The sequence below is a fragment of the Bacillus sp. NPDC060175 genome, assembly GCF_042728695.1.
Classification (GTDB): domain Bacteria; phylum Bacillota; class Bacilli; order Bacillales; family Bacillaceae_G; genus Bacillus_A.
Genome location: NZ_JBHWYR010000002.1, coordinates 1 through 115,343, shown reverse-complemented (window position 1 = coordinate 115,343; position 115,343 = coordinate 1). Strand labels below are relative to the sequence as shown.

The following is a 115,343-nucleotide window of genomic DNA, read 5'->3' as shown; positions in this document are numbered from 1 at the left end:
TTCTCAAGATTTAATGTTTGGTTTATGGCAGGAGCAAAATCCGTTATCAGATCGTGAAAAAGAAGTATTGTTACTTGCTAAAGAAGGAAAGACGGCAAATGAAATTGCGAAAACACTTTATCTTTCACCTGGTACAGTGCGTAATTATATTTCTGAAGTATTAACGAAGCTCGATGCGAAAAATAGGATTGAGGCAATTACAATTGCGGAAGAAAAGGGATGGATATAAAAAAGAAGTTTACCTATAATCGGTAAACTTCTTTTTTATTATTGTACTTCTATTACTCTATTTACTTTTTGTAATGGTTTATAACCATGTGCTTCAAATGCTTTTGCAAATTCATTTGATACGGCATTTCCGTATAAATCTTTTGCAGCCTGTACGATGTGGGACTGAAGTGATTCAAAATCTTCAGCTGAAGTTGCGTAGTTTTGCAATGCCCGCATAACAACTTTACTTACCTTTTCATTGCCTTGTTTTTGAACAGCAACATTGTTATATGTCTTACCCTCAGCTAATTGATATAATACGTGACTAATGATACCAGAATTTACGTGCGACTCTTGATCATTTCCGTCATTATAGAAATCTTGTAAGTTTGTATATAGTTTGTTGCCACCGTCACCAATTTCTCCCGGGATGTCACGGATTGTTAGGCCACCTAGTGTATCGCCCATAATCCAGTTTCCCTTATCTTTCTTTACATAATATTCGATTTGCGTGCCCCAGAAATCTGCTAGTCCTTCGTTTAACGCAGATGTTTCAGCGCTTGGATATCTCACAATTTTATTCTTTGTCGTACCACTAAATACAGCATGTCCAAATTCATGGGCTGTTACGTCAAGAGCAGAGGTTAATTTTCCATTTAGCCCGTCACCAAAGACCATTTGATTCCAACCTGGATGCCAAAATGCATTTACATAGTTTTCTTTTACACCATCACTAACTTCAGTAGAATCGAATCCGTGGACGCTAGCAATAACTTTTGAATCCTTATTATCATAACTTTTTAGATTATGTTCTTTCTTAAAATAGTCGTAAATATTACTCATATTTTTCATAACACCAGCTGCTTCTTTATCTGCAAAGCTCGAAGTGTCACTTGAAATAAGTGTCCCTGGATAACCGGCTTGGCTATCGCCACCAAGGGAGTCAGCATAGTCTGCGTTATAAATATAAATACCATTTCCACGGGATAAATCAGCTAAATAAAATTTTCCGTCAGTACCTTTTGCGATATTAAATAATACATTTTCTTGTAGCGCATTTTTCCCAGTTCCTTGTTCTTTCGCTGGTGATAGTTTAGGTGCTGTTACTTGATTAATAGTTTTATTCTCTTTATTTTTAATGAACTTTTCTTGGAAAAGTACTTCACCAGTTTGTAAGTCCATGATTGCATTTCCGTTTATAACTTGTTCATTGTTTTCATAAGTAAATGTAAGGACCGTTGCGTATGTATAGTGCCCATCTTTTTTCTTATAAACTACCGTTTCGCTAGAAAATTCTGTTTCTGTCGCATCACTTGGAATTTGAAGTATATTGCGTAATTTAGATTTTACTTCATTTTTCGACAAAAAATTTGTTATAGTAAGATTAAGTTGTTGGTCTAAATTTTGGGCAACTTTACCACTAACAGTTGTAATTACTCCATTTTTATCTACTTTTACAATGAGATCTTGACCATATACTTTATAGTTTTTGTATGTTTGTGCAAGGCGTAATTCGGTTTGATTTTCTTTTGTTTCTTTATTTGTAGGTTGAAAATCGACATTCTTTTCAGTAGTAACTTGCTCTTGTTGAGCTTTAGCCCCATTTACCTCACCCTTTAAATACTTTTTAGCAATATTCTCTTTTGTATCGTTTTGAGGTTGTGTTAATTTTCCGATTGTTAAACCAGGCTGAGCAATTTCAACTTTCACTTCATTTTTATCTAATTCTTGAGCGTGAATAACTTCTGTTGATAAAGGACAAAGAAGACCGAATGTAACGAAAGCACTAGCAAGTTTTCTATAATTCATCTATAACACTCCTAATCTTGTATTGTGTATGTGAGATGAATTGTATGAGAAATTTGCCGAATTTTATATATATTATGCATTATTTCATATCAAAAATTGTCGAATTCACATTATTGTAGTGGTATGACAACTTAAAAAAATTAGATTGTTATAATGGGATGGTGAGTAAGTATGCACGCAGAAAAATTAGGAAGTGAAATAAAGAAAATTAGGGTGATGAGAGGATTAACACAAAAACGGTTGTCCGATAATATATGTCACCAATCGGAAGTGAGCCGAATTGAATCGGGCGCGGTATACCCAAGTATGGATATATTGCAAGGTATTGCGGCGAAATTACAAGTTCCCATTATTCATTTTTATGAGGTACTCATTTATTCTGATATTGAGAGGAATAAGCAGTTAAAAGATCAAATTATTATGCTTTGTAAGCAAAAGAAATATAAAGAAATTTATAATAGGGTATGGAATGAGCTGAAAAAGGAAGAATATCATCCCGAGCTTGAGCAATTTCTTCAATGGCAATATCATGTAGCTGCTTACATATTGAAAAAAATCGATTACGATTATTGTATTTTAGAATTAAAGAAATTGCTCAATCAACAATTGGTAGGAATAGATGTATATCAGAATCTTTATATTGAAAACGCAATTGCAAACATTTATGCTGAAAATGGCTATTTTAAGAAGAGTATTGAGTTATTTGAAAATATATTAAAACAATTAGAGGCATTGCATGATAATAAAGAGTTTGATGTGAAGGTGAGACATAATCATGCAAAAGCATTATACCTAGATAATCAATACGAAGAAGCGCTTTGTCACGTAAATAAAGCCATTGAACTATCGTGTCAAATTAATAGTATGACATTGATTGGGCAGTTATACTATCAAAAAGGTGAATGCCTAGAAAAGCTAGAGTGTGATAGAGCAGAAATTGAAGATGCTTACGAAAAAGCGTGCTTCTTTTTCGATATATTAGGAATCCATGCGTTAAAAGAATCACTTATAAAAAAAATGAAGAAATAAAAAGACCTAAAAAACAAATATGCATAATTGCATACGGTATGGATAAATTTTCATGATATATTTAAAGAAAAAATGTGGGTGATGGAATATGAAAAAACTACTTATTGGTAGTCTATTAACGTTAGCAATGGCATGGGGTATTTCACTAGGAGATACAGCTTTAGAGAAAAATCAAGTGATTTCTCATAATGATCAAGAGATACAATTAGCTTCAGATGTACCTTTTGAGTACTAAAAAACAACCGTCTTACTTAGACGGTTGTTTTTTTGTGGAGTAACATCCAAACATCTTTACTAGAAACAGGTTTGCTAAAGAGGAATCCTTGAATGTGGTCACAGTTTTGTTCGTGTAAAAACTTCCATTGTTCTTCTGTTTCTACACCTTCCGCAATAACTTCTAAATTTAATTCTTTTGATAGCGTAATAATGGAAGCGATAATTGCTTCTTCTAAAGGGCTATTTGTAATTCCACAAATAAATTCTCGAGCAATTTTTAATGTATTGATTGGATATTTCGTTAAATAAGCTAAAGAACTATAACCAGTTCCAAAGTCATCAATTGAAATTTGAATACCGAGATTTTGAAGTTCTTCTAGTTTAGCAATTACAGAATGATTTTGATTAATCGCGATACTTTCCGTAATCTCAATATCTAGCGCTTCCGGCTTTAGTTCTGTTTCTTCCAAGACTTTTGAAATAGTTGATATTAAATCTGCGTGATTAAATTGAACAACAGATAAATTCACACCAACCTTTAAGTGAGAAAATCCTTGGTTATGCCATTTTTTTGCTTCTAAGCAGGCTGTACGTAAAATCCAATTACCAAGTTCAATAATAAATCCTGTCTCCTCTGCTAGAGGGATGAATTGGGCAGGTGATACAATCCCGAGTTTTGGGTGTTTCCAACGAATTAACGCCTCAAAACCGATAATTTGTTTTGTTTTTGTGTTTACTTGTGGCTGGTATTCAAGGAAAAATTCATTTTGTTGTAGTGCTTTTGAAAGCTCACCTTCTAGGAAGTGTATTTCATTTTGAGCAATACTCATTTCTTTTGAGAAGAAAACGAATCTGTTTTTTCCATTTGCCTTTGCTCGATACATAGCCATATCTGCATTTTTCATTAATTCGGTTACATCGGTTCCGTAGTCAGGGTACATTGCAATTCCGATACTCGGTGTAACAGAAAGTTCTTCATCCTTAATAAAGTAAGGCTTATTTAAGATAGTTAAAATTTGTTCAGCTATAAAAGAAGCACTTTTTTCAGAGTACATATCTGGTAATAGAATCGTAAATTCATCTCCGCCTTGGCGGGCAACGATATCTTTTGAACGCAAACATCCACGTAATCTTTTGGCTACTTCAATTAATAATAGATCCCCAACATCATGGCCGAGTCGATCGTTAATTTTTTTAAATCGATCTAAGTCGAGGAACATGACCGCAACGTCATTAGTGTTGTTTTGAGCTGTATTTAAAATCGTTTTTAAATCTTTTTCGAATTTCCGGCGATTCGGTAGTCCTGTAAGTGCATCATGGAAAGCCAAATGTTCTACTTGTTTTTGTTTTTCATATAAAGTTGTAATATCACGTGCTATACCAAACATCCCAACAACTTCTTTATTTATAAAAGTCGGGATGAGTGTAATGTGAAGGTAATAATAATAGCCCTCTTTTTCTTTTGTACGAACTTCTAGAGTTTGTGGTCCACCTTCTTTTGTAATTTGCAAGGATTTCTTCAATAATTTATGATCTTTTGGATCAATGAAGTGTAGAAGAGAATAGCTCGTTACTTCACAATAGTAGGCTGTAAATAAACTTTCGCAAGCCTTATTAGATTGTTGAAAAATCCCGTTCATATTTAAAGAAAAAACAGCATCAGGATGATCTTCGAATAAAGATTTATAACGTTGTTCACTTTTTGATAGTGCAGATGCGCCTTCTTCAACTTTGCCTTCTAGTTGTGTAGTCAACTGTTCGTACGTATCGATTAATACTTGATTGTCTTTCCACATGTAAAGTTGTCGTAGGAATAATAAGATAAGTGATAATACGAGACCGATTAACATGAACTTATCATCCCAAGGCTGAATGACAATAAAGGAAAAAGTAATGATTATACTAAAATAAGGTAATATAAAGCGTACATAATCGAATCGATAATATTTAGTCTTAGTTTCATGTTGCATTGGTTTATCTAAAATGTATAGTATGGACGATAAACCGATTAATAAAATTGAAGCAGTATGTATTAAATAAGAGACTTCAGAAGAAGTTTCCATTCCTGATCTTAACTGGAACAGGTGTATATATCCGTAAACAAGTATGATAGTGAAGCCGACAATTAATGAGATTCTACTAGAAGAATACTGTTCTCTTCTATATAAGCTAATAACGGCGTAAATTACTAATGATTGTGCAATGAAATATCCAATTAAAACCCACGTATCTGTTGTTAACATACGAAAGCTTGAAATGTCTAAAATAAAGGTTAAGGTAAAGTAAATATTCATAACAACAATAAAGATGCTATCGAATGAAAATTGAGCAAGACCTCTAATGGAGTAATGTTTTATGAACTTTATAGCAAAGCCAGAAAAGAGCAAAATATATTGTACGATGAAAAAAGGTAGTGCTCTATATGAAAATATGACTTGATCATAAATTGAAAGAGAATGAAGAAATAAAGTTATTTCCATAGTTAGTCCACATAGGCAAGTACATAGTAGTAAAACCCAAAATAGTTTATCACCGCGCTTCATTTTTTTTATTGCTTTATATAAACAATAACAAGAAAAGAGTGCAGCAAAACAAAATAAGAAGAGAATTCCAATTTCTTTTATATTCAAGTCCTTAGGGATAAAGAATATCCAAAGAGAAAATATAATAATATACATCATGACAAATTGTACATATTTTTTTTGATTGATCATATAATGGCTCCGTTTCAATAAAGTTGAATCACAGGGGGAAAATGCTAATTTAAATAATAGCATACAAATGGAGATATTTTTTACTGTAAAAATTACTTTTTTTTGAAAAAATAGCGCAATGTTACAAATTACCATTGTAACGTTGCGCCATTTTTTCTTTTTATTCCTCTTATTGAAGAGATTTCACTTATTAATTGGAGAAGTGCTAAATCCTTTTGTTTGCTTTCAATCATAATATCGAAATTACGGTCAACTTTTTTTGCAATGTGCAAAAAGGGTTTGATAAATTCTAAATCAATATAATTTGAGTGGGCCCTAAATTCTTTTTCTGATTTAGGAGAAGAAATATGAACTTTAGGTGGGATATTTGTATGTGACCAAGTTTCAAATATCATAGGAATTAACTCTTCTAGCGGTTCACCACAAAGGTTCGCTATGTGATGATGATAATCGAACACGAAAGGGATTTTTTCTTTTTGACAAATAGCCAAAGTTTCAGAAGTGGTATATGTTTTATCGTCATTTTCAAGAGTCATTTGTTTTTTTATGTGTGAAGGAAGTTTTTTTATGTTTTCATGAAAACGTCCAATTGCACTTTCCTTATTTCCATATGCGCCGCCTACATGAATATTAATGTAGGAAGAATCTGCAATTCCTATAGCGTCTAATACGTTATAATGATAGGTCATATCTGTAATCGCATTAGTTGTAATATGTGGCTTTTCGCTTGTAAATAGCGTAAATTGATTGGGATGGAAACTTATGCGCAAATTGTGTTCCTGAATTAATGCCCCTATTTTACGCCAAAGCGGTGCAAATGTTTGAAGGTAATCAAATTTGACTTCAGGATGTGTTGCAAGCGGGACGATAGAAGATGATAAACGATATAATGGAATTTCATGTGCAATATTGTAATGAAGGATGCGTATTGTATGTTCTAGATTTTGTAGTGTAACATTATATAATTTATCTTCACGCTCTTGCTTTTTAAGTTTTTTCCAACTTGTAAATGTCATTGTTTTGGCAGGAGAACAGTCCCACAATGCCATAGCATGTGAGACATATCCAAATCGAATTATCATATGTGATGCACCTCTTTGGCTCTTGAAATTTCCCTATAAAAAGAACGCGAGTATCGTTCCTATCCATTCCTTTCCTCTATCGATAATGGAGAGGGGGCTGACATCTTCAAAGGAAAGTAATGAGGAGCGTTCCAAATCTTCCTCGAATTTACTTTTTACTTCTTGTATGAAATATTTATCGTATAAAAGGCAATTGATTTCATGGTTAACATATAAACTTCTCATATCGAAATTAGCAGTTCCGATATCACAAATATGATCGTCTACTATAATAATTTTTGCGTGGAAAAATCCTTGCTGAAAAGCGTAAATATTACAACCAGCTTGTATTAACTTTCGGCAATATGGGAATTTTGCTTCTCGAACGAGGGCGTGATCAGCCTTTTGTGGAACGAGAATGGTTATTTGAACCCCATGTTTTCGTGCTTTTAATAATGCATTCATAATTTTTTTTCCAGGAATAAAATATGGTGTACCGATAAAGAGTTCTTTTTTCGCGCTTTCGATTAAATGTAAAAATGTACTTTGCAAATAGGCACCATCAGTAGGGATGAAACGATGTAGGACGGTCCCTGGTTGTTGCGTAGGAAAATAAAGAGATGAATCTAATAAATTTTGGTCTGTATCGTCGAGCCAATCATGTAAAAATTGTTTTTGTAAATCTTGTATCCCTTCTCCTGTAAGACGTAAATGATAATCTCGCCATAACCCTAACCTTTGATTATGCCCTAAATATTCCTCGCCAATGTTAAATCCGCCAATATAACCAATTTTCCCGTCAATAACTGTAATTTTTCTATGGTTTCTTTGATTTGCAGAAAAGAAAGGAAAAGGAAATTTCACTTTGTGACAAAATGAAAAAGAGACACCATGCTTTTGTAGGGAGTAAATCGCTTCTTTTGATAAATAATGACTTCCAAACCGGTCGAGTAAAAGTCTTACTTCAATTCCTTCTTGTGCTTTATCGATAAGTAACTTTAAAAACGTACGACTTATGTCATCGTTTTTTACAATGAAAAATAAAACGTGCACATGGTGTTTAGCTTGTTTTATATCAGCAAAGAGAGCATCGTACAGATCATTTCCGTATGTATAAAGGCGAAAATCACTTTGACGTAAAGGGAAAGAACGAGAACGTACACGCTTTAAATGAACAATTCTCCCGTATGAAAGGTCGATTGTAATCCAGAGAGCGCTGCCTAATAACAAGAGAGATAAGAAAAACATAAGTAAATTCCCTCCTTCACGGTATTTTCACCATCAGTTTTTTATAAATTAAAACTTCACTTTATTCCGCTATTTGCGGGCAGTAAGACTCCCACCTCAAAATTAGGTTAAAGCAAAGAAGTTGGTTGGGATTCGGGCTGCCCGTAAAAGCCCGATTGTTGTGGGCTAATAATCAGTGGGGATGAATAGCTCCCCGCCGATTAAAGTTTCACTTTATAGTTTCACCGAAATGAACAGCTTTATTAAAAAATGTGTTGTTGTATAACAAAAAACTGTTGACTGAATGCTCACTCATTATATAATGGGAATAGGGGATACAATTCAGAAAATTATATATTTTCGAAGATTCTAAAAAAGGAAGAGGGCTTACAAAGAGAGGGGTAGCATAAAATGAATAGCTTACTAATCATTAATTGGCTGGCTGCCATTGCTGTTATTGCTTATGCGGGATATTTGTTTGTATATCTTATACGAACGAGGATGGCCTACATACAATTAGGAAAAAAGATTGAATTTGACCGTCGTTTTAAAGAGCGTTGGGATCTCCTTAAGGTCAATGTTTTCGGTCAAAAAAAGCTGCTGAAAGATAAAAAGAGCGGCATCATTCACGTTATGTTCTTTTACGGATTTATTCTTGTCCAATTTGGAGCAATTGACTTCGTTTGGAAAGGGCTCGCACCAGGATCACATCTTCCACTTGGACCACTATATCCTGCATTTACATTCTTCCAGGAAATTGTCACACTTGTTATTTTAATTGCAGTCTTTTGGGCTTTTCATAGACGCTATGTTGAAAAGCTTGTTCGTTTAAAACGTAATTTTAAATCAGGTCTTGTCCTTATCTTTATCGGTGGCTTAATGATTTCTGTGCTACTTGGTAATGGGATGGGAATTATATGGCATGGCGAAGAGCTTTCGTGGAGTGAACCAATCGCTTCTGCAATCGCTTACGTTTTCTCAGGGATAAATGAAACCGTAGCCATTTCAGTGTTCTATTTCTCTTGGTGGGTGCATCTATTAATCTTGTTAACGTTTTTAGTTTATGTACCACAATCAAAACATGCGCATTTAATTGCTGGACCAGTTAACGTATTTTTTGGTCGTCTTTCAAATCCAGGAAAACTTGAAAAAATCGATTTTGAAGATGAAACTCAAGAAACATTCGGTGTTGGTAAAATTGAAGACTTTAGACAAAATCAACTTATCGACTTATATTCTTGCGTCGAATGTGGTCGTTGTACAAATATGTGTCCGGCAACAGGAACAGGGAAAATGTTATCACCGATGGATTTAATTTTAAAACTTCGTGATCATTTAACTGATAAAGGAGCAGCGGTAACATCAAAAGCACCGTGGGTTCCAGTTGTTGCTTTTAATAATACACAAGGAAATCAGTTAGCGATGATGGCAGCTGGAAAAGGACAACAGGAATCAGCGGCTACAGCGCTAGCGTACGATCCAAGTTTAATCGGAGATGTTATTACAGAAGAAGAGATTTGGGCATGTACAACGTGCCGTAACTGTGAAGACCAGTGCCCAGTTATGAATGAGCATGTTGACAAAATTATTGATTTACGCCGCTATCTTGTTTTAACAGAAGGAAAAATGGATGCGGAAGCGCAGCGTGCAATGACAAACATTGAGCGTCAAGGTAATCCGTGGGGACTGAACCGTAAAGAGCGTGAAACATGGCGCCAAGGTGACGATGAAGTAACAGTTCCAACTGTAAAGGAGAAATCAAAAGCTGGCGAAGAGTTTGAATACTTATTCTGGGTTGGATCAATGGGGTCGTACGATAACAGGAGTCAGAAGATTGCGATATCATTTGCGAAGCTAATGAACGAAGCAGGCATTTCATTCGCAATTCTTGGTAATAAGGAAAAGAACTCTGGTGATACACCGCGCCGCCTTGGAAATGAATTTGTATTCCAGGAAATGGCGACTAAAAATATTGAAGAATTTGAAAAAGCAGGAGTGAAGAAAATCGTTACGATTGACCCTCATGCTTATAACACTTTTAAAAATGAGTACCCGGACTTTGGCTTACAAGCAGAAGTCTATCATCATACAGAATTACTAGCCCAGTGGGTGAAGGAAGGACGTTTAAAACCTGTCCATTCTATTGAAGAGACAGTTACGTACCATGATTCCTGTTACTTAGGAAGATACAACGAAGTATATGAAGCGCCGCGCGATATTCTAAAAGCAATTCCAGGTGTAAACCTTGTAGAAATGGCGCGTAACCGTGAAACAGGAATGTGCTGTGGTGCGGGTGGCGGCCTAATGTGGATGGAAGAAACGACAGGTTCTCGTATTAACGTTGCTCGTACAGAACAAGCGCTAGCTGTACAGCCATCAATTATCGGTACAGGATGCCCGTATTGCTTAACGATGATTAGTGACGGTACGAAAGCGAAAGAAGTTGAAGAAACAGTTCAAACTTTGGACGTAACGGAGATTTTAGAACGCTCAGTTATCGGACAGAAGAAAGAAGCAATGTAGTTTGTAGGCATGCATCCAATTTTAGAAAGAGGTGCAATAATTGCACCTCTTCTAAGTGTAAGGATACCGAGCGAGCGCTCGGTGCTAAAAAAAGAAATGGGGGAAAGAAATATGAATAAAACAGTTATTTTAAGTGCTGCAAGAACACCGGTTGGAAAATTTGGAGGAACTTTAAAAGACGTGAAAGCAACAGAACTTGGAGGAATTGCAATTAAGGCAGCGCTTGAAAGAGCGAATGTTTCCGCTAGTGATGTTGAAGAAGTTATATTCGGAACGGTTATCCAAGGAGGACAAGGACAAATTCCATCACGCCAAGCAGCAAGAGCGGCCGGCATTCCTTGGGAAGTGCAGACAGAAACAGTAAATAAAGTTTGTGCATCAGGACTTCGCGCAGTTACATTAGCGGATCAAATTATTCGTACTGGTGATCAATCACTGATTGTAGCTGGTGGAATGGAATCGATGAGTAACAGCCCTTACATTTTACGAGGGGCAAGATGGGGATACAGAATGGGTAACAACGAAGTTATCGATTTAAACGTTGCAGACGGTTTAACATGCGCATTTTCAGGTATACACATGGGTGTTTATGGCGGAGAAGTTGCAAAAGAGGATGGGATCTCCCGCGAAGCACAAGATGAATGGGCATATCGTAGCCATCAACGTGCGGTTTCGGCACATAAGGAAGGTCGTTTTGAAGAGGAGATTGTACCAGTAACAATTCAGCAAAGAAAAGGCGATCCTATCGTCGTGGCTAAGGATGAGGCGCCGCGCGCGGATACAACGGTTGAAAAATTAGCGAAATTAAAGCCTGTTTTTGATAAGACGTCGGCAGTAACAGCTGGTAATGCCCCTGGACTAAATGATGGCGGTGCTGCGCTTGTATTAATGAGCGAGGACAGAGCGAAGCAAGAAGGAAGAAAGCCATTAGCGACAATTTTGGCACATACGGCGATTGCGGTAGAATCGAAGGATTTCCCAAGAACGCCAGGTTATGCAATTAATGAATTGCTGAAAAAGACAGGTAAGACAATTGAAGACATAGATCTATTTGAAATCAATGAGGCATTTGCGGCAGTAGCAATTGCAAGTACAGAAATCGCAGGGATCGATCCGGAAAAATTGAATGTAAATGGCGGTGCTGTAGCAATGGGGCATCCAATTGGAGCGAGCGGAGCACGTATTATCGTTACACTTATCCATGCACTGAAGCAGCGCGGCGGCGGAATTGGAATTGCTTCTATTTGTAGCGGTGGCGGTCAAGGTGATGCAGTGATGATTGAGGTTCATTAATTTACGTTCAGGAAATTTTTGGTTTATTAACAACTTATATTAAGGGGGAAGAAAGAATGGGTGTACAAAAAATAGTTGTAATTGGTGCAGGGCAAATGGGTTCAGGTATCGCACAAGTGTGTGCAATGGCAGGCTATGATGTGAAAGTGCAAGATTTAAAGCAAGAGCAATTAGATAGAGGGTTAGCTGTTATTTCGAAAAATTTAGCCCGCCAAGTAGAAAAAGGCCGTATGAAGGAAGAAGAGAAAGAAGCGACTTTAAATCGTCTTACATGGACGCTCGATTTAAATAGTGTCAAAGAAGCTGATCTTATTATTGAAGCAGCTGTTGAAAAAATGGATATTAAAAAGAAAATTTTTGCGAATCTAGATGAAATCGCTCCAGAACACGCAATTTTAGCGACGAATACGTCATCGTTACCAATTACGGAAATTGCGGCGGTAACGAAACGTCCTGAGAAAGTAATCGGCATGCACTTTATGAATCCAGTTCCAGTTATGAAACTCGTTGAAATTATTCGTGGTTTAGCTACAGATGATGCAGTGTACGAAACGATTGAGGATATTACGAAAAAAATCGGGAAAGTGCCAGTTGAAGTAAATGATTTCCCAGGGTTTGTATCGAACCGTATTTTATTACCGATGATTAACGAAGCAATCTATACGTTATATGAAGGTGTAGCGACGAAAGAAGCGATTGATGAAGTAATGAAACTCGGTATGAATCATCCGATGGGACCACTTACATTAGCTGATTTTATCGGTTTAGATACGTGTTTATACATTATGGAAGTGTTGCATGAAGGATTAGGAGATAGTAAATATCGCCCATGTCCATTATTACGTAAGTATGTGAATGCAGGATGGTTAGGACGTAAAACGGGTCGTGGTTTCTACGTTTACGAATAAATTCCTCCCTTTATTAAAGTAGTGGTCTTACCAAATTATTAAAAAGATATATAGCAAACGGAGGCGAAGTACATGAATTTTCATTTTACTGAAGAGCAACAAATGATGAGGAAAATGGTTCGAGATTTTGCGCAGAAGGAAATAGCTCCCTTTGTTCCTAGTATGGAACAAGGGGTGTTCCCAAAAGAGATTTTGCAAAAGATGGGTGAGCTTGGACTAATGGGTATTCCAGCGCCTGCAAAATATGGCGGGGCAGAAATGGATTTTATTTCTTATATTCTAGCGATTGAAGAAATTTCAAAGGTAAGCGCAACGGTTGGTGTAATTTTAGCTGTACATACGTCAGTTGGAATGAATCCGATTTTGTATTTTGGAACAGAAGAACAGAAGCAGAAGTATGTTTCTAAACTGGCGACTGGTGAATATTTAGGTGCATTTGCTCTAACAGAACCGAATGCAGGATCAGATGCAGGTAGTTTGAAATCAAGAGCTGTAAAGAAAGGCGATCACTACATCATTAATGGATCGAAAGTCTTCATTACAAATGGTGGTGAAGCAAGTACATATATCGTCTTTGCGTCTACAAATCCAGAGGCGGGGAAAAGCGGGATTTCAGCATTTATAGTAGAGAAAGATACACCAGGCTTAATCATCGGAAAAGATGAGCATAAGATGGGGCTTCTTGGTTCGCGTACAGTGCAACTTACGTTTGAAGATATGAAAGTGCCGGCTGAGAATTTACTTGGAGAAGAAGGACAAGGATTTAAGGTGGCAATGGCGAATTTAGATGTTGGGCGAATTGGAATCGGAGCGCAGGCATTAGGAATCGCGGAAGCGGCGCTTGCATGTGCGATTGATTATGCGAAAGAGCGTGAACAATTCGGAAAGCCAATTGCGGCGCAGCAAGGAATCGGATTCAAACTTGCAGATATGGCGACTAGCGTAGAAGCAGCGCGATTACTTGTATACAGAGCGGCATCGCTAAGAGCACAAGGATTACCATGCGGTAAAGAAGCTTCTATTGCGAAATTATTTGCTTCTAAGACGGCTGTTGAAGTTGCGATTGAAGCAGTGCAAGTATTTGGTGGTTATGGTTATACGAAAGATTATCCAGTAGAAAGATTTTTCCGTGATGCGAAGATCACACAAATATATGAAGGAACGAGCGAAATACAAAAGCTTGTAATTAGTCGAGCTTTATAAAAAGGCAGAGGGGGAGACGGGAATGCATTTTAAATTATCAGAAGAACATGAAATGATAAGGAAAATGGTTCGGGATTTTGCAAGGAATGAAGTAGCACCGACAGCAGCAGAGCGTGATGAGGAAGAGCGATTTGATCGCGCTTTATTCGATCAAATGGCAGAGCTTGGTTTGACCGGTATTCCGTGGCCTGAAGAATACGGCGGAATTGGAAGCGATTACTTGGCGTATGTAATTGCCGTTGAAGAATTATCCCGCGTCTGTGCTTCTACAGGTGTAACGTTGTCTGCGCATACTTCACTTGCTGGATGGCCGATTTTTAAATTTGGAACGGAAGAGCAAAAACAAAAGTTTTTGCGCCCAATGGCTGAAGGGAAGAAAATTGGTGCATATGGCTTAACAGAACCAAGCTCTGGATCAGATGCTGGCGGAATGAGGACGACTGCAAAGCGAGATGGAGACCATTACATTTTAAATGGTTCGAAAATCTTTATTACAAATGGCGGCATTGCTGATATTTATGTTGTTTTTGCATTAACAGATTCTGATTCGAAGCAGCGCGGCACGAGTGCATTTATTGTGGAGAGTGATACGCTAGGGTTTTCAGTTGGGAAGAAGGAAAGTAAGCTAGGAATTCGCTCTTCGCCAACGACTGAAATTATGTTTGAAGACTGCCGTATTCCTGCAAGGAATCTGCTAGGGGAAGAGGGCCAAGGATTTAAAGTTGCGATGCAAACGTTAGATGGCGGCCGTAATGGCATTGCGGCGCAAGCGGTCGGGATTGCACAATCCGCTTTAGATGCTTCTGTAGAATATGCAAGAGAACGTCATCAGTTTGGGAAGCCAATTGCGGCGCAACAAGGAATTGGCTTTAAACTTGCAGATATGGCAACGGATGTAGAGGCAGCGCGTCTTTTAACATATCAAGCGGCTTGGCTTGAATCTGAAGGGCTTCCGTACGGGAAAGAGTCAGCGATGTCAAAAGTATTTGCAGGTGATACAGCGATGAAGGTAACGACTGAAGCAGTACAAGTATTTGGTGGTTATGGTTATACGAAAGATTATCCAGTAGAGCGTTATATGCGCGATGCAAAGATTACACAAATATATGAGGGAACACAAGAGATTCAAAGGCTTGTAATTTCTCGTATGTTAACGAAGTAGGAACGAAAGCGTAGGTATTTTCCTACGCTTTTTACTTCCAAAAATAATAGAGAGAGGTGAAGGGATGGTTAAACATAATGTACATGCGTCAGTGAAAGATGAAAAATTAGTTGCGTTAAGGCGTGAACAAATGATTAAAGGTGCGGTGCAGCTGTTTAAGCAAAAAGGATTCCCGCGTACAACAACGAGAGAAATTGCGAAAGCGGCTGGATTTAGTATCGGAACACTTTATGAATACATTCGCACAAAAGATGATGTATTATATTTAGTTTGTGATAGTATTTATGAACATGTAAAAGAGCGGTTAGAGGAAGTAGTGTGTACAGAGAAGGGGAGTATAGAAAGCTTAAAGATAGCGATAACGAATTATTTTAAAGTGATGGATGAATTGCAAGAAGAAGTATTAATTATGTATCAAGAGGTACGTTTTTTACCGAAAGAATCACTCCCATATGTATTAGAAAAAGAGTTTCAAATGGTTGGGATGTTTGAGAATATTTTAGAGCAGTGTACGGAAAATGGGACATTTACACTAAATAAAAAGGAAATACAGCTTCTTGCACATAATATTTTCATACAAGGACAAATGTGGGGATTTAGACGTTGGGCCCTGCAAAAACTGTATACGCTCGAAGAATATACTGAAATGCAAATTAGGTATGTACTGCAAGGCGCGCATATGTTTCCGAAATAAGGAATAGACAAATTATAATTTTATTACCATATAAAGTGAAACTTTAATCAGTGGGGGTTTTGTTCATCCCCCACTGATTATTAGCCTTCACCAATCGGGCGTTTACGGGCAGCAGGGCTCCCACCTAACTTCTTTGCTCCAGCCGAATTTTGATGTGGGAGTTTTACTGCCCGCAAATAGAGGGATAAAAGTTTCCCGTTTTTTTTGTAGCATATTTGTGCGACTTTTGTTTATAATGAATAGTATGGATTTTTTTAGGCAGACCGTTGTATATAAGGTTATATTTGAAGAAAGGAAGTGCCGCATAAGTGAATTTTAAGCAATATTCACCAGAAGAGCTAAAAGAATGTTCAATGATTGAAGTTGTACATAGCGTTTTAGGGGATAAAAGACAAGCAACGACATTCAACGAGTTGGTTCAAGAAATCGCTCAAGTGCTGGGACTATCTCAAGAACAAGTTAATGCGAAACTCGCACAATTTTATACAGATTTAAACATCGATGGACGTTTCATTAATTTAGGCGAAAATCGTTGGGGGCTACGTAGCTGGTACCCATATGAGCAAATTGATGAAGAAATTCTGCCTCAGCCAAAACCGAAGAAGAAACGTAAAGTTGAAGAGGACGGTTTTGACGACTACATTGAAGAAGATGATGTAGAAGACGATGTAGAAGACGATGTAGAAGATTTGGACAAGGTTCTTGAAGACGAAGACGCAGATGATGAAGATGATGATCTTGATGATGTAGAAGAAGATAATGAAGACTTCGAAGAAGAAGAACTTGAGTACGATGAAACTGAAGAAGAAGAAGAGGAAGAGCGGTAGTTCTTGACTTTTCATTATCGTCCATGTAGAATCATTTTTGGGCTCTTTAAAAAAAGACGATAATACTTTTAAAGTGTAAATATAAAAGAAAATTGCTCCCTACTTATTACTTTATGTGATGAGGGGAGCAATTTTCTTTTTTGTTTTTTGTTTAGAAAATAAAAAGAGCCTAACAATAAGATAGATACAGTGTTATCTACATACGTTGCGCTTTGCAACGGTGATTATATAACAACGAAGTAGAAGGGAGTATTTTCATGACTAAGTATATTTTTGTAACAGGCGGTGTAGTATCGTCTTTAGGTAAAGGTATTACAGCAGCATCTCTTGGAAGACTTTTAAAAAATCGTGGTTTAAACGTAACTATTCAAAAGTTTGATCCATACATTAACGTAGACCCAGGGACTATGAGCCCATACCAACACGGTGAGGTATTCGTAACAGATGATGGTGCAGAAACGGACTTAGACCTAGGTCACTATGAGCGTTTTATCGACATCAACTTAAATAAATACAGCAACGTAACAACAGGTAAAATTTACTCTTCAGTTCTTCAAAAAGAGCGTCGTGGTGAATATTTAGGAGGAACAGTTCAAGTTATTCCTCACATTACTAACGAAATTAAAGAACGTGTATATCGTTCTGGTCGCGAAACAAACGCCGACGTTGTTATTACAGAAATCGGTGGAACTGTTGGTGATATTGAGTCTCTACCATTCTTAGAAGCAATTCGTCAAATTAAGAGCGACATCGGTCGTGACAATGTAATGTACATTCACTGTACGTTAATCCCGTACTTAAAAGCAGCGGGTGAAATGAAAACAAAACCAACGCAACATAGCGTTAAAGAGCTTCGCAGCTTAGGTATTCAGCCGAATATTATCGTTGTTCGTACAGAACTACCTGTTTCTCAGGACATGAAAGACAAGCTTGCATTATTCTGTGACATCGATACAAAAGCAGTTATCGAAGCACGAGATGCAGATACTTTATATGCGGTTCCATTAGCTCTTCAAGAACAAAACATGGACCAAATCGTTTGCGATCACTTAAAATTAGACAATCCTGCTGCAGATATGACAGATTGGACTGCGCTAGTTAATAAAGTACGTAACCTTTCTAAGAAAACAAAAATCGCTCTTGTTGGTAAATACGTAGAGCTTCAAGATGCATATATTTCTGTTGTAGAAGCACTTCGTCATGCAGGTTATTCATTCGACACAGATGTAGAAGTGAAATGGGTAAACGCTGAGCACGTAACAGCAGAGAACGTAAAAGAATTAGTTGGCGACACAGATGGTATCCTTGTACCAGGTGGCTTCGGCGATCGTGGTGTAGAAGGTAAAATCGTTGCAATTCAATATGCTCGTGAAAACAAAGTACCATTCTTAGGAATTTGCTTAGGTATGCAACTTGCATCAATCGAATTTGCACGTAACGTATTAGGATTAGAAGGAGCTAACTCTTCTGAAATTAATCCTGACACACCTTATGCAATTATCGATTTATTACCAGAACAAAAAGATGTAGAAGATTTAGGTGGTACACTTCGCCTTGGTCTATACCCATGTAAGCTTGCTGAAGAAACAAATGCTTACAATGCTTACAACGAGCCGGTTATATATGAGCGTCATCGTCATCGTTATGAGTTCAACAATCAATTCCGTCCAGATATGGAAAAAGAAGGATTTGTATTCTCTGGTACAAGCCCAGACGGTCGTCTAGTGGAAATTATTGAATTACAAGATCACCCTTGGTTCGTGGCAGCACAGTTCCATCCGGAACTTGTATCTCGTCCAAACCGTCCGCAACCATTGTTCCATGATTTCGTAAGTGCTTCTATTACGAATAAAGAGAGCAAGTAATAAAAAAAGCGCCTGAAATAGGGCGCTTTTTTTAATATTCGTTTAACATTTCATCAATTGTAAATTTCAATCCGTGATAAGCAAATAAAGCTATAATTAAACTTGGGAACCCGTAGCGGTTACCTTCATCATCTGGAATAAGACCTTTTAACAGCTTTGTATCAATATGTACATCTGTATATTGTTCCAGTGATTCAGCACCTTCTTGAATAGCCGAGATTCCAACGATAGATTGGCCTTCTTCATGAAGTTTTTTCGCGGTTTTTATAATTTCTTCATCTGTCGAAAAACGACTAATAAGAAGTACGCGGTCCGCAGAAGTCACTGCCGCCAGTTCACCGTTGTCTATTAAACATTTTGCTTGTTTCATTGGTTCGGCGCCAAATAATGCTTCTGAAACAATACCCTCCATTTCGTTTGTACCATGCAAGTAAATGAAGCCATCGCCAACTAACGCCTGGGCAAGTAGACGAGCGCTATCTTCTATATTCATTTCCTCTTTTTGAGAAATTCTGGAGAAATATCCACTTAATTGAGTTGAGAAAATTTTTAACATGTTGTTGCTCCTTTCTTTCGTGTTAGCTGGTTCTCATTATAGCTTATTTTTTTTGGAAAGGGGAAATAGTAGGGTGGCATAACAAAATAGGAAACGGTAAAATAAGAAAGAATAGGAAGGGATTTGGCAAAGAGTAGCGAAAATAAACCGAGTAAGATATAAGAAGCTTTAAATCTTGTACTTACACAGAAAGGTTGGGAGTTATGGAAGGAAAAATTTTAATCGTTGATGATCAATATGGCATTCGTGTTTTATTGCATGAAGTGTTCCAAAAAGAAGGTTATCAGACGTTCCAAGCAGCGAATGGATTTCAAGCTTTAGATATCGTGAAAAAAGATAATCCAGATTTAGTAGTGTTAGATATGAAAATCCCAGGTATGGATGGTATAGAGATTTTAAAACATGTAAAAGAAATTGATGAGAGTATTAAAGTGATTTTAATGACTGCTTATGGAGAATTGGATATGATTCAAGAAGCGAAAGATTTAGGAGCTTTAATGCACTTTGCTAAACCGTTTGATATTGATGAGATTCGTCAAGCAGTGAGAGATCAGCTTGCTGTAGAGGCGTAAAAAATGAATTTTTTATAAAAAATATGGAAAAAAGCGTTTACATGGACTATTGAGCAGGTGAATACAGTTGAGTTTTTGAGTACAAGTTGTTATCCTATTGAGTGTAGAAAGAAGTCCGGTATGTAAATATACATATTTTACCTTATTCTGGTCATACTACCAGCGATAAGAATTTATCGGATACAAAAAACGTTTTTTAGGAGGATTCACCATGCCTTTAGTTTCTATGAAAGAAATGCTAAACACAGCACTAGAAGGAAAATACGCAGTTGGTCAATTCAACATGAACAACTTAGAGTGGACTCAAGCTATCTTAGCTGCTGCGGAAGAAGAAAAATCTCCTGTAATCTTAGGTGTATCTGAGGGTGCAGCTCGTCATATGACTGGTTTCAAAACAGTTGTAGCTATGGTTAAAGCTTTAATCGAAGAAATGAACATTTCTGTTCCTGTAGCGATTCACCTTGACCATGGTTCAAGCTTTGAAAAGTGTAAAGAAGCAATCGATGCAGGTTTCACATCTGTAATGATCGACGCTTCTCACCACCCATTCGAAGAAAACGTTGAAACTACTAAAAAAGTGGTAGAATACGCACACGCTCGTAACGTATCTGTTGAAGCTGAGCTTGGAACAGTTGGCGGACAAGAAGACGACATCATCGCTGAAGGCGTGATTTACGCTGATCCAGCAGAGTGTAAGCACCTTGTTGAAGCAACAGGTATCGATTGCCTAGCTCCAGCTTTAGGTTCTGTACACGGTCCTTACAAAGGTGAGCCTAACTTAGGATTCGCTGAAATGGAACAAGTTCGTGACTTCACTGGCGTACCTTTAGTATTACACGGTGGTACTGGTATCCCAACTGCTGATATCGTAAAAGCTATTTCTCTAGGTACTTCAAAAATTAACGTAAACACTGAGAACCAAATTGAGTTTACAAAAGCTGTTCGTGAAGCATTAAACAAAGACCAAGAAGTTTACGATCCTCGTAAATATATTGGACCTGGCCGCGACGCTATCAAAGCAACTGTTGCTGGTAAAATGCGTGAGTTCGGTTCTAACGGTAAAGCGTAAGAATAAAATTCCGTTTTGGAAACCGTCTAGTCTTTTAGACGGTTTCCTTTCGTTGTATAATGAAAGCGCGAACAAGTCTAAAGATTTTATAAAGTAAATTTTTTGTTTGCGAATATAGAAAATAATGTGCATAGTCCTATTAATAAATGTGGTAAGTATCTGAATTGAGGAATTTGATTCGATGAATAGTTAATCTTCATCTATTTGTACAGCAGGGGAGCTACAGGTGATGGTTTTCTACTTATTGAGTTTGGATGGAAAGAGTGATTGAGATTCTTAAGGGGGAATCTTCTACTTCTTATAAAGAAGTAGAAGATAAATACATTCACAAGAAGGGAGCTCAATATGGAAAAGTTGCTAATTGAAGGCGGAAGAGCTTTAAATGGAACGATTCGCGTGAGTGGTGCAAAGAACAGTGCTGTTGCACTAATTCCAGCGACAATTTTAGCAGATACTCCAGTAACTATCGGTGGCGTTCCTAATATTTCGGATGTGAAAATGTTAGGAGACTTACTAGAGGAAATTGGAGGGAAAGTAACTTATGGGCAGGAAGAAGAGATGGTAGTCGATCCTTCTAACATGGTTGCGATGCCTTTACCGAATGGAAAAGTGAAAAAATTGCGCGCCTCTTATTATTTAATGGGTGCAATGCTTGGCCGTTTTAAAAAAGCTGTTATTGGGCTTCCAGGTGGATGTCATTTAGGGCCACGACCGATTGATCAGCATATTAAAGGGTTTGAAGCGTTAGGGGCACATGTTACAAATGAACAAGGTGCCATTTATTTAAGAGCAGATGAACTACGCGGGGCACGTATTTATTTAGATGTTGTTAGTGTAGGAGCTACGATTAATATTATGCTAGCGGCTGTACGAGCGAAAGGTAGAACTGTTATTGAAAATGCAGCGAAAGAACCAGAGATTATTGATGTAGCTACATTGTTAACAAGTATGGGAGCACGTATTAAAGGTGCTGGTACAGACGTAATCCGAATTGATGGTGTGGATTCTTTACATGGTTGTCACCACACTATCATTCCAGATCGCATTGAAGCTGGTACGTATATGATTTTAGGAGCAGCGTCAGGAGGAGAAGTAACAGTTGATAATGTTATTCCTCAGCATTTAGAATCCGTTACTGCGAAGCTAAGAGAAGCTGGTGTTCAAGTTGAAACGAACGATGACCAAATTACAGTGAACGGCAATAGAAAGTTAAAAGTAGTTGATGTAAAAACGCTTGTATATCCAGGGTTTCCAACAGATTTACAACAGCCGTTTACAACGCTTTTAACAAAAGCGCATGGAACAGGAGTTGTAACTGATACAATTTACAGCGCACGTTTCAAGCATATTGATGAATTGCGCCGTATGAACGCGCAAATTAAAGTAGAAGGCCGTTCAGCAATTGTGACTGGACCTGTTTTATTGCAAGGTGCGAAGGTGAAAGCGAGTGACTTACGAGCTGGTGCGTCCCTTATTATTGCGGGTTTAATGGCAGATGGTATTACGGAAGTAACGGGACTTGAGCATATTGATCGCGGTTACGAAAATATAGTAGACAAGCTTAAAGGGCTTGGTGCAAACATTTGGCGAGAACAAATGACAAAGCAAGAAATTGAAGAAATGAAGAATGCATAAAGTGAAACTTTAATCAGTATGGGATATCCCATGCCGATTATTAGCCCTCACCAATCGGGATAAGGTGGTGATACTTCCGTTAATGGGGAGCGAAGAATCACTACTAACGGAAGTACACTTTATAGAAAAACACGGTTCACAAAATACGGCAGAAATATAAAGACTTAAAGGAGAGGGATTATCGTGGAAAGAAGTTTATCTATGGAGTTAGTACGTGTAACAGAGGCTGCAGCATTATCATCAGCGCGTTGGATGGGGCTCGGAAAAAAAGATGAGGCAGATGGTGCAGCAACATCTGCTATGCGTGATGTATTTGATACAATTCCGATGAAAGGTACAGTTGTAATTGGCGAAGGTGAAATGGATGAAGCGCCAATGCTATATATCGGAGAGAAATTGGGTACAGGATATGGACCACGCGTAGACGTTGCAGTTGATCCTTTAGAAGGGACCAATATCGTAGCGGCTGGCGGCTGGAACGCGCTTGCTGTTATTGCAATTGCAGATCACGGCAATTTGTTACATGCTCCTGACATGTACATGGATAAAATAGCGGTTGGTCCAGAAGCGGTTGGTGCAGTTGATATTGACGCACCTATTATCGACAACTTACGTGCAGTTGCGAAAGCGAAAAATAAAGATATCGAAGATGTTGTAGCGACAGTTTTAAACCGTCCACGTCATCAAGCAATTATCGAAGAAATTCGTAAAGCTGGTGCTCGTATTAAATTAATTAACGATGGAGATGTAGCTGGAGCAATCAATACAGCATTTGACCGTACCGGGGTAGATATTCTATTCGGTTCTGGTGGAGCACCTGAAGGTGTATTAGCTGCGGTCGCATTAAAATGCTTAGGTGGAGAAATTCACGGGAAGCTCTTACCTCAAAACGAAGCTGAATTAGCGCGTTGCAAAAAAATGGGTATTGAAGATATCAATCGTATCCTTCGTATGGAAGACTTAGTAAAAGGTGACGATGCAATCTTTGCAGCAACAGGTGTAACAGACGGAGAACTATTACGAGGCGTTCAATTTAAAGGTAGCGTCGGAACAACACAATCCCTTGTTATGCGTGCAAAATCAGGCACAGTACGCTTCGTAGACGGCCGTCATAGCTTAAATAAAAAACCGAATTTGGTTATTAAATAAAAAGTGGAAGCAGCTCGTTCAGAATCGCAGGAGGATGGAGCTTCTGACGTAGAGGCGCTTTTTGCCTCGTAGGAAGACGCGAAGCCACCGGAGATTCTAGCTGCTGAAGCTGGATTAAATAAAAAGTGCAAGCGGCTCGTTCAGAATCGCAGGACACTTCAAACTCCTGACGTAGAGGCGCTCTTTGCCTCGCGGGAAGGGGTGAAATGACCGGAGATTCTAGCCGCTGGAACTGGATTAAATAAAAGCAGAAATGCCTTATCTATTCTGCCTTAAAATCAGGCGAGTAGAAAAAAGAAAGAAATACAAGAAGCGAAGATAAATTTTCTTGTCTTCGCTTCTTGTATTTGTGTTTCAACGTATTGATTAAAACTAGATAAAAGGGTTACAATAGTGAATATTACCCTACTTGAACTTATTGCCTTTCATTATTATTTATTTGCCTTCCGTATTTTTCCCCTTTACCCATGTGAAAAGAGAAAAACGTTAAAGTGTGGTGTCTGAATGAATTTGTCAATTGCAGCATTAGAAAACATGAAATTAAAAGAGTTATACGAGCTTGCGAAGGAATTTAAGATTTCGTATTACAGCAAGTTAACGAAAAAAGAGCTAATCTTCTCTATCTTAAAAGCTCGAGCAGAAAAAGAAGGTTTCTTTTTCATGGAAGGCGTATTAGAAATTATTCAATCAGAAGGATTTGGATTCTTACGTCCTATCAATTATTCTCCAAGCTCAGAAGATATTTATATCTCGGCTTCGCAAATTCGTCGTTTTGATTTACGTAATGGAGATAAGGTTTCTGGTAAAGTACGACCTCCGAAAGAAAATGAGCGCTATTTTGGATTGCTACAAGTTGAAGCTGTAAATGGAGATGATCCAGACTCAGCAAAAGAGCGTGTACATTTCCCTGCATTAACACCGTTATACCCAGATCGCCAAATGAAATTGGAGACGGAAACGAAAAAGTTACCGACACGCATCATGGATTTAATCGCACCAGTTGGATTTGGACAACGTGGTTTAATTGTTGCGCCTCCAAAGGCTGGTAAAACAAGTCTGTTAAAAGAAATTGCACACAGTGTCACAACAAATCATCCGGAAGCAGAATTAATTGTACTTTTAATTGATGAGCGTCCAGAGGAAGTAACAGATATTGAACGTTCTGTTAAAGGTGATGTTGTAAGTTCTACTTTTGATGAAGTGCCAGAGAATCATATTAAAGTAGCTGAGCTTGTATTAGAGCGTGCAATGCGTCTTGTAGAACATAAAAGGGACGTTGTCATTTTAATGGATAGTATTACCCGTTTAGCGCGTGCTTACAACCTTGTTATTCCACCAAGTGGTAGAACCTTATCGGGTGGTATTGATCCAGCTGCTTTTCATAGACCGAAGCGTTTCTTCGGGGCTGCGCGTAATATTGAAGAGGGCGGTAGCTTAACGATTTTAGCAACAGCGCTTGTTGATACAGGGTCTCGTATGGATGATGTAATTTACGAGGAGTTTAAAGGAACTGGAAATATGGAACTTCACTTAGATCGCTCATTAGCTGAGCGCCGTATCTTCCCAGCGATTGATATTCGTCGCTCTGGTACGCGTAAAGAAGACCTATTAATTCCGAAAGAACATTTAGACAAGCTATGGGGTATTCGTAAAACAATGCGTGATACACCAGACTTTGTTGAAGGCTTCTTACGTAAACTTCGTCAAACAAAGACAAATGAAGAATTTTTACAAAATATTGTTGCAGACTCAAAAAGGTATGTAACCACTAAGTAAAGGGAAAAGATTAGGACTCGCTTATTTCGTAGTAAGCGAGTTTTTTTATGTTTTTAAGGTAATATTAGAGAGAGTAATATATGGAAATAATTTTGTTTTTTGAGATGAAAATCATATTTGGGTCGAGAGCTTGAAGTGTCCTGGATTCTGAACGAGCCGCTTGCGCTTTTAATTGCTATCTAGTTCCACCTCCTAGGCCCTTGCGTCTAAGAACCTTAGTCACCGGGCCTGAGCAGTCGGTTCCACTTTTAGGTATATTCCAGCTCCAGCGGCTAGAATGGTCGGTGGTTTCGCGTCTTCCTACGAGGCAAAGAGCGCCTCTCTGTCAGAAGCTCCAACCTCCTCCCATTCTGAGCGAGCCGCTTGCGCTTTTAATTTTTAAAAAGACAAAAACAGGTAGTTGCAAAATGGAGTTAGCCTTGTTATAATTTCATCATATGTGTTTCATCAATATAGTTGTGTAAGCAGCTGAAGATGAAAAACTCTGTTTCGAAAATGATTCAGGGCGGAAGGAGATGAAAAGAATGAAAGCAGGAATCCATCCAAATTACAATAAAGTTGTATTTATGGACACGAACACTGGCTTCAAATTCTTAAGCGGGTCTACAAAAGGCTCTAGCGAAACTGTTGAGTGGGAAGATGGTAACACTTATCCATTACTAAAAATTGAGATCAGTTCTGATTCTCACCCATTCTACACTGGACGTCAGAAGTTTGCTACTGCAGACGGACGTGTTGACCGCTTCAATAAGAAATACGGTATTAAGTAATAAAGAACATAAAACAGGCAAGTGTATGTATTCGCTTGTCTGTTTTTTTTGCGAAAATATTAAACCTTTACCCTACTTTGGATTAGGAAAGTAGATGAAAGGAGAGCTCAATGTACTTAATGAATCAAAATGGTTGGATTGAAGTGATTTGCGGGAGTATGTTTTCTGGAAAATCAGAAGAGCTCATACGCCGTATACGCCGTACGCAATTTGCGAAACAACATGCGATTGTATTTAAACCATGTATTGATAATCGTTATAGTGAAGAAGATGTTGTATCACATAATGGATTAAAGGTTAAAGCAGTTCCTGTTTCAGCTTCAAAAGATATATTTAACCATGTAACAGAAGAAATGGATGTTATTGCAATCGATGAGGTACAATTTTTTGATGGGGACATTGTGGAAGTGGTGCAAGTATTGGCAAATCGTGGCTATCGTGTCATTGTAGCTGGATTAGACCAAGATTTCCGTGGTCTACCATTTGGACAAGTTCCTCAGCTGATGGCGATTGCTGAACATGTAACTAAATTGCAGGCAGTTTGTTCTGAATGTGGATCTCCTGCAAGTCGTACGCAACGTTTAATCGATGGAGAACCAGCGGCATTTGATGATCCAATTATTTTAGTTGGGGCTTCAGAATCGTACGAGCCACGTTGTCGTCATTGTCATGCAGTACCTACAAAACAAAGATAAATTAAACTCGCTATGTAGAGCGGGTTTTTTTCGAAAATAGATGAAGATTGGTGGCAAGCTCTTCGTGTCTAAGAACCTCTCGTCCGAAAGGGAAAAAAGCACCTTTAGGGCGAAAGAACCTTAGCTGGTCAAAGCTGGACAAGCCGCCTGCGCTTTTAAATATTATCTAGCTCCAGCGGCTAGAATAGTCGGTCATTTCGCGCCTTCCTGTGAGGCAAAGAGCGCCTCTACGTCAGGAGCTCCAATGCCTTCTGTTCTGAGCGAGCCGCTTGCGCTTTTAAATATTATCTAGCTCCAGCGGCTAGAATGGTCGGTGGTTTCGCTTCTTCCTGCGAGGCAAAGAGCGCCTCTACGTCAGGAGCTCCAATGCCTTCTGTTCTGAGCGAGCCGCTTGTGCTTTTAAATATTATCTAGCTCCAGCGGCTAGAATGGTCGGTGGTTTCGCTTCTTCCTGCGAGGAAAAGAGCGCCTCTCTGTCAGAAGCTCCAACCTCCTCCCATTCTGAGCGAGCCGCCTGCGCTTTTAAATATAATTTGCGTTTTTTTGATTAAGTACCATATACTATTTGTATTAGATACTAGGATGTAGAGGTGAATGGTGTGTTAGATCGTTTGCAAGCTGTAGAAGATCGTTATGAGAAGTTGAATGAGTTGTTAAGTGACCCAGAGGTTATTAGCGATACAAATAAGCTTCGTGAGTATTCAAAAGAGCAATCTGATATTCAGGATACGGTAGAGGTGTACCGTGAGTATAAAGATGTTCGTGAGCAATTACGAGATGCAAAAGCAATGTTAGAAGATAAGTTAGACGCTGATATGCGTGACATGGTAAAAGAAGAGGTTTCTGAGTTAGAAGGTCAAGAAAAAGTATTATCAGAGCGTCTGAAAGTTTTACTTGTTCCAAAAGACCCTAATGATGATAAAAACGTTATCGTTGAGGTTCGTGGCGCTGCTGGTGGTGACGAGGCAGCTTTATTTGCTGGTGATTTATATCGTATGTATAGCCGTTATGCTGAGGTGCAAGGTTGGAAAACTGAAATTATCGAAGCGAGCTATACAGAGTTAGGTGGATATAAAGAGATTATCTTTATGATTAACGGTAAAGGTGCTTTCGCTAAGCTGAAATTCGAGAATGGTGCTCACCGTGTACAACGTGTTCCTGAAACGGAATCTGGTGGACGTATTCATACATCTACAGCAACTGTAGCTGTATTACCAGAGGCAGAAGAAGTAGAAATTAATATTCATGAAAAAGATGTTCGCGTTGATACGTTTGCTTCTAGTGGCCCTGGTGGACAAAGCGTTAATACAACGATGTCAGCGGTACGTTTAACACATTTACCGACTGGTGTAGTTGTATCTTGTCAGGATGAGAAATCACAAATTAAGAATAAAGAAAAAGCGATGAAAGTATTACGCGCACGTGTTTATGATAAGTTTAGACAAGAAGCGCAAGCTGAGTATGATCAAAACCGTAAACAAGCTGTTGGTACGGGAGATCGTTCAGAGCGTATTCGTACGTATAATTTCCCGCAAAACCGTGTTACAGACCATCGAATCGGTTTAACGATTCAAAAGCTAGATCAAATCCTACAAGGTAAGTTAGATGATTTCATCAATGCCTTAGTGATGGAAGATCAGGCTCAAAAGATGGAGGCAGCTGAGTAATGCGTGTCTATGAAGCCCTGAAATGGGCTTCTTCTTTTTTACAGGAAAATGGACGAGATGAAAATGCGGGAGAAATTGTCCTTTGTCATGTATTAAAGACGAACAGAACCGGAATGCTCATGAATATGCGTGAAGAAATAACTGCGGAACAAGAGAAAAGTTTTGCACAATTTATCCACAAGCACGTAGAAGGTATTCCGATCCAATATATGCTCGGTTATGAAATGTTTTATGGCCGATCATTCTTTGTAAATGAAGAGGTATTGATACCAAGACCGGAAACAGAGGAACTTATAGTTGGGGTGCTAGAGAGAATTGAGCGCCATTTCGGTAATGAGGAGCTTCACATAGCGGATATTGGAACAGGTAGTGGAGCGATTTCTATTACGCTCGCTTTAGAAAATAAAAATCTTCATGTGTATACAGTAGATATCGCGCAGGAGTCGATTGAAGTTGCAAAAGAAAATGCAAAAACTTTAGGGGCGGATGTAACTTTCTATCACGGCGATTTACTGTCTCCGTTTTATGAAACAGGTCAGAAGTTAGATGTTGTTGTTTCCAATCCTCCGTACATACCAGAGGAAGATTGGCGTGGTCTTTCTACTGTTGTGAAGGAGCATGAGCCGAAGCGTGCGCTTGTTGGTGGTGAAGATGGACTAGATTTCTATCGTCGTTTTATGGAGGAATTGCCGAATGTATTACAGAAAAAGGCGATTGTGGCGTTTGAAATTGGTGTAGGGCAAGGTGAAGATGTGAAAGCATTATTACAGCAAACTTTCCCGCGCGCTCAAGTTGAAGTTGTATTTGATATTAATGGAAAAGATCGCATGGTATTTGCAGAGATAGAGTAAGGTATAAGCCTTACTCTATTTTTTGTATGAAAAATTCGTAACTACTCAGCCATACATTTTATTTAGAATTTTGGTAAGGGGTATTATTCCAGCGAAAATACGTACCTTATTACCTATAGATTGCTGTCATAAAGATAAAAATGGACACACACTTTGTTACCTGTCTTTGTTTTAAAACTTTGTGCGTGGCGGGAAAAGGCCCTGACCGCTCCTATACATAGCCAGTCCCTCTCGCCAATTAAAAAAATGCTTTTCTATCGGTTTTTTATATAGATTTTGAATTTAATAGTTTAGAAAGAAGTAACTCTGTCCACACTGTTTCTAGAGGGGACGGTGGAGGAAATGAAAAAACAAGTTATTGCTTATTTTCTTTTATTATTAATTGGTGCACAGTTACTTGTGCAGTTTGGATATATGAAAGCTGATGCAAAAGGGCCTACTGTTATTCCGAAAGAGGCCGTTCGATTACGTATTTTAGCTAATAGTGATTCCGATAAAGATCAGGCATTAAAACGTAAAGTACGTGATGAAGTGAAAGCGCAAATTGATGGATGGGTAGCGGATTTAACGTCATTTGAAGAAGCTCGAAAAGTAATTCAAAATCATATTCCTGAAATTGAAAAGACAGTGGAGAATACGCTGAAAAGAGAAGGAAGTAAAGAGGCGTTTCAAGTGAAATTCGGTAAGAATGTGAAGTTTCCTACAAAGGTATATGGGAATTTTATTTATCCGGCAGGAGAATATGAAGCGGTACTTATTACAATTGGAAAAGGTGAAGGTGCAAACTGGTGGTGTGTATTATTTCCACCGATGTGTTTCTTAGATTTTTCAAGTGGTACAGCTGTAAGGAAAGAAGAACATGTTGTGAAAGCTGAATCTCCTGAAGAGGAGCAGGTGAGACAACCAGATGAGGAAGTAGTGGATGTACCGGAGAAGAAAGTGGATAAGGTGAAAGAAACGAAAGTAGTAAAGCCGGAAAAAGCTGAAAAAGTAAGAGCCCAGGAAAAGAAAGTAGTAAAACATGAAACGCAAGTAGAAGAACAGCCTGTAAAAACAGTAGAAACAAAAACTGTGGAAAAAGTGGAAAAACCTGTGGAGCAAAAGCAAGAAAAGGAAAATGAGTATGTAACAGTAGAAGAGGAAGAAGAAAAACCAGAGGTTAAATTATTTATCGTCGAAGCTTTTACATCTTTATTCTCTAAATAGTACTATTAATAAATCCTTCCTCATATATATCAATGAGGAGGGATTTACTATGAAGAACGTGTATTTTGCTACGAAAGCAGATGTAGAAAGATTGCATTCTTTTTTCGGACAAGCTAATAAAAAAGATGATAAAATAAATGAGTTGTACGCACAATTTATGATCTTGGAAGAGGCGGGAGAAATACGAGCGGTAGTTGGATATGAACAAGGTGGGAAAAATGCACTTATCCGTTCTTGTTTATTCACACCTAATGTGGATAAACAGACTTTCTTATATTTTTTTGAGATGTTTTTGCAGTATATGAAAGAAAAAGATATTCGACAATTGTACTTACTCACAAATCATCCACAATCGGTGACAATCTTTCAGTTTTTTAACTTTGTCATTATAGAGAAAGAGGAAGTGCCAGAGGAAATTCGACAGTTAGAACACTTTTGTAAAAATATAAAAGAGCTAAATGCAATAATACTAAATTGTCAGCTATTCACAAAGTTATCCACGGATTAACAAGGTTTATCCACATTTTGTGGATAAACCTTGTTTGTCTTTTGGATAAATCTCATAGTAAACTAAAAATAGACAAGTATTTCATGGTAGAAAAGGACGTGGGAAAAAATGCATACAAATATGTGGGTTGTGGATAATGTTGTGGAAAGAAAAAAATATTATCCACAATTAAAAGAAGCAGCGAGATTATTAAGAGAAAATGAAGCGGTGGCCTTCCCAACGGAAACGGTATATGGGTTAGGAGCAAACGCAATGGATGATGAAGCGATAGCGAAAATTTTTGAAGCGAAAGGGAGACCGAGCGATAATCCACTGATTGTCCACATAGGAACGAAATCTCAGTTAGATGGTATCGTAAGAGAAATTCCGCCGGTTGCAGAAAAGTTAATGGAGCATTTTTGGCCAGGACCATTAACAATCATTTTACCGAGAAAAAAAGGGATTTCAGAGAGGGTTACGGCCGGACTTAATACAGTCGGAGTGAGGATGCCGGATCATCCAGTAGCGCTCGCTCTTATTGAAGAGGCAAACGTGCCTGTTGCGGCACCGAGTGCGAATCGTTCAGGACGCCCAAGTCCAACGTTAGCTTCTCATGTGTATGAAGATTTAAACGGGAAAATTGCTGGTATTGTTGATGGCGGGGCAACAGGAGTAGGCGTTGAGTCAACTGTAATTGATTGTACGAGCGAGGTTCCGACGATTTTACGTCCAGGCGGGATTACGAAGGAGCAATTAGAAGCAGTGATAGGAAATGTTTCTTTAGATCCAGCTTTAAAGGATGAGAAAGAAAAACCAAAATCACCTGGAATGAAATATACACATTATGCACCGAAAGCGCCACTTAGTATTGTTGAAGGGTCCCGTGAGTTTATTCAACGTATTGTGGATGAGAAGAAGAAAGAAGGGTTTAAAGTAGGTGTATTAACGACAGAAGAGTATCAGCATGTGTATAGTGCAGATGTTGTATTGTCTTGTGGTGTGCGAAGCGATTTAGCCAGCGTTGCGACTAAGTTATATGATGTGCTTAGAACGTTTGATGCAAGTGAAGTAGATGTTATTTTTAGTGAATCATTCCCGAATGAAGGCATAGGAAATGCAATTATGAATCGTTTAACAAAAGCTGCGGGACATCAGATTATTATTGAATGATAATGTACCTTTAGCAAACAGAATATTTCTCCTCGGATAAGCATATTGTGAAGTAGCACGTCCGAGGGGGGATATGAATGACACTTGAACAATTAATACCTTTAATAATTATGGCATTCGCCCTGGGGATGGATGCATTTTCAGTGAGCCTCGGTATGGGGATGGTAACATTAAAGTTAAGACAAATCCTTTATATCGGTATGACGATAGGGATATTTCATATTATTATGCCATTTATCGGAATGGTACTAGGACGTTTTCTATCAGAGAGGTATGGGGATGTCGCGAATTTTGCAGGAGCTATTTTATTAATTGGGCTAGGGTTTTATATCGTATATTCGTCTATTTTAGAAGGGGAAGAGACTAGAACTGCTCCAATTGGAATTAGTTTATTTGTATTTGCATTTGGTGTTAGTATAGATAGTTTTTCAGTAGGTCTTAGTCTTGGAATTTACGGAGCAGAGACAATTATTACGATATTACTGTTCGGACTAATAAGTATGTTACTAGCTTGGATGGGTTTATTGCTTGGTAGCCATGCCAAAAATATGCTTGGTACATACGGTGAAATAGTAGGTGGTATTATTCTTGTTGGGTTTGGATTGTATCTCCTTTTTCCTATATAATTTTATATGAGGGTGGAGAACATGAATAGGTTGCTGAAATGGTATGTCGTATTTATAACTTTTTTTCCAAGGTGGTTACGTAGGCTTATCTTTTGGGGCGTTATTTTGCAAATTGCGGTTTTAGGTTGGGTTAAATTGATTCGTGAATGGTGAGTTAATTCCTTTCTGTGCATTTGAATACAATACTCCACAAATATAGAAAGGATGGTACAAATGACGAGATTAAAGCAAGTTTTTGGTATTATTATTAGTTTTTTTGTTTTTTGGTTTAGTATGCTCGGTGTACAAATGTTTGCTGAGTTTTTAGATATCGAATCATTAAAATTTGTTGCAGGAAAATCGGAGGCGGCGCGTGCGTTTTATTCACCGTATCCATTTTTAATTGTTTTCCTTATTACGTTACTTTCCTTATATTTCTTTGTAATAAAGCTGGGTAGATCTAAAAAAGAGAAATTACCTGCATTAGAGGAGAAGAAGGAAGAATTACAGTGAAAAAATCCCCCGCTTTAAGCGGGGGATTTTATGTTTGAGTGATGAAAGACTCCAATGCCCTATGGTTCTGAACGAGCCGGTCGCGCTTTTAGGGTGATATCTAGCTCCAGTTCCAGCGGCTAGAATGGTCGGTGGCTTCGCGTCTTCCTGCGAGGCAAAAAGCGCCTCTACGTCAGAAGCTCCATCCTCCTCCCATTCTGAACGAGCCGCTTCCGCTTTTAAAGTGGCCTTACTAATTCAAATTGTTCTCCTAGTTTGGCGTAGTTGTGTCCTGCTAGGCGGCTTATTGGTTTTAGTTCTTCGGCGTGAATTCGGCCGTTTTCGTATAAGTGTTCTGCGACGTGGAAGCGAACGACGCGGCCAATTAGTAGATCACAAGCTGGTGAGTCTTCGGTTCCGCCGAGCGGGATGGCGCGTTCTAATACGCATTCCATTCGAATGTTTGCTTCTTTCACCCCTGGTACTGAAATGACATCACTGTCGATTGGTGTTAGTTTTGCTAATTCGATTTCACTTTCATTAGGAGGTAGGTTGGCTGCTGTTTCATTGATCGCTTCTACGTAAGATTCATCAGAAATATGTACGACAAATTCCCCTTTTTCGATTGCATTTCGGGAAGTGTCTTTCGGTTTTCCTTCTTTGCGTTGTACGGAAACCGAGATAAGTGGTGGATTGGCAGCGACGATATTGAAATAACTATATGGCGCACCGTTTAATACACCATCTTTAGTTACAGAAGTAACGAATGCAACAGGACGTGGAATGATACTTCCTGTTAGTAATTTATAATTATCTTTTTCGGTTTGTTCGTTTGGATTAATGGATAACATGTTGTAATCCCCTTTCTAAATATGAATACTTATTGTTTGTTTACAAGATATCAATGGGAATCTCCTGCTGAAAATAATATTTTTTTGATGATGTGAAAAAGAGATTACCTCAATTTGAAGTAATCTCTTTTTTGGTAAATATCTCGAAATAGAGATAAATATTAAAGTAAAACGTATGCGCCAGGACCGATTAAAGCTACACCAACTGCAACAGCGATTAACATTAAATTATACTCAAATCCGTTTTGTGTTACCCAGTAACCATTTTTTCCGTGAACTGTGAAGATTGCTACTAACATTGTTCCTACGATAAATAATGAACCAACTACAGTGAAAATACCTGCTGCGAATAAGAAACCACCTAATAGTTCAGTTGAACCAGCCATAAATGCCATAAATACACCAGGGCGTAAACCGATTGATTCCATCCAGCCACCTGTTCCTTTCAGCCCGTAGCCACCAAACCAACCGAATAATTTTTGAGCACCGTGACCCATGAATGTAATTCCTATAATAAGACGAATAATAAGAAGACCGATATCCATCATTTCAAAAACCTCCTAAAAGTTATTAACTTATCTTATGTAAGTAATAATAAAATAGTTACTTACTTTAGTCAAGTGGATTTTGAAAAAATTTGAAAGAAATTTTACAAATTAACAACAAAAAATAAAATGTAGTAAAGACCTCTAGACAAGTAAGTGAAAAAAAGAGAAAATATAAGTAGAAGTTAACTTCTTATTGTTATTCAGACAATCAGAATTGACTGGAATTTTGTGAGGCGCTACAATAAGAGTCTAGTAGTAATGACATGATTTATTTCGAAAGCGTTTTTACAGTATAACATTCGAAGTATGAAGTCTTACGTGTATTTCGATCTTGAATAGAGATTGCCCTATAAACTTTTAGGTAAATTATAAGGAGGACTATCCTATGTTTAAAAAATTATTCGGTTTTGGTTCAAAAACAAATGAAGAAACAATCGTAGCTCCATTAACTGGAGCAGTGAAAAATATTGAAGAAGTACCAGATCCAGTGTTCGCTGGTCGTATGATGGGTGACGGTGTTGCAATCGATCCTACTGAAGGTGTAGTTGTATCTCCAGTTGATGGTGAAATCGTACAATTATTCCACACGAAACATGCTATTGGAATTAAAGCGAAAAACGGTACAGAAATTTTAATCCACGTTGGATTAGAAACTGTAAAAATGGAAGGTGAAGGTTTCGAAGCTCACGTTTCTGAGGGACAAGCTGTAAAAGCTGGAGATAAATTAATCTCATTCGACTTAGAATTAATTCGTGAAAAAGCGAAAAGCACAATTACTCCAATCGTTATTACAAACACAGATGCAGCTGAGTCTATTAAGACAACTGTAGGTGTAACAGCTACAAAAGGTTCAACAGAAGTAATGAAAGTTACAATGAAATAATTATTGTATGAAAGGAATCTGTTTCGTATGAAATGGATTCCTTATTTTGTTTCATAGTGTGTTCATTATGTATGGTAAATACTTTGGGCGCTTGGAAATAGGGTTTCACATATATGTGGATAAGGCGCATTTTTCTTAGAAAAAATATAAGAGAAATGCGCCTTTCGTATATTCACATTTCTTTTGTTCTATTCTAATGTACGCTATGATAAAGTGAAACTTTAATCAGTGGAGGTTGTTCATCTCCCGCTGATTATTAGCCTTCACCAATCGGGGATAAATGGTAGGAAACAGAAAAAAAGGGGTGGGTTTGGATGAAACGAGTGTTATTTGTTTGCACTGGCAATACATGTCGTAGTCCGATGGCTGAGGCGCTGCTTCGTCATCATGGAGGAGATAAGTTTGAAGTGCAATCTGCTGGTGTTTTCGCCTATCCTGGAAGCGATGCATCGGTATATGCGAAGGAAGCTTTAGCTGAAAAAGGAATTTCAATCGATCATGCCGCGCAGCAGGTAAACGATACTTTGGTTAATTGGGCGGATATTGTAGTAACAATGACGGAAAACCATAGGGAAATTGTATTTGGGCATTATCCGAGTGTTGAAAAGAAATTGGATACATTATATGGATTAACTGAGGGTGTAAGTAAGGATATTTCAGATCCATTTGGCGGATCGCTTTCTATTTATAAAGAAACGTTAGAAGAGATGGAAAAACTTGTACAAACTTTACTGGAAAAACATTCAGAAGGTTGATGTTTCGTGTATAATACGATATTGGAGATCACTTCGTTCTATTAAGGTAGCGAGTGTAAATGAAGATAATTGATTGAAACTTTGGAGGGGTAAAAATGAAAGTAGTAGTAGCATCTGATCACGGCGGTATGAATATCCGTAAAGAACTTGTAAGTTTATTAGAAGAGTTAAATATTGAATATATTGATTTAGGTTGTGAATGTGAAGCTGGTTCTGTTGATTACCCTGATTTTGCGTTTCCAGCAGCAGAAATGGTAGCAAATGGTGAAGTGGATCGCGGCATTTTAGTTTGCGGGACAGGCATTGGGATGTCAATCGCAGCAAATAAAGTAAATGGTATTCGTTGTGCATTAGTTCATGATACTTTCAGTGCGAAAGCGACGAGAGAGCATAATGACACTAACATGTTAGCAATGGGCGAGCGTGTAATTGGAGCTGGTCTAGCGCGTGATATCGCGAAAATTTGGCTAACAACTGACTATGAAGGTGGCCGCCACGAAAACCGCGTAGGAAAAATTAAAACGTACGAAACAAAGTAATAGATTCTAACTATAAGTAGTTTGAAATATAATTTGGTGAACCAACCTGTGAAAGGAAGAGGCGTAATGACAGAAATCGTAAAGGTAAGAGAACAGCTACAAATGTCGCTTTCTGATTTCCAAGACCAAGCGACGCTGCAAAGTGGCCAAATTTTTGTAGTGGGGTGTAGCACGAGCGAAGTGCTAGGTGAAAGAATTGGAACATCAGGAACGATGGAAGTGGCAGAGGCGATTTTTTCTGAATTCAAACAATTTCAAGAACGAACAGGTATTGAATTGGCGTTTCAATGTTGTGAGCATTTAAATCGTGCTTTAGTAGTTGAGAGAGATGTAGCGATGAAATATCAATTTGAAATTGTAACAGTTACGCCTGTTAGATCAGCAGGTGGTGCATTAGCGACGTATGCGTATCACAATTTTAAAGATCCGGTAGTAATTGAGTTTATTAAAGCAGATGCAGGAATGGATATCGGCGATACATTTATCGGTATGCATTTAAAGCATGTAGCTGTACCGGTTCGTACAAGTGTGAAGGAAATAGGAAGTGCGCATGTAACGATGGCGAAAACACGTGGGAAGCTAATAGGTGGAGCACGTGCTGTTTATGCGGCAAATGAAGAAACTATTCCTTGCCGTTAAACATGAAAAATTATAAAGTCTTATAACAGCTTTATATCGAAAGGTAAAAGGTATGTAGTCTGACCTTATAATAGAAGAAAGAAAAGACCAATTTTGGTCTTTTTTTTTCTTTTATGATATAGAAAGTCATGTTAGAATGTAGTTGAAAACATGAAGGTTCGAAAGAATTACAACCTGAATTTTCGTTTTTTCTGAATAAATGAGAAAAAACTATTGGGAATTGATGTAATTCGTTCAGAAAAGGGGGATTTTGGTGAATCATTTAAAACGTCAAGATGAAAAGGTATTTGCTGCAATTGAGGCAGAACTAGGAAGACAGCGTTCAAAGATTGAGCTAATTGCTTCGGAAAACTTCGTAAGTGAAGCAGTAATGGAGGCGCAAGGTTCTGTTTTAACGAATAAGTATGCTGAAGGATATCCTGGAAAACGTTACTATGGTGGTTGTGAACACGTAGACGTAGTAGAAGATATCGCACGTGATCGCGCGAAAGAAATTTTTGGCGCAGAGCATGTAAATGTTCAACCACATTCTGGTGCACAAGCGAACATGGCAGTATACTTTACGATTTTAGAGCAAGGCGATACAGTACTTGGTATGAATTTATCTCATGGTGGTCACTTAACACACGGAAGCCCTGTTAACTTCAGTGGAGTACAATATAATTTCGTAGAATATGGCGTGGATGCTGAATCTCACCGTATTAATTACGATGATGTATTAGCAAAAGCGAAAGAACATAAACCAAAATTAATCGTTGCAGGTGCAAGTGCATATCCTCGTGTTATCGATTTCAAACGATTCCGTGAGATTGCAGATGAAGTGGGTGCATACTTTATGGTTGATATGGCACATATCGCTGGTTTAGTAGCTGCTGGTTTACATCCAAACCCAGTACCACATGCACATTTCGTTACAACGACAACACATAAAACATTACGTGGTCCACGTGGTGGTATGATTTTATGTGAAGAGCAATTTGCAAAACAAATTGATAAATCAATCTTCCCTGGTATCCAAGGTGGTCCACTTATGCACGTAATTGCTGCAAAAGCTGTTGCATTTGGTGAGACACTACAAGATGAGTTTAAAACATATGCACAACATATCATTAATAATGCGAACCGCTTAGCTGAAGGTCTTCAAAAAGAAGGACTTACACTTGTTTCTGGTGGAACAGACAATCATTTAATCTTGATTGATGTTCGTAACTTAGAAATTACAGGTAAAGTAGCAGAGCACGTATTAGATGAAGTTGGTATTACAGTGAACAAAAATACAATTCCATTTGAAACAGCAAGCCCATTTGTAACAAGCGGCGTACGTATCGGTACAGCAGCTGTAACATCTCGTGGTTTCGGTTTAGAAGAAATGGATGAAATTGCGGCACTTATTGCTTATACATTAAAAAATCATGAGAATGAAGTTGCATTAGAAGAAGCAAGTAAGCGTGTAGAAGCGTTAACGAGCAAATTCCCAATGTATACAGATCTATAATAGATTGAAAAAGACTGCTGAAACGTAATTGTTTTGGCAGTCTTTTTTTTGGACATATATTGCTTTTAAAGTATGTATACAAATGATGAATAAATTTTGGCGATATAATGAAGGATACAGCTCCCATAATTGGTAAAGATACTAGATAGATTCATCGCAAAATCATGATTTTACCAAATTTGCCCTTGAATATTAGTAGCGTTTTCTTTACAATCGTAAATAGTGTAAAAAAGCGTGTAAACGCATGAATATCATCTAAAGGAGAGATTCACATGGGAAAACTGTATGTATTTGATCACCCGTTAATTCAACATAAGATTACATATATTCGCGATAAGAATACAGGTACGAAAGATTTTCGTGAATTAGTGGACGAAGTAGCAAGCTTAATGGCTTTCGAGATTACTCGTGACCTTCCACTTAAAGACATTGAAATTGAAACGCCTGTAAGCAAAGCGACAACAAAAGTGATCGCTGGTAAAAAACTTGGTTTAATTCCGATTTTACGTGCAGGTTTAGGAATGGTTGATGGAATTCTGAAATTAATTCCAGCAGCAAAAGTAGGACACGTTGGTTTATACCGTGATCCTGAAACATTGCAACCGGTAGAATACTATGTGAAACTTCCAACGGATGTAGAAGAGCGTGACTTTATCGTACTAGATCCAATGCTAGCAACAGGTGGTTCTGCGGCTGAAGCAATTAATTCTCTGAAAAAGCGCGGTGCAAAGCACATTAAATTAATGTGTATCGTAGCTGCTCCAGAAGGAGTAAAAGTAGTACAGGAAGAGCATCCTGATGTTGATATTTATATAGCAGCATTAGATGAGAAGTTAAATGACCATGGTTATGTAGTTCCAGGTCTTGGTGATGCTGGTGACCGTTTATTCGGAACGAAGTAAGACAACAGACGAGAGGGGGATTCCCCCTCTCGTTTTTTTTCGCCCTCAGCGCACGGGGGAGGGGGAGATAAATATACAGGGTATATACAACATAAGTTATATACACATCACATATAATATAGAAGTCTTACGTCTAGAGAACACTATATTATGGAAGGAAAGCGCTATATCTTAAAAATATAATAGTGACAAACTTGTGAACATTTTCTTCTATTATAAAGAGAGAGCTGTTAGAAATTGCATATCTCTAACCAGTATTTAGAAGGGGAACGTTTTCATTTTTGGGAGGAAATGCCTAATACTCAAATTTTTTGATTTTTTACGATTTCTCGTTGACACTGTTAATACCCTATTGTATGCTAACAACGGGGATAGATGGTAGGGCTTTCAGTGACAAAAATACATCTATTCCGTGACGAAAATGTAAACTTTTTATTTTGTATAGAATTTATGCAGAAAAATGAGTTATTATTAACACATCGTGAATGAGGGTTACATATTGGAGGGATGAATCCTTGCAAAAAAACGATCGCAGCCATATAAAAGCGTATGCTTTAATGTCAGGAATTCTTGCTCAGTTAGTTGGTTCTATTCTTATTGGAATCTTTGGTGGGCAATGGATTGATAATAAGGTTGGAACGTTTCCGTTGTTTCTTATTATAGGGTTATTACTCGGGTTAGGAACAGGGGTATACGCAATGATTCGACTCATTCAACATTACTATTCGGGAGAGCAATGATGATAGACGTACATGGACTTGTCCAAAGACAAAAGAAATATATGTACTACTTGCTTGCGCTTCTAGTGCTAGGATGGGGAATTACCTCTTACAAGGATGTATTTCTTGGGCTGATTATCGGAACGATTTTCAGTTTTCTTAGTTTGCGCATCATTGCACGTAGAACAGACAAGCTATTAGATCGCGTAACAAATGGAGAAAACGTGAAGTTTAAGGCGACAGCGGTAAGTACATATTCAAGATTCGCCACGATTGGGTTATTAATTTTATTTGCAGCCAAATATCAAGAGTTAATTGCGATGTGGGGCCTAGGTGTAGGATTGCTGACAGGATACCTTGTCATGATCATAGATTTTCTTTATTTAGAGTATACGAGCAGGGAAGAGAGGTGAATTACTAGTGGAACACGGTAAATTAGTTGAATTTCTAGGTTTAACGTTCGATTTGTCATCAGTTATGATGGTTACTGTAGCAGCAGTTATTGTTTTCTTAATCGCTGTTATCGGAACTCGCAGCTTAGCGCTTCGCCCAACCGGGATGCAAAACTTCATGGAATGGGTGTTTGACTTCGTGAAAGGGATTATCAATAGTACGATGGACTGGAAAACAGGTGGACGTTTCTTAACGCTTGGCGTTACGCTTATCATGTTTATCATCGTATCGAACTTCCTTGGTTTACCATTCATGTATTCAACAGTTGAGGCTGGCGAACATATTGCATGGTGGAGATCACCAACGTCTGATCCAGCAGTTGCATTAACATTAGCCGTGATGGTAGTTACCCTCACCCATTATTATGGAATTAAGATGAAGGGTACGAAAGAATATGCTAAAGGTTATTTCCAACCTATGAAATTCTTATTCCCATTAAAGGTTATTGAGGAGTTTGCTAACACATTAACGTTAGGTCTTCGTTTATTTGGTAACATTTATGCAGGTGAAATCTTATTAGGATTACTTGCTAAGTTAGGCGGAGCATCATTCTTTGGAGCATTAGGTGCACTTGTACCGATGTTAGCATGGATGGGATTCAGTGTATTCGTTGGATCAATCCAGTCATTTATTTTCGTAATGTTAACGATGGTTTATATGGCTCATAAAGTAAGCCATGACCATTAATATAATTTAAGTAAGAAAAAATTTATTTTTTTATAATACAAAGGAGGACAAATTAAATGAGTTTAGGTGTAATCGCAGCTGCAATTGCAATTGGTTTATCAGCATTAGGTGCAGGTATTGGTAACGGTCTTATCGTATCACGTACAATCGAAGGTGTTGCTCGTCAACCAGAATTAAAAGGCGCACTTCAAACAATTATGTTCATCGGGGTTGCATTAGTTGAGGCACTTCCAATCATCGGTGTAGTTATTGCTTTCATCGTAATGAACAAATAAGGGAGACTCCCCTTACATAGATGGCGAAGAGTGTTTTTTGAACTTTCTTCGCCATTGCTTTATGAACGAAACGTATGTCTTTTTTTTTCATATGATCAATTTAGATATTTTGAAGGGAGTGAATCCTTGTGCCAACTTTATTATTAGGGGCTTCCATTCCATTTGGAACGATTGCTTATACATTGTTCATTTTCTTACTTCTATTAGTAATGCTACGCAAATTTGCGTGGGGTCCTTTAATGGGAATTATGAAAGAACGTGAAGAGCATGTTACTAATGAAATCGACGCTGCAGAAAGAAATCATACTGAAGCGAAGAAATTAGTAGAAGAACAACGTGAAATGTTAAAACAATCGCGTGTTGAAGCACAAGAGTTAATCGAAAGAGCGAAGAAACAAGCTGTAGATCAAAAGGATGTTATTGTTGCTGCTGCGAAAGAAGAAGCAGAATCAATTAAAACATCTGCTGTACAAGAAATTCAACGCGAAAAAGAGCAAGCAATTGCTGCTTTACAAGAACAAGTCGCTTCTTTATCTGTTCATATTGCTTCTAAAGTAATTGAAAAAGAACTAAAAGAAGAAGATCAAGTGAAGTTAATTCGCGATTATATTAAAGAAGTAGGAGAAGCGCGATGAGCAATGGGATTGTAGCAAAACGTTATGCTGTCGCTCTTTTCAAAATTGCAAAAGAAAAACACGTATTAGAAATGTTTGAAGAGGAATTACGCCTTGTACAAAACGTTTATGTAAAGAACGGAGAACTACATAGCTTCTTAACGCAACCGAACATTTCAAAAGAGCAGAAGAAAACGTTTCTTGCAAACGTATTCGCATCTGTTTCTGAATCTATTTTAAATACGTTATATATTTTAATTGATAACAAGCGTATTGATATCCTACCTGAAATTGCAGATGAATATGTTGTTCTTGCTAATGAAGAACGTAACGTAGCGGATGCAACTGTATATTCTATTCGTCTTCTATCAGAAGACGAAAAACTTAACATTGCAGAAGCATTTGCAAAAAAAACAGGAAAAGATGCAATTCGCGTGAAAAATGTTGTAGATGAAGATTTACTAGGCGGCATTAAAGTACGTATTGGAAATCGCATTTACGACGGAAGCTTACAAGGAAAATTAGCACGTATTCAGCGTGAATTAATGAAGAATAGATAGGGGTGAAGCACATGAGCATCAGAGCTGAAGAAATTAGCGCACTGATAAAGCAACAAATCGAGAACTATCAGTCTGAAATCGAAGTTAGTGATGTTGGTACAGTTATCCAAGTTGGTGACGGTATTGCGCGTGCTCATGGTCTTGATAACGTTATGGCTGGTGAACTTGTAGAGTTCTCTAACGGCGTTATGGGACTAGCACAAAACTTAGAGGAAAACAACGTAGGTATCATTATTTTAGGACCTTACACAGAAATCCGTGAAGGTGACGAAGTTCGTCGTACTGGTCGCATCATGCAAGTACCAGTAGGAAAAGAACTAATCGGTCGTGTTGTAAACCCATTAGGTCAACCAGTTGATGGTTTAGGCCCAATCAATACAACAAACACTCGTCCAATCGAAAGTCCAGCACCAGGTGTAATGGATCGTAAATCTGTTCATGAGCCACTTCAAACAGGTATTAAAGCGATCGATGCTCTTGTACCAATTGGCCGTGGTCAACGTGAGTTAATCATCGGTGACCGTCAAACAGGTAAAACAGCAGTTGCACTTGATACAATCATTAACCAAAAAGATGAAGATATGGTTTGTATCTATGTAGCTATCGGACAAAAAGAATCAACTGTACGTAACGTAGTAGAAACACTACGTAAGCACGGTGCATTAGATTACACAATCGTTGTAACTGCATCAGCTTCTCAGCCAGCTCCATTATTATACCTAGCTGCTTATGCTGGTGTAACAATGGGTGAAGAGTTCATGTACAATGGCAAACACGTATTAGTAGTATATGATGACTTATCTAAACAAGCAGCGGCTTACCGTGAGCTTTCATTACTATTACGTCGTCCTCCAGGTCGTGAAGCATATCCAGGGGATGTATTCTACTTACATTCTCGTTTATTAGAGCGTGCAGCAAAATTAAGTGATGCAAGAGGCGGCGGTTCTTTAACTGCACTACCTTTCATCGAAACACAAGCAGGGGACGTATCAGCTTACATCCCAACCAACGTAATCTCTATTACGGATGGACAAATCTTCTTACAATCTGACCTATTCTTCTCTGGCGTACGTCCAGCGATCGATGCGGGTACTTCTGTATCTCGTGTAGGTGGATCTGCTCAGATTAAAGCAATGAGTAAAGTATCAGGTACACTTCGTCTTGACCTTGCATCTTACCGAGAGTTAGAAGCGTTCGCTCAGTTCGGTTCTGACCTTGATAAAGCAACACAAGCGAAATTAAACCGTGGTGCTCGTACAGTTGAGGTATTAAAACAAGGATTACACAAACCGTTACGTGTAGAGAAACAAGTTATCATTCTTTACGCTTTAACACGTGGATTCCTAGATGATATCCCAGTAGTAGATATCACTCGTTTCGAAGAAGAATTCCATGCTTGGTTAGATTCAAATGCAGCTGACTTATTAAGCGAAATTCGCACAACTAAGAAACTTGCGGATGACGACAAATTTGCAGCAGCAATTAACGGATTTAAAAAAGTATTCGTAGCTTCTGAATAATAAATAAAAGCGGAAGCGGCTCGTTCTGAATGTGAGGGGGATGGAGCTTCTGACGAAGAGGCGGTCTTTGCCTCGTAGGAAGAAGTGAAGCCACCGAGCATTCAAGCCGCTGGAGCTAGATAAATAAAAGTGAAGTCGACTGTGGCTTAGCTAGATCATATAAAGGCATCTCAGCTTTTGAGATTGCTGACGGTTATGTAAAGGAAAAGAGTAGGTGCACCTATTCTTTTCCTTCAATCATGAGCAAGAATATCTTGCAACGTAGATTAGGAAGAGGATTCTTACTAATCGTGCCAACTTCCGGAAAAAAGGTGGTGAAAACCTGTGGCATCTTTACGCGATATAAAAGCGAAGATTAACTCGACAAAGAAAACGAGTCAAATTACGAAAGCGATGGAGATGGTATCTGCATCTAAGTTAAACCGTGCAGAGCAAAATGCTAAATCTTTCGTTCCGTATATGGAAAAGATTCAAGAAGTAGTAGCGAGCATTGCGCAAGGAAGTAAAGGGATTAATCATCCAATGCTAAATGCGCGTCCTGTAAAGCGTACAGGATACATCGTTATTACATCTGATCGCGGACTAGCAGGTGGTTATAACAGTAACGTATTACGTACAGTAAGTAACGTAATTCGTGAACGTCATAATATGGATTCAAACCAATATTCAATTATTGTGCTTGGACGACTAGGACGTGATTATTTAAAACGTCGCGGCTTTAACATCATTGATGAAGTAGTTGGATTATCTGACCACCCATCATTTATTGATATTAAAGATATTGCTTCTCGAACAATTGCGATGTTCGCAGATGGTGCTTATGATGAGCTGTACATTTACTACAATCATTATGTAAGTAAAATTTCACAAGAAGTAACGGAGAATAAAATTTTACCGCTTACGGATGTGGCGTCTGACAAACCGACGACAGCTTATGAATTCGAACCTTCTGAAGAAGAAATTTTAAAAGTATTATTGCCACAATACGCAGAAAGCTTAGTGTACGGTGCATTACTAGACGGTAAAGCAAGTGAGCACGCGGCGCGTATGACAGCAATGAAGAGTGCTACAGACAACGCAATGGAAGTTATCGATTCACTTACGCTTTCATTCAACCGTGCGCGTCAAGCAGCGATTACGCAAGAAATTACGGAAATCGTTGGTGGAGTAGCAGCGTTAGAATAGTAATAAAAAGTGGAAGCGGCTCGTCCAGAACAAGAGGGCATTGGAGCTCCTGACGAAGAGGCGTAGTTTGCCTCACAGGAAGGAGCGAAATGACCGACTGTTCTAGCCACCGAACATTCTAACCGCTGGAGCTAGATTCAATAAAAAGTGGAAGCGGCTCTTTCAGGAGAGTCGCGTAAGCTATAAACTAATAAAAATTTAAAGCCGACTTCTCTTAGAAAGCTGGCTAATTAAAAGAAAGCTAGGAGGGAACCCGATGAATAAAGGGCGCGTTACGCAAATCATGGGTCCGGTTGTAGACGTTAAGTTTGATGGCGGAAAGCTACCAGAAATCTACAACGCCCTTACGGTAAAACAAAGCAACGAAAACGGAGCAAGCATTAACTTAACATTTGAAGTTGCACTTCATTTAGGTGATGACACAGTTCGTACAGTTGCGATGTCTTCCACAGATGGACTTGTTCGTGGCACAGAAGTAGAAGATACTGGTAAAGCAATCTCTGTACCAGTTGGTGATGCAACACTTGGTCGTGTATTTAACGTATTAGGTGATGCAATTGACTTAGATGGTGAAGTTCCTGCGGATGTACGTCGTGATCCAATTCACCGTCAAGCGCCTGCATTCGAAGAGTTATCTACTAAAGTAGAAATTCTTGAAACTGGTATTAAAGTAGTAGACTTACTTGCTCCTTACATTAAGGGTGGTAAGATTGGTCTATTCGGTGGTGCCGGTGTAGGTAAAACGGTATTAATTCAGGAATTAATTAACAACATCGCACAAGAGCACGGTGGTATCTCTGTATTCGCTGGTGTAGGTGAGCGTACTCGTGAGGGTAATGACTTATACCACGAAATGAGCGATTCTGGCGTAATTAAGAAAACTGCGATGGTATTCGGACAAATGAACGAGCCACCTGGAGCACGTCAACGTGTTGCATTAACAGGCTTAACAATGGCTGAACATTTCCGTGATGAGCAAGGACAAGACGTACTATTGTTCATCGATAACATCTTCCGTTTCACGCAAGCAGGTTCTGAAGTATCTGCCCTTCTTGGTCGTATGCCATCTGCGGTAGGTTACCAACCAACACTTGCAACAGAGATGGGTCAATTACAAGAGCGTATTACATCTACAAATAAAGGATCTATCACGTCTATCCAAGCGGTATATGTACCAGCCGATGACTATACGGATCCAGCACCAGCTACAACGTTCGCTCACTTAGATGCAACAACAAACTTAGAGCGTCGTTTAACACAAATGGGTATTTACCCGGCCGTAGATCCATTAGCATCTACATCTCGTGCACTTTCTCCAGAAATCGTAGGAGAAGAGCATTATGGAGTAGCTCGTCAAGTACAGCAAACTTTACAACGTTATAAAGAGCTTCAAGATATCATCGCTATCTTAGGTATGGATGAGTTATCTGAAGAAGATAAGTTAGTTGTACATCGTGCTCGTCGTATTCAATTCTTCTTATCTCAAAACTTCCACGTAGCTGAGCAGTTTACAGGTCAAAAAGGTTCGTACGTACCTGTAAAAAATACAGTTAGTGGTTTCAAAGAAATTCTAGAAGGAAAATATGATGACCTTCCAGAAGATGCATTCCGTCTTGTTGGTAGCATTGAAGATGTTATTGAAAACGCGAAGAAAATGATGGCGTAAGGCCTTAGGAGGGACGAATTATGAAGACATTTCCAGTCAGTATTGTAACTCCTGATGGACCGGTTTACGAAAAAGAAGTAGAAATGGTAAGTGTAAAAGCAGAGAGTGGGGAAATGGGGATCTTACCAGGTCACATTCCAACTGTTGCACCGTTAAAAATTAGTGCAGTTCGTCTGAAACATGGTGGGCACACTGATTATGTAGCAGTAAGCGGTGGCTTTATCGAAGTTCGTCCAGATAAAGTAACTGTATTATCATCATCTGCTGAAGAAGCAAACCATATCGACATCCATCGTGCAAATGAATCGAAACGTCGCGCTGAGCAACGTATGCAAGAGAAACAAGCACATGTTGACTTTAGACGTGCAGAAATGGCCTTGCAGCGTGCTGTGAACCGTTTAAACGTTTCTGATATGAAATAAAAAATCCGTAAGGGCTCTTGCCTTTACGGATTTTTTATTTCATGGATAATTTTACAAAAATGGTATAATTCTATTGATGCTTGTATAAGTAGAGAATGTACAACAATTTATAAAGGAGCTGAATAAATGATCGGTGAAATGAAACGAGAAGCATTGTACTCTTTAAAGGGAAAATGGGGACTAGGTGTTGGATCAACGATTTTACATATTATTTTAAGTTATGTTGTTTCAATGGCCGCAATGCTTATACTTTTAATTCCAGGAATTATTATATTTTTCTTAGTTGTTGGTTTAGCGGGCTCAATTGAAGAGGAAACAATATCAGTTGGGGCAGGTATTACATTTGGAATTTTTTATTGCATAATGATCATTTTGAGTAATGCATCTTATGGCATTACATCATACGGTTATACGAATGTATTGCTACAAATTAGTAAACGAGAAGATGCTAGAGTAGATTATTTATTTGAAGGATTTCGTGGCTTTAAAAGAATGATGAAAACAATGTGGGCTATGCTTGCGATTTTGTTATATACAGGTACGTGGATTCCGATGCTGTTACTAGGTATCTTCGCGTTTTTTGGTGAGGAAGGGAATGTATCGTTAACGATTGCTTTCTTTGTACTATTAGCTATTTCGATTATTGTAATGATTGTGATGTATTTTTCTTATGCGATGACGTATTATGTTATGATTGAAAATCCAGATTATAGCGTTTCGCAGGCGATGAAAGAAAGTAAGAACTTTATAAAGGGACATAAACTAGATTTATTTCTTTTATGGCTTAGCTTCATAGGGTGGGCTATTTTAGCGATTCTTACTCTTGGAATAGGGTTTCTTTGGCTTAGTCCATATGTAGGTACAACGACAGCACATTTTTATCGCTATATTGCAAAAGGTGAATTGCAGTAGGAACATGCTATACTAATAGAATTGTTACGTATTGGAGGCTAATTATGATTAGTGATTTAAAAGGAGAAGCGCTAGATTCACTAGAAGGAAAATGGGGCTTAGCTGTTGGGGCAACACTACTTATTTCGATTCTTACTTCAGTTTTTAGTTTTAGTATTCAGTTCATTCTCTCTCAGGTTTGGGAGTGGAAAGAAGTGAATAGCTCACTTTCAATAGACGTTATTACAATATTATTGGTGGGGCCTTTAACGCTAGGGGGTTATTGTTTAGCGCTACATATAATTCGTGAAAAAGAAGCGCGTGTTGGGCATATATTCAGATGGTTTACAGCAGGAAGTAAGTTTATAAAGTCATTTTTATTATATATAGTAGTAAACATTTATATTTTCTTATGGTGCTTACTATTTATTATTCCAGGCATTATTAAATCATTTTCTTATGCGATGACGTACTTTATTATAAATGATCATCCTGAGTATTCAATAAATCAAGCTATTACAGAAAGTCGTCGTATGATGGCTGGACATAAGATGGAGTATTTCATTTTATGTTTAAGTTTTATTGGTTGGTTTATATTAAGTTGTATTACATTAGGGATTGGATTTTTATGGTTGATTCCATATTTTTATACAACGACAGCAGCTTTTTACGAAGAGATTGCAGAGGAATATTACGAGAAAAAAATTCCGACACTTTAAAAAACACCCAGTGTGAACTATTGGTTCATACTGGGTGTTTTTTGTAGGAATTTTATAAACTGTTTACTTGTTAAAGGTTTACTGAAATAGTAACCTTGCATGTATTTACAGTTATTTTTTTGCAGAAACTTAAGCTGTTTTTCTGTTTCAATTCCTTCAGCAACGACAGAGAGATTTAAAGTATTTGCAAGAGAAAGGATAGTGGAAACGATGGCTCTCTCTTCAGGCCGGTGATCGGCTAGTTGTGTAAATTCTTTTGGTACCTTTAATGTATCGATAGGGAAAATTGATAAATAAGCAAGAGAAGAGTAGCCGGTACCGAAGTCATCAAGGGACGTTTGAATACCATATTCTTTTAATTGCTTTAGTCTCGATAATGTTTCCTTTTCATCAATCATCGCAATTCGTTCTGTTAGTTCAAGTGTTACATCTTTCGGGTCAATCTTTACGTCCTTTAGTATTCGTGAAATATTTTCGATGAATTGATTTTGTTGAAATTCTTTCGCTGATAAATTGACACTCATTTTTAAGTTTGTGTATCCAAAACTTTGCCATATTTTTAGTTGACGACAAGATTCTTGTAGCACCCAATGTCCAAGTGGGATGACCTGCGGAGTCTCTTCCACAATTGGAATGAACTCACATGGTGAAATGTCACCTAATAGTGGATGTCTCCAACGTATTAATGCTTCAGCACCGATAATTTTATTTGTTGTCGTATCAATTTGTGGTTGATAGACGAGATAAAATTCGTTGTTTACTAAAGCGAGTGGCAAATCTTTTTCGATTCGAGCTTTACGTTCCATTTTCTTGTATAGTTCTTTCGTGTAAAGAGAGCTACGATTTTTCCCTTTATTTTTTGCCTCGTACATGGCCATATCGGCATGTTGTAAAATAGACAGTGGATCTTCACCTGCTTCAGGGTATATAGCAACCCCGATACTCGGTGAGATTCGTAAATGTTGATTTTCGATTTCGAATGGTTCGTTCATGGCTACTACAAACATATCAGCTATCTTTTTTACATCTGTCCTTTTTTGATAATTTTCGATAAGGATTGTGAATTCATCCCCAGCTAGTCGAGCAAGTTTCATATTCTGTGTCGATATTCGTTCGAGCCTTTTTGCTACTGCGATTAATAGAAGATCTCCTACCCGGTGACCAAGTGTATCATTAATAACTTTAAAGCGATCTAGGTCTAGAAACATAACAGCAAAAGGTCTTTTTGATATTTTTGCTCGTGCAATTGCTTTTTCTAACTGCTGATGAAATGAACGGCGATTTGCAAGCTCTGTTAAAGTATCATGATATGCTAGGAAATTAATTTGTTCTTGTTGTTGTTTGCTTTCCGTAATATCTTTAATCATTAAATATGCTCCAGAAATATGCTCCTTTAAAAAGATGGGAACAGCCGTAACGTGCAAGTAGTAAATCTCTCTATTTTTATGATATGCCCGTATTTCTAAAGCGATAGATTTCCCTTTTTTTACTTGATGAAAGGAATTAATGATTTCTTCCAAATCTTCTTCATACATAAGTGAATAGTATGGTTGGTTTAATAATTCATTCGTTTGATAACCGAGTAAAGTAGTTCCAGCGTTGTTCACATTGAGGAAATTACCGTACAAATCTAATGTGAAAATTGGATCTGGATGATGCTCGTATAAAGATTTAAACATTTGTTGGTTATGATATAACTCATTTTTTTGTTCTACTAAATCTTCTGTACGTAGTTTGATTTGTTTCTCGAGTTCCAAGTTGAATTGCATTTGTACTAGCAATAATATTTTATTTTGTCTTCGAACTAACATATGGCGTACGAGAACGAAGGCGAAAGTTACTATAAGTCCAATTACTACGCTAGGTGCAAAAACATTTTCGACCAATAGAAAAATAATAAGCATCACTACAGAAACATACGGTAATGATAATCGGATTGATTCACCGATTTTAGGTGTTAGTAGTACTTGCTCTTGTTTTTCAGGCTCTTTTGTGTGAAGTATACAAGCGATTGCTACTAATACTAGGGTTACTTGATATAATGGGGCAACTGTGAACATAGAGTGCTCAGGCTGGAAGTATTTGATATAAGCATAAATAGCATCCGTAGTAGCATACAAAATTAAAGAGCTGCCAAGAAGAGCGCCAACTTGTTTTGGTAGTAAGAATAATGGCCTGAATAAGAGGTTGATTCCTATTAAAAGAAAGAGTAAATCAGCCATTGGATACGTGAGTTGAACAAACATGTCGATATATGATGTTGTAAAAATATGAATGGTTCTTTCAATAAGCAAATAGTAGCTTAAAGTAAATTGAGCTGTAACAATAATACAAATATCACATATCGTAAAAAGCTGCTCCAATAAGTCTCGGCCATAAATAATTTCATATAGAAAGGCAAATGCAAAGCTAATTAAAAATAATAAGTAAAAAAAGTCTGATGGATCAACGAATGTATAGTAGTCATGCAAAATTAAGCGTTGATAAGCAACTACTATATCGCCGATGAAATAAGAGAAAGATCCGATAGTTAATATCATCCAAAATAAACGAGCTAACCCTTGTTTCATATTGGAAAAGTAAAATATATAACTACAAATTGTAATATCAATTAATATGGTACTTATTCCAGTTAATATTTGAAATGGAAGTGCGTATTCATATAAAAAAGGCATTGATACGTAATGAATAGTTATATACAACAATGCAATGCTTATTAGAATACTTACATGTGTTTGTTTTTTCATTTATATCACCCACTGTATATACATAAGAACCACTTTTTTGTAGTTTATGTTTTTTAGGATTGCTTGAAAAACATATAGAACTTCTATATTTAGTTTACACATTTATTATGAGTTGTAAAAATAGATTTGCCCAGTAAGTATTAATTGTTGTTTCTGTTCCCAATATATCGACATAGGAATTTGAAGTTTGCTATAATGAACTAAATAGTTGCATTATTTAGAAAAATTTAAAAATAATAAATAATGCAAGTAAGACATATTGTTTACTATGTGAACTTGTTCTTAATTCAGGGGGGAGGGTTTCACAATGGCAAGTGTATATGAAAATAGTTATATGATCGTTTTGATTTTCTTGCTATTAGGTATATTGCTGCCGGTAGTGGCTCTTACATTAGGAAAAATGCTGCGTCCAAATAAACCGAGTGCAGCGAAAGCGACGACGTATGAGAGTGGAATTGAGCCTTTTCATGATGCAAATATTCGGTTTCATGCTCGTTATTATATTTTCGCTTTATTGTTCGTCATCTTTGATGTAGAAACTTTATTTTTATACCCATGGGCTGTTGCATATGACAAGCTGGGTTTATTTGCACTGATTGAAATGCTCATTTTTGTTGTGATGTTGCTAGTTGGATTAGCGTATGCTTGGAAAAAGAAGGTGTTACAATGGTTATAAATTTTGAGGAATTACACCCGCAGGATCGAGCGGAATTAGAAAGGAATATCTTTTTTTCTACATTGGAACAGCTCAAGGGATGGGCGCGGAGCAACTCTTTATGGCCGATGACATTTGGACTGGCATGCTGTGCGATTGAAATGATGGGAGTAGGCTCATCACATTACGATTTAGATCGATTTGGGTCATTTTTTCGGACTTCACCAAGACAATCAGATGTCATGATTGTGTCAGGAACGGTAACGAAGAAAATGGCGCCTATTGTTCGGCGCTTATATGATCAAATGCCTGAACCAAAGTGGGTAATTGCGATGGGGTCTTGTGCAACAGCCGGTGGCCCGTATGTGAATTCGTATGCTGTTGTGAAAGGTGTAGATCAAATTGTACCAGTTGATGTGTATATTCCTGGATGTCCTCCAAATCCTGCTGCTTTAATTTATGGAATTAATAAATTAAAAGAAAAAATTCGTTACGAGGCGAGGACCGGGAAGCAGGTGACGAATAAATGAGTGATCCAAATAAAGACTTAGAGGATATGAAAAGAGAAGCAGCTAGGCATGCGAAGGAGGAAGCACGAAAACGTCTTGCCGCGAAACATGGTACGGAAATGTCTAAACTTGAAGGAGAACATCGAGAAAAAGAGAAAGCGCTACCAAAAGATAAGGGGATTAATGTAGAAGAAGCGAAGGCGAAAGCCGCAGCAGCAGCCAAAGTAAAAGCAGCGGCATTAGCGAAGCAGAAAAGAGAAGGAAACGAAGAAGTAACGGACGAAGAAAAAGTCAAAGCGAAGGCGAAGGCCGCAGCAGCAGCCAAAGCGAAAGCAGCGGCACTAGCGAAGCAAAATCGAAAAGGAACAGAAGAAGTAACGGACGAAGAAAAAGTCAAAGCGAAGGCGAAGGCCGCAGCAGCAGCCAAAGCAAAGGCGGCGGCATTAGCGAAGCAGAAAAGAGAAGGAAACGAAGAAGTAACGGACGAAGAAAAAGTCAAAGCGAAGGCCGCAGCAGCCGCAAAAGCGAAAGTAGCGGCACTAGCGAAGCAAAAGCGAGAAGGAATAGAAGAAGTAACGGACGAAGAAAAAGTCAAAGCGAAGGCAAAGGCAAAGGCTGTAGCAGTTGCAAAAGCAAAAGCGGCAGCGTTAGCGAAGCAGAAAGCCTCGCAAGGTGATGGGGATTCTGGAGATGAGAAAGTAAAGGCGATTGCAGCCGCGAAAGCGAAAGCCGCAGCAGCGGCAAGGGCAAAGGGAGCTGTAAATAAGATAGAAGATGAACCGCAGCAGGAAGAACCATCAGTTAACCAACCATATTTAAATCGCTATGTGGAGATTGTTAAGGAGAAGATAGGGGAATATGCATTAGTAGATTCCTATATTAATAAGCTTTCAAAAGATGTTCCAACGCTTGTGGTGGAGCCCTCAAAATATTATGAAGTGATGGAATTGCTACGATTCCATGAGGGACTTGCTTTTGATTATATGTCAGAGCTACATGCGACAGATTTTGTGACACATATGGAAGTATACGTTCATTTATTTTCATATGGAAAGAAACAGTCAGTAGCAGTGAAGGTAAAGCTGGATAGGGAAGCGCCGCAAGTAGAATCGGTGACGCCGCTTTGGAAAGGGGCAGATTGGCCGGAGCGTGAAGCGTATGATTTGCTCGGTATTGTATTTGAAGGTCATCCTAATTTATCTCGCATCTTAATGCCAGATGATTGGGTAGGGTATCCGCTTAGGAAAGATTATGAACCGTATGATGTGGAGGTGTAGCTTGTGATCCGTACGGAAGAGATGCTCTTAAATGTAGGACCGCAGCACCCGAGTACACATGGTGTGTTTCGGCTTGTAATTAAGATTGACGGGGAAATTATTAAAGAGGCTACACCGGTTATCGGATATTTGCATCGCGGAACAGAAAAGATCGCTGAGAGCTTACAATATACGCAAATTATCCCGTATACAGATCGAATGGACTATCTATCAGCGATGACGAATAATTACGTCCTTTGCCATGCTGTAGAGACGATGATGGATCTTGAGATTCCAGAGCGTGCTGAATATTTACGGGTGCTTGCGATGGAGCTTGGGAGAGTTGCGAGCCATCTCGTCTGGTGGGGAACGAACTTGCTTGATATAGGAGCGGTTAGTCCATTTTTATATGCCTTTCGTGAACGAGAGATGATTATAAATTTATTAAGTGAATTGTGCGGTGCAAGGCTTACTTTCAACTATATGAGAGTCGGCGGCGTGAAGTGGGATGCGCCAGACGGTTGGATTGAAAAGGTGAAAGAGTTTGTTCCGTATATGAGAGAGCAATTGGCAGGTTACCACGACCTCGTTAGCGGGAATGAAATTTTCTTAAATCGTGTGAAGGGCGTTGGCGTATATAACGCCGAAGAGGCAATTTCATATTCTTTAAGCGGAGCGAATTTACGGTGCACGGGGGTAAACTGGGATCTTCGTAAAGATGAGCCGTATTCTATTTACGATCGTTTTGACTTTGATGTTCCTGTTGGGAGCACGGGAGATGCTTGGGATCGTTACGTTTGCCGGATGGAGGAAATTGAGGAGTCATTGAAAATTATTGAGCAAGCAGCCGAGCAGTTCCCGAAAGACGGCGCTGTGCTGGCGAAAGTCCCGAAAATTATTAAAGCACCTAAGGGAGAAGCGTTCGTCCGTATAGAGTCACCGCGGGGAGAGATTGGTTGTTATATTGCTAGTGATGGAAAGAAAGAGCCGTACCGCTTGAAATTTCGCAGACCGTCTTTTTATAATTTGCAAATCTTACCGAAATTATTGAAAGGTGAAAATATCGCCAATTTAATTACGATTTTAGGTGGGGTTGATATTGTACTTGGGGAGGTTGACGGCTAATGATTGAGACGCTCTTACAATCACCTTCAAGCTGGACGAATTTCTTCATTTTTTTCGGGTTAGCGGTGCTTCTATTATTTGCAGTCCTTGGCTTCGTTACATACGGTATTTTGGCAGAACGGAAAGTGATGGGATTTATGCAAGGACGGATTGGGCCAAACCAAGTTGGGGGCCGGTTCGGTTTACTCCAAACGGTAGCTGATGTTTTGAAACTATTATTAAAAGAAGATAGCATTCCGAAAGCTGCTGATAAACCGTTGTTTATATTAGCACCTGTTATTGCATTTGCACCAGCATTTATGGTGCTTGCGGTTATCCCGTTTACCGATAAATTTCAGTTCGCGGATATTGGCGTAGGGTTACTGTATTACATTGCTGTTTCTGGGATTACGACGATCGGCGTCGTAACTGGGGGATGGGCATCAAATAATAAATATTCCCTTTTAGGAGGGATGCGAGCGGCGGCACAAATGATTTCTTATGAGATTCCACTTGTGATGAGTGTAATTGGTGTCGTTTTGTTAGCTGGTAGTCTTAACTTGAATGAAATTGTAGCGGCGCAGGAGAAGGTATGGTACATTTTCGCACAGCCAATCGGTTTTGTCATTTTCTTAATCGCGGCAGTTGCAGAGTTAAATAGGACGCCGTTTGATTTACCCGAAGCGGAGTCAGAACTTGTTTCAGGATACCATACGGAATACTCAGGGTTTCGCTGGGCGTTTTTCATGCTTTCAGAGTATGTATATTTCTTCGGAATGGCATCTTTAATTACAGTACTCTTTTTAGGCGGATGGAATCCAGTTATGTTCCTTGGATTTATTCCAGGAGCCGTATGGTTTGCTTTGAAATTTAGCAGTGTGGTCTTTCTATTGATTTGGTTCCGCGTTACGTTCCCACGTATAAGAGGTGACCAGTTAATGGAGTTTGGATGGAAAGTATTATTACCAATCGCACTTGCAAATATTTTCTTAACGGCATTGATTAAGGAGCTATTCTTCTAATCTATGAAGGGGGTGCCAGCAAGAGATGAAAGGACTATTTAAAGGGTTAAAATATACGCTTAGTAATTTGAGTAAGAAAAAGGTGACGTATGATTATCCAAATCAACCGTTGCCATTACCAGACCGCTTTCGAGGTATTCAAAAGTTTTATCCAGAGAAATGTATTGTTTGTAATCAGTGTTCCAACATTTGTCCGACAGATTGCATTCAATTAACAGGAAAAAAACATCCTGATCCTACAAAAAAAGGAAAAATCATCGACACGTATGATATTAATTTTGAAATTTGTATTCTTTGCGATTTATGTACAGAAGTTTGCCCGACAGAGGCGATTGTAATGACAAATAACTTTGAACTCGCAGAGTATTCACGTGATGATTTATTTAAAAATTTGCAGTGGCTTGACGAGAACGACGAGAACGTCAGGAAGGAGAATAAAGCATGAATGGCGAGTTTGTAGCTTTCTTTATATTATCCTTGTCTGCGATTATCGGCGGCGTTCTTATGCTGAACTTAACGAAAGTAATGCATATGATGCTGGCTCTTGTGCTTACATTCCTTAGTATTGCGGGTTTGTATTTTCTCTTATCGGCCGAATTTATCGGAGTTGCACAAATTTTACTTTACTCTGGTGCGATCACCATTATTATGATTTTTGGCATTATGTTAACGAAACATAACGCGGAAAATGAATCGCGCCTTACTCTTCGAAAATGGATTATCTTCTTTGCGGTTGTAACATTTGGAGCAGTTATGTATTTCGCTGTTAATAGTATCGATTTTTCAAATCAAAGCACACAAGGAAGTTTACCTCTCCATGAAAACAACACACTTCAAATCGGTACACTTCTCTATTCAAAATATATTATTCCATTTGAGTTAACCTCAGTTCTTTTACTTGTAGCACTTGTAGGAGCGATTATCCTTGCGAAGAAGGATGAGGGAGAGGAGGATTCCCCATGAGTAGCGTTCCAGCTTCTGCGTATTTAACACTTGCGATTATTTTGTTTTGCATCGGCTTATTTGGAGCTTTAACAAAGCGAAATACAGTAATTGTATTAGTTTGTATCGAATTGATGCTAAACGCCGCCAATTTAAATTTAGTAGCGTTTAGTAAATTAGGCTTGTTTCCGAATTTAACAGGACAAATTTTTTCGCTGTTTACGATGTCTGTAGCGGCAGCGGAGGCAGCGGTAGGTCTTGCAATTTTGATTGCTTTGTACCGTAATCGCCCGACAGTTCATGTAGATGAGATGGATACGCTCAAAGGATAGCATTGTGACCGAAAAGGGGGAAGGAAACAATGATTGATTATGCATGGCTCATACCGCTTTTCCCGCTTGTTTCATTTTTGTTACTTATTGTGTTCGGGAAGAAAATTAGAGAGGGAAGTAGTGTACTAGGTATTTTCTTTACCTTTCTCTCCTTTATATCCGCGGTAGTGGTACTAATAGAACGGTTTTCATCCGAGGCAGTGAAGCATAAGTGGGTATGGCTTAGGGTAGGAGATATAGATATATCATTTGGTTTTGAAGTTACCGCATTAGGAGCTTTAATGTTGTTTATCGTTACGCTTGTGAGTTTTCTTGTACATGTGTACTCAAAAGGTTATATGAAAGGTGACACCAGATTATCAACCTTTTATGCATATTTAGGGCTCTTTACATTTGCGATGCTTGGGCTAGTTATATCGACGAATTTATTACAGCTTTATATATTTTGGGAGTTAGTCGGCCTTGGTTCGTTTTTACTTATCGGTTTTTATTTCTTTAAAGAAGAAGCGAAGGCTGCTGCGAAAAAGGCTTTTATTATGACACGCATTGGGGATGTTGGGCTATTTGTTGGGATGATTTTAATTTTTTGGCACGCAGGTAGTTTTGAATATGACGCGATTTTTAAAGCGATTCATACGGGCGACCTCTCTCCTTCTATGATTACAATAACGGCGATATTAATTTTTATCGGTGCGATGGGGAAATCAGGTCAGTTCCCGCTTCATACATGGTTGCCAGATGCAATGGAAGGACCGACGCCTGTTTCGGCGCTTATTCACGCGGCAACGATGGTTGCAGCCGGCGTATATTTAGTAGCGACGATGTTTCCGCTATTTTCAGCAAGTGCGGTAGCGATGCAAACTGTGGCAATCGTTGGGGCTTTCACCGCAATCTTTGCGGCCTCTATTGGTCTAGTGCAAACAGATATTAAGAGGGTTCTTGCTTATTCTACAGTTAGTCAGCTCGGGTATATGATGCTTGCGCTAGGCTCTGCTGGTTATGTAGCTGGTATCTTTCACTTAACGACACATGCCTTTTTTAAAGCATTATTGTTTCTGGCAGCAGGAAGTGTAATTCATGCAGTCCATACGCAAAACATTAATAAAATGGGCGGTTTACAGAAAAAGATGAAAGTAACCGGTACACTATTTTTAATAGGCACACTTGCAATTAGTGGTGTTCCTCTTCTTTCCGGATTTTTTAGTAAAGATGAAATTTTAGCGGCGGCTTGGATGAATGGCAATTACTTTCTATTCGTTTTAGCAGTAATTGCGGCATTTCTAACAGCATTTTATATGTTCCGTCTATACTTTCTTGTCTTTACAGGGGAAACGAAGACGAAGGAAGAGGTGCATGAATCGCCTCGCACCATGACGTATCCGATGATTGTCCTTGGTGTTCTTGCGGTAGTGGCAGGCTATATAAATACACCGTGGTTCGGGACGTTTCTTGGGGATTGGCTGACGAAGGATATAGGATTCAAGGTGAAGGAAGTGCATGGACCTGTTTGGATTATGGTTGTTGCGACGCTCGTTTCATTCGCTGGAATTGCTCTCGCATATTTCATATATGGTAAGAAATCTATCTCTAGAGATTGGGCTGGCGGAGAAGGGACGCCTCTTTATAACCTTTTGAAAGAAAAATATTATGTGGATGAACTATACAATGTGACGGTGCTTCCTATTACGAAAGGAATCGCTCATGTGCTTCGCTTATTTGAAGTATACGTTGTAGAAGGAATCGCAGTTTTAATTACTGGATTCGTTAAAGTTATGAGTGGCCTAGGATCACGGCTTCAAAACGGGAATGTACAAGTGTACGGAACTGTAACAGCAGTTTCACTCGCGGTACTCGTGATTATTTTGTTATATACGGGAGGGGATTTACGATGAATGGATTGCTATTAACGTTCTTCATTTTTTCCCCACTTTTAGGAATTCTCTTGCTTTTATTAACGCCGAAACGAGAATCGCGTACAGTGCAGGCGCTTGGTTTATTCGGAACGGCGCTTCCATTTGGAATTGCTATCGTCCTCGCTTGTACATACGCTTCAGGAAAGAGTTTATCGATATTTGATGAAAAAGTGAAATGGATTAAATTTGGGGATTTCACAGCAGTGGACAAAAGGTGGTTTTCAATTTATTACGAGCTTGGTATTGATGGTTTATCGCTTGTAATGATGGTGCTCACAGCCCTTCTAGCGATGCTTGCAGCTATTGCGGCATTTTCTATTAAAAGAAATTTGAAAGCATTCTACATGCTGTTACTCATGTTAGAAATAGGGATGCTCGGTGTCTTCGCTGCTCAAAATTTAATGCTGTTCTTCATCTTCTTTGAAATTACGTTGCCGCCAATGTTTTTATTAATTGGTAAGTGGGGGAAATTGTCGAGTGAAAAGGCTGCATATAGTTATTTAATATATAACGGTATTGGATCAGCTATTTTACTTATCGTTTTCTCGGTTTTATTTGCGAAAACAGGTACGACAAATATTGCGGAGCTTAAAGAAATATTAACGAGTGTAGGTGCTGGGGGGGGAATGGCCGTCTCAAGTAGCTTACAGTTCGGCTTGTTTCTTGCCATAATGATTGCTTTTGCGATTAAACTCCCTGTTTTCCCTTTGCATCGCTGGATGGTCAATGTACACATAGAAGCGCATCCTGCTGTAGTTATGCTTCATGCGGGGATTTTGCTGAAGATTGGTGCGTACGGTATTGTTCGCTTCGGGAAAGGATTATTCCCAGAATATTTTCGTGAGTTTGCAACGCTAATCGCGATTTTAGGGGTAATTAATTTATTGTATGGGGCCTTTCTAGCACTCATCCAAACGGACTTTAGAAAGGTACTTGCTTACTCTAGTATTTCGCATATGGGCATTGTATTAATGGGTCTTGCGGCGTTAAATGCACCAGGTACACAAGGGGCGCTGTTCCAAGTTGTGTCTCACGGTTTAATTGCGGCCTTACTCTTCTTCTTGCTTGGCATTATTGAAGAGCGTTTCGGGACTTCGGATATTACAGCACTTGGTGGACTCGCAAAAAGTGTTCCTGTGCTTAGCGGTTTCTTCCTAGCGGGCGGTATGGCATCGCTTGGAATGCCAGGGATGTCTGGATTTATTAGCGAATTCCTTGCCTTTCTCGGTTTATTCCAAGGAAAACCGGTTATCTCTGCCGCGGGTGTACTTGGAATTATTTTGACCGCTGTATACGTATTAAGAGCGACACTTCAAGTGACATTTGGTAAGAAAGAATGGGAAGTGAAATCTGATATACACGGATGGGAGTACGTTCCTGTTATAGTGCTTATCGTTTGTATTATTGCAATTGGCGTAATGCCAGAACTACTAGGGGATCCGCTTCAAACTACATTGAAAACATTGGGGGTGAAGTAGGATGGATATGAACACATTACTTAGCTTATCATGGCATCTCATGGTACCAGAATTCATTATTCTCGGGGCAGCCATCCTTCTTTCCGTGTGTGATTTGTTTTTTAAGCTGAACCATAGATACGTTGCGATTGGTGCAATTGCCGCTGTCTTGTTAGCGATAGTGTCATTAATTACGCTATACAGCGAACCGGCAGGAGATATTTTAAATGGATCGTTTGTGCTAGATGGATTTTCAAAAGGATTTAAAACGTTGTTATTAGGCGGAGCAGCTCTCATTTTATGTATGGCAATGAGCGATGATGAGAAGGAGCCTATTCAAGATAAGGGAGAATATTATTATTTAATTTTAATGGCGCTCCTTGGAGCGATGTTCATGGCTTCAAGTGTTGATTTCATTACACTATTTGTAGGTTTAGAGTTGCTTTCGCTTTCTTCCTATATTTTAGTAGGAATCCGAAAAAGAAACCGCGCATCGAATGAGGCTGCAATGAAATATGTCATTAACGGAGGAATTGGAACAGCAATTACACTCTTTGGAATGAGTTATTTATACGGTATTACAGGATCGACCAACATAGTGGAAATGCAAAGGGTATTTACCGGGGAGTTGGCTGGTGGCATTCAATTATTGCTAGCTCTCGCATTTCTACTTTTGCTCGTTGGACTCTCATTCAAAATTGCAACAGTGCCATTTCATATGTGGGCACCAGATGTATATGAGGGAGCCGCTACACCTGTCACAGCTTTCCTCGGAACGATTTCTAAAGTTGCTGGATTTCTACTCATTACGCGTTTGTTTCTTATGGTGTTTGCAGGCGTGGCAATCCAAGGAGACGCACAATCTTTGTACGGGCGTATGAGTATATACATTGCTGTACTAGCTAGTATTACGATGATTGTTGGGAATGTAGTAGCATTAAAGCAATACAACGTAAAACGTCTATTTGCCTACTCAGGTATCGCGCATGCTGGGTATTTGCTAGTTCCCCTTGTAGCGCTATCACAGTTTACGATGGATAGTATGTGGTTTTATATGCTTGCATATATGCTTATGAATATAGGAGCATTTGCAATCATCCACGGATTAATCTTACAAAATGATAAGGAAAATATGACGATTTTTGCAGGGTTATATAAGCGATCCCCCTTTACAGCTATAGTGATGACGGTCTTTATTTTATCGTTAGCTGGGATACCTGGGACAGCAGGTTTCATCGGAAAAATTAACATCTTTTTAGGGGCACTTCATGTTGAACCTGCTCATTACGTATTAGCTTCAATTATGATGGGGACAACAGTTATTTCATTCATATATTATTTCCAAATATTACAGCAAATGTTTTTCCGTACTGGAGAGACAGACGAGAAAATTCAGTTACCGTTAAATATAAAGATTGTCATGAGTCTTTGTGCAATTTCGATTGTAATACTAGGGATTATGCCGATGATTGGTTACAATTTCTTCTATGAATATTTTCCATTAATGAAAGATTTCTTCTTCTTAGGTAACGTGGTACAATAGTAAAAATAAAAGGTGTAGAGTCCGTACTCTACGCTTTTTATTTTGGAGTAATAGCAAATGAAAACACCTATAGGTATATGTTTTTTAACAGAAAATTACGATTTAAAATGTAAGATGCTTATTTGCGTGTGAAAAAGTGTGGCTTCTACTTATTTATGGTATCGTTTTTTACATTTTGCGTAAGTAGTAGCCAAGCAAAAAAAAGGGGTCGATTTTTTGGCACATCTTTTAGGGCAACAAGCACTGATTGCCATTGTTTCGCATTTATTATTTATTACCATTACGTGGTGGGCCTTACAAGGTATTCACATTGAGCGCTTAATGAAGTCTGGGAAAGTGATGCAGACGAGAGTATTACTCATCCTAATTACAATTACAATTGGGACATCTGTAAGTAACTTTTTCCTTGATTATTTAGGCTATTCAAAGAGTTTAACGTATTTAGTAAAGTAAGTGTATAGAACCTCATATCTCCGTTAACAATGGGGATAGGAGGGGATGAAATTGAAGTTTAAAGCCATTCTTATTGTTATCGTAAGTGTTGTTTTATTTTTGGTTGGATATAAAGAGATGAAACCTATAAGCGATGAACAGAAAATGGAGAGCATGATTGTAGCTTTAGAGAAGAACGATGCAAAAGTAGAGCGGTGGTCATGGTTAGCGCGAGAAACGAAAACAATTTCTAATATACATACGTTTCAAAAATTGTTAAACGATGTGAAGGAAAAGGCAAATATCCAAGAGTGGGAATTAGAACAATCTCCAGATGGATATAAGGCTACATCCTATAAAAAATCTTCTTCACATGAAGAACGAATAGTAGTAACTTGGAGTAAGGAAAATACTAAAGAAAACACTTTTATTATTTTTGAAGTGAGCGGGGCGAAATGGGACCCGAAGTACGTTCAGAACATAGATAAAATTTTTAGTGAAAAACCTATAATTTACACTTGTGTTCAAGGTGTACTGAATGATAAGATTGAAGGTGTTTTGCAAAATAAAACCAATCAGGTTTTGAAAGATCTTTCAGCAAGAGCGATCGAGCAGATAGAAGAAAGAGCATTTGTATCAGTCTCCGCATATAATAAAAAGTGGAATGACGCTCTTTCAACAAATAGAGAGAAAATAAATGTGCAAATAGCAATACGTTCTACAAACAACAAAGATACAATTGTGGTTGGCACACCGATCATAACTTCTGAGTATTGAGTGAATAGATACTGAAAAAAGGACACGGAGGGGAATAATTTGGAAAAGATCATCGTCCGTGGCGGAAAGCGGTTAAGCGGCACAGTGCGTGTTGAGGGCGCAAAAAATGCTGTATTACCTATAATCGCTGCAGCCCTATTAGCGAGTGACGGAAAGAATGTACTATCTGAAGTACCAGTATTATCTGATGTATACACAATCAACGAGGTATTACGTCATTTAAATGCTGAAGTCGTATTTGAAAATAACCAAGTAACAATCGATTCTTCTAAAGAATTAAACATTGAAGCACCATTTGAGTATGTACGTAAGATGCGTGCATCTGTTCAAGTAATGGGACCATTATTAGCACGTAATGGTCGTGCTCGTATTGCACTTCCTGGTGGATGTGCAATTGGTTCACGTCCAATTGACCAACATTTAAAAGGCTTCGAAGCAATGGGAGCGAAAGTAAAAGTTGGTAACGGATTTGTTGAGGCACACGTAGAGGGCGAACTAAAAGGAGCTAAAATTTATTTAGACTTCCCAAGCGTAGGCGCGACAGAAAACATTATGTCTGCAGCTACATTAGCAAAAGGGACAACAGTCCTTGAAAACGCAGCGAAAGAGCCAGAAATCGTTGACCTAGCTAACTTCTTAAATGCAATGGGAGCGAAAGTACGCGGAGCTGGAACTGGAACGATTCGTATTGAAGGCGTTGAAAAATTATATGGTGCAAACCACCCTATTATTCCTGACCGTATTGAAGCAGGAACATTCATGGTTGCAGCGGCAATTACAGGTGGAGACATCTTAATTGAAAATGCTGTGCCTGAACATTTACGCTCAATTACAGCGAAAATGGAAGAAATGGGTGTTAAAATTATTGAGGAAAATGAAGGTGTACGTGTTATCGGCCCAGATAAGTTAAAAGCGGTTGATATTAAAACTATGCCTCATCCAGGTTTCCCAACAGACATGCAATCACAAATGATGGCATTATTACTACATGCTGATGGAACAAGTATGATTACAGAAACGGTATTCGAAAACCGCTTTATGCACGTTGAAGAATTCCGTCGTATGAATGCTGATATTAAAATCGAAGGTCGTTCTGTAATTATGAACGGTCCAAGTAGCTTGCAAGGTGCTGAAGTAGGCGCAACTGATTTGCGTGCTGCAGCAGCATTAATTTTAGCTGGTTTAGTATCAGAAGGTTATACTCGTGTAACAGAGTTAAAACATCTTGACCGTGGTTATGTAGATTTCCATAAGAAATTAGCTGCATTAGGTGCAACTATTGAACGTGTAAACGAAAAAGTAGAAGAAGTGAAAGAACAAGAAGTTTCTGATCTTCACGCTTAATTAAGATGGTCTCTATGTCTTTTGACGTAGAGGCTATTTTTTTTGGGTTATTACTGTTATAGTCAATAAATTCTATACTTATGCACGTCTCAGTAAAAATATTTAGAAAATTTCCTATTTACCCCGCTATTTGCGTTCAGTAAGACTCCCACCTCAAAACTCCACCTCATTTAAATTTCACTTTATATCGATACCCCCAAGTATGTTCTAAAAAATCCCGTAGTTCCATAAGAATGAAAGGAATCCAACTTTATATTGGGGGAATAGGATGAAATTTTCAAAGCCACTTTTCATTACAGTAGCGCTCCTAATAGCGCTCGTTATCATTGTACCTGCTGCTCTTGTTATTCCGTTTGCGAAAGCAAAAGTAGGGGAAGAAGCAGCTTCTAAAACTCCTCCAGCGATAGAAAGTATACCAGCTCCAGGGAAAGTGGATACAGCGGTTCAAGTTGCTGTATACCGTGATCAGCAGAAGAAGGTAGAAACATTGCCTATGGAGGAGTATGTGGCCGGTGTAGTAGCTTCTGAGATGAATGCCAGCTTTGAAATAGAGGCGCTAAAGGCGCAGGCATTAGCAGCAAGAACATTTGTAGTGCAGCGCATGCTAAGCGGTGGTAAGAAAAACAATGCGGACGTGACAGATACGGTGAAAGATCAAGTGTACAAAAGCAAAGAGGAATTGAAGAAACAATGGGGTAATAATTACGAAAGTAATTTAAAGAAAATTGAGGAAGCCGTTTCGAAAACCGCAGGACAAGTTTTAACGTATGATGGAAAACCAATTTCAGCATCCTTCTTCTCAACGAGTAACGGCCGAACAGAAAATGCAGCTGATTATTGGGGAAATGATTATCCGTACTTAAAGAGTGTAGATAGTCCGTGGGATCAAGCCTCTCCAAAATTTACGAGTGAGCAAAAATTCACAGTAGCTGATTTTCAAAAACGTCTCGGTGTGAAAATACTTGCGGACGGAAAGGTCGGTAATATTAAAGACCTTACGGAAGGAAAGCGAGTAAAGGATGTAGCCTTTCAAGGAAAAACATTAACAGGAAAACAAGTTCGTGAAAAGTTAGATTTACGCTCCTCAGACTTTACGTGGAAACAAGAAGGGGATAACATCGTCGTTAAGACGAAAGGTTTCGGCCACGGCGTTGGTATGAGCCAGTACGGTGCGAATGGTATGGCAGGGGAAGGTAAGAAATATACAGAGATAGTCGCTCATTACTATAAAGGCGTTGAAATAAAGACGATGAACGATTATGAAGGAAAATTGATGGTGAAGAAGTAGGTGTCAGGGGTTTCCTGATACCTACTTCTTTTTTGTTTAAAATATCATAATTTCCCATTATTTGTTTGGTATAATGAACTAAAAAACATTTGGGGGAGACAGAATGGCGTTATTGGAGTTGAAACAATTAGGGAAGACGAATCAGTTATCGGCAGTTGAACTGGAGGTTGAAAAAGGACAATGTGTTGTTTTGCAATGCAATAATCATACAGCTAAAGTGTTGCATCGCATTATTATCGGAGAAGAAGAGGCTTCTTCGGGCAGTGTGTTATTTGAAGGGGAGCCGATTGGAAAGAAAGTATATTCACGCATCGGTTTTTGTTTTTTGAAAGATGAAGCATACGACCGTTTGAAGGTGAAGGAGTACTTCAAGTTTTTGTTAGGTCTGTATGAATTCAATATGAGTATGGAAGAAGTAGTACAATATGTCGGTCTCCTAGATAAGCTAAACGTGAAAATAGAAAAATTGTCATTTTCAGAGAAACGGCGCCTTCATATTGGGAGGATTATGATTCACAATCCGGATTTAGTCATTTTAGAAGAGCCAGAGCAAAATGTAGATACAGAGAGTACGATTATTATTCGAAAATCGATTATGAAAATGAAAGAACAAGGAAAGGCAATCTTTATTACGTCCTCCTTTTTATCAGATGCCCTTTCGCTGACAGAAGATGTATACATATTAAACAACGATGGTGTGAAAAAGATAGAAATAGAGCAAGAAGAAGTAGATGAAGAAAAAGTAGTTCAAATGATTCCGCAAATGAAACTTGAAAGAATTCCAGCGAAAGTGAACGATAAAATCATTTTACTGGATCCGATGGAAATTCATTTCATTGAAACACAAAATGGAGTGACACATATTCATGTGCGTGAAGGAGATTTCGTATGTGCATTAACATTAAGTGAACTAGAAGCGAGATTAACAGGATTCGGGTTCTTCAGATGCCATCGCTCGTACCTCGTTAACTTACAAAGAGTACGAGAAGTTATTACGTGGACACGTAATAGTTTTAGTTTAATTTTGGATGACGAACGGAAAAGCTCCATTCCGCTTTCGAAAGGACGAATGGATGAATTAAAAGGTGTAATTGGGCTATGAAAAACGCTTCAATAAGCTCAAAATAGGATTCATTCACCGGTAAAAATACTCCTTTTACCGGTATTTTACTGCGCCTACCCTTTGTTTTTCATATGATTGAGTCAAGAAAAGCGAAACAAACAAACGAAAAGAGCTAAAGCGACTTTCATCTATAAAAAGAAAAACAAAGGGGATGACGAAATGACATTGGCAATTGAAATGAAAGATGTAATGAAAAGTTTCGATGGAAAAACGGCCCTTCGAAATGTAAATATTGAGGTGAAACAAGGAGAAATCTTTGGATTCCTCGGACCGAGTGGATCCGGGAAAACGACAACAGTGAAAATTTTAACTTCTCAATTGCTTCATAGTGTTGGAACTGTAAGAGTATTAGGTAAAGACATTACAGGACCAAGTAGCATCGATTACAAACGAATCGGTATTTTAACAGACAATAGCGGCTTATATGAAAGACTTAGCATTTATGATAACTTACTATTATTTTGTGACTTATACGATTGCAAAAAAGAACGAATTGATGAAGTACTAGCACAAGTAAACTTATTAGATGATAAAAAAACGCCAGTAAAGAAACTATCAAAAGGAATGAAGCAGCGCGTCACATTGGCAAGGGCAATTCTTCATAAACCAGATATCCTCTTCTTAGATGAACCAACATCCGCACTTGATCCAGTAAACGTGCAAAACATTCATAAAATCTTAAAAGACTTAAACAAAGAAGGAACAACCATTTTCTTAACAACGCACAACATGGAGGAAGCAGAAACGCTTTGTAACCGCATTGCCTTTCTGTGCGGGGGAGAAATTGTAGCACTTGATACACCAGAAAACTTGCGATTAAAATACGCGAAAGATCAAATACAAGTTGTGTTAAAAGATAAACAAAAAGAAACGGTACAAAAAGATGAATTAGGAGCAAAACGCATTTCAGAATGGATGAAAAAAGGCGAATTACTATCTATTCATTCACACGAGCCAACGTTAGGCGATATCTTTATTGAAGTTACTGGGAGGGGACTATAATGACATTTTCAATGAGACGATTTTCAGCTATTTTTCGGAAAGAGGTACAGGATATTAAAGCAAATGCATCTGTACTTGTAATGGCAATACTTCCAATTATATTTGCTTTTGTTTATGGACAGATGGATGGACCGAAAGATGAAATATCTAATATGGTAACTTTAATGGCTTTAACAATGGTAGGAAGCTTTGTTCAAGCGGCTTTAATTGCGGAAGAAAAAGAGAAGCATACCCTACGTGTGCTGATGTTATCACCAGCATCATCGTTAGAAGTGTTACTAGGAAAAAGCGCATTAACAGGTCTTATTACATTTGCAATTTGTTTTAGTAACTTCGCGATTTTAGGTGTGGTAAAGGGGAATATTACATTAATAGTTCTATTTTTACTTATTAGTATATTTTTCTTTCTTATGCTAGGTACGGCGATTGGATTAATAGCTAAAACAATAGCATCAACATCAGTAGTAGGTATGCCAATCTTATTTATTTTCCTTCTAGCTCCAATATTAGGAAGTTTTTTAAAAAATGATTTTGTAAAAAAAATGATTGATTTTCTTCCAACGAAACACCTTGCGGATGCAATGCCGAAGCTAATGAACGGAAAGGGATTATCAACTGTTAGTGGTGATTTAATAAATATAATAATTTGGTGCGTACTTTCTATTATTCTTTGTATTATCGTTTATAAAAAGAAACAAATGGACTAAAAACTGAGCTCAAACGCTCAGTTTTTTCTTTTTTCATCATTTCCTCGGAAATTTTGCAATTCTTATACATATTTTTACAGAATTTGTCGAAAAGTAATTAGTTATAGGTTGTATAGGATGAGTGAATATTGTTCAAAATGATTGCTGAGGTGATGATGGAATGCGAGGAAGAAATAGTAAAAAGTCACAAAAGGTAGTACATTTATTTCAAAAAAGATGGGTGTTTCCAGCACTATACATTGCTTGTGCAGCGGTAATCTTAATGGTTGCGCTATGGTTCCAGGGAGCTAATCCAAAGAAAGCTCCGAACCAAGATCAAGCAACACCGTATACACAAACGGAAGATCCAGCAGTACCGGTAACAAAATCTTCAGAAGTAGTGAAAATGCCAGCTGCAGTAAATGCAGAAGTAGTAGTACAGAAGAAATTCTATGAAGATGCAGCATCAGAGGCGGAACAAGAAAAAGCACTTGTCTTTTATAACAACACATATTCCCCGAATAAAGGAATCGACATTGCTGCGAAAAACGGAAAAGAATTTGATGTTACAGCTGCTTTAAGTGGTACAGTAACGAAAGCTGAAAAAGATTCACTTCTTGGTTATGTTGTAACGGTAGATAGCGGAAATGGTGTAGCAGCATCTTATCAAAGCTTAGGCAATGTGAAAGTAGAAAAAGGTGCAAGAGTTGCGCAAGGTGAAGTGTTAGGAAAATCAGGTCTAAATGCAATGAATAAAGAGGCAGGTTCTTACGTTCACTTTGAAGTACGTAAAGACAATGTGGCTGTGAACCCTGAGCGTTATTTAAATAAATCAGTAGCAGAAATTAAAGCTGATGCAGGTGCTGCAAAGGCGACAAATGCTTCTGGTAAAAAGGCTGATGACAAATCTCAAAAAGAAGAAAAGTCAACAAGCACGAAACCAGAAAGTAAAACAGAAGATAAGTCTAAAAAAGAAGAGAAATCAACGAATGGTTCTACAGAATCATCTAACGGTTCTTCTTCACAAGAATAATAAAGTAAAAAAATCAGTTCTCATTAGGAGAGCTGATTTTTTTATTTTCATATAAAAATAATCAATTTCGAGAAAAAAGTTGCAATAACAAGGAAAAATGACGAGATTCTCGAATATATATTACAAAAGGGAGGGGATACTGTGTCATTTTTATCTGTTCTGTCGATTGCTATCATTTTATTGTTTGTTTTATTCGCTTTATATTATTATATTGCCGGTAAGAAAGAAGTTCCCCACCATCAGTTGTTAGAAGAAGAATATGAAAGAGAAGAGTGACACCTTTTATAAAGAGGTGTCACTTTTTTTCGCCATAATTGTCATGGTTAACGTATTTCTCACAAAAAAATGTAATTTTCCTTAACTTAGTCCGCAAAAATAGTGAACATGTAGCATATATCAGTAGTGCGGGCAATACAATGGTATAAACCAATGCAAAGAGAGTGTTTGAGGTGAGAAATCGTGAATCATTTCATTATAAATCCAAGAATGTTTAACGCTTACAAACAGCACTCACATTTACTTCATAGTCGTATGCAGCGAGTCTCATTTCACACTTCTCACATCCAATTTAGGGAGGCGAGTGGTGTGCACGATTACATCAAAGAGAGAACTATCAAGATTGGCAAGTATATCGTGGAGACAAGAAAGACAGTGCGTGTAATCGCAAAGGAGTTTGGGGTATCAAAGAGTACAGTCCATAAAGATTTAACAGAACGTCTACCAGAAATTAATCCAGAGCTCGCAAATGAAGTGAAAGAAATTCTTGATTATCATAAGTCTATTCGTCATTTAAGAGGTGGAGAAGCAACAAAGCAAAAGTATCGTAAAGAAGATACAGAAAACCCTGTGCGCCAATAAATCTAAAATAGCAAACATTCCTTGCGAATTCGGTAATATTTTTCAGAAGAATTCTTTTTGCGAATATTACGTTCCTGTTAAATTTATGATAAAATCAGAAATTAGGTGTAAAAGAATTCGGGTATAACCTGATTTTGAATATCGAGGAGGAAATGACGGGAATGTTTGCGCGAGATATCGGAATTGACCTAGGTACGGCTAATGTATTAATTCATGTTAAAGGTAAGGGTATTGTATTAAATGAGCCATCTGTTGTGGCAATTGATCGTAATAGTGGAAAAGTATTAGCAGTAGGTGAAGAAGCAAGAAGTATGGTGGGACGTACACCTGGTAATATTGTGGCAATTCGTCCACTTAAAGATGGTGTAATCGCAGATTTCGACATTACAGAAGCAATGTTAAAGTATTTCATTAACAAATTGGACGTGAAGAGCTTCTTTTCAAAACCTCGCATTTTAATTTGCTGTCCAACAAATATCACATCTGTAGAGCAAAAAGCAATTCGTGAGGCTGCTGAACGTTCAGGTGGTAAAACAGTATTTTTAGAAGAAGAACCAAAAGTAGCCGCAGTTGGTGCTGGTATGGAAATCTTCCAACCAAGCGGAAACATGGTTGTTGATATTGGTGGAGGTACAACAGATATCGCCGTACTTTCTATGGGTGATATTGTTACCTCTTCCTCTATCAAAATGGCTGGCGATAAGTTTGATATGGAAATCTTAAACTACGTTAAACGTAAGTATAAGCTATTAATTGGAGAACGTACTTCAGAAAATATTAAAATTAAAATTGGTACAGTATTCCCAGGTGCACGCAGTGAAGAGCTTGAAATTCGCGGACGTGACATGGTAACAGGTTTACCACGTACAATTACAGTATGCTCTGAAGAAATTACAGAAGCACTAAAAGAAGACGCAGCTATCATTGTACAAGCTGCAAAAGGCGTACTAGAGCGTACACCACCAGAACTATCTGCGGACATTATCGACCGCGGTGTTATTCTAACAGGCGGTGGAGCTTTATTACACGGTATCGACATGCTTCTAGCAGAAGAATTAAAGGTACCAGTATTAATCGCTGAAAACCCAATGCAATGTGTTGCTATTGGTACAGGTGTTATGTTAGAGAATATCGATAAATTACCACGTCGTGCATTGAAATAAAGTGAAAAAGAGCTAAGGGAAAACCTTAGTTCTTTTTTTGATTTTTTTAATTCTGATTTTTTACGAAAACGGAAGGAAAATAGAGAAAAATAAAGAAATAATGCTATATATTCATATATATAGTTGAATTTAGTGTTTTCTTATTTGAAAACGTATGTAATATAATGATTCGGAATACGACATTAAGGCAAAGAATGTTCAAATACATATTGCCTTTCCCTAATTTGGGCATACACTCTTTTCTACCTCCGTGTCAGTTGCTGGGAAGTGCAACTATTTTAATGGAATAGAGTGTGTGCATTTTTTTATATATAAAGCTGAACGGACTAAAGTTTCACTTTATAATGACAAATAATAAACAAAATGGGATAATAACAATATGTCCAAGTGGTAAGACCAATATTACAAAAGGGGCGATTGTTATATGCTAAATATAGAACAAATTAAAGAAATCATTCCTCACCGCTATCCATTTTTACTTGTTGATAAAATATTAGAAGTAGATGAAGGGAAAAGAGCGGTCGGAATTAAAAATGTATCCGCAAATGAAGAGTTCTTTAATGGACACTTTCCTGACTATGCAGTTATGCCTGGTGTATTAATTGTAGAAGCGTTAGCGCAAGTTGGGGCAGTTGCTGTATTAAAGAAAGAAGAAAACCGCGGGAGACTTGCTTTCTTCGCAGGCATCGACAACTGTCGCTTCAAAAAACAAGTACGCCCAGGTGATCAACTTCGCCTAGAAGTAGAAATGACACGCGTACGTGGCCCGATTGGAAAAGGAAAAGCGATCGCAACAGTAGATGGTGAAGTTGCGTGTGAAGCTGAAATTACATTTGCAATTGGTGATAAAAAAGAATAGAGAGTAATTTAAAAATCCTTCTGCATATTACAGAAGGATTTTTTTAATTACCTATATTTTTTGTTCTAAATATAAAAATACAAAGTAATCAGAAAGTTTTTTTGTAAATGAATGGAAGTTTGTATATAATAGCGATGTAAATATCTTGAAATTAAGATAAATGATAGTGCGACAAAAATAGAGATGTCGTTGTCACATTATAGAGGTTATGAGATAGGACAAAGGTTATTATGATTCGTTATGATGAACTGTAGAGGAAAGTAATGGGGAAATTTAACGGTAGAAGTAAATGAAAAATAGGCGTAGCATATCGAGCATAAAAGAGAAAAAGGGGAAAATGTCGTATTTTGAAAAAGAGGAGATCATAACATGTTCGGGAAAAAAAAAAGAAAGCCACTAAGACAATTAATTACACATAAAGAGCCTAAATCACGTATTGCAGAACAATACCGTAACATCCGTACAAACATTGAATTTACATCTGTAGATAGTCATGTTCGTTCTATTATTGTCACTTCAGCAGATCCAGGTGATGGGAAAACAACGACTATTTCTAATCTAGCAGTTGTTTTTGGGCAACAAGGGAAAAAAGTATTGTTAATTGGAGCGGACTTACGTAAGCCGACAATTCAAAACTTATTTGCAGTTCATAATTCAAATGGATTGACGAACTTATTATCAGGACAAGCGAAACTCATGCAATGCATTCAAAAAACAGATATAGAGAACGTATATGTAATGGCATCAGGTCCTATACCGCCAAACCCAGCTGAACTATTAGGGAGCCGGGCTATGGACGAGGCGTTGCTAGAAGCATATGACATGTTTGATATTATTTTAATCGACACACCGCCTGTCCTTGCGGTTACCGATGCCCAAATACTTGCGAACAAATGTGATGGAATCGTACTTGTCGTGCGCAGTGGAAAAACAGAAAAAGATAAAATAGTAAAAGCGAAACAAATATTAGACAAAGCGTCAGGTAAACTACTTGGTGCTGTGTTAAATGATAAAAGAGAAGAAAAGGAGCAATATGGTTATTACTAAAATATAAAAAACCAACAAGAAATAACTTGTTGGCTTTTTATTGTTTTCTGGAAATTATTTATCAAGTTACGCAGTATAAAAAACATGATATGATAAAAAATTTGGGAATTTGATGGAATGTGTTGTCATATTTAAGATTATTTTGTAAGATTATATATGTTTTTAAATAGCAATCGTACATAGATATTACTAAAATAAAAAAAATGTAAGATTATATGTTATAATTTTTCTTATGTGCAAATTTTAGAAAGTTGGAGGAACTTATGGAAGAAACAATTAGTTTAAAAGAGTTATTTCATATCTTAAAAAAACGTCTAGCAATGATCCTCGTAATCGCCTTTGGTGCAGCTATAGTAAGTGCTATCATTAGCTTCTTCTTTATGACACCAATCTATCAATCTTCGACGCAAATTCTTGTGAACCAGAAGAAACAAGAAGGGGCAATGATTCAAGCTGGTGAAATTCAAACAAATATTCAATTAACGAATACATATAAGGTCATTATTAAAAGTCCAGTAGTCTTAGACCAGGTGAATGAAAAATTAAATTTAAATATGACTGCACAAACTTTAACAGAGAAGATTAATGTTGCAAACGAAAAAGACTCACAGGTCATTTCTGTAACAGCTGAGGATAAAAATCCAAAAGTAGCTCGTGATATTGCAAATGCAACAGCGGATGTATTTAAAGGTGAAGTTGCAAAAATTATGAATGTTGATAACGTAACTGTACTATCAAAAGCGGAAGTTGCGGAAAATCAATCTCCAATTAAACCACGTCCGATGTTAAACGTAGTAATCGCTTTCGTTGTGGGCTTAATGGCTTCAGTTGGTCTTGCATTCTTACTAGAATACTTAGATAACACAGTGAAAAAAGAAGAAGATGTAGAAAACTTACTTGGCTTACCAGTGTTAGGTATCGTTGCTCGTATGGATGAAGAAACAATGAACGTGAAATCACATGCTCCATCATCAAGAAAAGTGAGGGGACAGACAATTGGTTCTTAATAGTTTATTTAAAAAGAAAAAAAATCATCGTCAACGTCGTCAACTAATTGCTCATCAACAACCGAAATCACCAATTTCAGAACAATATCGTAATATTCGAACGAATATTGAATTTGCGTCTGTTGATACAAACTTACATTCGCTAATGGTAACGTCTGCTAACCCGAGTGAAGGGAAAACGACGACAACAGCGAATATGGCAGTTGTTTTTGCTCAACAAGGAAAGAAAGTATTATTAATTGATGCAGATATGCGTAAACCAGCGATGCATCAAATGTTCCAAGTAGACAATATTGTCGGATTAACGAATGTATTAACGCATAGTCAACGTTTAGAGAAGTGTATACAAACGACAAATGTAGATAATTTACACTTTTTAGCGTGCGGCCCAATCCCGCCGAATCCAGCAGAATTATTAGGTTCAAAATCAATGAAAGAACTTCTTGGACAAGCATACAGCATGTACGACTTAGTTATTTTTGATATGCCACCTATTTTGGCTGTTACCGACGCACAAATTATGGCAAATATATGTGATGCTTCTATTCTTGTCGTCCGTAGTGAATCGACAGAGAAAGAAACAGCAGTAAAAGCAAAAGGATTGTTAGAATCAGCTAAAGGTAAATTGTTAGGCGTTGTTCTGAACGATCGTGAACGTGAAGAAGGCTTATATTATTATTACGGCGCAAACTAATGAAAAGAGTGAGATATGGTTGAAACATATCTCCTTTTTTCCCTTGAATATGAGATGTCTCATATTCAAGGGAAAGAAGATTACTAAGAAAGAGGGAGGATAAAACAAATGATTGATTTACATTGTCACATTTTACCTGGCATCGATGATGGTGCACAAACAGTAACAGATAGTCTGGCCATGGCACAAAAGGCTGTCCAAGAAGGAATACATACAATCGTCGCAACACCACACCATCAAAACGGGAAATATAAAAATGAACGTACTTCAATTATTCATCAAGTAAAACAACTAAATGATGAACTACAACAAAATGAAATTCCACTGAAAATTTTACCAGGGCAAGAGGTCAGGTTATATGGTGATTTATTAGAAGACTATGAAGCTAGTAAAATCGTTACCTTAAACGAAACGAATAAATACATATTAATTGAGTTTCCATCTAATCACGTACCTCGCTATGCAGAGCAACTATTATATGAATTACGTGTTAAAGGAATGATCCCAATTATCGTTCATCCAGAACGTAATGCCGAGTTAATCGAGCGGCCAGATAAGTTATATAATCTTGTAAGTAAAGGTGCATTAACACAAGTAACGGCAGGAAGTTTACTAGGAAAGTTCGGCAAAAAGATAAAAAAATTCTCACTACAACTCGTTGAACATAATTTAACGCATATGATCGCATCAGATGCACATAACACAACGTCAAGAGGATTTCATTTAGCAGAAAGCTACGAATTAATCGGCAAAGAATTCGGAATGAATGTTTTAAGCGATTTAAAAGAAAATCCGTATTTATTAATTAGCGGGAAAGCAATTTATAAAGAAGATCCAGAACAAATTCGTCGTAAAAAATTGTTCGGTATTTTTTAATTGAAGAGCTTTGGTGATGTCTCCTAACCGTTATCAATGGGGGCACTCGGTCGTGCTGTGGGTAGAAATTTTCATTTCTTGCCTACCTTAGACGCTTGTCGTCGGGAGTATGATGTGAGGTTGGGTTAGATGCCCATAATTTATTTATGATAGAAACTCTACCTATGGAGTTATAACTATGACTCTATAGGTAGGGTTTTTGTTATTGTTACATATAAATAAAAAGATATGGGGGACTAGGATTGAAAAAAGTAAGAAAAGCGATTATCCCAGCTGCGGGACTGGGAACAAGATTTTTACCGGCAACGAAAGCAATGCCGAAAGAAATGTTACCTATCGTCGATAAACCAACAATTCAATACATAGTAGAAGAAGCGATAGAATCAGGAATTGAAGATATTATTATTGTTACTGGAAAAGGAAAACGTGCAATTGAAGATCATTTTGATCACTCTTTCGAGCTAGAACAAAGCCTACTTGAAAAAGGAAAGCATGAAGTTCTTGAAAAAGTACAAGCTTCTTCAAGAATTAATATTCATTACATAAGACAAAAAGAGCCAAAAGGTTTAGGACATGCCGTATGGTGCGCACGTAAATTTATTGGAAATGAGCCATTTGCAGTATTACTTGGTGATGATATTGTACAAGCTGAAACACCTTGTTTACGCCAATTAATGGATCAATATGAAGGGACACAATCGTCTGTTATTGGTGTACAAACAGTGCCAGAAAATGAGACGCATCGTTACGGTATTATTGATCCAGCTGAACAAAATGACCGTCGTTATCAAGTGCGTCAATTTGTAGAGAAACCAGCTCAAGGAACGGCACCATCTAATTTAGCAATTATGGGTCGTTACGTATTGACACCAGAAATCTTTATGTTTCTTGAGAATCAACAAACAGGTGCGGGTGGAGAGATTCAATTGACAGATGCGATTCAACGATTAAATGAAATTCAACGTGTATTCGCATATGATTTTGAAGGTGTTCGTTATGATGTTGGGGAGAAGTTTGGGTTTATTAAGACGACAATTGAAATGGCACTGCAACATAAAGAATTAAAAGAACAACTCATGGAATATATGGATGAACTAGTACATAAAGAAGTAATCAAATAATTGTAAGGGAGAGGGAATATGAAGACTGGTGAAAATATAGCGAGGGAGTATCGAATTACATCTGATACTCAAACTATTCAAGTAGAAAGTAATCAATCTAAAATCTATTTAGGAATTAAGTATTTATTAGATGTTATGTTTTCTTTAGTAGGATTAATTGTATTGATGCCTGTTGTATTCATATTTAGTATACTTATTGTTTTAGAATCTCCAGGGTCTCCTTTTTACCTGCAAGAAAGATTAGGATTGAATGGGAAGAGATTTAAAGTTATTAAATTACGCTCCATGCGGAATGATGCAGAAAAGAATGGGGCAAAATGGGCAGAAAAGAATGATTCACGTGTTACAAAAATAGGATTATTTATTCGTAAAACAAGAATTGATGAACTACCGCAATTATTTAATATTTTAAAAGGTGATATGTCTCTTGTAGGACCAAGACCAGAAAGACCGATATTTACGGAGAAATTTGAAAGAGATATACCTGGATTTAAGAAAAGATTAGAAGTCAAACCAGGGTTGACTGGGTGGGCACAAGTAAATGGTGGTTATGAAATTACGCCGAAAGAAAAATTAAACTTAGATGTTTATTATATCAATCATGCAAGTATAATTTTAGATTTTAAAATTATTATTAAAACAGTTAGGGTTGTAATCACTGGTGATGGCGCTAGATGATATAATAAATTCTCTAAGTGCTTAAATTTAGATTGAGTATAATAAATAAAAAGAGTAAAGATTTGAGGAATAGAATTTGTTGAAAAATGATTTTGTTAAAAATGCTATGAAGTTATTAACAGGTACTACAATTGCTCATGCTATTACATTTTTATTTTCACCAATTATTACAAGGGTGTATAGCCCAAGCGAATTTGGATTATATACTTTATTTCTGACAATAGGAACATCGTTAGGTCTTTTTGCTACAATGAGATATGAAATGGCTATTTTACTACCTAAAGATGAAAAAGAAGCTGATAGCTTAAAAAAACTATGCATATTCTCCAGTTTAATAATATCTATTATAATATTATTCGCTACCCTAATTTATAATAGTATTTCTAATGAAGGAAATACGTTATTTTTAGGTGTGTTTATATTTGTTTTATTTACGGGTTTATATCAAACGTATTATTACTTAAGCAACAGAAGTAATGATTATAAAGGAATGGGTAATTCACGTATAATACAGACGGTACTATTTTCTGTTTTATCAATAGCTTTTTATAAAATAGGTGGTCCCGGATTAGTTATTGCACATATATTGTCAGTCATAGCATCTTATATATACCTAAAGAGTCGAAGAAGTAATAGCTTTTTTGAAATCAATTTTCAGTTAAAAGGTTCCAGAAATATAATAAAAGTTGCAAAAAAATATAAAGATATGCCATTATACAATTCTATTCATGCTTTTATGGATGTAATCATGAATAATGGTTTATTATTTTTAATCAGTATTTTTTATGGAAGTGCCGTTTTAGGATTATATTCATTTGCATGGAAGGTATTGAGGGCACCACTTGCAGTTATTGGATCTGCTGTTGGACAAGTCTATTTGAATAGAGCTTCTCAATATTATAATGATAAACAAGCTATTAAACCCTTAATGAATAAAATTATATTTAGATTGTTATTAGTTGCGCTTCCTTTATTTCTTATTTTGGGACTTGAGGGAGATATAATCTTTAGTTTTGTTTTTGGGCAAAGTTGGAAAGAAGCTGGAAGCTATGTTCAAATACTATCACCGTGGTTATTTTTTAATTTTATGAGTTCACCTATTGTACAGACATTTGTTGTCTTAAATAAGCAGAGGAACGCTTTAGTTTATTCATTTATTCAAACGGTCATGACGATATCAACTGTAATAGCCATTCCTTTTTTCAGTAAAGATATATATACATTATTACCATGGTTATCACTTATTGGTTCATTAAGCTGTATTGTGTTTATAATTTGGATATATAAAATTGTTTCTGAATATGAGAAGAAAATAATAAGTGAGTAAATTTTTATAAGGATACTAAGTCGTATCCTATGCTGGAGGTAAAAGTGATTGGAAAATATTATTTCTTCTACCGAAGTAGAGAAAGTATCAAATAAAATACTATCAGTATTACTGGGTATGTTTGTTATTTGTTCTATTTTAAATAATAGTGGTATACCGGCTTTAAATAAACTAGGCTTCCTTGGTTTATTGTCTATTTTTGGTATGGGAGCGTTTTTTTTATTATCTTTACTATCAATTAATTTTAGAGTAGGACCGAGAAAAATATATATATATGTTGTGTTTATTGCTTTTACTACCTCTTCATTCTTTAGCTTGTTAGATCATCCGAGTAGTAAAGGTGTGTATATATTTAGTGAACTGTTGTTAATTAACATACTTTTTATTTCTCTAACGATTTATAATTTAGCTGAAAATATAATAAAATATATGTCAATATTAGGAATATCGTATGTGATTATTTGTTATATATTAGATGTTGCTACTAATGGAAGAATGAGCAATATATTATATACAAACCCTAACACTTTGGGGGCGACAGTATTCTATTTGTATATATTTTTTGTATTTAGAGTCAATTATTTTAAAACGAAGCGAATAGGTAATTTATATTTTCTTTGTGTATCTTTTCTTTCAATATTATTAATTTTTTATAGCCAAGCTAGATCCATTTGGATTAGTCTTGCGGTCTTTTTTGTAACTTACTATATATGGGATTTCCTTTGCAAAAGAAAAATTTTAACACACATATATATATGTGTTATTTTAGCCTTTTGTATGTTATTTAGCTTCTGGTACCCTAGGTTACCAGAATATAGCTTCGCATTAGAATGGAATAGTAAGTTATTAGAGTTAACGGGGAAATCATTATTCTCTGGGCGACAGCTTCTTTGGAAAGATCTATTGAATTCAGCAATGGAAAATCCATTATTAGGATATAGCTTTGATATGAGATTTAATGGTGGTATGTCAGCACATAATATGTATCTAGAAATTATATTACAGTCAGGAATATTAGGAGTAGGACTTTTGTTAATCTTATTTTATTGTCTTTGGTTGTACCTATGTCGTTATGGCCATTATGCTAATGCTAGAATTTCAGGAGCAGCTTTAATTGCTATAATAATACATCAATTATTTGAAGTGACGTTAATTCAAAATAATTTAGCTATTGGTATAATGCAATGGATAATTATTTCCTTAGGATTTAGTGGAGGTTTAATTCGAAAAAAATACCTCGAAGGAGTAAAGTAATGAAAAAAATATGCTATTTAGCCCCTGCATCAAATATTCATACTGTTCGATGGGTAAATGCATTAGTTGAAAATCAATTTGATGTTACTCTAGTTACTATGCATGAACCTGATATGGATAAGATAGATTCTAATGTCAAGATAGAAGTGCTACCTTTTAAAAAGGGATATGGTTATTATTTAAATGCATGGGCTTTAAAATCTGTATTAAGAAAATATAGTCCAGATTTCTTACATGTACATTATGCAAGCGGTTATGGAACTTTAGCTCGATTAGCTAAATTTGAACCGACAATACTTTCTGTTTGGGGAAGTGATGTGTATTTATTTCCTAATAAAGGGGAAGTAAATAGACGAATATTAAAGAAAAATTTGAGCCATGCAAAATATATTACTTCAACAAGTCATGATATGAAAAAAGAGACGGAAAAATACTTAGATTATAATAAAGAAATATACATCACACCATTTGGTATTGATACCCAATTATTTAGGGTGAATGATAATAAGAATAGTACTAGTAATGAAAATAATCAGCTTCGTATAGGAATTGCAAAAAAGCTAGAGAAGGTATACGGGATTGATTATTTAATACAGGCAGTAAGTGAACTAAAAAAGAAATTAAAGATCCAGGGATATAATAATATGGCCGATAATTTAAAATTAATTATTATTGGTGAAGGAAGCCAGAGAAATGAATTAAATTCATTAGTCAAGGAACTTGAGTTAGAAAATCAAGTAGAGTTTATAGGGAATATTCCAAATGTAGAAATCCCTAATTATTTGAATAAATTAGATATCTTTTGTATCCCTAGTTTATCAGAAAGCTTTGGGGTTGCAGCTTTAGAAGCTTCAGCTTGTGCGATTCCAGTTGTTGCTTCAAATGTAGGAGGATTACCAGAAGTCGTATTACATGGGGAAACAGGGTATCTAGTCGATGCAGGAAATTCAAAAGAGCTATCTGAGAGATTATTTGAACTAGCATTAAACTCAGAATTAAGAAAAAAGTTTGGAGAAAAAGGTAGGGACCTTGTAAATTCCAAGTACAGTTGGAAAGAAAGTGTAAGAATTATGCTTGAGGTTTATAATAATATAGAGAAGTAAGTGAGATGTGAAAGCATTTCGATTTATAGCGTACAGTAATGAAATTTTTAAGTTGTATTCAAGTTGACCTTTTATTTAAATATGAGAAATGTATGCTGTCTAAAAACTATCTTCAAAATAGTTTTTATTTAGATGTAGTTTTACCTAAGCTACTAATGTTTAAGCATTAGTAGCTCTTATTATGATTTTTAAAGGAGTATTGTGAAGAGATGGATATTAATTCAAATTCTAATGTATCAGACATTAAACCGTTTATTTCAATTGTTACCCCATCTTATAACGCAAGTTCGTTTATTAAAGAAACGATTCAATCAGTTCAATCTCAAACTTACAAAAATTGGGAAATGATTATTGTAGATGATGTTTCAAAAGATAATACTCGTGAATTAATAAAAGAAGAAATTAAAAAAGATAACCGTATTCGATTAATTGAATTGAAAGAAAATAGTGGAGCGGCAATAGCGAGAAACACTGGCATTAATAATGCAAAAGGAAAGTATGTAGCTTTCCTAGATAGTGATGATTTATGGCTACCAGAAAAATTAGAAAAGCAAGTGGCTTTTATGCAGAATAATGATATAGCTTTTTCATTTACAAGTTATCAAATTATGAATCAAGATGGTACTCTCACTGATAAGGTTGTGCATGTGCCAGAGAAAATTAATTATAATGGATTATTAAAAAACACAATAATTGGCTGTTTAACGGTTATGTTGGATATTGAGAAGTTAGGGAAAGTACAAATGCCTAACATTAGAACACGTCAGGATACTGCAACATGGCTGAAAATATTAAGACAAGGCCATGTTGCCTATGGTTTAGATGAAGTTTTATCTAAGTATAGAAAAGTTGAAAACTCTATTTCTAGTAAAAAATTCAAAATGGCTAAAATGAATTGGAAGTTATATAGAGAAATTGAAGGATTGAGTATTTTGAAATCTGCTTGGTGTTTTGGAAATTATGCGTTAAACGGAGTTGTAAAGCACTTTGTTAAATAAGTTTTAAAAAGTCTTTTTCTCAAAAAGGCTTTTTTTATTGTTAATAACTAAGGAGGATATAAAATGAATATTGCTATTTTTGGTACAGGTTATGTAGGACTAGTAACAGGAGTGTGTTTATCAGATATTGGGCATCGTGTAACATGCATTGATATCGATGAAAATAAAGTCGCGAAAATGAAAGCAGGTATTTCACCGATATATGAACCTGGTTTAGATGAATTGATGAGTAAAAATATTAAAGAAAAAAGACTTTTATTTACAACTGATTGCTGTTCAGGAATTGCTGAAGTTGATGTTATTTATATTGCGGTAGGTACACCACAACAACAGGATGGTTCAGCTAACCTACAATACATAGAGCAAGTTGCATTAGATATTGCCCATAATCTTACAAAGGATGCAATTGTAGTAGTAAAAAGTACAGTTCCAGTCGGAACAAATGACCATGTTAAAAATCTAATTCAACAAAATTTAAAAGCAGATGTAAAAATTAACATGGTATCCAATCCAGAGTTTTTACGAGAAGGATCAGCTATTCACGATAGTTTTTATGGAGACCGCATAGTTATTGGAACTGATGATGCAAAAACTGCAGATATTATGGAAGAGGTAAATAAACCCTTTAATGTACCAGTTTTTAAAACAGCAATCAGAAGTTCTGAAATGATTAAATACGCAGCAAATGCATTTTTAGCTACTAAGATCAGTTTTATTAATGAAATTGCTAATATTTGTGAAAAATTAGATGCTGATGTTGAACAAGTTGCTAATGGTATGGGGCTAGATAAGAGAATTGGTACACAATTTCTGAAAGCAGGAATTGGTTATGGAGGATCGTGTTTCCCAAAAGATACTCATGCTTTGATACAAATTGCTGGTAATGTAGAACATGAATTTGAATTATTAAAATCTGTTATTACAGTTAACAATAATCAACAGGCTTCTCTTGTAGAAAAAGTAAAAGGAGTACTAGGTAATATAAATGGAAAACGTATTGCCATGCTTGGATTAGCATTTAAACCAAATACAGATGACATGAGGGAAGCTGCATCTATTGTTATTGCAAATGATTTGGTGAAATTAGGTGCACATGTTATAGCATATGATCCAATTGCAACTGAAAATGCAAAAAAAATATTACCTAATGAGGTAGAGTATGTATCTTCTGTGGAAGAGGCTGTTACAAATGCAGATGTGACGCTTATTGTAACTGAATGGGATGATATAAAAATATTCCCAATTGAAAAATATATTGAGTTAATGAAAGAACCTATTATATTTGATGGACGTAATTGTCATGGTTTGGAATATATTCAGAAATTTGATGTAGACTACTATTCAGTAGGAAGACCGGCAGTAGTTCGTGAGAATGTCCTTATATAATCTATTATTTAACGTATAAAAAATTCTACGCTTATAACAACGTTATATTAATTTAAAAATAGGGGGATTATAATCATGGCAATACTTGTAACAGGTGGAGCAGGATATATTGGTAGTCATACATGCGTAGAATTACTAAAAAACGGTTACGAAATTATAGTAGTAGATAATTTTTCGAATAGCTCAGTAGAGTCTATAAATCGAGTAAAAGATATAACAGGAAAACAGTTTAAGCTTTATAAAGAAGATGTTTTAAATCGCGAAGCACTTGATACGATTTTTGAAAAAAATACAATTGAAGCTGTTATTCATTTTGCAGGCTTTAAGGCTGTAGGGGAATCAGTAGCAATTCCGTTAACGTATTATCATAACAACATTACAAGCACATTAGTGCTATGTGAAGTGATGCAGAAGCATAATGTGAAGAAGATGATCTTCAGTTCATCTGCAACAGTGTATGGTATCCCAGAAACATCACCAATTACGGAGGAGTTTCCATTAAGTGCAACAAATCCATATGGTCAAACGAAATTAATGATTGAACAAATTATGCGTGATGTAGCATTTGCGGATGCAGAATGGAGTATCGCATTACTTCGTTATTTCAACCCATTTGGTGCGCATAAAAGTGGGCGTATTGGAGAAGATCCAAATGGAATTCCAAATAACTTAATGCCATATGTAACACAAGTAGCAGTAGGTAAGTTAAAAGAATTAAGTGTATTTGGAATTGACTATCCAACAAAAGATGGCACGGGTGTCCGTGATTATATTCATGTTGTAGACTTAGCGAATGGCCATGTAAAGGCGCTTGAAAAGGTAATTGGCACTACTGGGATAGATGCATACAATCTCGGTACAGGTACTGGCTATAGTGTGTTGGAAATGGTTGAAGCATTTGAAAAGGTTTCGGGCAAGGAAGTTCCTTATAAAATTACAGAGCGTCGCCCTGGTGATGTTGCAGTATGTTTTGCAGATGCATCAAAAGCGAAGCGTGAATTAGGATGGGAAGCAAAACTCGGATTAGAAGAGATGTGTGCAGACTCTTGGAGATGGCAATCTGAAAATAAGAATGGATATCAGTAAATCATTAACTAGAAAATTTGTGTTTAGTATTCTTTTTTGAAGGATACTAAAGGAAGTTTTATCAAATTATTAATTATAATTTGTCTTGGAAATCTAATTACATGTATAATAGATTTGATATTTTGTCCTCATAATAATTTGATAGTAGTGCCTAAAGAAAGAAGGTTAAGAATATGAAAAAGAAAATCCTATTATGGATACTAGGGATTATAGGAGTAATGATTATAGGTGGTGGAGTATATGCCTATAATGTATATTCAAAGGTCTCAAAAACATTAGATGAAGTTCATAAACCGCTAAAACGTGATCAAGGAAATAAACAAGAAGAAAAAATTAATAAATCTGAGCCTGTTTCAATCCTATTACTAGGAGCCGATGAGCGTGGTGAAGATAAAGGACGTTCAGATTCTTTAATGGTCATCACATTAAATCCTAAAAATAATTCAATGAAAACAGTAAGTATCCCTCGTGATACATATACAGAAATCGTTGGAAAAGGGAAAAGTGATAAAATCAACCACGCGTATGCTTTTGGTGGCGTAGACATGTCTGTAGCGACTGTAGAAAAATTCTTAAATGTTCCTATTAATTACTATATTGAAGTGAATATGGAAGGATTTAAAGATATCGTAGATGCAGTTGGCGGTGTCGATGTTAATAATGATTTAGAGTTCTCTCTTGAAGGGAAGCACTTCCAAAAAGGTAATATTCATTTAACGGGTGACCAAGCTCTAGCATTCACACGCATGCGTAAAGAAGACCCACGAGGCGACTTCGGTCGTCAAATGCGCCAACGCCAAGTAATGCAGGCTGTTATTAAGAAAGGCGCAAGCTTCTCTTCTTTATCAAGTTATGGTGATGTACTTACAGCAATTCAAAAGAATGTGAAAACCAACTTAACGCAAGATCAAATGTTTGATATGCAAAAGAATTATAAAAATTGTCTGCAGAACAGTGAGGAAATTCAAATCCCGGGTGACGGTCACAAAGCCGCTGACGGTATTTGGTACTACTATGTTCCGGATGCAGCAAAACAAGATTTAACGAATAAGTTAAGAGCGCATCTTGAAGTAACTAAGTAATATATAATAACCCAACTCCTTTGGAAGGAGTTGGGTTTATTTTTGCGTAGGTTTATATTAGTATTATATATTGTGAGATTAATAGATGAGGTGAATCGATGAATAAGAAAGCAGTACTTGTCCTTGTTATTTTTGTATTGTTTGTCGCTTCAGTTGTGAGCGGTAAACTATATTGGAATAAGAAGATTGCGAATGCGACAGGGCAAATAAGTGAAGTAACGAAAACGAAGGCTGAAGTGAAAGATAGCGGAGCGAAGAAAGAAGAGAAAAAAGAAGAGAAAAAGCAAGATGAAAAGGCATCTTTTAATGAAGCATACGCGAAGAACTTGCCAGATGCAGTGAAAGAGAAGTTAAAGAAAGCTACTCAGGATAAAAAGGCAGTAAATCTTGTTATTGTTGGTGATGAAGCTTCTTCATCTGAAAAAGATGCTTGGGTAGCTAAGTTCACTGCTAATTTAGAGGCTTCTTACGGTAAAGGTTTATGGAATGTGACGGTAAAGGAATATAAGGGTGAAAGTACAGAGGAATTAATCACGAATAAACGTGATAAAGAGATTGCGAAAGACAATCCGGATGTAATTTTATTTGAACCACCATTTATTACTGATAACGGAAAAACTGGTAATGGAAATTCTGTAGCGAGTACACAGAAGTTTGTGCAAGCACTTTCTACTAGTGCAAAGGGTGCTACGATTATGATTCAACCATCAAATCCAGTGTATGGTGCGAAGAATTATCCAAAAGCGATTGAAGCATTAAAACAATTTGCGACGCAAAATAATTATACATATATTGATCATTGGGGAGCATGGCCTGATGCAACAACGAAAGCAATTTTACCGTACTTACAAACAGAGTTCGGTTTCCCAAGTGCTAAGGGACATGAAGTTTGGGCACAATATGTAACGGATTATTTTGTAGCTAAATAATAAATGAGAGAGGGTACTGTCGTTCAACATATGTTCGACAATACCCTCTCTTTTTTTGTATGATTTTTGCTATACTAAACTGTACTATAATAACAAGGTGAAAGGAGGAGAATGATGAAAATACTTGTAGTAGATGATGAATCGAGTATTCGTAATTTGATACGGATGCAGTTAGAGATGGAAGGGTATGAAGTATTGACGGCGGCTGATGGGAGAGAAGCTTTAGAGAGATGGAATGAGCAGCCGGATGTACTTATTTTAGATGTGATGCTTCCTGATACGGATGGGTATGAGTTATTACGTTTATTCCGGGAGAAGGATCGTGATATTCCGGTGCTTATGTTGACAGCGAAGAGTCAGATGAATGATAAGTTACTTGGTCTTCAGCTTGGAGCTGATGATTATGTGACGAAGCCTTTTAATTATGCGGAGCTTATTCTTCGGGTGAAGAATATGAGCCGGCGTGTGAAGAAGGAGGAGGCAACTGTAAGTCATGAAGTAATTCGCGCAGGTGAGTTAGTGATTTGTCCTAAGGAACGAAAGGTTCATGTGAGTGGACAGGAGATTCAGTTAACGTACCGAGAGTTTAATTTATGTCAGTTGTTTGTTTCGAATCCGCAGCGTGTATTCATGAGGGATGAGTTACTCGAGAAAGTGTGGGGTTTTGAGTATATAGGGAATACGAGAGCAGTTGATATTATGGTGCAGAGGCTTCGAAAGAAACTTGGTTCGAACGGGGAGTATATTAAGACAATTTATGGCGTTGGCTATAAGATAGATTGTTAAGTGGTGATGATATGTCTTTAAAACGAAATATGGTGTTTGGAATAGTTGGGTTGTTGATTCCAATTCTTGTTCTTTTGTATGCGGTTGTTTATATTGCACTGGAGAAGAATGTGTATCATAATGCGGCAGATTCCTTAGAAAAGTTAAGTGTGGAAGCGCAAATTTATACGATGAATTATTTAGAGAAGGAAGCAGAAGTGGAGACGCTAGGTCCTAATTCGCTTTTAATTGCTTCGTATTTAGCGAAGCGAATGGATGTCCGGGTGCAGATGATTGGGAAGAATGGAGATGTTGTTGCAGATACACAAAAGGGAGCGTTACTTCATCGGAATATTGACATTGAGAGTTCTCTGAAGGGAAAGAAATCTTATGTTTTCGAGGAGGGAGACCCAGCTCCAATTCTTTTGTTTTCAAGTCCGGTTTATTATGGAAACGATGTCATTGGTAGTATTCGTTTTATAAATGAGTTAACGGATGAGAAGGAAGTTTTAACAAATGTGAGTTGGACATTTTTAATGACGTCTCTTTGTTTAGTAGCTGCTGGTATTTTCTTTGCGATTCGTTTGGCGAAGTCTCTCCATAAACCAATTGATCAGTTAAGGCAAATGGCGCATCGGCTTGCGAATGGAGATTATGAAAGTAAGATTGAGCTGAATGAGTATGTGGAAATTGCGCAGCTTTCAGCGTCCTTTAATGCGATGGCTGATGGGATTGAGCTGCATATTAAGCAGCTCAAGGAAGAGAAAGAGAAACAGAAAGATTTCTTGGACCGCATTACGCATGAGCTGAAAACACCGCTAACAGCAATTATCGGTTATGTAGATTTAATTCCGAAGTTACAGTCGAAGGAAGATGTGCAGGAGAGTCTCCGTTATGTGTCTGTAGAAAGTGAGCGTCTATTATCACTTGTAGAGGAATTACTTAAATCTTCGAAGTACGGGACGAGTACGTTTGAAGTGTCACCTACAGTCGTGAATATAAAAGAATTGGTAGAAGAAGCGGTTTCGATTGTGAAACTCAGGTTGCAGCAGTTTGAAATTGAAGTGATGAATGAGTTAACGGAAGTACATGTTGTTGCGGATTTTGATAAGACGAAGCAAATTTTCTTGAATGTGCTTGATAATGCGATTAAATATAGTGATGCTACGCGAGTTCGTATGAATGTAATTATAAATGAGAAGGAAGCAAAGGTTTTTGTTCATGATGACGGTATTGGTATGGATGAATGTGTGCTTGCAGAATGGAATGAGTCTCCGGAAGGTAAGGTGCTTCCTTCAAGTTACGGGAATGGCTATGGCTTATACATTTGTCAGGAGATTATGAAGAAGCAAGGCGGAAGTATGCGAATTGAGAGTAGTGAAGAAATGGGAACTACAATATGTATTACATTTTTACTTCCAAGACGGATGGAAGACATAAAAAACTTGAAAGCGGTTAAATGATACATTTATGAAACAATTATGCGGTATTTTCGAAACAACGTTTTTTTATCTTGGAGGTAGGCAGAAATGAAAAGGCTATCATTTCAAATTCTTATGTTTGTCTTTTGTATGATCGTTTCTCTTATTTTGTTTTATGTTATTGAGAAGCAAATATACAACCGAATTACAATTGTGGATGACAAACAAGCCGTTTTACAAAGAGTGAATGAATCCCTTCCTACTGAAGTGAAAGTAAGGCATGAGAAGTGGGGAGAAATTGTTGTAACGGATGAAGTTCGGTTGCATACGATTGTTTCATTCTTTGACCGAATTCGAATAGAGCCGAGAGAAGCTAAGAATCAAGAACAAGTATTTACTGGAGAAGTAACGTACTTGAATGGACATAAGCGTACTTTTGCAGTAGGTGACTTGTTCCAGTATGAGGCTAATGTATACGGAAAGAATGGTACGGATCCGATGATCTCAGCATTTCAAACGTATTTGTTAAGTCTGTATTATACACCAGAGCGCATTAGTAATTTCTTTGCGGAGGCAAAGGAAGTTGTAGTGAGGCAAGGGGATGTAATACGTACTATAGATCTTACGCACATATTTGATTCTATTCGATACGCAAAGCAAATTACAGATTACGGAGAAATTCAGAAATTATTACAATCACAGAATGAACCGATTGCTTATATTACCGCTTATAAAACAGGTAAGCGTATAAAGAATGAGCGTGAAGATATTCTTACGATTTCTGTGTATCCATCGTACTTTGTTGTGCAATATCTCGGTGATAATAACGGGAATGTCATGTATATGAAGGGCTCTCTAGCAGAATTCCTTGTAAAGGAGAGTGTGTCATGAGAAAGATAGCCTTTTTCTTCTTTTTGCTAATAATCGGAGGAGCGATGTCTAGTTGCTCTCGAGATACAACCTCTATTAAATATAATAAAAGTGGTCTCCCTATTTTGAATGATCGTCATCTTGTTGCATATGTAGCAGCTCGCGAGGAAGTTGGTGAGGCTTTGCTTTCATCATTTTGTAAACAGCGAGGATGTACGTATGAATTTATTCGTCTTTCGACAGAAGAACTTCTTCGGAGAGTGGAAGAGGAAGCTGGAAATCCGAAGGCGGATATTATTATTGGTGGTACAGTAGATGCGCATCAAATGATGAAGCAAAAGAACCTTTCTATTCCTGTTACGAGCCAGCATGCAAATCGTATTTCAAAGACTGTTAAAGATAAAGATGGTTATTGGTACGGTTATGAAGTGGAGAAGCTGGCAATCGCAATTAATAAAGAGCGGTGGAATGAAGAAATAGCACCGCTTGGTCTACCATATCCATCCAAGTGGCAAGATTTATTAGATCCGTTATATACGGGTAAGATTGCAATGCCTGATCCAAATGTTTCCGGCACAGCATATACGCTGTTTCAATCACTCATTGATACTTTAGGTGAAGAAGAGGCAAAAGCGTATGTAAAAAATCTTGCGGGGCAAGTTGGTGAAGTAACGGTGAATGGTTATATGCCAGTGGAACTTGTGGCGAGCGGTGAATATATGATAGGCATCAATTTTGCGGGAGATCAGAGAATGCTTCAAAAACAAGGCTTTCCTATTTTAAGTAACGAACCTGAGCAAACAGGGTTGTCTGTTAATGCGATTTCGAAACTAAAGCGTGCACCGAGTGGTTTTATTGCGGACTTATTTATTGATTATTGTTTATCAGAAGAAGCGGGGCACATTTTAGAAAAAGTTTCGTTTGGCGTACCAACGATGTTCGCGAAGAATGAGAAAGAAATAGAAGGACAGCCAGTTAGAAGGACGAACAAAAATATATCAAATAGTGGAATAATCGAGATATGGAATAGACAGCGTCTCTCTCAAAAGTGAGAAAAGGAGACGAGAGTATATGTTTAAATGGCTTAAGCCAGCACCTGCAATTGAGAGATTACCAGCGGATATGATCGCTAAAGTATATACATTACTGCGTATTCGTGTACTAATTGGAATTTCAGTTGGGTATGCTGCTTATTATTTAGTGCGCAGTAACTTTACGTTATCAAGTACGTATTTAGTACAAGAATATGGTTTTAGTACAGCTGAAATTGGATTACTAGGTTCAGTAATGGCAATTGTTTATGGATTTAGTAAGTTCTTTATGGGGAATTTATCAGATAAAGCTTTCGCCCAGCGCTTTATCGCAGTCGGTTTATTCTTATCAGGGCTTGTGAATATTTGTTTCGGTTTTGCATCTTCATTTGGGATGATTGTTACATTACTTGTTCTAAATGGTATTGTACAAGGTATGGGAGCACCACCTTGTAGTATCGTTATGACGAAATGGTTCTCGAAGAAAGAACGTGGTACGAAAACAGGTATTTGGAATATTTCACATAACGTTGGTGGAATGCTAGTGCCGCCCCTTGTCGGGATTGGTGTAGGTATTTTCGGTGAAAATAATTGGCAGGGCGGAGTATTTATTTTCCCAGCGATTATCGCAATGGTAATTGCAGTTCTTGTTTGGATTAATGCGAAGGATACACCAGAATCGGAAGGTCTTCCTCCAATTGATGAGTATCGTAATGACTATGAAAATCTTGAAAAAGCAGATAATGCTAATAAGATGTCACCAAAAGAAATTTTAATGAAATATGTAGTGACAAATAAGTTCGTTTGGTATTTATGTATTGCGAATGCATTTGTTTACTTAATTCGTTTCGGTGTTATTAACTGGGTTCCGCTTTATTTAACAACAGTTAAAGGTTTTTCAAAAACAGAAGCGCATGCTGCATACGCGATTTTTGAAGGGATGGCAATTCCAAGTTCATTAATCGTTGGCCTTTTAAGTGATAAGTTATTTAAAGGAAAACGTATGCCATTATGTATTATGAGTATGGCCGGAGTTGTTGTTGGTACGGTTGTATATTGGCAAGCATCTAGCGTACTTGTTGTAAGTATTGCAGTTTCTATTATCGGTTGTTTAATTTACGTACCACAGTTCTTAATCGGTTTAAGTGCGATGGAATTAGTACCGAAATTTGCAGTAGGTACAACAGTTGGTATGTGTGGTCTGTTCGGTTATGTAGGCGGAAGTCTTGTAGCAAACGCAGCAATTGGTGTTATTGTTGATCGTTCTGGCTGGGATGGCTGCTTCATCTTACTATTAGCAGGCGGTATTTTATCAACAGTATTCTTATTTATCGTTCAACGTGGACATGAGAGAAAAGGTCCTAAAGTGGCGTAATAGTTTATTCAGAAAAGCGATCCAATCATTATTTTGGATCGCTTTTTTTATATAAGGTAACCTTTCCTTAAAACTATCTTAAAAGATAGAATGTCATATTTCTAATCATTGGTATTTTTGTTACAATATAAATGATTGTGTAAAACTTTGTAAAATGAGTGTAACAATGTAAGTGGAACTCTTGTTTTCAGAAAGTTTTATATAGTTAAATATCTATTAAACTATAAGATATAAAAGGAGAGAGACTATGTTACCAAATACGGTTCGTACTCCAAACAAGAAGAAGAAATGGATTATCATCGGAGTTATTGCACTAATTGTTATTGTTGCAGCAGTTAATATTTTTGTTATGCAAGGTAAGAAGAAAGGTACGGCGAAGACAGATGCTGTAAGTTTTGAGAAAGTGACAGAGCGTAAGCTTAATAATACGAAATTAATTTCTGGTCAAGTGAAGCCAGGAAATATTGAAAGCTTCTATGCGGATCCGACTAAAGGAAAAGTGAAAGATATTGCAGTGAAAGAAGGACAAGAAGTAGAAAAAGGAACGAAATTATTCTCTTATGATAATGAAGAAATTAATCTTCAAATGAAGCAAGCTGATCTTGATCAGAAGATGGCTGATATGCGTTATGATCAAGGGAAAAAGAAGATTGATTCATTGAAGAAAGAGATTAAGAAGGTAAAAGATAGTGGGGCTGGTAAAGAAGTAACAGACCCAATGGAAGAGCAAGTAAGCGAGTTAGAAATGGCACAAAAGACAACTGACCTGGAGAAAGAAAAAGGGAAGTTGCAAAAAGAAGAGTTAAATAAAAAACAGAAAGAACTTACGATTTATAGTAATTTCACTGGTGTTGTACAAAAGTTAGACAAAGATGCAGCACAAAGTTCATCTCAAGCGTTAGGTGGTCAAGGGAAAGCATTCTTGCAAGTTGCTTCTAAAGATCCGTTCCAAGTTCAAGGGACTTTAACAGAGCTTCAAAAGTCACAAATTCAAAAAGATCAAACGTTCACTGTAACTGCGAAAGCAAATAATAAGAAGAAGTGGACAGGTAAGATTACGGAAGTAAGTGAATTCCCAACGAGTGCAGAGATGGCTCAAGCTGCTGGTGAGGGAACTCAAAATATGTCTCAGTATACATATAAAGCAAGTCTTGATAGCCAAGATGGTTTATCTCCAGGTTATCACGTTTCGCTGCAAGTAAGCTTAGAGAACAAAACGATGATTGCTGTTCCAACTAAGAGCATTGTAGAAAAAGGCGAAGATGCATTTGTTTATATCGAAGAGAAAGGAAAGCTTCGTAAACAAAATGTGAAAAAAGGTGCTACTGATGGAGACTGGACAGAGATTGTAGAAGGCACAACAGTGGGGCAAAAGGTGGTTAAAAATCCTTCCGACAACGTGTATGACGGAATGGAAGTGAAAGAGAAATGATTACGTTAAATAATATTTCTAAAACGTATTATCAAGGTAAATTGGCAGTGCCGATTTTACATGGTATTAGTTTAACAATTCAAAGCGGTGAGTTCGTTTCTATTATGGGACCGTCTGGTTCTGGTAAATCAACGCTTATGAATATTATCGGTTGTTTGGATCGTCCAACAGAAGGTGAATATATGTTGAATGATGTGAATATCTTAACAGCAGACGAGTCAAAGCTTGCTTTAATTCGTAATGAATATATCGGCTTTGTGTTCCAGCATTTTAATTTACTACCGCGTCTTTCCGCAGTGGAAAACGTTGAACTTCCGCTCATCTACGGTGGGGTGAAGAAAGCAGAGCGTCGTCAAAGAGCTCTTGAAGCGCTTGGGAAAGTTGGATTAGCAGATAGAGTACACCATTTACCTAGTGAGTTATCGGGTGGACAGAAGCAGCGTGTCGCGATTGCAAGGTCGATTGCGAATAACCCAACGTTTATTATGGCCGATGAGCCGACAGGTGCGCTCGATACGAAGTCTGGTGCACAAGTTATGGATATTTTCACGAAGCTCAATGCAGAAGGTACGACGATTGTTATGGTTACACATGAAGAGGAAGTAGCAGCGTATTCATCTCGTCGTATTGTACTGCGAGATGGGAAAATTACAGAAGATAGAAGGTGTGCAGTATGAGCTTACTAGATAGCATGAAAATTGCCTTATCTTCTATTCTAGCTCATAAACTGCGTTCTGCTCTTACGATGCTCGGTATTATTATCGGTGTTGGTTCTATTATTACTGTCGTTGCGATTGGGCAAGGCGGGGAAGCGATGCTGAAGTCGAAATTCGCAGGTTCTGGTGGTAATAACCTTATGCCAATTCAATTTAAACCAGATATTAATGATGAGTTTGCTATGGGTGGATATCAAATACCGAAGTTAACTGAAGAGGATATTTTGGAAGTAAAACAAGTGAAAGATGTTTCACACGTTATTACGACAAACCAGAATTCAGAGGTACTTGATGTAAATGATAAAAAAGCAAATCTGAATGTTATTGGTCTTGATAATGAATATTTTGCAGTTAATAAAGTAAAGGTCGTAAAGGGACGTACTTTAAATGAATCAGATATTTCTCATGCAAATAACGTTGTGATGATTAGTACAAAAACAGAAGAGACGTTATTTAAGGACGTAAACCCAGTTGGACAAATTATTGAGATGAAGGGGCAGCCAATGCAAATTATTGGTGTGTATAAATCTGATAATGAGTTTATGGGCTTTGAAATGGAGGAAGCGTTAATCCCCCTTACGTTATGGCCTGTTTTATACGGAACAGATGATATTCAAAATATCGCAATTCAAGCTAAAAATGTAGACGATTTAGAAGTAGCTGGGAAAAAAGCTATCGATGTATTAAATAGTCGTAAGCCAAGTGAAATTCCAGGTAAATATGAACTGGTGAATTTAAAAGAATTCCAAGAAAATGTTTCTAAAGTAACTGGTATTATGACGATGATCATCGGCGGTATCGCTGGTATTTCACTAGTCGTTGGTGGTATTGGCGTTATGAACATTATGCTCGTATCGGTAACAGAGCGTACGCGCGAAATTGGGGTACGCAAAGCGCTTGGGGCAACGCGTAGTAAAATTTTATTACAATTTTTAATTGAAGCGGTTATGTTAACGCTTCTAGGTGGTTTAATCGGAATTGGTCTTGGGTATGGCGGGGCATATATCGTTTCCACATTTGCGAAGTGGCCACCACTCGTTTCATGGGAAGTTGTCGTTGGAGGCGTATTGTTCTCGATGACACTAGGTATTATTTTCGGATTAATTCCAGCAAATAAAGCTGCGAAATTAGATCCAATTGAAGCACTGCGTTATGAGTAGATTATTAGTGTAGTAGAGAGCTTCTCTACTACACATTACCGTTCTAGTGGGCGGTTCGTAGCCTCTTGCATGAGGATGTGAACCGCCCGTTAGAACGGGTTATATAAATAGAAGGAGGCGTTATAATGGAAGCGAATTTGAATACGCAAAAAGTTGGTGGAGAGAAGCCGTCATTATTTGGAATGATTACATCTCCAGGTCTGCAGTTTGAGAGAATGAAAACGAGTAATGCTGTATGGGGTGCGTTTTGGATACTTGTTTTATTAGGAGCAGTTATTGGTGGACTTGCTGCTTATGTAGGCTCCTTAACCCCAGAAGCCATTAAGCTTAATAAGGAGTTAGGTTTTGACGTTCCACCTGCAGTGACGTTTGGTATGGGATTTGGAATTGGTGCTTTAGGTATGGGGATAAGTTTCTTCATTAGTGCAGCGGTGTATAAAGTATTAATGATGTTTATGAGCAATGATACTTCTTATAAGAAATTATTAACAATTAGCGTATATTCAAGCATTATTTCATTACTTGGCGTATTGTTGAATACGGTTTTAGCGTTTGTTTTAGGTGGATCAGGACAAGAAATGTATACTGGATTAGGTCCTATCTTTGCTTCAAGTAGCGGGGTTGTAAAAGGTATTGCAAGCAAATTTGAAGTATTTACAATTTGGGGATTTGTTATAACGTGGTTAGGTCTTCAAATTACGGCAAGTTTAAGTAAAAAGCAGGCAACAACTATTACTATCGTCTTCTTTGTCTTAACTCTTGGACTGGGTGCGTTACAAGGTATGTTCCAATAATAAAATAAAAAAGGTGACTCTTCCTAGAGTCACCTTTTTTATTTTTACTCCTATTTCAAATACCCCAAGCAGAATTTCAAATACTGCCTAGTGTAATTTCAAATTCCGGCAGTATTATTTGAAATTACCCACAATGAAATTTCCTTTCTCATTTTATATTGTAGAGGTACCGCGGAATACTAAAGAGGTATACCTTTTAGAAACGGGCACTGTGTGAAGCCAGCGACTTTTGCAGATACGGTTGTTTTGTATGAAGGTATGATTGTAAATCAAATAAAGAGGTTAAATATTTACCAAGATTATGAAGAGTATTATCAATGTGGTTTAATTGGTCTTTGGCATGCTTATGAAAGGTATGAGGAGGAGAAAGGTAGTTTTCCTGCTTATGCGGTTGTAACGGTACGTGGTTATATATTGGAAAGGTTGAAGAAAGAATGCGTAGTGCAAGAGAGGTATGTATGCACGGATGAGTATGAGGAACGATTTGAGTGTGAAGATACGGGAACGAGAGCGAAGGACTTTATGAGTGTGTTAGATGAGAGGGAGAGGCACATCATTTCAGAGCGGTTTTTCACAGGGAAAAATATGGGGGAGATAGCGTCTGAAATGGGGATGACGTACTATCAAGTGAGATGGGTATATCGACAAGCACTTGAGAAAATGAGAGATAGTGTAAGGGGATAAGAATAATAAGTAGAATGGAAGGCAAAGGAAATATTGCGTTCCATTCTATTTACATTAAGGCAGTAAATGTGGCAAGGGGTTTTTTAAGTGTAGTGAATCTTTTATGTTCATTCGGGATAATATATGTCCAGCTTTCAAAAATTGTTGCTGTAACTTATGAGAACCTATTTGTATTGTTATGGTAGTTCCGTTAAAAAAATGAATGTTTGCTTTGTTAGTTTTTTTGGCAAACTCTATCTCCTCTATATGGTTATAGAACAACCAAATGCAGTTTGGAGAAGAAGGAGATTCTGTAGGGAAAACACAAATATATTCTCTATGATTAATCGGAATTGGAACATTTTGTTTGAGCTTAAAGTTTATTTGGACTGCATGACGTCTACCTTGATAAGTAGAATGAACATGTGTTAGACAAGATTTCTTTATGAGTTGGATAGCTGTTTGGCAAGAGTGCAGGGGGGTTCCGCTACTGTCGATCATTTTTGTCCGGTAATAAGGGTGTTTGCAAGGTTCAAGCATCATTGTAGAACTAGAAATAAAAATATCATTTTCATTATTCATGATTCTAAAATCCTCCCTTATAAAAATTGTTATTCTGAATATAATTATATACGAATTATGTAAAATTATTATTAATCTTTTGTTTCGTATTGTAAATTTTTACGGTTCGTTTACAATCAATAGATGATAGTCTTTCTAATTTGCATCGCTTGTACATATATATGAAAATAGAAAAGAGTAGGCGGTGATATAGCATGAAGAAAAAGTATATTATTATGGCTCTAGCTGTTGTTCTCTTAGTTTATTTAGCAAACAGTAATCCGGGTAAGGGAGAATATACGGATTGGGCAGCAAAACAATTTATGAAGCGTAATGATGTGAGTAAGAAGTTAGAAGAGGTTGAGAAAGAAAACAAAGAGGGTATACTTGGCGACTTAGCATCGGCGGGAAAAAAATTGGCAAATAAGTATGTTGAACCACAAGTTGGATTATTAATTGAGCATTATACAAAGCGAAATGATTATATTTTCTTCTCAACATATACGACAGAGTTTGATTTAGGCGGAGAGAATTATAAGTATGTTTGTGTTGGTTTTTCAAACATCTTTATTCCAATCGAAATGCCGAAGAAAAAAGACGAATCTGCAAAATAATGCAGATTCGTCTTTTTGATTTACGGAGTGATCTGAACTTCAGATACGTTTTTTTCTATGAGGCGAGCCCCTTTTTTACGAGTATTTTCACCAATTGATGAAAATACAGATGAAGAAAGAATGGTATCCATTACTTGATTTACGACTAGTTCATTTACTGGTGTAATGGGATTATCGATAGAAAAAACAACTGTTTTTCCATCTTCTTTCACGAAAATCATTTCGAGTACTTGCATGCTTTATTCCCTCCTTTTTAATTATAGATTAGAAAGATCTGACGTGCTTACAAGTTGTACAGCGTGAAGTGATGATTGTTGTAGTGAAGCAAGAGCACGTGCTACTTCATGTACTTTTCCTAAATCTGCGTTTGTTTTCACACGTTTGAATTGCTTGTTCTTAAAAACTGTTTTACCGTTTTTGTCTAATCCCCCGTTTAATACAAGGCGTAAAGTTAAATCCATTACGATTGTTTCAACTGCCATGTTTATCACCCCCTTTCACTTTATAAATAGGTGGTAAATGTCATGTTTTGGCGTGAAATTTTTTCTTTTTTTTGGTACTCTTAAAAGAATAAGAGAGGAGTTTCGGGAGAATGAATCGTAAATGGTTATTTTGGATTCCTGTATTACTATGGATGGGGATTATTTTCTATTCTTCAGCACAGCCATATAAAAAACAGGATATGCGCTCGGATATTGAGCAATATATAAATGTTGAATTTGTGAAAGAGCATTTTTCATGGGTATCTATCGATTATGGCGGAGGTACGCCTGTTAGTATTGCAAATAAAGGTGTAGGTGGATTTGTTGAGTTTTTCCTTCGTAAAGGTGCTCATTTTATGGTATTCTTTATGCTCGGTTCATTGACGTATTATGCTTTTCATCGATCGGGTTATTCGAGAAAAAGGTGTTTTGCATACGCCCTCCTTTTCGTTGCGGGGTATGCAACATTTGATGAAATTCATCAATGGTTTACGGGAGACCGTACACCGATGTGGCAAGATTCATTGCTTGATACGTGCGGCGGGTTAACAGGAATTATAATAAGCAATTGGTTTTGGCATAGAAAAAGGAGCTAATCTCAGTTAGAGATTTGCTCCTTTTTCATTTATCCACTTTATACGCCAAGTAATTCTTTTAGTTCGTCTGTTGATAGTTCGGTCATCCAACTATCGCTTGTAATGACGGCGTTGTTTAATGATTGTTTTCGTTCTAACATTTCATCAATTTTCTCTTCAAGTGTTCCTGTTGTAATAAGTTTATGAACGTGAACGAAGCGTTTTTGACCGATGCGATAAGCACGGTCTGTTGCTTGGTTTTCTACAGCTGGATTCCACCAACGGTCATAGTGAATGACATGGTTGGCAGCAGTTAAGTTTAATCCTGTTCCGCCGGCCTTTAACGATAAGATGAAGATGTCATACGTTCCGTTTTGGAACTGCTCAATCATCTTGTCACGCTCTTTCTTTGGTACGCTCCCGTTTAAGAAGAGGACGCGCTGACCAAATGTTTCTTCTAACATACTTTTTAGCATGTTCCCCATGCCAATGTACTGAGTGAAGATTAAGCAACTTTCATTTTGGTCTTTTATATTTTCGATGAGCTCCATTACCGTTTTTGTTTTCATAGAGCGTTCGACGATATTTTGTGGTTCTTCTTCTTTCAAATAAAGGGCTGGATGGTTACAAATTTGTTTTAGCTTGTTCAGCATAAGTAATATAAATCCGCGTCTTTCAATTCCGCTTAATCCTTCTACATTTTGCAATGTATCTTGAACAAGTTGTTCGTATAAGGAAGCCTGTTCACCAGTTAGTGGACAATAAGCTTTCTGCTCTTGTTTATCTGGTAAGTTTAATGCGACTGTTTGATCTTTCTTCGTACGACGCAGTAAAAACGGCGAGATAAACCGCTGTACTTGCTGGATTTTTCCTTCATCGCGGTCCTTTTCAATCGGTGTGACGAAGCGGCGCTGGAATTGTCCTAAACTTCCGAGATACCCATGATTGATAAAGTCGAAAATAGACCAAAGTTCAGCAAGTCGGTTTTCCATCGGTGTACCGGTCAAAGCAATTTTATGATTTGCTTGTAAGTTTCTTACTGCTTTCGACTGTTTCGTATGTGGGTTTTTTATATTTTGTGCTTCGTCTAAAATAACAGCGTCCCAGCATAACGTACTAAGTTCTTCTTCATCAAGCTGAGCTAATGCATAAGAAGTTAATATAACATCTGCTGATTGAAGAAAATCTTTAAATGACTCATCCTTAGCTCGGTTACTACCATAATGTAACTGAACACGTAAACTTGGTGCGAAACGCTCAAATTCTTTTTGCCAATTTCCAAGGACTGATGTCGGTGCCACAATTAATGCAGGACCTGTTTGGAGATTGTTTTCTTTAGCGTATAGTAAGTAAGTTATCGTTTGAATACTTTTTCCGAGTCCCATATCATCGGCTAATAATGCTCCAAATCCAAGCTTTCGTAAGTATAGCAACCATTCAATCCCGTGTTGTTGATACGGGCGGAGTGTTGCTTGTAGCGAAGATGGTGTATCTACTTTTGGAATATCTCCAATGTGCAGAAGCTTTTGGAAAAGTTCTTCATAATATCCGTCTAGTTCGATTTCAATATCGCTAAACGGACTATCGTCTTCTACAATTTCTGTTTCCGCCGTGCTAGATAAATGTTGCTGCAACACGTCTTTCATTTCTAGTCCATATTTATCGGCACGGTGCATTAGTTTTCTTACTTCTTCAATAAAGGCAGGATCAAGTCTCATCCATTGACCATTTAAATTGAAAAGACGTTTGTTCTGCTCAACGAGTTCGAAAAATTCGCTTTCTGATAAATCAATTCCGTCCGTTGAAATGCGCCAGTCGAAATTAACGAGCGTATTCATACCAAAGAAAGACTGTGTTTGTGCTGTACTTTGCTTCAGCTGTACACGTAACCTTGGTTTTGTTGCTTTTAAATTTTGCCACCATGATGGTAGTAAAATTGTAATACCTGCTGCGAGTAATTCATTACTTGCTTCGGTTAAGAAGTTCCAAGCTTCAGTTTCAAAGAGTTCTTCTCGGAACTTGTCGTCCTCTTTTAGCCACGGTACGAGCTTACTGAATCCTTCTTGTGTTTCAAGAATCCGTTCTTCGTAATCGTGCCATCGTTTTGGCAAGGAATCGATACTTTCATATACATATATGCGATGCGCACCACGTTTTGGTGTAACGATTGTTTCAAGCTTCCACATTTCAAGTTCTTCTTGCGGTTCTTGTAGTCTTAAGCCGACTGTAAATGGAAGGTCATCTTCAATGTAGCCAATTTTTCGAAGCCAATCTTCTTCATGTAGTGCTGCTTCCAATTGCCTTTTTGTAAAGTCGTAATGTTCATATAGTCTCTTTGCATCTTCCCATCCGTCATTTGAGCGAGCATCTTGCAAAATACTTTCGTTCACAGCGGCAGAGAAAAGCGATGCTAACATGCCATCTTCAATTGAGGTATTCTGAACTTTCCAAGATGGCTGCTGAGACCAATGCTTCATGTCAGGTGCGAAGCTGCCACTGACGAAAGCGTCCCATAATTCACTTGCGTCCTTTGTAAGTGCCGTAATAGGACCGTTCATTTGCATATTTGCAAATGAATTCATCGGTTTATTTGCGATGTATTCAAATGCCTGTGCATTCGTTAACATAACGCCTTGTTTTCCCTCATACGTTGCTTCTTTTAAAAACGTTCCGTAGAAGGAAGTAGAGTGCCATGCGAATGCATTTTTTTTCCAAGTTGCTACGGATAAGAGCGTACCGCTATCATCTTCTCCCCAAAGGAACCAACCTTGACTAACGTGCTGGAGCCTAATTGTTACTTCAGTTTGTATGATCATCGATTAATTTTCCTCTCCGTAATTCCTCTTGTAGTGCACGCAGACGTGAATGTAAGTTAGCGATATGAATAATGAAAGCATCCCATTCATCAGTTCGTTTCAGTCGTTTATAAAGCATACGTAATTTCTTTAAGTAACGAACGGCACGTTTATATGATTTGCGATTTCGCTCTTCAATTGCTTCCATTGCGGCATGGTGATAAAGAGGAAGTGCTGCTTCGGGCGCCTCTTTTTCAATATCTTTCAATGGTTCTTTCAAAAGTTCGATTACTTCGAATCCATATAAGAGCTGAAGCTCCGTCCATGCATGGTATTGTTTCTTCGCAAGTACATATTGTTCATAATTTGTGAAACTATACGGTAATAGTTCTTGTAAAATCATTTCTAATCCCGCTTGTTCATTCGTATGCGTTGCATATGTCTCATACATCATCACAAATAATCGAACGATATCTTGTATGAAGACGGTATTCTCTTGTTCCGTTATCGTTTCTTTTACTTGTTTATAAGTAAAGGAAAGCCAATCTTTAGCACGGTCCCACTGCATCGCACTTAATAACTCTTCTAACCAATAGAAGTAAAGGCTCACAACAGAAGCAGGCTGTTTTTTGAGTAATTCCATTGCCGATAAGTCTTCATTATTTAAAAAGAGCAGATGAGAAGATGCTAATGCTTTGGAAAGTGGATTGATTTTAGTATCGATTCGTTTTTCTTCTTCTTGTAGCTGCTCTTCTGTTCTTAACAGTTCACCCCATACGTGACGATAAATGAAGAATCGCTCTTGTGTATAGGCATCGGTAGAGAAGAATACTTCATGTATGAGCCGCGCTGTTTCTTGTAAAATCGGTTTGGATTCTTCTGGAATCTCTTCTGTTTTTAGGTCCCTAACGGTAGATTCAACTTTATCAACGAATAGGCGAACGACGTTAACTGGTTGGTGATAAGAATATAGTTTGTTTGCTTCAAATTCTTGAATTTCTTCTAATAATTTTTGAAAGCAATAAAGTGCCGCGTGCAACTTAAATAATTCATGAATAGCAACGATGCGTGGAGCTTTCCGTTCTAATTTTGTATAGAAGTCTGTAAAAAGACTCATAAGAAAATACATTTGTTTATAAGTGAGCCGCGCTTGTTCTTTTTTAAATGATTCATATTCATTTTCAAAGTATGTTTGCCAACTTTTATAATCCAGTTCTTCAAAAGCTGATGATTGCAATACTTGTCGTGCAGTTCGAATAGGAGGAAGAGAAGGTTTTGTATTATTTTTGAATAAAGTTAATACATCTCCTACCTGCCCAAAACTAGAAGCTGCAGATAGTAACACAGCAAGCATATGCTGACATTGCGTTGGCGCGAAGCAATCGCAATAGCTTTCAGTGACATTACGAATCGGGATGTGAACGCTATATACACTGCCTTCAGCATTTACAGTTCCGGATAGCGTATAGCCATCAAAGTCAACGTTATAGACAACACCACTACGATATAGGTGCCGAGCTGTAGCGACATGCTCCTGATCAGCAACTTGCTGTGGATCAAGCCCTTGAACGAACTCATTCGCAATCATCATAATTTCATCTTTCGTAATTGAGTCTTGCAGCATAATATTCCTCCGTACACAGATTTCTTTCCTTTACCATTATAAACAAAAAATGCTCAAAACAGAAAAAATGAAATTATAATTACACAATTAGAAAATCATGGTAATATATATAATGTTAATTTTGTATATTACTATATATTTATAGGGGGAGAAAACATTTGTCAGATTTACAGACGAAATTAGGTAGTGGAATGAATAAGTTACAAGAGGGAATAGAACAAGGAAAGCAGAAGTTGCAAATTGCACAAGAAATTGCTCAGTTGAAAAAAGGAATGCAAGTGCAAATGCAGAAAAAAACAGAAGTTTTATTAGAGCTCGGACAACAGGTATATGTTCAACTAAGAGGAAACGGAGTAAATGAAGCGAGTTTAAAAGAAGTGATTGCTCCAATTCAAGAGCTTGATGTTGCTATTTATCAAGCAAGAAAACGAATAGTTGAATTGCAAAAACAACAAGGCGAGAAAGCTACTTGTGAATGTGGTGGGTCTTTATCAATAAATGATAAGTTCTGTGGTTCATGTGGAAATCCTAACCCGATGTTAGCGGTAGAAAGTAATAGTGAGAAGGAAAATTGTATTACATGTAATGAGTATATTGATAAAAACTCTACTTACTGCCCGGTTTGTGGAATTAAGCAAAGTGGGGAGTGAATAAGATGTATTGTCGCACGTGCGGAAAACAACATGGTGAAGAAGTGAATTATTGTCCTAATGAAGGAAGTATGGAGATTGCAGGGGCAGTAGATACGGTAACGTTAGAGCAAGATACTGCTAAGTATTGCAGAGGTTGCGGTAATGAAAATGCTCAGCAAAATGTATATTGTCAAAAATGTGGGCATTCTTTATTTGTTGTTAAGCAAAAAGAACAAATCGTAAAATTACCTACGATGGATAGTGCTCCTAAAGTTGCATTTACAGCAGATAAAGCAACTTTCAAAACAGGTTTAATTGGTGGGGCTATTGCAAGTGTTCTCATGTTAGTTGCTGGCTGGATTGGAAGTTTATTATTTGCTTCTATATTAAGTGAGATGTTTAGCAATCTTACGAAAGAACTGGAAATGCTACCAAGCTTCTATGCAAGCGCAACTTCTACGCTATTAAATTATCATTTGCTTGGTTTTACAGCCGGTGATGATAGTGGATTGATGTTATCTTTATCTTGGCATACTCCATTTGTTTTATTATTAATTGTTCCATTCATTATTTTAGCTGGTACGGGAATATGGTTAGGAAAACAACGTGTTGCGAAGACGATTAAGGATCAAATTTTTGTAGCAGCAACAGTCGGTATTATATATGGAATCTTTTTACTTATTATAAGCTTTGTAGCATCACAATCTTTTGTAATTCCATTCTCAGATGCAGGTAAGATAACAGTTGGTTATTCAGCTGTAAAGAGCTTCCTAAGTGGTTTTGTATGTGGAACGTTATTCACTTTAGTAGGATTTATTGTTCATACAAGCAAAAACAATATGGCAGCAGCATTTCAAGAGTTAATGCCATATGGGGCATCTATTTATTATGGGATTTCAGCTATGTTAAAAGGACTTTTAGTGACAGCGGTAGTAACGTGTATTTTAGCTATGGCGTTAGTAAGTAACGAAGAACGTATTGAACCGTTAAAAGAAATGAAAGCTTCAAAAACGCAAGGTGTATTATTAGCACTAGAATTAACACCTCAATTATGGAGTATGGCTCATTTTTCTCCGTTAGAAGTATCAAGTCCAGCATTTGATCGTGAATTTAAAGGAATTAGTAAGAAATCATCTGATAACAAAATGGCCTTTTCATTCGTATCAGGCATTTCTGTAAATGGGATTGGGATGAAAGATATAGTGATTGCACAAAGAGGAACACAGGAAGATATTGCTGAGGTTGATGAAGTAAATAGCAGCTTCCATTATGGTTTATTATTACTTGTGATCCCGTTCTTCTTTATGTTTAGAGCAGGTAGGAAATTAGCAGGATTACCGACCACTAATATATACATTACACTAGCGGTATGTAGCGGTTCTTATACAATTATGATGATTGTAATGAACATAATTTCTAAGTTCCAAATTGATGTGTCTGGAAAGGTAATGAATGTATTCGGAGCGAGTGGTACTGTATTATCTATGCAAAATTCATTTGTATATTTAACTTTGTTTAGTTTTATTGTGACATATGTAGCGGCATTGGCCGGAATGAAATTAGCGAAAAAGTAGGGGGAGAGTATATTGAAGTTTTGTGGAACATGCAATAAACAAGTCGCAGATCAATTGAACTTTTGTCCTGATTGCGGAAGCAAAGTAGAAGAAATCGCTGATCAAACAGCTTCTTCTCATTCAGAAATGCGGAGTGAAACAAAGCCAGTGAAAAGTAAGAAAAACATGTTTTTACTTATAGGTTTTGTCATTGTTTTTGCTATTTTGTTTGGCGCATATAAATTCGGTGCAAGCAAGTTTTCGAAGGAAAAGCAAGTAAATGCAATGATCGAAGCATTCCAAAATAAAGATGTTAATGCAATCGATGAGATTTTGAAAGTAGACGATCCAACCTTAAAGGTTAAGACAGAAGATATTAAGGCGTATATCCGTTATTTAAAAGAAAATCCTTCTTATAATAAAGAACTGTTATCATATTTGCAAAGAGAGACAGTAGATCAAAAGTTAGCAAGTGATAAAGCATCTTTTAAAGATGGGAAAATTATAGAAGACGGGAAAGAGTGGTTCTTATATCCGAAGTATAAGTTCAGCATGAAATCGTATTACATGAATGTTAGCACAACTGCAAAGAATGCTGAAATATATGTGAATGATAAAAAAGAAACAGAGCTTTCTAGTGATAAAACTTCGAAAGAATTAGGTCCATACTTCCCGGGTACTTATGTTGTAAAGGCAAAGGCGAAGACAGAACTTGCTGAATTAGAGACAGAAAAAGAAGTGGATTTAGCAGATGAAAAGAATGGGACAGTAGAAGTGAATTTATCACTTGAAGGAAATTATGTAACCATTTCATCTGATGAAAATGATGCAACTGTATTTGTTAATGGCAAGAAACGCGGGAAGTTAAATTACGGAAGTTATAAACTTGGTCCTGTACCGACGGATGAAACGGTAGAAGTACATTTAGAGAAAAACGCTGAATTTGGTGTGATGAAATCTGAAAGTATTAAAGTTGGAGATCAAAGTACATATTACTTAAAGTTCCCAAAAGAAGCTTCTAGTTCAGCGGTTGGAGATTTTGTACAAAATCATATTTATAATAACGTACGTGCAATTGCATTAAACGATTTTAGTTTAATTGAAAATGATTATGATAAGAGCGGGAAATCGTATAAGGAAGACCGTGATTACTTACAATATCTACAGAAAAAAGGAATTACAGAAGATTTATTGACAATGAATATTCGCAATGTAGAACGTCAAAGTGCGACGAAATATAAAGTAACGACATATGAAGAATATCATATTCGTTATGGTGATGGCTCTGTGAAATTCAAGAGTTTTAATAATGATCATATCGTTACTGTTAATGGAAATGGAAAGCTGTTGTACCATTCTCTTGGAGCAAATAATACGCTGAAATCAGAGGAAATATCGGGTCCGACTCGTTAACAAAAAAGAGAGGATGTTCAATTTTGAACAGTCTCTTTTTTGTAGCGCCGATATTGTCAATCTTTGTCGGTAAATCGATATTTCATGTCGAACCGTTGATATATTGTAAGTTATGATAGATATAATTTCCTTTACTAATGTCCAACAAGGAAAACTAGAAAAGGATGTCACCTAGTTGAACTTTTTTGCTAGGTGACATCCTTTTTTGATTAGAAGCGCGCTTCCTTTAATACCTCTTGTACATATGGATCGTTTAATATTTGTTCTATGAGCGGTAGCATTCCTTGCTCGAATGGAATATCAATAGGGAATGGCTTTTGAGAGCCTAGTTTTATTCCGTATTGTACGAGTTTGTAATGTGTATTTTCTTCATGGCCAAGTACAATTAATTTATAGCGATTGTCATCGTTTGCTAGTGAGAAGTCAACTGCGATTGCATCATATGTTACATCATCTTTATATATGTACGGTTTTGGTGTACCGACCCAGTCTACTTTTGCTTGTATATTCATTGGTATAACCTCCTTATATGTATTATAAAAAAATAAAAGCCAGCTCTCAACAAAGAGAACCGGCTTTAGCAGTCATTGGTTATTTTAAAATTTTCACTTTAACAGTTTTGCGTCCCCATTTGTTAGCAGCGCTATCTGATCCAAGTAGAATGTCGATACGGTTACCTTTAATTGCACCGCCAGTATCACCAGCGATTGCTTCTCCATAACCTTCTACCCATACTTTAGATCCTAACGGGATTACTTTCGGGTCAACAGCGATCATTTTCATGTTTGGGTTCGCTGTTAGGTCATGACCCATTGCAGTTAATACACGGCCGCCGTATGTGCCACCGTTTTCGCTCGGATGAGCTGTATATGCTGTAGCTACAACAGTTAACTCACGACCATTAGAAGGTTCGCTAGTTTCAGCAGCTTTCACAGCAGGCTTAGCAGCTGTTTTTACTGGTGCAGGTACTTGAGCCTTAGCTGGTGCTGCAGCTTTAGCAGGAGCAGGCGTTTCTTGTTTCTCGATAACAGGTGCTGTACCTGTTAAGAAAGGAACATGAACATAAGCCGTTTTCCCGTTATATTCAAATTGTAACCACTCATTTTGTACTTGGTTCGTTGTTTCGATCATATCGTCTTTCTTAAGCGTTCCAAGAATTTCTGAGTTTGTGTTCGCTTCAGCACGTACATTTAATACGTTAGCTGTTACATAGTAAGAGTTCTTTGTAAACTCTGTACTTACGAATGCGTCTTTACCATCTAATTTGATTTGTGACCATCCGTTTTCTGTATTTAGAACATCTAATTTATGACCATTCTGTAATTTACCGACAACTTTTGATTCAGTAGTAGGGTTTTCTCGTACGTTTAGTACGTCTGTTTTTACAACAGTTTCTGCGTTAGCAGATGCGGTGAAAATCCCAAGACCAAAAACTGCTGCTGTTGCTATTCCAATTAATTTTTTCATGATAGCCTCCATTGCGTTTGTTTTCGTGTCCTCATTATAGCAACAGATTTTTTCGGATTTTGGGAAAACACACAATTACAAACCATTCGTAATAAGTCGTTAACAATTTGTAATATAGCTAGAATTAGAGGAAAGCGTTTTTCATTCCATATAATTAGTAGGTTTCTAGTTATATTCAAAATATTTAATACAACATAATTTTTTCGGTGTAAATAAGAATGTTACAAGAGTATTACGTAATGATTACTAAACAGTTACATTCCTTGAGTATTTTACCGTTTTATGGGTAATATAGTTATATAAACATAAACATCTCGTTTGTGAAGTTATAAACACGCGCTATATACTAGCAAAAAAACCGCATAATTGTTACAAGAAGAAAGGGTTGTAAAGAATAAATCTGCCCTTTTTTAAAACTGTAACACATCCTTTTTTGGGAAAATCTCTTCCCATCCGCATTTTTCTCACACAATTTGACAGTAGTATTCCAATCTTGTAGCTCTTGCAGAGTGAAAAGGTTGTACGGAAGGTAAGGCTGTCCATAAGAACTCTAATTGGTGAAGGCAAACTTGAGAGAGCCGAAAGAAAATCACCACAAAAACTATGGTTTTCTATCCGATTTAACACATCGGAATTTATGATATTTACAAGAAATGAAACATACGAAGGGGGATTTGATGAGGAAACTGACGAAAACATTTATTGTCTCATTAACATTATGCATTGCATTTACACTTTGGGGGATTATTCCCGAATCTATTATTGGAAAAGGTAGCTTAGGAAATGTAACGACTGCAATTCAAGCTGCGTTAGTTAGTAAGTTTGGATGGTTCTATATTATTTCCGTTTCTATTTTCTTAGGAATTGCTATTTTCTTAATTGTTTCTAAGTACGGTTCGATTCGTTTAGGTAAAGATGATGATGAACCTGATTATAGTTATATGACATGGTTTGCTATGTTATTTAGTGCCGGTATGGGAATCGGTTTGGTTTTCTGGGGCGTTGCAGAACCGTTGAATCATTTATACACACCTCCGTTTGGAGAGGGTGCGACTGAAGAGAGTGCACGTCTTGCACTTCGTTTCTCATTTTTCCATTGGGGATTACATCCATGGGGATTATATGCACTTGTAGCATTATGTATTGCGTATTTTACATTTAGAAAAGGAAGAGCAAGTACAATTAGTGCGGCAGTGGGTCCACTATTTAAGGGCGGTGAACATGGCCGTATTGCCCATATGTTTGATGTTCTAGCTGTATTTGCGACAGTATTTGGTGTGGCGACATCATTAGGACTTGGGGCAAAGCAAATTGCGGGTGGTGTTAGTTATTTAACATCCATTCCCAACTCATTATCGACACAGTTAGTAATCATCGGAATTGTAACTGTTCTTTATATGTTATCTGCGCAAACAGGACTCGATAAAGGAATTAAATATTTAAGTAATGCGAATATTATTTTAGCGTTTGCACTTATGATAATTGTATTATTTGCAGGTCCAACAAACTTTATTATGAATTATTTCACTTCAACAATCGGATCATACATTCAAGAATTACCAAGTATGAGTTTCCGTTTAAGTCCATTAAATGAAGGCGGAAATCAATGGATTCAGTCATGGACAATTTTCTACTGGGCATGGTGGATTGCATGGTCACCATTCGTAGGTACGTTTATTGCTCGTGTGTCACGCGGGCGTACAATTCGTGAATTTGTTATTGGTGTGTTACTCGTACCAACAGTAATTGGTGCGCTTTGGTTCTCTGTTTTCGGAGGGACAGGTATTCATATGGAATTGTTCGACGGGGCGAATATATATGGCCAAATTAAAGAAACGGGCACAGAAATAGGATTGTTTGCTATGTTAGACCAGATGGGTAGTATGGGACCGACTTTATGTGTGTTAGCTATTTTACTTATTTCAACATTCTTTATTACATCGGCAGACTCCGCTACGTTTGTTCTAGCGATGTTAACGACACATGGTAGCTTAAACCCACCAAATCGTATTAAAATGGTTTGGGGTATTGTCCTAGCAGCGTTAGCTTCGATCTTATTGTATGTCGGTGGATTAGAGGCGCTACAAACAGCGTCGATTATTGCGGCATTCCCATTTGTATTTGTTATTTTCTTTATGATTGCAGCACTATTTAAAGAGTTGCAAAAAGAAGGGCGTATGAAACAACATAAATAATAGAAGGAAAGGGGCTGATTTTATGTCAGCTCCTTTTTAAATGCAAATATTAGGAAAAGTGTGGATAGCTGTAGTTTAAAAAGAAAAATCGATATGGTTCGACAATATCCGATATTTTACACATTATATTCATATTTTTGACAAAAATATGTCGGAAATGTGTTGTCACTTTTATGTATATGTGCTATATTATTTCCTGTAAGCGATTTCAAATAGTTTTAAATCGCATTCAAGGGGGACAACTAGAATAATGAAACGTTACGAAAGAAAGTGGAAGCATATTTGCTTGAAACGTGTGGCACATCGAAATGCCCAAGAAAGCACGGAACCGAAGACTGAAACTCGTAAAGAGCATCAAGAGAAGCAATTGGTTCTACAAAAATAGCAATCACTTTTTCGTATATAAATGAAGGTCGATCGTTCGTTGGGGGATGGACGTGAAATAACTTTCTGCTAAGGGGTATTGTCTGATATATAGTATTACGGTAAAAAATAAGCACAGAGCATACGGCGCTCTGTGCTTATTTTTTAATGAAATCTATTTTTCTTTTTTAAATCGTACTGTTTTATCCCAACCAATTACTTGTTTTTTGCTCTTTGCGCGTAAGTAAAGAATGAGACTGCGAATAAACAAATACGTAAAGAGCTGTGCGTACGTAAAGTACATAATGACGCTTATGAAAATGTTGGTCGGTGTAAAGGTTCGTTCGACGCTCTGGGCACTAAATAATTGAGAAACATATGTAATATATGCGACATACCACATAAATAGTAATGGAATGCTATATTGAATTTGGAATATGCCGAGCAGTCCAATTACAAACCAAACGTTTGAAATGATTAGGAATAGCCAAAATATGACATACACTAAAACTTGTTGTAAGGAATGGACGAGAAGTTTTCCTTTAAAGAAGCTTAACGAAGAAAACATTTTTTCTAAAATGTATAAGTTTCCTTGAAGCCAACGTGTACGCTGTTTAATAAGAATTTTTAAATGCTCAGGTTCTTGTTCCCATGTAATCGATTCTGGGACGATTGGTAAGAGATAGCCCTTTTGGGTAATTCTTAATGTTAATTCGGCATCCTCTGCGATTGCATAAGGGTCATAGCCGCCAAGTTCTTCTAATGCAGAACGACGAAGAAGCATGTTTGTTCCGGTTAGTGAACCTGTTTGGAATAATAGCCAGCGTCCAGATTGCATAAGGAGCTGAAAAATTTGAAATTCTAATGAAATCATTCGTGTAAGCCAATTTCTTTTTTCATTTACTGTACGAACGTGTCCAACTGCCCCAACGGCATCCTGGGTTGTTTCAGCATGTTCTACGAGCATTCGCAGTGCATGTGGTTCAGGTTGATTATCTGCATCATAAACACAGAAATATTCACCGTCCGAAATGCTAAGGCCGTAGTTTAATACACGCGATTTTCCTTTCGGCTCGCCAGGTGGTACACGAATGTGATGAATATGAGCATAAGCTTTGTCGAAATCATCGCCAATTTCAGGTGTTTCATCTTGAGAGTTATCGTTTAATAAATAAACGTTTAGTTTGCCTGGGTATTCAATCTTTGCCATTGCTTCTAATGTATCTTTAATAACAACCCCTTCATTATGAGCGGGTATTAAAATATCTACACTTGGATAATGTTCCAGCGTACGATCTTTTCGTTTACTATTTCGATGAATTAAGCCCGCAATTGTTAAGAAAGAGTAATAAACGAGTAAAGCAGAGAATAGAAAGGCGGTAAAAATCAATACATATTTAATTGAAAATGTGATGCTGATCCAGAAAACGAGTACGCAGAACAGAAGGAATAAAAGGAGTATAACGAGTGTCATCATAATAATGTCGGTCCTTTGTTTCCAATTTGCTCTCGTGAAATTTTCATGTCTTGGATTGCCTCATTAGCAAGCCATTGCTCCATTTTTGGCTTTAGGCGGTTCATTACAATATCAGCACCGGCTTCATTTGTGTTTTGTAGTAAAATAACCAGTGTATTGCTGTCGTATTCAGCAGCAAGGTCAAAGTCATTCCTTACCGTTTCAACTAATAATGAAGCTACACGATCCATGACACTTTCCTTCGTATATTTACTAAAGGAAGTGAAATCAAAGAAAATGATAATGCCTGTTTCATTACGACGATTCATCGCAGTTGTTAATAAAGCTTGTCGTCTTTCGAATTCTTGTCTTGTTAATAATTTTGATTCTCCAATGTATTGCTCAAGCACTCTCACTCGTTCAGTTAACTCTTTATTTTTAAGGATAACCTTTTTTAATAAATGGGTTGAAATATAAACAATGAAGAAGTTAGCTGCCATCAGGAAGTGGGTAATAATATATTCCCATTGATCTGATGTACTCCATAAGTGAAGCCATGCTTGATAAAATAAATAGAATACTGAAATGATTGTTCCCAGTATGAAGAAAATAAATGCTGTTTTATCAGCTAAAAATAGGAATAGTACATTTATGATGACATATATAATTGTAAAAATGAGCGCGTGCTCATATTTCGTCACATGTATAGTAGTAAAATAAAATAAAATTTGTAAAATCCACATAGAGAGGACTTTATAAGACTTATCTTTCACGAAACTTTCCTCCTTACAGATAATTCGTGCTGGATATTTGTAGTATGCACAATTATTAAGAAATGGACCATGTAGCTGGAAGTTTTTTGGGGCGAGATACATCAAGTAGTATCCTTCTTGTACAAGAAAAAATAAACAGACATACTAATTATTGTAACATATTGTCTATATATCTAGACATAAAGGAATTAATATATATAAAAATTATGTTTATAC

At 37.3% G+C, this 115,343-nt stretch carries 115 protein-coding genes (1 of these 115 running past the window's edge); 98 read left to right on the top strand and 17 right to left on the bottom strand.

Annotated features, from left to right (window positions below):
- On the top strand, nucleotides 1-229 hold the 3' end of the coding sequence (locus ACFWDE_RS01820) for a response regulator transcription factor (protein WP_131232876.1). The gene continues 374 nt to the left of window position 1, outside the view; only the last 229 of its 603 coding nucleotides appear in the window; the start codon falls outside the window, past its left edge; its stop codon occupies nucleotides 227-229.
- Between the two features lie 38 nt (nucleotides 230-267).
- Here ACFWDE_RS01820 and ACFWDE_RS01815 read toward each other — a convergent pair whose 3' ends face one another.
- On the bottom strand, nucleotides 268-2,019 hold the full coding sequence (locus tag ACFWDE_RS01815) for a M4 family metallopeptidase (RefSeq protein ID WP_377889625.1): 1,752 nt from the start codon (nucleotides 2,017-2,019) through the stop codon (nucleotides 268-270).
- Nucleotides 2,020-2,190: 171 nt separating this feature from the next.
- Between ACFWDE_RS01815 and ACFWDE_RS01810 the strand changes: the two genes are divergently transcribed.
- The gene (locus ACFWDE_RS01810) at nucleotides 2,191-3,048 is read left to right on the top strand and encodes a helix-turn-helix domain-containing protein (protein ID WP_002016331.1); all 858 of its coding nucleotides are present in this window, start codon (nucleotides 2,191-2,193) and stop codon (nucleotides 3,046-3,048) included.
- 88 nt (nucleotides 3,049-3,136) lie between these two features.
- On the top strand, nucleotides 3,137-3,283 hold the full coding sequence (papR, locus tag ACFWDE_RS01805; protein ID WP_002144697.1) for a quorum-sensing peptide PapR: 147 nt from the start codon (nucleotides 3,137-3,139) through the stop codon (nucleotides 3,281-3,283).
- A 16-nt stretch (nucleotides 3,284-3,299) separates the two neighbouring features.
- Here the strand turns inward: papR and ACFWDE_RS01800 are convergent, their stop codons facing one another.
- From ACFWDE_RS01800 to cls, 3 genes are all read right to left on the bottom strand, one after another.
- A complete protein-coding gene (locus ACFWDE_RS01800; RefSeq protein ID WP_377889622.1) occupies nucleotides 3,300-5,978 on the bottom strand; it encodes a DUF4084 domain-containing protein in 2,679 nt (892 codons plus the stop codon).
- A gap of 128 nt (nucleotides 5,979-6,106) precedes the next feature.
- Complete coding sequence (gene uvsE, locus ACFWDE_RS01795; protein ID WP_377889620.1) at nucleotides 6,107-7,060, bottom strand: UV DNA damage repair endonuclease UvsE; 954 nt, start codon at nucleotides 7,058-7,060, stop codon at nucleotides 6,107-6,109.
- Between the two features lie 33 nt (nucleotides 7,061-7,093).
- Nucleotides 7,094-8,287 (bottom strand): cardiolipin synthase, encoded by a 1,194-nt coding sequence (gene cls, locus ACFWDE_RS01790; RefSeq protein WP_377889618.1) that lies wholly within the window; start codon nucleotides 8,285-8,287, stop codon nucleotides 7,094-7,096.
- A 390-nt stretch (nucleotides 8,288-8,677) separates the two neighbouring features.
- On the opposite strand from cls, the gene ACFWDE_RS01785 reads away from it, so the two are divergent.
- From ACFWDE_RS01785 to pyrG, 8 genes are all read left to right on the top strand, one after another.
- Entirely contained in the window at nucleotides 8,678-10,789 is a 2,112-nt protein-coding gene (locus ACFWDE_RS01785; protein ID WP_002144705.1) for a (Fe-S)-binding protein, read from the top strand.
- Between the two features lie 9 nt (nucleotides 10,790-10,798).
- The gene (locus ACFWDE_RS01780) at nucleotides 10,799-12,082 is read left to right on the top strand and encodes an acetyl-CoA C-acetyltransferase (protein WP_377889616.1); all 1,284 of its coding nucleotides are present in this window, start codon (nucleotides 10,799-10,801) and stop codon (nucleotides 12,080-12,082) included.
- 56 nt (nucleotides 12,083-12,138) lie between these two features.
- Complete coding sequence (locus ACFWDE_RS01775) at nucleotides 12,139-12,990, top strand: 3-hydroxybutyryl-CoA dehydrogenase (RefSeq protein ID WP_002113074.1); 852 nt, start codon at nucleotides 12,139-12,141, stop codon at nucleotides 12,988-12,990.
- A gap of 72 nt (nucleotides 12,991-13,062) precedes the next feature.
- On the top strand, nucleotides 13,063-14,193 hold the full coding sequence (locus ACFWDE_RS01770; RefSeq protein ID WP_001009066.1) for an acyl-CoA dehydrogenase: 1,131 nt from the start codon (nucleotides 13,063-13,065) through the stop codon (nucleotides 14,191-14,193).
- A 22-nt stretch (nucleotides 14,194-14,215) separates the two neighbouring features.
- The gene (gene acdA / locus ACFWDE_RS01765; protein WP_002144714.1) at nucleotides 14,216-15,355 is read left to right on the top strand and encodes an acyl-CoA dehydrogenase AcdA; all 1,140 of its coding nucleotides are present in this window, start codon (nucleotides 14,216-14,218) and stop codon (nucleotides 15,353-15,355) included.
- A gap of 64 nt (nucleotides 15,356-15,419) precedes the next feature.
- Nucleotides 15,420-16,049: a TetR/AcrR family transcriptional regulator gene (locus ACFWDE_RS01760; protein WP_000238598.1), complete on the top strand. Its 630-nt coding sequence runs from the start codon at nucleotides 15,420-15,422 to the stop codon at nucleotides 16,047-16,049.
- Between the two features lie 308 nt (nucleotides 16,050-16,357).
- Nucleotides 16,358-16,876, top strand: a complete 519-nt coding sequence (gene rpoE / locus ACFWDE_RS01755) for a DNA-directed RNA polymerase subunit delta (RefSeq protein ID WP_377889612.1) — start codon at nucleotides 16,358-16,360, stop codon at nucleotides 16,874-16,876.
- Nucleotides 16,877-17,133: 257 nt separating this feature from the next.
- The gene (gene pyrG / locus ACFWDE_RS01750) at nucleotides 17,134-18,741 is read left to right on the top strand and encodes a CTP synthase (RefSeq protein WP_016106722.1); all 1,608 of its coding nucleotides are present in this window, start codon (nucleotides 17,134-17,136) and stop codon (nucleotides 18,739-18,741) included.
- 31 nt (nucleotides 18,742-18,772) lie between these two features.
- On the opposite strand, the gene ACFWDE_RS01745 is transcribed toward pyrG, so the two are convergent.
- Nucleotides 18,773-19,297, bottom strand: coding sequence for a DUF2529 domain-containing protein (locus tag ACFWDE_RS01745; RefSeq protein ID WP_377889609.1), 525 nt, complete (start codon nucleotides 19,295-19,297; stop codon nucleotides 18,773-18,775).
- Nucleotides 19,298-19,500: 203 nt separating this feature from the next.
- On the opposite strand from ACFWDE_RS01745, the gene spo0F reads away from it, so the two are divergent.
- The 14 genes from spo0F (at nucleotide 19,501) to ACFWDE_RS01675 (ending at nucleotide 33,462) form a co-directional block, all read left to right on the top strand.
- Nucleotides 19,501-19,869 (top strand): sporulation initiation phosphotransferase Spo0F, encoded by a 369-nt coding sequence (gene spo0F, locus ACFWDE_RS01740; protein WP_000398592.1) that lies wholly within the window; start codon nucleotides 19,501-19,503, stop codon nucleotides 19,867-19,869.
- 211 nt (nucleotides 19,870-20,080) lie between these two features.
- Nucleotides 20,081-20,938 (top strand): class II fructose-bisphosphate aldolase, encoded by an 858-nt coding sequence (locus ACFWDE_RS01735; protein WP_199709261.1) that lies wholly within the window; start codon nucleotides 20,081-20,083, stop codon nucleotides 20,936-20,938.
- A gap of 345 nt (nucleotides 20,939-21,283) precedes the next feature.
- Nucleotides 21,284-22,573 carry a UDP-N-acetylglucosamine 1-carboxyvinyltransferase gene (gene murA, locus ACFWDE_RS01730; RefSeq protein ID WP_377889607.1) on the top strand — a complete coding sequence of 430 codons (1,290 nt, stop codon included), beginning with the start codon at nucleotides 21,284-21,286 and terminating at the stop codon, nucleotides 22,571-22,573.
- Nucleotides 22,574-22,756: 183 nt separating this feature from the next.
- Nucleotides 22,757-23,722, top strand: coding sequence for a class II fructose-bisphosphatase (glpX, locus tag ACFWDE_RS01725; protein WP_002113062.1), 966 nt, complete (start codon nucleotides 22,757-22,759; stop codon nucleotides 23,720-23,722).
- A 504-nt stretch (nucleotides 23,723-24,226) separates the two neighbouring features.
- Nucleotides 24,227-25,498 carry a transcription termination factor Rho gene (rho, locus tag ACFWDE_RS01720; RefSeq protein ID WP_002016308.1) on the top strand — a complete coding sequence of 424 codons (1,272 nt, stop codon included), beginning with the start codon at nucleotides 24,227-24,229 and terminating at the stop codon, nucleotides 25,496-25,498.
- 524 nt (nucleotides 25,499-26,022) lie between these two features.
- A complete protein-coding gene (locus ACFWDE_RS01715; RefSeq protein WP_000643447.1) occupies nucleotides 26,023-26,268 on the top strand; it encodes a type B 50S ribosomal protein L31 in 246 nt (81 codons plus the stop codon).
- Nucleotides 26,269-26,378: 110 nt separating this feature from the next.
- The gene (locus ACFWDE_RS01710; RefSeq protein WP_002016305.1) at nucleotides 26,379-26,963 is read left to right on the top strand and encodes a thymidine kinase; all 585 of its coding nucleotides are present in this window, start codon (nucleotides 26,379-26,381) and stop codon (nucleotides 26,961-26,963) included.
- Between the two features lie 599 nt (nucleotides 26,964-27,562).
- Nucleotides 27,563-28,630 carry a peptide chain release factor 1 gene (gene prfA, locus ACFWDE_RS01705; RefSeq protein WP_002144724.1) on the top strand — a complete coding sequence of 356 codons (1,068 nt, stop codon included), beginning with the start codon at nucleotides 27,563-27,565 and terminating at the stop codon, nucleotides 28,628-28,630.
- Nucleotides 28,630-29,481, top strand: coding sequence for a peptide chain release factor N(5)-glutamine methyltransferase (prmC, locus tag ACFWDE_RS01700; RefSeq protein WP_016096484.1), 852 nt, complete (start codon nucleotides 28,630-28,632; stop codon nucleotides 29,479-29,481). The genes prfA and prmC overlap by 1 nt, the downstream gene beginning before the upstream one ends.
- Before the next feature lie 342 nt (nucleotides 29,482-29,823).
- Entirely contained in the window at nucleotides 29,824-30,687 is an 864-nt protein-coding gene (spoIIR, locus tag ACFWDE_RS01695) for a stage II sporulation protein R (protein WP_016096485.1), read from the top strand.
- 49 nt (nucleotides 30,688-30,736) lie between these two features.
- Complete coding sequence (locus ACFWDE_RS01690) at nucleotides 30,737-31,195, top strand: GNAT family N-acetyltransferase (protein WP_002068573.1); 459 nt, start codon at nucleotides 30,737-30,739, stop codon at nucleotides 31,193-31,195.
- Nucleotides 31,196-31,303: 108 nt separating this feature from the next.
- On the top strand, nucleotides 31,304-32,344 hold the full coding sequence (locus ACFWDE_RS01685; RefSeq protein ID WP_002016299.1) for an L-threonylcarbamoyladenylate synthase: 1,041 nt from the start codon (nucleotides 31,304-31,306) through the stop codon (nucleotides 32,342-32,344).
- 77 nt (nucleotides 32,345-32,421) lie between these two features.
- Nucleotides 32,422-32,970: a manganese efflux pump MntP gene (locus ACFWDE_RS01680; protein WP_002159774.1), complete on the top strand. Its 549-nt coding sequence runs from the start codon at nucleotides 32,422-32,424 to the stop codon at nucleotides 32,968-32,970.
- Between the two features lie 213 nt (nucleotides 32,971-33,183).
- Nucleotides 33,184-33,462: a DUF3935 domain-containing protein gene (locus ACFWDE_RS01675; RefSeq protein WP_002159775.1), complete on the top strand. Its 279-nt coding sequence runs from the start codon at nucleotides 33,184-33,186 to the stop codon at nucleotides 33,460-33,462.
- A 218-nt stretch (nucleotides 33,463-33,680) separates the two neighbouring features.
- Here ACFWDE_RS01675 and ACFWDE_RS01670 read toward each other — a convergent pair whose 3' ends face one another.
- Nucleotides 33,681-34,292 (bottom strand): flavin reductase family protein, encoded by a 612-nt coding sequence (locus ACFWDE_RS01670; protein WP_002123782.1) that lies wholly within the window; start codon nucleotides 34,290-34,292, stop codon nucleotides 33,681-33,683.
- Between the two features lie 161 nt (nucleotides 34,293-34,453).
- Nucleotides 34,454-34,840 carry a DoxX family protein gene (locus ACFWDE_RS01665; protein WP_377889600.1) on the bottom strand — a complete coding sequence of 129 codons (387 nt, stop codon included), beginning with the start codon at nucleotides 34,838-34,840 and terminating at the stop codon, nucleotides 34,454-34,456.
- 385 nt (nucleotides 34,841-35,225) lie between these two features.
- Between ACFWDE_RS01665 and ACFWDE_RS01660 the strand changes: the two genes are divergently transcribed.
- The 19 genes from ACFWDE_RS01660 to ACFWDE_RS01570 all read left to right on the top strand — a co-directional run bounded on the left by ACFWDE_RS01660 (nucleotide 35,226) and on the right by ACFWDE_RS01570 (nucleotide 49,764).
- Nucleotides 35,226-35,723 carry a PTS sugar transporter subunit IIA gene (locus ACFWDE_RS01660; protein ID WP_002016294.1) on the top strand — a complete coding sequence of 166 codons (498 nt, stop codon included), beginning with the start codon at nucleotides 35,226-35,228 and terminating at the stop codon, nucleotides 35,721-35,723.
- A 314-nt stretch (nucleotides 35,724-36,037) separates the two neighbouring features.
- Nucleotides 36,038-36,478, top strand: coding sequence for a low molecular weight protein arginine phosphatase (locus ACFWDE_RS01655; protein WP_377889598.1), 441 nt, complete (start codon nucleotides 36,038-36,040; stop codon nucleotides 36,476-36,478).
- A gap of 95 nt (nucleotides 36,479-36,573) precedes the next feature.
- The gene (gene rpiB / locus ACFWDE_RS01650) at nucleotides 36,574-37,017 is read left to right on the top strand and encodes a ribose 5-phosphate isomerase B (RefSeq protein ID WP_000869917.1); all 444 of its coding nucleotides are present in this window, start codon (nucleotides 36,574-36,576) and stop codon (nucleotides 37,015-37,017) included.
- Nucleotides 37,018-37,083: 66 nt separating this feature from the next.
- Nucleotides 37,084-37,656 carry a TIGR01440 family protein gene (locus ACFWDE_RS01645; RefSeq protein ID WP_377889596.1) on the top strand — a complete coding sequence of 191 codons (573 nt, stop codon included), beginning with the start codon at nucleotides 37,084-37,086 and terminating at the stop codon, nucleotides 37,654-37,656.
- Between the two features lie 253 nt (nucleotides 37,657-37,909).
- On the top strand, nucleotides 37,910-39,151 hold the full coding sequence (glyA, locus tag ACFWDE_RS01640) for a serine hydroxymethyltransferase (RefSeq protein ID WP_002016291.1): 1,242 nt from the start codon (nucleotides 37,910-37,912) through the stop codon (nucleotides 39,149-39,151).
- Nucleotides 39,152-39,423: 272 nt separating this feature from the next.
- Nucleotides 39,424-40,053, top strand: coding sequence for a uracil phosphoribosyltransferase (upp, locus tag ACFWDE_RS01635; protein ID WP_002113046.1), 630 nt, complete (start codon nucleotides 39,424-39,426; stop codon nucleotides 40,051-40,053).
- A gap of 375 nt (nucleotides 40,054-40,428) precedes the next feature.
- On the top strand, nucleotides 40,429-40,542 hold the full coding sequence (locus tag ACFWDE_RS01630) for a DUF4024 domain-containing protein (protein ID WP_033712414.1): 114 nt from the start codon (nucleotides 40,429-40,431) through the stop codon (nucleotides 40,540-40,542).
- 26 nt (nucleotides 40,543-40,568) lie between these two features.
- Entirely contained in the window at nucleotides 40,569-40,793 is a 225-nt protein-coding gene (locus tag ACFWDE_RS01625; RefSeq protein WP_002089742.1) for an AtpZ/AtpI family protein, read from the top strand.
- Complete coding sequence (locus ACFWDE_RS01620; RefSeq protein WP_002016288.1) at nucleotides 40,793-41,185, top strand: ATP synthase subunit I; 393 nt, start codon at nucleotides 40,793-40,795, stop codon at nucleotides 41,183-41,185. Before ACFWDE_RS01625 ends, ACFWDE_RS01620 begins: the two co-directional genes overlap by 1 nt.
- Before the next feature lie 7 nt (nucleotides 41,186-41,192).
- A complete protein-coding gene (atpB, locus tag ACFWDE_RS01615) occupies nucleotides 41,193-41,912 on the top strand; it encodes a F0F1 ATP synthase subunit A (RefSeq protein ID WP_002144738.1) in 720 nt (239 codons plus the stop codon).
- Between the two features lie 56 nt (nucleotides 41,913-41,968).
- Nucleotides 41,969-42,187, top strand: a complete 219-nt coding sequence (atpE, locus tag ACFWDE_RS01610; RefSeq protein WP_000052064.1) for a F0F1 ATP synthase subunit C — start codon at nucleotides 41,969-41,971, stop codon at nucleotides 42,185-42,187.
- A gap of 128 nt (nucleotides 42,188-42,315) precedes the next feature.
- On the top strand, nucleotides 42,316-42,822 hold the full coding sequence (gene atpF, locus ACFWDE_RS01605; protein ID WP_002089739.1) for a F0F1 ATP synthase subunit B: 507 nt from the start codon (nucleotides 42,316-42,318) through the stop codon (nucleotides 42,820-42,822).
- The gene (gene atpH / locus ACFWDE_RS01600; RefSeq protein WP_002113044.1) at nucleotides 42,819-43,361 is read left to right on the top strand and encodes a F0F1 ATP synthase subunit delta; all 543 of its coding nucleotides are present in this window, start codon (nucleotides 42,819-42,821) and stop codon (nucleotides 43,359-43,361) included. The genes atpF and atpH overlap by 4 nt, the downstream gene beginning before the upstream one ends.
- A gap of 11 nt (nucleotides 43,362-43,372) precedes the next feature.
- On the top strand, nucleotides 43,373-44,881 hold the full coding sequence (atpA, locus tag ACFWDE_RS01595) for a F0F1 ATP synthase subunit alpha (RefSeq protein ID WP_002113043.1): 1,509 nt from the start codon (nucleotides 43,373-43,375) through the stop codon (nucleotides 44,879-44,881).
- Between the two features lie 324 nt (nucleotides 44,882-45,205).
- Nucleotides 45,206-46,066, top strand: coding sequence for a F0F1 ATP synthase subunit gamma (atpG, locus tag ACFWDE_RS01590; protein WP_377889591.1), 861 nt, complete (start codon nucleotides 45,206-45,208; stop codon nucleotides 46,064-46,066).
- 256 nt (nucleotides 46,067-46,322) lie between these two features.
- Nucleotides 46,323-47,732: a F0F1 ATP synthase subunit beta gene (atpD, locus tag ACFWDE_RS01585; RefSeq protein WP_002089736.1), complete on the top strand. Its 1,410-nt coding sequence runs from the start codon at nucleotides 46,323-46,325 to the stop codon at nucleotides 47,730-47,732.
- 20 nt (nucleotides 47,733-47,752) lie between these two features.
- Nucleotides 47,753-48,154, top strand: coding sequence for a F0F1 ATP synthase subunit epsilon (atpC, locus tag ACFWDE_RS01580; RefSeq protein WP_215554806.1), 402 nt, complete (start codon nucleotides 47,753-47,755; stop codon nucleotides 48,152-48,154).
- A 126-nt stretch (nucleotides 48,155-48,280) separates the two neighbouring features.
- Nucleotides 48,281-49,066 carry a DUF975 family protein gene (locus ACFWDE_RS01575; RefSeq protein ID WP_377889588.1) on the top strand — a complete coding sequence of 262 codons (786 nt, stop codon included), beginning with the start codon at nucleotides 48,281-48,283 and terminating at the stop codon, nucleotides 49,064-49,066.
- 44 nt (nucleotides 49,067-49,110) lie between these two features.
- A complete protein-coding gene (locus tag ACFWDE_RS01570; RefSeq protein WP_377889586.1) occupies nucleotides 49,111-49,764 on the top strand; it encodes a DUF975 family protein in 654 nt (217 codons plus the stop codon).
- Between the two features lie 17 nt (nucleotides 49,765-49,781).
- On the opposite strand, the gene ACFWDE_RS01565 is transcribed toward ACFWDE_RS01570, so the two are convergent.
- On the bottom strand, nucleotides 49,782-52,511 hold the full coding sequence (locus ACFWDE_RS01565; protein WP_377889584.1) for a putative bifunctional diguanylate cyclase/phosphodiesterase: 2,730 nt from the start codon (nucleotides 52,509-52,511) through the stop codon (nucleotides 49,782-49,784).
- Nucleotides 52,512-52,818: 307 nt separating this feature from the next.
- On the opposite strand from ACFWDE_RS01565, the gene nuoA reads away from it, so the two are divergent.
- The 47 genes from nuoA (at nucleotide 52,819) to ACFWDE_RS01330 (ending at nucleotide 98,645) form a co-directional block, all read left to right on the top strand.
- Nucleotides 52,819-53,187: an NADH-quinone oxidoreductase subunit NuoA gene (nuoA, locus tag ACFWDE_RS01560; RefSeq protein WP_000179270.1), complete on the top strand. Its 369-nt coding sequence runs from the start codon at nucleotides 52,819-52,821 to the stop codon at nucleotides 53,185-53,187.
- Nucleotides 53,178-53,696: an NADH-quinone oxidoreductase subunit NuoB gene (gene nuoB, locus ACFWDE_RS01555; RefSeq protein ID WP_088079753.1), complete on the top strand. Its 519-nt coding sequence runs from the start codon at nucleotides 53,178-53,180 to the stop codon at nucleotides 53,694-53,696. The genes nuoA and nuoB overlap by 10 nt, the downstream gene beginning before the upstream one ends.
- A complete protein-coding gene (locus tag ACFWDE_RS01550) occupies nucleotides 53,693-54,952 on the top strand; it encodes an NADH-quinone oxidoreductase subunit C (protein WP_377889581.1) in 1,260 nt (419 codons plus the stop codon). Before nuoB ends, ACFWDE_RS01550 begins: the two co-directional genes overlap by 4 nt.
- 3 nt (nucleotides 54,953-54,955) lie before the next feature.
- Nucleotides 54,956-56,056, top strand: a complete 1,101-nt coding sequence (nuoD, locus tag ACFWDE_RS01545; RefSeq protein ID WP_078179514.1) for an NADH-quinone oxidoreductase subunit NuoD — start codon at nucleotides 54,956-54,958, stop codon at nucleotides 56,054-56,056.
- Nucleotides 56,056-57,057, top strand: a complete 1,002-nt coding sequence (gene nuoH, locus ACFWDE_RS01540) for an NADH-quinone oxidoreductase subunit NuoH (RefSeq protein WP_002144750.1) — start codon at nucleotides 56,056-56,058, stop codon at nucleotides 57,055-57,057. Before nuoD ends, nuoH begins: the two co-directional genes overlap by 1 nt.
- 25 nt (nucleotides 57,058-57,082) lie before the next feature.
- Nucleotides 57,083-57,502 carry an NADH-quinone oxidoreductase subunit NuoI gene (gene nuoI / locus ACFWDE_RS01535; protein WP_000677191.1) on the top strand — a complete coding sequence of 140 codons (420 nt, stop codon included), beginning with the start codon at nucleotides 57,083-57,085 and terminating at the stop codon, nucleotides 57,500-57,502.
- Complete coding sequence (locus ACFWDE_RS01530) at nucleotides 57,499-58,020, top strand: NADH-quinone oxidoreductase subunit J (RefSeq protein WP_377889578.1); 522 nt, start codon at nucleotides 57,499-57,501, stop codon at nucleotides 58,018-58,020. Before nuoI ends, ACFWDE_RS01530 begins: the two co-directional genes overlap by 4 nt.
- Nucleotides 58,017-58,331, top strand: a complete 315-nt coding sequence (nuoK, locus tag ACFWDE_RS01525) for an NADH-quinone oxidoreductase subunit NuoK (protein WP_000100081.1) — start codon at nucleotides 58,017-58,019, stop codon at nucleotides 58,329-58,331. Before ACFWDE_RS01530 ends, nuoK begins: the two co-directional genes overlap by 4 nt.
- Before the next feature lie 29 nt (nucleotides 58,332-58,360).
- Nucleotides 58,361-60,223: an NADH-quinone oxidoreductase subunit L gene (nuoL, locus tag ACFWDE_RS01520; RefSeq protein ID WP_377889576.1), complete on the top strand. Its 1,863-nt coding sequence runs from the start codon at nucleotides 58,361-58,363 to the stop codon at nucleotides 60,221-60,223.
- Nucleotides 60,220-61,722, top strand: a complete 1,503-nt coding sequence (locus ACFWDE_RS01515; protein WP_377889574.1) for an NADH-quinone oxidoreductase subunit M — start codon at nucleotides 60,220-60,222, stop codon at nucleotides 61,720-61,722. The genes nuoL and ACFWDE_RS01515 overlap by 4 nt, the downstream gene beginning before the upstream one ends.
- A gap of 7 nt (nucleotides 61,723-61,729) precedes the next feature.
- Nucleotides 61,730-63,244, top strand: coding sequence for an NADH-quinone oxidoreductase subunit NuoN (gene nuoN, locus ACFWDE_RS01510; RefSeq protein WP_377889738.1), 1,515 nt, complete (start codon nucleotides 61,730-61,732; stop codon nucleotides 63,242-63,244).
- Nucleotides 63,245-63,460: 216 nt separating this feature from the next.
- A complete protein-coding gene (locus ACFWDE_RS01505) occupies nucleotides 63,461-63,697 on the top strand; it encodes a DUF1146 family protein (protein ID WP_002113021.1) in 237 nt (78 codons plus the stop codon).
- Nucleotides 63,698-63,748: 51 nt separating this feature from the next.
- Entirely contained in the window at nucleotides 63,749-64,453 is a 705-nt protein-coding gene (locus tag ACFWDE_RS01500) for a YwmB family TATA-box binding protein (protein ID WP_377889571.1), read from the top strand.
- 39 nt (nucleotides 64,454-64,492) lie between these two features.
- Nucleotides 64,493-65,797: a UDP-N-acetylglucosamine 1-carboxyvinyltransferase gene (gene murA / locus ACFWDE_RS01495; protein WP_002068497.1), complete on the top strand. Its 1,305-nt coding sequence runs from the start codon at nucleotides 64,493-64,495 to the stop codon at nucleotides 65,795-65,797.
- Between the two features lie 268 nt (nucleotides 65,798-66,065).
- Nucleotides 66,066-67,085 carry a stage II sporulation protein D gene (gene spoIID / locus ACFWDE_RS01490; RefSeq protein ID WP_377889569.1) on the top strand — a complete coding sequence of 340 codons (1,020 nt, stop codon included), beginning with the start codon at nucleotides 66,066-66,068 and terminating at the stop codon, nucleotides 67,083-67,085.
- Nucleotides 67,086-67,188: 103 nt separating this feature from the next.
- Nucleotides 67,189-68,187: a LytTR family transcriptional regulator DNA-binding domain-containing protein gene (locus ACFWDE_RS01485; protein ID WP_377889567.1), complete on the top strand. Its 999-nt coding sequence runs from the start codon at nucleotides 67,189-67,191 to the stop codon at nucleotides 68,185-68,187.
- 180 nt (nucleotides 68,188-68,367) lie between these two features.
- Entirely contained in the window at nucleotides 68,368-69,210 is an 843-nt protein-coding gene (locus tag ACFWDE_RS01480; protein ID WP_215597083.1) for an ABC transporter ATP-binding protein, read from the top strand.
- Complete coding sequence (locus ACFWDE_RS01475; protein WP_265623143.1) at nucleotides 69,210-69,917, top strand: ABC transporter permease; 708 nt, start codon at nucleotides 69,210-69,212, stop codon at nucleotides 69,915-69,917. The genes ACFWDE_RS01480 and ACFWDE_RS01475 overlap by 1 nt, the downstream gene beginning before the upstream one ends.
- 160 nt (nucleotides 69,918-70,077) lie before the next feature.
- The gene (spoIIQ, locus tag ACFWDE_RS01470) at nucleotides 70,078-70,929 is read left to right on the top strand and encodes a stage II sporulation protein SpoIIQ (RefSeq protein ID WP_377889564.1); all 852 of its coding nucleotides are present in this window, start codon (nucleotides 70,078-70,080) and stop codon (nucleotides 70,927-70,929) included.
- Between the two features lie 141 nt (nucleotides 70,930-71,070).
- Nucleotides 71,071-71,205 (top strand): hypothetical protein, encoded by a 135-nt coding sequence (locus ACFWDE_RS01465; RefSeq protein ID WP_002016211.1) that lies wholly within the window; start codon nucleotides 71,071-71,073, stop codon nucleotides 71,203-71,205.
- A 309-nt stretch (nucleotides 71,206-71,514) separates the two neighbouring features.
- The gene (gene spoIIID, locus ACFWDE_RS01460) at nucleotides 71,515-71,787 is read left to right on the top strand and encodes a sporulation transcriptional regulator SpoIIID (protein ID WP_002089714.1); all 273 of its coding nucleotides are present in this window, start codon (nucleotides 71,515-71,517) and stop codon (nucleotides 71,785-71,787) included.
- A gap of 161 nt (nucleotides 71,788-71,948) precedes the next feature.
- On the top strand, nucleotides 71,949-72,950 hold the full coding sequence (gene mreB / locus ACFWDE_RS01455) for a rod shape-determining protein (protein ID WP_002144762.1): 1,002 nt from the start codon (nucleotides 71,949-71,951) through the stop codon (nucleotides 72,948-72,950).
- A 424-nt stretch (nucleotides 72,951-73,374) separates the two neighbouring features.
- Complete coding sequence (gene fabZ / locus ACFWDE_RS01450) at nucleotides 73,375-73,809, top strand: 3-hydroxyacyl-ACP dehydratase FabZ (RefSeq protein ID WP_000931959.1); 435 nt, start codon at nucleotides 73,375-73,377, stop codon at nucleotides 73,807-73,809.
- A 369-nt stretch (nucleotides 73,810-74,178) separates the two neighbouring features.
- Nucleotides 74,179-74,856 carry a CpsD/CapB family tyrosine-protein kinase gene (locus tag ACFWDE_RS01445; protein WP_377889559.1) on the top strand — a complete coding sequence of 226 codons (678 nt, stop codon included), beginning with the start codon at nucleotides 74,179-74,181 and terminating at the stop codon, nucleotides 74,854-74,856.
- Nucleotides 74,857-75,119: 263 nt separating this feature from the next.
- Nucleotides 75,120-75,863 (top strand): YveK family protein, encoded by a 744-nt coding sequence (locus ACFWDE_RS01440; protein ID WP_377889557.1) that lies wholly within the window; start codon nucleotides 75,120-75,122, stop codon nucleotides 75,861-75,863.
- On the top strand, nucleotides 75,853-76,557 hold the full coding sequence (locus ACFWDE_RS01435) for a CpsD/CapB family tyrosine-protein kinase (RefSeq protein WP_377889555.1): 705 nt from the start codon (nucleotides 75,853-75,855) through the stop codon (nucleotides 76,555-76,557). The genes ACFWDE_RS01440 and ACFWDE_RS01435 overlap by 11 nt, the downstream gene beginning before the upstream one ends.
- Before the next feature lie 108 nt (nucleotides 76,558-76,665).
- On the top strand, nucleotides 76,666-77,433 hold the full coding sequence (locus tag ACFWDE_RS01430; protein ID WP_377889553.1) for a tyrosine-protein phosphatase: 768 nt from the start codon (nucleotides 76,666-76,668) through the stop codon (nucleotides 77,431-77,433).
- Nucleotides 77,434-77,675: 242 nt separating this feature from the next.
- Nucleotides 77,676-78,554 (top strand): UTP--glucose-1-phosphate uridylyltransferase BpsC, encoded by an 879-nt coding sequence (gene bpsC, locus ACFWDE_RS01425; protein ID WP_377889551.1) that lies wholly within the window; start codon nucleotides 77,676-77,678, stop codon nucleotides 78,552-78,554.
- 18 nt (nucleotides 78,555-78,572) lie between these two features.
- A complete protein-coding gene (locus ACFWDE_RS01420; protein ID WP_377889548.1) occupies nucleotides 78,573-79,232 on the top strand; it encodes a sugar transferase in 660 nt (219 codons plus the stop codon).
- 76 nt (nucleotides 79,233-79,308) lie between these two features.
- Nucleotides 79,309-80,559, top strand: a complete 1,251-nt coding sequence (locus tag ACFWDE_RS01415) for a lipopolysaccharide biosynthesis protein (protein ID WP_377889546.1) — start codon at nucleotides 79,309-79,311, stop codon at nucleotides 80,557-80,559.
- A gap of 48 nt (nucleotides 80,560-80,607) precedes the next feature.
- Nucleotides 80,608-81,813, top strand: coding sequence for an O-antigen ligase family protein (locus ACFWDE_RS01410; protein WP_377889544.1), 1,206 nt, complete (start codon nucleotides 80,608-80,610; stop codon nucleotides 81,811-81,813).
- Entirely contained in the window at nucleotides 81,813-82,916 is a 1,104-nt protein-coding gene (locus ACFWDE_RS01405; RefSeq protein WP_377889542.1) for a glycosyltransferase, read from the top strand. The genes ACFWDE_RS01410 and ACFWDE_RS01405 overlap by 1 nt, the downstream gene beginning before the upstream one ends.
- A gap of 209 nt (nucleotides 82,917-83,125) precedes the next feature.
- Nucleotides 83,126-83,914 (top strand): glycosyltransferase family 2 protein, encoded by a 789-nt coding sequence (locus tag ACFWDE_RS01400; RefSeq protein ID WP_377889540.1) that lies wholly within the window; start codon nucleotides 83,126-83,128, stop codon nucleotides 83,912-83,914.
- A gap of 63 nt (nucleotides 83,915-83,977) precedes the next feature.
- The gene (locus ACFWDE_RS01395; RefSeq protein WP_377889538.1) at nucleotides 83,978-85,300 is read left to right on the top strand and encodes a UDP-glucose dehydrogenase family protein; all 1,323 of its coding nucleotides are present in this window, start codon (nucleotides 83,978-83,980) and stop codon (nucleotides 85,298-85,300) included.
- A 75-nt stretch (nucleotides 85,301-85,375) separates the two neighbouring features.
- The gene (gene galE / locus ACFWDE_RS01390) at nucleotides 85,376-86,386 is read left to right on the top strand and encodes a UDP-glucose 4-epimerase GalE (RefSeq protein WP_377889536.1); all 1,011 of its coding nucleotides are present in this window, start codon (nucleotides 85,376-85,378) and stop codon (nucleotides 86,384-86,386) included.
- A 173-nt stretch (nucleotides 86,387-86,559) separates the two neighbouring features.
- Entirely contained in the window at nucleotides 86,560-87,468 is a 909-nt protein-coding gene (gene tagU / locus ACFWDE_RS01385; protein WP_483861739.1) for a polyisoprenyl-teichoic acid--peptidoglycan teichoic acid transferase TagU, read from the top strand.
- 98 nt (nucleotides 87,469-87,566) lie between these two features.
- Nucleotides 87,567-88,397: an SGNH/GDSL hydrolase family protein gene (locus ACFWDE_RS01380; RefSeq protein ID WP_377889534.1), complete on the top strand. Its 831-nt coding sequence runs from the start codon at nucleotides 87,567-87,569 to the stop codon at nucleotides 88,395-88,397.
- 114 nt (nucleotides 88,398-88,511) lie between these two features.
- Nucleotides 88,512-89,183, top strand: a complete 672-nt coding sequence (locus tag ACFWDE_RS01375; RefSeq protein WP_002198808.1) for a response regulator transcription factor — start codon at nucleotides 88,512-88,514, stop codon at nucleotides 89,181-89,183.
- Between the two features lie 11 nt (nucleotides 89,184-89,194).
- Complete coding sequence (locus ACFWDE_RS01370; RefSeq protein WP_377889532.1) at nucleotides 89,195-90,625, top strand: HAMP domain-containing sensor histidine kinase; 1,431 nt, start codon at nucleotides 89,195-89,197, stop codon at nucleotides 90,623-90,625.
- Between the two features lie 66 nt (nucleotides 90,626-90,691).
- Complete coding sequence (locus ACFWDE_RS01365) at nucleotides 90,692-91,474, top strand: DUF3919 family protein (protein ID WP_377889530.1); 783 nt, start codon at nucleotides 90,692-90,694, stop codon at nucleotides 91,472-91,474.
- Complete coding sequence (locus tag ACFWDE_RS01360; RefSeq protein WP_377889528.1) at nucleotides 91,471-92,505, top strand: ABC transporter substrate-binding protein; 1,035 nt, start codon at nucleotides 91,471-91,473, stop codon at nucleotides 92,503-92,505. The genes ACFWDE_RS01365 and ACFWDE_RS01360 overlap by 4 nt, the downstream gene beginning before the upstream one ends.
- 19 nt (nucleotides 92,506-92,524) lie before the next feature.
- Entirely contained in the window at nucleotides 92,525-93,859 is a 1,335-nt protein-coding gene (gene pgtP, locus ACFWDE_RS01355; protein WP_002112963.1) for an MFS transporter, read from the top strand.
- A 247-nt stretch (nucleotides 93,860-94,106) separates the two neighbouring features.
- Nucleotides 94,107-95,291 (top strand): efflux RND transporter periplasmic adaptor subunit, encoded by a 1,185-nt coding sequence (locus tag ACFWDE_RS01350; RefSeq protein WP_016093602.1) that lies wholly within the window; start codon nucleotides 94,107-94,109, stop codon nucleotides 95,289-95,291.
- A complete protein-coding gene (locus tag ACFWDE_RS01345; protein ID WP_377889525.1) occupies nucleotides 95,288-95,968 on the top strand; it encodes an ABC transporter ATP-binding protein in 681 nt (226 codons plus the stop codon). Before ACFWDE_RS01350 ends, ACFWDE_RS01345 begins: the two co-directional genes overlap by 4 nt.
- On the top strand, nucleotides 95,965-97,167 hold the full coding sequence (locus ACFWDE_RS01340) for an ABC transporter permease (protein ID WP_377889523.1): 1,203 nt from the start codon (nucleotides 95,965-95,967) through the stop codon (nucleotides 97,165-97,167). Before ACFWDE_RS01345 ends, ACFWDE_RS01340 begins: the two co-directional genes overlap by 4 nt.
- Before the next feature lie 125 nt (nucleotides 97,168-97,292).
- A complete protein-coding gene (yknW, locus tag ACFWDE_RS01335; RefSeq protein WP_199660452.1) occupies nucleotides 97,293-97,961 on the top strand; it encodes a YknW family membrane protein in 669 nt (222 codons plus the stop codon).
- 213 nt (nucleotides 97,962-98,174) lie between these two features.
- On the top strand, nucleotides 98,175-98,645 hold the full coding sequence (locus ACFWDE_RS01330) for a sigma-70 family RNA polymerase sigma factor (RefSeq protein WP_377889521.1): 471 nt from the start codon (nucleotides 98,175-98,177) through the stop codon (nucleotides 98,643-98,645).
- A gap of 54 nt (nucleotides 98,646-98,699) precedes the next feature.
- Here the strand turns inward: ACFWDE_RS01330 and ACFWDE_RS01325 are convergent, their stop codons facing one another.
- Nucleotides 98,700-99,206, bottom strand: a complete 507-nt coding sequence (locus tag ACFWDE_RS01325; protein WP_377889519.1) for a competence protein ComK — start codon at nucleotides 99,204-99,206, stop codon at nucleotides 98,700-98,702.
- A 194-nt stretch (nucleotides 99,207-99,400) separates the two neighbouring features.
- Here ACFWDE_RS01325 and ACFWDE_RS01320 point away from each other — a divergent pair, with 194 nt between their 5' ends.
- Nucleotides 99,401-99,799, top strand: coding sequence for a DUF4359 domain-containing protein (locus ACFWDE_RS01320; RefSeq protein WP_002034805.1), 399 nt, complete (start codon nucleotides 99,401-99,403; stop codon nucleotides 99,797-99,799).
- 20 nt (nucleotides 99,800-99,819) lie between these two features.
- Here ACFWDE_RS01320 and ACFWDE_RS01315 read toward each other — a convergent pair whose 3' ends face one another.
- Both ACFWDE_RS01315 and ACFWDE_RS01310 read right to left on the bottom strand, forming a co-directional pair.
- Complete coding sequence (locus ACFWDE_RS01315) at nucleotides 99,820-100,035, bottom strand: DUF2922 domain-containing protein (protein WP_002144802.1); 216 nt, start codon at nucleotides 100,033-100,035, stop codon at nucleotides 99,820-99,822.
- Nucleotides 100,036-100,056: 21 nt separating this feature from the next.
- A complete protein-coding gene (locus tag ACFWDE_RS01310; protein WP_002016256.1) occupies nucleotides 100,057-100,281 on the bottom strand; it encodes a DUF1659 domain-containing protein in 225 nt (74 codons plus the stop codon).
- Nucleotides 100,282-100,391: 110 nt separating this feature from the next.
- On the opposite strand from ACFWDE_RS01310, the gene ACFWDE_RS01305 reads away from it, so the two are divergent.
- Nucleotides 100,392-100,877 (top strand): VanZ family protein, encoded by a 486-nt coding sequence (locus tag ACFWDE_RS01305; RefSeq protein ID WP_002068432.1) that lies wholly within the window; start codon nucleotides 100,392-100,394, stop codon nucleotides 100,875-100,877.
- A gap of 38 nt (nucleotides 100,878-100,915) precedes the next feature.
- Here the strand turns inward: ACFWDE_RS01305 and ACFWDE_RS01300 are convergent, their stop codons facing one another.
- Together ACFWDE_RS01300 and ACFWDE_RS01295 are read right to left on the bottom strand one after the other, a co-directional pair.
- On the bottom strand, nucleotides 100,916-103,672 hold the full coding sequence (locus ACFWDE_RS01300) for a DEAD/DEAH box helicase (protein WP_377889515.1): 2,757 nt from the start codon (nucleotides 103,670-103,672) through the stop codon (nucleotides 100,916-100,918).
- Nucleotides 103,656-105,275: an SWIM zinc finger family protein gene (locus tag ACFWDE_RS01295; RefSeq protein WP_377889513.1), complete on the bottom strand. Its 1,620-nt coding sequence runs from the start codon at nucleotides 105,273-105,275 to the stop codon at nucleotides 103,656-103,658. The genes ACFWDE_RS01300 and ACFWDE_RS01295 overlap by 17 nt, the downstream gene beginning before the upstream one ends.
- Before the next feature lie 158 nt (nucleotides 105,276-105,433).
- Here ACFWDE_RS01295 and ACFWDE_RS01290 point away from each other — a divergent pair, with 158 nt between their 5' ends.
- Genes ACFWDE_RS01290 through ACFWDE_RS01280 form a run of 3 tightly spaced genes read left to right on the top strand, consistent with a single transcriptional unit; the run spans nucleotide 105,434 to nucleotide 108,873 of the window.
- A complete protein-coding gene (locus ACFWDE_RS01290) occupies nucleotides 105,434-105,925 on the top strand; it encodes a zinc ribbon domain-containing protein (protein ID WP_377889511.1) in 492 nt (163 codons plus the stop codon).
- A gap of 5 nt (nucleotides 105,926-105,930) precedes the next feature.
- Complete coding sequence (locus ACFWDE_RS01285) at nucleotides 105,931-107,481, top strand: zinc ribbon domain-containing protein (RefSeq protein WP_377889509.1); 1,551 nt, start codon at nucleotides 105,931-105,933, stop codon at nucleotides 107,479-107,481.
- A 12-nt stretch (nucleotides 107,482-107,493) separates the two neighbouring features.
- On the top strand, nucleotides 107,494-108,873 hold the full coding sequence (locus ACFWDE_RS01280; RefSeq protein WP_377889507.1) for a zinc ribbon domain-containing protein: 1,380 nt from the start codon (nucleotides 107,494-107,496) through the stop codon (nucleotides 108,871-108,873).
- 209 nt (nucleotides 108,874-109,082) lie between these two features.
- Here the strand turns inward: ACFWDE_RS01280 and ACFWDE_RS01275 are convergent, their stop codons facing one another.
- A complete protein-coding gene (locus tag ACFWDE_RS01275; RefSeq protein WP_002144812.1) occupies nucleotides 109,083-109,385 on the bottom strand; it encodes a DUF3910 family protein in 303 nt (100 codons plus the stop codon).
- 79 nt (nucleotides 109,386-109,464) lie between these two features.
- Nucleotides 109,465-110,340, bottom strand: a complete 876-nt coding sequence (locus ACFWDE_RS01270; RefSeq protein ID WP_377889505.1) for a cell wall-binding protein EntA — start codon at nucleotides 110,338-110,340, stop codon at nucleotides 109,465-109,467.
- A 677-nt stretch (nucleotides 110,341-111,017) separates the two neighbouring features.
- Between ACFWDE_RS01270 and opuD the strand changes: the two genes are divergently transcribed.
- Together opuD and ACFWDE_RS01260 are read left to right on the top strand one after the other, a co-directional pair.
- Entirely contained in the window at nucleotides 111,018-112,535 is a 1,518-nt protein-coding gene (gene opuD / locus ACFWDE_RS01265; RefSeq protein WP_377889501.1) for a glycine betaine transporter OpuD, read from the top strand.
- Nucleotides 112,536-112,785: 250 nt separating this feature from the next.
- On the top strand, nucleotides 112,786-112,920 hold the full coding sequence (locus ACFWDE_RS01260) for a hypothetical protein (protein WP_002068447.1): 135 nt from the start codon (nucleotides 112,786-112,788) through the stop codon (nucleotides 112,918-112,920).
- A gap of 153 nt (nucleotides 112,921-113,073) precedes the next feature.
- Here the strand turns inward: ACFWDE_RS01260 and ACFWDE_RS01255 are convergent, their stop codons facing one another.
- Nucleotides 113,074-114,375, bottom strand: coding sequence for a glycosyltransferase family 2 protein (locus ACFWDE_RS01255; RefSeq protein WP_377889498.1), 1,302 nt, complete (start codon nucleotides 114,373-114,375; stop codon nucleotides 113,074-113,076).
- Complete coding sequence (locus ACFWDE_RS01250) at nucleotides 114,372-115,127, bottom strand: diguanylate cyclase domain-containing protein (protein ID WP_377889496.1); 756 nt, start codon at nucleotides 115,125-115,127, stop codon at nucleotides 114,372-114,374. Before ACFWDE_RS01250 ends, ACFWDE_RS01255 begins: the two co-directional genes overlap by 4 nt.
- Between the last annotated feature and the right edge of the window lie 216 nt (nucleotides 115,128-115,343).

Bases quoted from the DNA above. Each gene is read 5' to 3' on its own strand.
- ACFWDE_RS01430 (WP_377889553.1), top strand. From the start codon at position 76,666: ATGATTGATTTACATTGTCACATTTTACCTGGCATCGATGATGGTGCA.
- ACFWDE_RS01690 (WP_002068573.1), top strand. From the start codon at position 30,737: ATGAAGAACGTGTATTTTGCTACGAAAGCAGATGTAGAAAGATTGCAT.
- ACFWDE_RS01715 (WP_000643447.1), top strand. From the start codon at position 26,023: ATGAAAGCAGGAATCCATCCAAATTACAATAAAGTTGTATTTATGGAC.
- ACFWDE_RS01370 (WP_377889532.1), top strand. From the start codon at position 89,195: ATGTCTTTAAAACGAAATATGGTGTTTGGAATAGTTGGGTTGTTGATT.
- ACFWDE_RS01375 (WP_002198808.1), top strand. From the start codon at position 88,512: ATGAAAATACTTGTAGTAGATGATGAATCGAGTATTCGTAATTTGATA.
- ACFWDE_RS01310 (WP_002016256.1), bottom strand. From the start codon at position 100,281: ATGGCAGTTGAAACAATCGTAATGGATTTAACTTTACGCCTTGTATTA.
- ACFWDE_RS01680 (WP_002159774.1), top strand. From the start codon at position 32,422: ATGACACTTGAACAATTAATACCTTTAATAATTATGGCATTCGCCCTG.
- rpiB (WP_000869917.1), top strand. From the start codon at position 36,574: ATGAAAGTAGTAGTAGCATCTGATCACGGCGGTATGAATATCCGTAAA.
- ACFWDE_RS01760 (WP_000238598.1), top strand. From the start codon at position 15,420: ATGGTTAAACATAATGTACATGCGTCAGTGAAAGATGAAAAATTAGTT.
- ACFWDE_RS01745 (WP_377889609.1), bottom strand. From the start codon at position 19,297: ATGTTAAAAATTTTCTCAACTCAATTAAGTGGATATTTCTCCAGAATT.
- mreB (WP_002144762.1), top strand. From the start codon at position 71,949: ATGTTTGCGCGAGATATCGGAATTGACCTAGGTACGGCTAATGTATTA.
- ACFWDE_RS01775 (WP_002113074.1), top strand. From the start codon at position 12,139: ATGGGTGTACAAAAAATAGTTGTAATTGGTGCAGGGCAAATGGGTTCA.
- nuoK (WP_000100081.1), top strand. From the start codon at position 58,017: ATGAGTAGCGTTCCAGCTTCTGCGTATTTAACACTTGCGATTATTTTG.
- ACFWDE_RS01305 (WP_002068432.1), top strand. From the start codon at position 100,392: ATGAATCGTAAATGGTTATTTTGGATTCCTGTATTACTATGGATGGGG.
- papR (WP_002144697.1), top strand. From the start codon at position 3,137: ATGAAAAAACTACTTATTGGTAGTCTATTAACGTTAGCAATGGCATGG.
- ACFWDE_RS01780 (WP_377889616.1), top strand. From the start codon at position 10,799: ATGCATCCAATTTTAGAAAGAGGTGCAATAATTGCACCTCTTCTAAGT.
- spoIIR (WP_016096485.1), top strand. From the start codon at position 29,824: ATGAAAAAACAAGTTATTGCTTATTTTCTTTTATTATTAATTGGTGCA.
- tagU (WP_483861739.1), top strand. From the start codon at position 86,560: ATGAAAAAGAAAATCCTATTATGGATACTAGGGATTATAGGAGTAATG.
- ACFWDE_RS01270 (WP_377889505.1), bottom strand. From the start codon at position 110,340: ATGAAAAAATTAATTGGAATAGCAACAGCAGCAGTTTTTGGTCTTGGG.
- ACFWDE_RS01350 (WP_016093602.1), top strand. From the start codon at position 94,107: ATGTTACCAAATACGGTTCGTACTCCAAACAAGAAGAAGAAATGGATT.
- ACFWDE_RS01260 (WP_002068447.1), top strand. From the start codon at position 112,786: ATGAAACGTTACGAAAGAAAGTGGAAGCATATTTGCTTGAAACGTGTG.
- ACFWDE_RS01810 (WP_002016331.1), top strand. From the start codon at position 2,191: ATGCACGCAGAAAAATTAGGAAGTGAAATAAAGAAAATTAGGGTGATG.
- atpH (WP_002113044.1), top strand. From the start codon at position 42,819: ATGAGCAATGGGATTGTAGCAAAACGTTATGCTGTCGCTCTTTTCAAA.
- ACFWDE_RS01285 (WP_377889509.1), top strand. From the start codon at position 105,931: ATGTATTGTCGCACGTGCGGAAAACAACATGGTGAAGAAGTGAATTAT.
- ACFWDE_RS01475 (WP_265623143.1), top strand. From the start codon at position 69,210: ATGACATTTTCAATGAGACGATTTTCAGCTATTTTTCGGAAAGAGGTA.
- ACFWDE_RS01320 (WP_002034805.1), top strand. From the start codon at position 99,401: ATGAAGAAAAAGTATATTATTATGGCTCTAGCTGTTGTTCTCTTAGTT.
- yknW (WP_199660452.1), top strand. From the start codon at position 97,293: ATGGAAGCGAATTTGAATACGCAAAAAGTTGGTGGAGAGAAGCCGTCA.
- rho (WP_002016308.1), top strand. From the start codon at position 24,227: ATGAATTTGTCAATTGCAGCATTAGAAAACATGAAATTAAAAGAGTTA.
- ACFWDE_RS01770 (WP_001009066.1), top strand. From the start codon at position 13,063: ATGAATTTTCATTTTACTGAAGAGCAACAAATGATGAGGAAAATGGTT.
- opuD (WP_377889501.1), top strand. From the start codon at position 111,018: ATGAGGAAACTGACGAAAACATTTATTGTCTCATTAACATTATGCATT.
- nuoL (WP_377889576.1), top strand. From the start codon at position 58,361: ATGATTGATTATGCATGGCTCATACCGCTTTTCCCGCTTGTTTCATTT.
- upp (WP_002113046.1), top strand. From the start codon at position 39,424: ATGGGAAAACTGTATGTATTTGATCACCCGTTAATTCAACATAAGATT.
- ACFWDE_RS01395 (WP_377889538.1), top strand. From the start codon at position 83,978: ATGAATATTGCTATTTTTGGTACAGGTTATGTAGGACTAGTAACAGGA.
- galE (WP_377889536.1), top strand. From the start codon at position 85,376: ATGGCAATACTTGTAACAGGTGGAGCAGGATATATTGGTAGTCATACA.
- ACFWDE_RS01630 (WP_033712414.1), top strand. From the start codon at position 40,429: ATGGTAGGGCTTTCAGTGACAAAAATACATCTATTCCGTGACGAAAAT.
- atpC (WP_215554806.1), top strand. From the start codon at position 47,753: ATGAAGACATTTCCAGTCAGTATTGTAACTCCTGATGGACCGGTTTAC.
- ACFWDE_RS01315 (WP_002144802.1), bottom strand. From the start codon at position 100,035: ATGCAAGTACTCGAAATGATTTTCGTGAAAGAAGATGGAAAAACAGTT.
- ACFWDE_RS01345 (WP_377889525.1), top strand. From the start codon at position 95,288: ATGATTACGTTAAATAATATTTCTAAAACGTATTATCAAGGTAAATTG.
- prmC (WP_016096484.1), top strand. From the start codon at position 28,630: ATGCGTGTCTATGAAGCCCTGAAATGGGCTTCTTCTTTTTTACAGGAA.
- ACFWDE_RS01645 (WP_377889596.1), top strand. From the start codon at position 37,084: ATGACAGAAATCGTAAAGGTAAGAGAACAGCTACAAATGTCGCTTTCT.
- ACFWDE_RS01710 (WP_002016305.1), top strand. From the start codon at position 26,379: ATGTACTTAATGAATCAAAATGGTTGGATTGAAGTGATTTGCGGGAGT.
- ACFWDE_RS01440 (WP_377889557.1), top strand. From the start codon at position 75,120: ATGGAAGAAACAATTAGTTTAAAAGAGTTATTTCATATCTTAAAAAAA.
- ACFWDE_RS01340 (WP_377889523.1), top strand. From the start codon at position 95,965: ATGAGCTTACTAGATAGCATGAAAATTGCCTTATCTTCTATTCTAGCT.
- ACFWDE_RS01565 (WP_377889584.1), bottom strand. From the start codon at position 52,511: ATGAAAAAACAAACACATGTAAGTATTCTAATAAGCATTGCATTGTTG.
- ACFWDE_RS01365 (WP_377889530.1), top strand. From the start codon at position 90,692: ATGAAAAGGCTATCATTTCAAATTCTTATGTTTGTCTTTTGTATGATC.
- spoIID (WP_377889569.1), top strand. From the start codon at position 66,066: ATGAAATTTTCAAAGCCACTTTTCATTACAGTAGCGCTCCTAATAGCG.
- ACFWDE_RS01255 (WP_377889498.1), bottom strand. From the start codon at position 114,375: ATGATGACACTCGTTATACTCCTTTTATTCCTTCTGTTCTGCGTACTC.
- ACFWDE_RS01785 (WP_002144705.1), top strand. From the start codon at position 8,678: ATGAATAGCTTACTAATCATTAATTGGCTGGCTGCCATTGCTGTTATT.
- pyrG (WP_016106722.1), top strand. From the start codon at position 17,134: ATGACTAAGTATATTTTTGTAACAGGCGGTGTAGTATCGTCTTTAGGT.
- ACFWDE_RS01400 (WP_377889540.1), top strand. From the start codon at position 83,126: ATGGATATTAATTCAAATTCTAATGTATCAGACATTAAACCGTTTATT.
- ACFWDE_RS01275 (WP_002144812.1), bottom strand. From the start codon at position 109,385: ATGAATATACAAGCAAAAGTAGACTGGGTCGGTACACCAAAACCGTAC.
- ACFWDE_RS01655 (WP_377889598.1), top strand. From the start codon at position 36,038: ATGAAACGAGTGTTATTTGTTTGCACTGGCAATACATGTCGTAGTCCG.
- atpA (WP_002113043.1), top strand. From the start codon at position 43,373: ATGAGCATCAGAGCTGAAGAAATTAGCGCACTGATAAAGCAACAAATC.
- nuoN (WP_377889738.1), top strand. From the start codon at position 61,730: ATGAACACATTACTTAGCTTATCATGGCATCTCATGGTACCAGAATTC.
- ACFWDE_RS01800 (WP_377889622.1), bottom strand. From the start codon at position 5,978: ATGATCAATCAAAAAAAATATGTACAATTTGTCATGATGTATATTATT.
- fabZ (WP_000931959.1), top strand. From the start codon at position 73,375: ATGCTAAATATAGAACAAATTAAAGAAATCATTCCTCACCGCTATCCA.
- atpD (WP_002089736.1), top strand. From the start codon at position 46,323: ATGAATAAAGGGCGCGTTACGCAAATCATGGGTCCGGTTGTAGACGTT.
- ACFWDE_RS01665 (WP_377889600.1), bottom strand. From the start codon at position 34,840: ATGATGGATATCGGTCTTCTTATTATTCGTCTTATTATAGGAATTACA.
- ACFWDE_RS01815 (WP_377889625.1), bottom strand. From the start codon at position 2,019: ATGAATTATAGAAAACTTGCTAGTGCTTTCGTTACATTCGGTCTTCTT.
- spoIIQ (WP_377889564.1), top strand. From the start codon at position 70,078: ATGCGAGGAAGAAATAGTAAAAAGTCACAAAAGGTAGTACATTTATTT.
- ACFWDE_RS01480 (WP_215597083.1), top strand. From the start codon at position 68,368: ATGACATTGGCAATTGAAATGAAAGATGTAATGAAAAGTTTCGATGGA.
- cls (WP_377889618.1), bottom strand. From the start codon at position 8,287: ATGTTTTTCTTATCTCTCTTGTTATTAGGCAGCGCTCTCTGGATTACA.
- nuoB (WP_088079753.1), top strand. From the start codon at position 53,178: ATGGTTATAAATTTTGAGGAATTACACCCGCAGGATCGAGCGGAATTA.
- ACFWDE_RS01620 (WP_002016288.1), top strand. From the start codon at position 40,793: ATGATAGACGTACATGGACTTGTCCAAAGACAAAAGAAATATATGTAC.
- uvsE (WP_377889620.1), bottom strand. From the start codon at position 7,060: ATGATAATTCGATTTGGATATGTCTCACATGCTATGGCATTGTGGGAC.
- spo0F (WP_000398592.1), top strand. From the start codon at position 19,501: ATGGAAGGAAAAATTTTAATCGTTGATGATCAATATGGCATTCGTGTT.
- ACFWDE_RS01670 (WP_002123782.1), bottom strand. From the start codon at position 34,292: ATGTTATCCATTAATCCAAACGAACAAACCGAAAAAGATAATTATAAA.
- ACFWDE_RS01485 (WP_377889567.1), top strand. From the start codon at position 67,189: ATGGCGTTATTGGAGTTGAAACAATTAGGGAAGACGAATCAGTTATCG.
- ACFWDE_RS01550 (WP_377889581.1), top strand. From the start codon at position 53,693: ATGAGTGATCCAAATAAAGACTTAGAGGATATGAAAAGAGAAGCAGCT.
- nuoA (WP_000179270.1), top strand. From the start codon at position 52,819: ATGGCAAGTGTATATGAAAATAGTTATATGATCGTTTTGATTTTCTTG.
- acdA (WP_002144714.1), top strand. From the start codon at position 14,216: ATGCATTTTAAATTATCAGAAGAACATGAAATGATAAGGAAAATGGTT.
- ACFWDE_RS01685 (WP_002016299.1), top strand. From the start codon at position 31,304: ATGCATACAAATATGTGGGTTGTGGATAATGTTGTGGAAAGAAAAAAA.
- nuoH (WP_002144750.1), top strand. From the start codon at position 56,056: ATGATTGAGACGCTCTTACAATCACCTTCAAGCTGGACGAATTTCTTC.
- ACFWDE_RS01675 (WP_002159775.1), top strand. From the start codon at position 33,184: ATGACGAGATTAAAGCAAGTTTTTGGTATTATTATTAGTTTTTTTGTT.
- pgtP (WP_002112963.1), top strand. From the start codon at position 92,525: ATGTTTAAATGGCTTAAGCCAGCACCTGCAATTGAGAGATTACCAGCG.
- ACFWDE_RS01295 (WP_377889513.1), bottom strand. From the start codon at position 105,275: ATGCTGCAAGACTCAATTACGAAAGATGAAATTATGATGATTGCGAAT.
- ACFWDE_RS01570 (WP_377889586.1), top strand. From the start codon at position 49,111: ATGATTAGTGATTTAAAAGGAGAAGCGCTAGATTCACTAGAAGGAAAA.
- ACFWDE_RS01405 (WP_377889542.1), top strand. From the start codon at position 81,813: ATGAAAAAAATATGCTATTTAGCCCCTGCATCAAATATTCATACTGTT.
- ACFWDE_RS01515 (WP_377889574.1), top strand. From the start codon at position 60,220: ATGAATGGATTGCTATTAACGTTCTTCATTTTTTCCCCACTTTTAGGA.
- ACFWDE_RS01300 (WP_377889515.1), bottom strand. From the start codon at position 103,672: ATGATCATACAAACTGAAGTAACAATTAGGCTCCAGCACGTTAGTCAA.
- ACFWDE_RS01445 (WP_377889559.1), top strand. From the start codon at position 74,179: ATGTTCGGGAAAAAAAAAAGAAAGCCACTAAGACAATTAATTACACAT.
- ACFWDE_RS01660 (WP_002016294.1), top strand. From the start codon at position 35,226: ATGTTTAAAAAATTATTCGGTTTTGGTTCAAAAACAAATGAAGAAACA.
- nuoI (WP_000677191.1), top strand. From the start codon at position 57,083: ATGAAAGGACTATTTAAAGGGTTAAAATATACGCTTAGTAATTTGAGT.
- ACFWDE_RS01325 (WP_377889519.1), bottom strand. From the start codon at position 99,206: ATGAATAATGAAAATGATATTTTTATTTCTAGTTCTACAATGATGCTT.
- ACFWDE_RS01575 (WP_377889588.1), top strand. From the start codon at position 48,281: ATGATCGGTGAAATGAAACGAGAAGCATTGTACTCTTTAAAGGGAAAA.
- ACFWDE_RS01735 (WP_199709261.1), top strand. From the start codon at position 20,081: ATGCCTTTAGTTTCTATGAAAGAAATGCTAAACACAGCACTAGAAGGA.
- ACFWDE_RS01380 (WP_377889534.1), top strand. From the start codon at position 87,567: ATGAATAAGAAAGCAGTACTTGTCCTTGTTATTTTTGTATTGTTTGTC.
- ACFWDE_RS01360 (WP_377889528.1), top strand. From the start codon at position 91,471: ATGAGAAAGATAGCCTTTTTCTTCTTTTTGCTAATAATCGGAGGAGCG.
- murA (WP_377889607.1), top strand. From the start codon at position 21,284: ATGGAAAAGTTGCTAATTGAAGGCGGAAGAGCTTTAAATGGAACGATT.
- ACFWDE_RS01530 (WP_377889578.1), top strand. From the start codon at position 57,499: ATGAATGGCGAGTTTGTAGCTTTCTTTATATTATCCTTGTCTGCGATT.
- ACFWDE_RS01420 (WP_377889548.1), top strand. From the start codon at position 78,573: ATGAAGACTGGTGAAAATATAGCGAGGGAGTATCGAATTACATCTGAT.
- atpE (WP_000052064.1), top strand. From the start codon at position 41,969: ATGAGTTTAGGTGTAATCGCAGCTGCAATTGCAATTGGTTTATCAGCA.